The organism is Gottfriedia endophytica (assembly GCF_017814275.1).
Lineage (GTDB): Bacteria > Bacillota > Bacilli > Bacillales > Bacillaceae_G > Gottfriedia > Gottfriedia endophytica.
The window spans coordinates 57,672-173,014 of the sequence record NZ_JAGIYQ010000002.1 but is presented as its reverse complement, the minus strand read 5'-3'; the positions used below and the strand labels follow the sequence as shown (position 1 = coordinate 173,014).

Below are 115,343 nucleotides of genomic sequence, written 5' to 3'. Positions count from 1 at the left end.
ACATAAGTAAATAATTTTTATAGGTGGCCGTAGCGTCAATACGTCGTTACGGCTATCTTTCTAAGTAATGTTTGTCGAATTATTCTGAAAAAATGCACTGGGGGGGAAAATGATGTTTGAGTATATCGTAAAAAGAACTTTACAAGCAATTCCTTTATTATTCATTATTTCGATTATTTCATTTGCATTAATGTCGTTATCACCAGGAGATCCTACAGCAATATATGAAAATCCAGAAGCATCTACAAAATCAACACCACAGGATAAAGCGAAACTGCAAGCAAGACTGGGTATTAATCAACCCATTTATGTTCAATACTACAAATGGATGAAATTATTAGTAACAGAGGGGAATTTAGGGTATTCGTTTGAAGATGGACAACCTGTTACACAGAAAATAATCGATCGAATACCAGCAACAATGACTCTAATGGCTACAGCAATAATTTTATCAATATTGATCGCTATTCCAATTGGAGTATACTCAGCAGTTAAACAATATTCAAAGCTGGATTACTTTTTTACCGGGTATTCTTTTTTAGGAATTGCCGTCCCGTCCTTTTTTATAGCTTTACTCGCTATATTGATTTTTTCAGTAAAATTAAGATGGTTTCCGGTATCAGGTATGAGGTCGGTTTATAGTCACTTTGATTTGTGGGATCGTATATACCACTTAGCACTACCAGCCTTAACATTAGCCTTTGGTTTAATTGCAACAAAATCACGTTTTATGAGATCAAGTATGTTAGAAGTAATTAAACAAGATTATGTTCGTACTGCAAGGGCAAAAGGATTATCAGAGCGAAAAGTTATTTTCAAACATGCATTACGTAATGCATTAATTCCTATTATTACAATTATCGCTTTACAGCTACCAAATTTATTTGGTGGAGCACTGTTTATCGAACAACTTTTTGCTTGGCCAGGAATGGGGCGTCTGTCCATAAATGCAATTTTTATTCGTGATTACCAGGTTATTATGGGTACGACGATGATTGCAGCAATATTAGTCGTAATTGCAAACTTAATAGCAGATATTTTATATGCAATAATAGATCCTCGAATTAAATTCGGTAAAAATTAGAAAGGAGTATTTGACTATGAGTTTAGCGAATCCAAAAATTGAATCAAGTAACCAAATTGTTCAAGACGAAAAACAATTAAAAATTCAAAGCCGGGCAGCAGTTGTTTGGAAGCGATACAAGAAAAATAAATTAGCAGTTGCTGGTTTAATTATTTTTTTATTAATCGTTCTTATAGCGGTTTTTGCACCTTTACTTTCACCTCATAAACCAGACGTTTATGATATTTTAAATTCAAATACCGCTCCAAATAAAGAGTTTCCATTTGGAACTGACGCACAGGGTGGCGACATTATGTCACGTTCCTTCTATGGTGCAAGGATTTCGTTAGGTGTTGCATTTTTGGCGATGCTTTGTACTGTTTCAATCGGTGTTATTTATGGATCTGTTGCAGGGTTCTTTGGTGGAAAGATTGACAATATAATGATGCGAATTATTGATGCAATCCAATCAATCCCAACGTTTTTCTTACTATTAATTGTTGCATCAATAATGGTTCCTTCCGTGTTATCAACAGTTCTTGTACTAAGCGTATTCGGTTGGACAGGTATGGCTCGTATCGTTCGTGGAGAAATTCTATCTTTAAAAATGAGAGATTATGTTGAAGCTGCAAGAGCGACAGGAGAAACAAATAGAAGTATTATTTTCTATCACATTTTACCAAATGCAATTGCTCCGATTATTGTAATTGCCACATTAGATGTAGCAACAATTATCTTAAGTGAATCTGCACTTAGTTTTTTAGGTTTAGGAATTCAACCACCTACTCCAAGTTGGGGAAATATGCTAACAGCAGCTCAAGATCTAACGTCAATTATTGATTATACATGGACAATTATTGCCCCAGGAGCATTTATCATTATTACAGTTTTATGTGTAAACTTTATTGGTGATGGGCTACGTGATGCATTAGACCCAAGAATGAAGCAATAGGAGGTAATAGGGGATGTCAATTACTACAAAAACAAAGTCAATTGTTTCAGTTGAAAATCTTAAAACGTATTTTTATACAGAAGATGGTGTAGTTCCTGCAATTGATGGTGTAAGTTTTGAAGTGAAAAAAGGGGAAACACTTGCTATTGTTGGGGAGTCAGGAAGTGGGAAGAGTGTAACTTCTCTATCAATTATGCAACTAATTCCTAGTCCTCCTGGGAAAATTGTAGATGGCGATATTAAGTTTCATAATGAGAGTTTACTAGAAAAAACAGATAAAGAGATGCGAGCTATTCGTGGAAATCAAATTTCAATGATTTTCCAAGAGCCTATGACCTCTTTAAATCCAGTTTTCAAAGTTGGGGATCAAATTGCAGAATCACTTATGCTTCACCAAAAATTATCAAAAAAAGAAGCTTATGAAGAAGCAGTTAGATTATTAAAATTAGTAGGAATACCAGAAGCTGAACGCCGTGTTAATCAGTACCCTCATGAGCTAAGCGGAGGTATGAGACAACGTGTAATGATTGCGATTGCTCTTGCATGTAATCCAGAAATGTTAATTGCTGATGAGCCTACAACAGCTCTAGATGTTACGATACAAAATCAAATTCTAGCATTACTAAAAAAATTAAAAGAACAATCAAATATGTCAATTATGTTAATTACACATGATTTAGGTGTAGTTGCAGAAATGGCTGATCGAGTTGTTGTTATGTACTCTGGTCAAGTTGTAGAGCAGGGTGATGTGTTTACAATTTTTGAGAATCCTAAACATCCTTATACTGAAGGGCTGTTACGCTCAATGCCAAGTGCAGAAAAACGAACAGGTAAACTTTATGCAATTGAGGGTGTAGTTCCAAATCCGTTAAATCTTCCAAAAGGATGCCGATTTGCACCAAGATGTGAATACGCTACAGATCTTTGTCATAATGAGATGCCTGAGATTCTATCGTTCCAAAACGAGGAAGAAGTACGCTGCTGGAAATATTCTGAACGTTGGGAGAGTTAAAGATGGTAAATGGATCATTAGAAAAAATCACAAATATTGATGAAGAAAAATTTAAAGAAATCAATCAAGAAGTATTATTAAAAGTAAATGATGTAAAAATGCATTTCCCGATAAAAGGTGGACTTTTAGGTAGGACTCAGGCAGTTGTAAAAGCAGTTGACGGTGTTACCTTCGATCTTTACAAAGGTGAAACATTAGGACTAGTTGGGGAAAGTGGCTGTGGAAAATCAACTACCGGAAGAATGTTACTTCGTTTATTAGATGCTACTAGTGGAACAGTAGAATTCGATGGAATCGATTTGTTTAGTCTTTCATCATCTGAACTTCGTGAAAAAAGACGAGATATGCAATTAATTTTCCAAGACCCATTCTCTTCACTTAACCCACGTTTAAGTGTTGGTGAAACAATTGCTCGTGTATTAAAGATTCATGGAATGTCAGATAAGAAAGAGCGTGAAAGAAGAGTTAAGGAATTACTGGAATTAGTTGGTTTAAGTACATTCCATATGAGAAGATATCCACATGAGTTTAGTGGAGGTCAACGACAAAGGATTGGAATTGCCAGAGCATTGGCTCTTAACCCAAAATTAATTGTACTTGATGAACCTGTTTCGGCACTAGATGTGTCAATTCAGTCACAAGTTGTAAACTTATTAGAAGATTTGCAAAAAGAATTCGACTTAACCTATCTCTTCATTTCTCATGGATTGAACATTGTTCGTCATATTAGTAATCGAGTAGGGGTAATGTATTTAGGAAAGTTAGTAGAACTTGCAGATTCTGATACAATATTTGAAAAACCGAAGCATCCTTACACACAAGCGCTAATTTCAGCAAATCCAATACCAAATCCTAGATTACGAAATAAAGAGAAAATAATTTTAGAAGGTGACGTTCCTAGTCCGATAAATCCACCTAGTGGATGTCGTTTCCATACAAGATGTCCTTATGTTCAGCCAAAATGTAAAGAAGTTGAACCTATATTTACACCTGCAAATGATGGAACGTACGTAGCATGTCATTATCCATTGAATTAATTTACTGAATATTAATAAAAGTATATCAATTAGAAAAGGTTATATGTTAAAATTTTATTAAATATGATCTTTCGTATTGACGGAGGAGTACTAAGTGGAAAAACGAATGCTAATAATTCATGAAGACTTGGAACTATGTACCAAAATGAATCCTACTTTTAGCAATGAATTTGATGTACATAGTTGTTCGAATGGTTTACAAGGTTTAGTGAAATCGATTGATTGGAAGCCAAACGTGATTCTACTTAGTAGCTCATTACAAAATGTTGATAGTGTTGAATTATGTAAACAACTGAGAGAAAGTACTAAGGCAATTTTATTCATCCTTTCAAATGATTTACAAGAGGATGACATAGTGAAATATTATCAAGCGGGTGCAGATGATGTAATAAAAGCATCGATCAGTCTATTAGTTCTTAATTGTAAAATTCAGGTCCATCTTCAACACCATATTGTTAATATACAAAAAGAAGAAGATGTCATTCAATTTGGAGATTTAGTAATGAATAAATTAACCTATAAAATTCATTACAATCAAAGGGAACTAAGCTTTACTAGAAAAGAATTTGCTATATTATGGTTACTTGTAAAGAGGCAAGATGTTGTTGTTACACGTTCGGAACTTGTTAAAGTTGTATGGAGCTATGAGCATGTTGATGATGATCGAATGGTAGATACTCATTTGAATCGATTGCGAAAAAAGCTAAAGCTTTATGAAATGAACATGTCAATCAAAACCGTGTGGGGAATTGGATATAAACTACAATTAGAATCCCATTCTGCACAACTACAGCATACTAATTAATAGTATGGGTAAGAATTACGAAGAACGAATCAAAATAGGACTAGCTATTTAGAATAAAGAAGAGTTTTAAAATCTACTTTTTCTAATATGGTGATAGTCCTATTTTGTATGTAATTTAAAGAAGGAGTGGTTATTTTAGGTGAATGTCTGGGAACCAGAAGTTGAAATAAATGAAAAAAATGCAAGAATTATAATTTGTGATCAGTTTCCTAATTTATGCCAATTTCAAATTAAGAAAATTGGGCAAGGATTTGATAATACGATTTTTAGTCTAGAAGAAAAGTATTTATTTCGTTTTCCAAGAAGAGAAGTAGCAGCTCAATTACTGGAAAAAGAAAAGAACTTATTGTTGGTTGTTGGATCTGATTTACCTATTTCTACGACAATCCCCTTATTTTTGGGTGAACCTACTGAAAAATTTAATTGGCCGTTTATCGGTTATTCTTTTATAAAAGGTAAAGTCCCTAGTGAACTATCTAAAATTGAAAGAATAGAAATGGCTGAGCCTCTTGCAAACTTCTTGAAAAAGCTTCATTCAATTTCGGTTAAAAAGATGGAAGAAATAGGAATTCCCAGAGACCACATAAGACGTTTAGATTTATCTTATCGAGTACCTAAATTAAGAAAAAATCTGGTGAAAGTCTTCGAACATAATCTTTTTCAACATAAAGACCTTTTAGAACAATATATTAATGAAATAAAATATATTAATCTCCAAAGTAAAGATGTTTTAGTTCACGGAGATTTACATTATCGAAATATGATCTTGAATGAAGAAAATAAATTAGCTGGAATTATTGACTGGGGAGATGCACATCTTGGTAAACGTGCTATAGATTTATCAATTGTTTATAGCTTAATCCCTAAAGAAGCAAGAAATGAGTTTTATTCTATTTATGGTGAGGTTGATGAAGAGGAAAAGTACATTGCACAATTTAAAGCTATCTATACAACTATATTATTGTTGCTATATGGGTTTGATTCCAATGATGTTTCACTTGTAAAGATAAGTCAAGAAAATTTGTTAATTGCATTAATACACTAGACACTTATAAACTAAATTGTTTCTTCTCTTGAATAAATCTAAACAAAAAAGTAAAAAATTTCAGAATTACAATGTTAAAATTAATAAAAAGACTCTTTTCTAAAAGATTGTTGCTTTTGAGATTTTTAATTTTAAAGACATAAGTTGATTACTGCGGAAGGTGCGAGACTCCTGTGGGAATAGCGGCAAGGCTGAGACCCCGCAGGAGCGATAGCGACGAGGAGGCTCAGCTCACGCCCCACGGAAAGGGAGCAACCTGGAGTTGTAATGAACTAACGCATTCTTAAATAGGAACAAAGTATATGATAACAGCCTATAAAGTAACCGATTTCTAACATAAAACATTTATATTTACAAAAAGTAAGTAAGTATTGTAATATTTAATTGTAATTTAATATTCGATCTATCTTCGGGGCGGGGCGAAATTCCCCACCGGCGGTAATTAAGCAAAAGCTTATAAGCCCGCGAGCCTGAATTTTGGGCAGGATCTAGTGCGATTCTAGAGCCGACAGTATAGTCTGGATGGGAGAAGATGGAGGTTCGCATTGTTCAAAAATTATCATTTTGAACGCTTATTTGGCGTGCTGATTTTTCTCCCCTATAATTTTTTATAGGGGATTTATTGTTTTCAGCATGTTTGCATTACTAATTTCTACAATTGAATAATGTCAAAAACTAAGTTTAGCATCTAAGCTGAATAAGCGAACCTTTCATTTTTCTTGGGAAGATCGGGAAAAAGGAGAGAGGTAACTTGAAAGAACGTAGCAAAATTAACAAAATGGTAGTAGTGGCTATGCTAAGTAGTATTTCTTATCTACTATTAATGCTAAATTTTCCAATTCCAGCATTTCCAAACTTTTTGACCATTGATTTTAGTGAGGTTCCTGCACTGATTGGAGCTATTATCTTTGGGCCGATGGCAGGTGTAGTTATTGAATTTATCAAAAATGTTCTTCATTATTTCATTAATGGAAGTATGACAGGAGTACCAATTGGAGATGTAGCTAATTTTATCGCAGGTGTTTTATATATTTTACCAGCATCATATTTCTTTAGAAAGTATCGATCAATGAAAGGGTTAACTTTCGGATTGATTGCTGGAACAATCATAATGGCAATAATCTTAAGTTTATTAAATTACCTTGTCTTTTTACCAGCATATGCATATTTCATGCATTTTACATTACCAAATAAATTAATTGTAACTGCAATCCTACCTTTTAATGCGATTAAAGGAATCATTATAATGCTTTTATTTGTTTTGTTATATCCAAAATTAAAAGTGTGGATTAAAAATCGAATGAATTTGCATGGTACAAAATAATTAAAGGCTCTTGAAAATAGCCTAATAATTAAATGAAATAGCCATTAAAGAGGAATACTCTTTATGGCTATTTTTTTGTTTTTAAAGTTGTTTAAATAAATATTTGATTATAAAAACTAAATAAAAAAGACGGTATCATCAACCGTCTTTAATATTAACTATTCAAATTTAAGAGCGTCACCATCGAAAGATTCGTCAGCAACTTTGATTGAATCAGTTGGACATCCTTCAAAAGCATCCATCATGTCATCTAATAACACATCTGGAATTTCTACAATACCTTTGTTATCATCTAACGTTACGTATGCAATACCCTCATCATCATAATCATAGATATCTGGTGCAGCAGCGCCACAAGCACCACATGCGATACAAGTGTCTTTATCAACAATTGTGTATTTTGCCATTTCATTGACCTCCCAATCATTTCCTGAAAAAATTCAGATACGTATTGATATGTATCTGTAAACATTTTAAAACGGTTTCTTAAACTTTTCAATATAATTGTCATAAGTTTCTAAAATACCTTATTAAATTATTACTATTATTAGGAGAAATATATGTGAGAAATATAAAAAAAGCATTATTTAACCTATCCTATCTATATGCTACCCTATATAATATGGATAATGAAAATTAGTATTTGCCTAAGGGGAATTAATTAGCGATGAATAGTTATTTATCATATATTATTCTTTACGTATTTTATAAATATAAAGGAGAACGTACTTCTCAAGCGGTTTACTATTTATTAAAAGGAAAGCAAAGCGCTCAGGTTATTCAGGATAGTCATTTTTTTCATGTATATAAGTTCTTTGGAATCTTTTCTTTAATCCAAATAGAACAGTTTGAATCTACTCATCAAGAATTAGTATTAAATGGATACTTAGTAGAATTGGAACAAAAAGGCTATTATATCGTTACAGAATTAGGGAATCAATTTCTAAAAGAATCGAAAATGAAATTCCCAACATTTTCTAATCTAAATGGTTTGAAAAATCGAAAACCAAGTGAATTTTTTTGGAAAAGATATTCTCTCTTTTTTCAAACAGTTTCAAATTTGAACAAAAATATTCGCTATTTTAAACCAGTTCAACAAGATCAACAAATTATTAATTGGGTAAAAACGTCAATTCTTTCACTAAAAAAGAAAAAGGAAGAGATTGTTAAACAGTTCTTTGAAGAGACGGTAAAGTTATTAAAAGGAATTCCGACTGAAGAGGCTAATTTATTTTCGAAACGATTATCAGGTTCTAATGAATTTGGCCTAACAAGTCAGCAAATCGCTCTTGAATTAGATGAAGATCATTGGTTAGTTCATGTCAGATTCCAAGCTATTTTGCACTCTATTTTGTCTATTCTTAATAAAAATAAAAGTAGTTTTCCTATGCTATCTATCTTTATAGAACAAATAAATCAACAAACAAGCACTCAAACTGCGTTAGAAACCAAAAAATATTTTGAAAAGGGTTTAACTGTTAAAGAAATAAGTCAAAGAAGGGGACTAAAAGAAAGTACTATTGAAGATCATATCGTCGAATTTGCAATCTATGATTTAGACTTTCCCTTTGAAAGATTTGTTACAGTTGAGGAGTTAAATAAGATTATTGAGACGAGTCGAAATTTGAAAACTCTTAAATTAAGATCAATAAAAGAATCTTTACATGATGACGTTTCATACTTTCAAATTCGATTAGCATTAGTGAAATTAGGTGAATAAGATGGAATTAGAAAAGATTCTATTCGATAAATTTGGTTATTCTTCTTTTCGTAAGGGCCAAAAAGAAATTATAGAAGACATTCAATTAAATCAGAATGTTGTTGCTATGTTACCGACGGGTGGTGGGAAATCATTACTTTACCAACTTCCTGCCTATTTTTTGGAAGGGATTGTAATTGTTGTTTCACCTTTATTATCCTTAATGGAAGATCAAGTTGATCAAATTCGTAAATTTGGTGAAAAACGTGTTGTCGCTTTAAATAGTTTTCGAAGTTTTGAAGATAAATTATCGGCAATTAATCATCTAAATCAATATAAATTTTTATTTATTTCACCTGAAATGTTTCAGAATCAGTCTCTAATGAAGAAATTACAAACGATGAAAATTGCTCTATTTGTAATAGATGAAGCCCATTGTATATCACAGTGGGGATTTGATTTCAGGCCAGATTATTTAAAGCTATCGGATGTTTATCGTAAATTGAATAAACCACAGGTTTTAGCATTAACAGCTACAGCCACAAATGAAGTAATCGAAGAAATGATTGATCTACTTTCTCTTTCTAAAGTCAAAAAACATATCCATTCGGTAAATAGGGAAAATATTGCTCTAAAAATAGTCAATTGTGAATCTGTTAAAGACAAATTCAAGCAACTTTTTAATTATATTGACATATTACAATCACCAGGAATTGTCTATTGTGGTACACGTAGAACATGTGAAGAACTAACTAATCAGTTAATTGAGAAAGGAATCAAACATGTCGCGTATTATCATGGTGGCATGGAACTTGAACAAAGAATCTTAATCCAACAACAATTTTTAGCTGGGCAGATCAATCTAATCATTTGTACAAGTGCATTTGGAATGGGAATCAATAAGCCAAATGTTCGTTTTGTCATTCATTATCAATACCCGGCGAATATTGAAAATTATTTACAAGAAATTGGACGTGCAGGAAGAGACTCTCTTCCAAGTATCGCGATTCTATTAGTAAATGAAAAAGATCATGATTTTCCACTTGCGTTAATAGAAGATGAACTACCTTCTCAAGAACAAATAAGAGCATTCTTTACTTACTTAGATCATCAACAAGAAAAAACGATTAAATTAGATGATGTGATTAGTAATGCTTGGAAAATGACGTTTGGATTTCGAGAACCGCAATGGCATTTTATATTAAATCAAATGAATGATTTTGGTTTGATTGTAGATAATAATTTGTTCATTCATAAAATTACCAACGACTTAATTGATTATTTAATTAAATGGGTTAAGAAAAGACAAAAAATAAAAATAACAAATTTAAATTTTATGCGAAATTATATACATTCAGAAGACTGTCTTCGAGTTAAGTACTTATCACTATTTAATGAAAACTTAGTAGAAAGACCCGAAAACTGTTGTCATATATGTGGAATCAACATAGAGGATTATAAAAAAATTGATAGTTTATCTACTAAAAAATACAATTTTCATTGGGAAGTTGATATTAGAAATAAATTAGGTATTGGTGGTGGATAAATGGAAGATATCAATAATATATCAATAAACCAATTGAAAAAGAGTGTTCTTTTATCACAAATCATTATTTTGATTGTAGCGTTGTTAAGTGTCTATTTCTTTATTGGTTTCAATAAAATGTATAGTCAGTTCATTAGCTTGAATGTAGTAGAATTAGCAGTGTATGGATTTGGTTCGGGATTGTTATTAGTTATTTTAAATATTGGGTTGAATTATGTTCTTCCAGAGGAATCGTTTGACGATGGGGGATTTAATAAATTGTTTTTTTCTTCTCTTTCTTATAGTGAAATCTTGCTATTTTGTCTATTAATAGCAGTGTCTGAAGAACTATTATTTAGAGGAGTCATTCAAACCAAATTTGGAATAATGATTTCCACTATTGTATTTACACTAGTGCATTTTCGGTATTTGAAAAAGTTTATCTTATTTTTCGTTGTCTTAATCGAAAGTTTTGTATTAGGATATCTCTTTCTTAAAACGCAAAATTTGCTAGTAGTAATATTGAGTCACTTTCTATTAGATGCAATTTTAGGATCATATTTGAAATATAGTCAACATGATAAACAAGATTGGAATGAGATAAAGAATGAGTGATTATCAAGCAAAAAAACTACGTAAATCGCTTCAACCAAATGCTGAGTACTCAGAAGTTGAGCAAAAACAATTAGATTTGTTAAAGTTACCGCCAAGAAGTGTCAGTATGAAAGAAAAAGAAGAAAAAAATAGACCTTGGTGGAAATTGAAATATCCATTAATTCGTTTATTAGTCGTTTTATTTATTTTATTACCAGGATCATTTTTGTATTATATTTATCATAAATCGGGTGAAATAGTTGGGAATAATGATGGGTTAAAAGTTCCTTCTAAAAAGTTTGAAAAAGTTATCGTTGAAACAAATAATGAAACTCAATTGAATGTGAAAAATGATAGTAAGAAACAAACGGAAATTAATAATGCGAACAGTAATAAAAATACTAAACCAAATTCAGAAACTCAAAATAAACAAAAAATAATCATACATATTGTTGGGCCTGGTGAAACACTTTATTCCATTGCAATGAAATATTATCAAACCCGTAATGGGGAAAAGGTTATTCAAGAGCAAAATCATTTAAATACATATGAAGTAAGTACAGGACAAAAATTATTAATACCGATGGATCAAGAACTTAAAAAATAAAAATTTTTTTAATAAAATTTAGAAGGTTTTTTTGTGGGAGAAGTAGTAAATATACTATAAACCTATAAAAAGTGAGGGATCCAATCATGTTAGCCAAAAATCGCATGGTAATTAAACATCATACTATTAGTATACAAGCACACAATACAGTTGAAGAAGCATTAAAAATTTTAAAAGAAAACGAAGTTGATAGTGTCCCGGTTTTAGATGGTGAAAAATATGTTGGTATGATTTCTCAATTCGAAATCTACAAACAGACATTTAATAGCGACATGAGAAAACATAATTTCATTAAAGGTACTTTAATTGGTGAAATTGCCACTAGAAAAACTGTCTTTGTAAAAGAAGATGATTTAATTGAAAGTACTATTCATACCTTAAAAGATTTCCCATCAGTTGCAGTTGTAGATAGTCAGAATCACTTTTTGGGTGTAGTTACAAGATTTGACATTGTTGAAATGTTTCAAGAAGCAATGGGAAAAGATCGTAAGGGTGTTCGGATTTTAATGACTTGTCTTGAGAAAGAAGGTCAACTTGCAAAATTGTTTGATATGTTGCACCATTACCATGAAAACATTATTTCTCTAATAACATTTGATACAAAAGATGACTTAATGAGAAGAATTCTAATTAAAATCGATGAGCAGCATCGTACTGATAAAGTGTTAGAAAAGTTAGAATCACTTGGCTTCAGAATAGTAGATGTAAAATATGAATAAATAGAGTAAAAAAGCTTAGCCTCTAAAAAAATGAGGTTAAGCTTTTTTTGATTGAATTTTTCATCAATAGAAGATTTAGGAGTTAATATTAGTATTTTTGTATGAATTTTGTATAATGAAGTGTAGTCAAACAATATGGAGGTAGTTCAGTGCTTTTACTAGAAAAATTAATGATCATATTTTTTATAGGGATTTTCTTCTTTTTTTTCTTTTTGATGTACAAATGGAATAAATCTAACCTAATTTCTGAGCATGAAATCTTTGTGAAAGATTTACCAATTAGTATTCAGGATCAAGAAATTTTATGGATAACGAATCCGATGAATATTGCCCGGGTTAATGAGATGAAAAGTAAATTTAGTAATTCTAATATAATAGTTGTGATTGCTGGGAATTTAACGCGATATCATAATAAATTAGAAAAACTATCTGAATGTATTCAAATCTTAACTGATATCGGACCTGTTCATTATATTTGGAATGATCAAGATTATAATGGGAAATTTAGAGAAATAAATGCCTTTTTACTTGATAATCGAGTAACAATATTAGAAAATACTGCAGCAAACTATGAATCATCTGATGGTAATCGTTTCTCTATCGTTGGATTGGATGATGTAGTAAATCATCGCGATCAGCTAAATTTAGCAGTTCAAGATTCTCAGAAAGATAGCTATCAAATAGTAATTAGTTATGATGAAATAAGGGAAACGGACACTTCATTTTTTAAATCAATTCCGCTTTATTTATTTCAACAAGGGGATAACCAAAGTATTAGGAATAGTATGACTAATTATATAGAAATCGATGAGTTGACTCAAAGTAGAAGTAAAAATCAACTAGGTTATATACTTAAAATAAAAAGAGCATAAAGTGAAACTACCATCAGTGGGGGATCTTTATCCCCCACCTATCTTCTTCGCATTTATCTTAATCTTGAAGTGGGGTATTACTGTTCGTTAATGCGGGATAAATTTCACTTTTTGAGTTTCTAATGTACAATGGAAGATAGGGAATAGTATGGAGGTGATTTTCATGACTCCTATTGGAAAATATAATATAAAAGCTATTTCAACTATTGTCGGGATTCAACCTGGAACATTACGCGCATGGGAACGTCGATATAACATTATTAAACCAGTTCGGAATGATGCTGGACATCGTTTATACACAGAGGAACATGTTCATATATTAAAATGGTTAATTCAAAAAGTTAATGAAGGTTTCACAATTGGACAAGCTGTTAACTTGTTTGAAGCAAAAGGTGAAGTAAATTCTTTAGATGAACCGATTCAGCTTTCCCGAACTGAAGGATTAATAAATAAAATAGTTACTACTCTTTTGAGACTTGATGAGATTGAAGCTCACAAATATGTCGATGAAGCATTTAGTTTGTTTACAATAGAGAAAGTATTATATGAAGTACTCTTAAATGTAGTGAAATTAATTGAAGATATGAGTATGAATAAGCAAATTAGAAATTCACATGAACATTTTGCATTTTCTTTCCTTAAAGCTAGGATCGGAATGATTTATCATAATTCGCCAGTAAACACTTCTTTTCCTAAAACCATTGTAACCTGTGGGCCTGGTGAGAATCATGATGTAAGATTGATGATACTTGCTACTTTTATAAGAAGAAGAGGATTTCAAGTCATTTATATAGGAACTTCCCTGGATATTGAAGAAATCAATTATATGTTAGAACAAGTGTCTCCATCTAGTTTAGTCTTATCATGTACAAGAACAGAGCATTTAAATGAGACAATTCAATTGGCAAAAGATTTAAAAAAGCAATTCCCGGAATTAAAAATAAGCTTAAGTGGTATTGATGACTTGAATGAAACAAGAGATATTCAACAATTCATTATTGAAAATTCCATTGAATGCATTGAAAAATGGATTGAGGAGAACTTATCATTTTAATACAAAAACGGTTGGATAACTCACCAAAATAAGAACTTTACATAAAATATTGTATGGTAAAGGGAGCAAGGAGGCTAGTTCATGAGATTGGAACGGTTGAACTACAACAAAATAAAAGTTTTTCTTACAACAGATGACTTATCTGAACGAGGGTTAACGAAAGAAGACTTATGGTATAATGCTCCTAAGGTTCAACAATTGTTTCAAGATATGATGCATGAAGCTAGCGTTGAATTAGGATTTGAAGTAGATGGTAAAGTTTCTGTAGAAGTATTTTCTCTTCAAGCTCAAGGAATGGTTGTAATCGTAACAAAATCTGATGAAATTGATGAAGAGGAAGACTTTCAAGATGATTATATTTCGATGGAAGTAATTGTTGATGAAAGTGATCATATATTGTACGAGTTTTCTACTATAGAAGATATAATCCAGCTTTCTGAAGTATTATATAGTCTAGGACTATCTGGAGGAAAATTATTCTCATTTGAAAATAGTTTTTATTTATTATTTGAGGATACAGATGCAGGTAAATTAGATATAGAAACGTTTTATGCATTATTAGCGGAATATGGAAATCCATCAACACGGACAATTTATCGTCTACTTGAATATGGAAAAGTACTTATTAACGAAAATGCAATTAAACAAATTGTTTCTTATTTCAGTAATAAGAAAGCCTCTCATTAATTTCAGTGAGAGGTTTTTTACTTTTTATAAGGCTCATTTTTAAAAGATTGTTGCTTTTAGGTTTTGTAAATAATAAGACAGTAGTTGATTGGAACGGAAGGGTGCCCAAGCTCCTGTGGGAGATGCGGGAAGGCTGAGACCCCACAGGAGCGTATGCGACGAGGAGGCTCAGCTCACGCCCCTAGGAAAGCGAGCTTCCTGGAGTGGAATTCAACTTACATATACTGAAACAGCAACTCTGTAAATGAAAACAGTCTTTTATAAGCACATAATGATCTAATTTGTAAATCAATTTGCTTAAAATAAAGATTAAAATAATTTATATAAACCAATCTTAATTTTTTCTTTCCAAAAAGACAAAAAGTGAGTATAATACTATTTGTAAAAACGCTTACATATTAACAAGAAATTTATCTTTCTAGGTTATTTTAACTTTCAAAAGAGGAATGAAAGTTGTATACTAATTTTTGGAAGATAGAAATTTTAATCAGTTCAAAACATTTAGGGGGATTACCATGGTAGCCGAAAAATCAACAGAGAAAAATAACATAACTGATATTGATGTCCTTGCTCCGACACAAGAAGTTATTAAGGAAGCTCTTGAAAAGTTAGGTTATTCATCTGAGATGTATGATTTATTAAAAGAACCATTACGCATGATGACTGTAAAAATTCCTGTTCGTATGGATAATGGACAAGTGAAAGTTTTTACTGGATATCGAGCTCAACATAATGATGCAGTTGGTCCTACTAAAGGTGGAATTCGTTTCCATCCAAATGTAAATGAAAATGAAGTGAAAGCACTTTCAATTTGGATGAGTTTAAAATGTGGTATTGTTGACTTACCATATGGTGGGGGTAAAGGTGGTATCATTTGTGACCCTCGTGAAATGTCTTTTAGAGAATTAGAAGCATTAAGTCGTGGTTATGTTCGTGCAATTAGTCAAATCGTTGGACCTACAAAAGATATTCCAGCTCCAGACGTATTTACAAATTCACAAATTATGGCTTGGATGATGGATGAATATTCTCGTATGGATGAATTCAATTCTCCAGGTTTCATTACTGGTAAGCCACTAGTATTAGGTGGTTCACACGGACGTGAAACTGCAACTGCTAAAGGTGTAACAATTGTTATTGGTGAAGCAGCAAAACGTAAAGGGATTGAATTAAAAGGTGCTAGAGTTGTTATCCAAGGTTTTGGTAACGCTGGAAGCTTTTTAGCTAAATTCATGCACGAAGCTGGAGCAAAAGTAATTGGTATCTCTGATGCTTATGGTGCACTACATGATCCAAATGGATTAGATATTGAATACTTATTAGACCGTCGTGATAGCTATGGTACTGTAACAAAATTATTCGAAAATACAATTTCAAATAAAGAATTACTTGAATTAGATTGCGATATTTTAGTTCCAGCTGCAATCGAAAATCAAATCACAAAAGAAAATGCTAATGATATTAAAGCGAAAATTGTAGTAGAAGCTGCAAATGGCCCAACTACATTAGAAGCTACAAAAATCTTAACTGAACGCGGCATCTTATTAGTTCCAGACGTTCTTGCAAGTGCTGGTGGAGTAACAGTTTCTTACTTTGAATGGGTACAAAACAACCAAGGTTACTACTGGACAGAGCAAGAAGTTGAAGATCGCTTAGAAAAAGTTATGGTACAATCATTTGCTAACATCTATGAAACTAGCGTAAACCGCAATGTAAACATGCGTTTAGCTGCTTACATGGTAGGGGTACGTAAAATGGCAGAAGCAAGCCACTTCAGAGGATGGGTATAATATAAAAAAGCGAAATGTAATCGCTTAGCTCTGACATGCGTTGGAGCGAAAAAAGAATGAAGGGTGATTTTTCCCTTCATTCTTTTTTTGTGAAACGACCTAGGAGGTAGGCGGTGTAGCTAGACAGATAGAAAAGTTACCAGGCTTAAGGGTTTAGGAAAATACATTTAAAATATTAAACAAAAAAGGGGCTTTTGAAGGCCCTTTTTTTGTTGGGTTCATTCCCAAAAGATTGTTGTTTTTAAAAAGAGTTTGTTTAAGAATATTGTTGACGATGAAGTTGATTGGAACGGAAGGTTGCCAAGGCTCCTATGGGAGATGCGGGAAGGCTGAGACCCCGCAGGAGCGTATGCGACGAGGAGGCTCAGCTCACGCCCTTAGGAAAGCGAGCATCATGGAGTGGAAATCAACTTATCACATACTTTTATAGCAACAAAGCTTTACCAATGAAATCCTTTGATGTTTTTTATATTTTCATTTTTATAATAAAAAATTTTTTAAGCAAATAAATAGACTTTTTAGTGATTCGTCGTAAAATAATAAATATGTGTGTTTGTGACCTAAGAGGAGGTACTCTTTTGAATAAAGAACAAGTAATTATTATAGGCGGAGGACCATGTGGAATTGCTGCGTGGTTATCATTGCAAAAAAAAGGTATTAATGCATTAATTATCGAGAAAGGGAATATTGTACATACATTAAGTCGTTTCCCTACACATCAGACATTTTTTAGTACAAGTGAGAAACTTGAGGTTGGTGAAATTCCATTTATCATTGAGGGAAGAAAACCAAAAAAACATATGGCACTTGCATATTATAGAGATGTTGTTAAACGCAATAAAGTTCGAATCCACACTTTCGAGACAGTTACGAACGTAGAAAAAGAAGAGAAATTTATCGTTGGAACTGTAAATTCGGATAATGAGAAATTTCAATACGAAGCAGATGCAATTGTGATAGCTACAGGTTATTATGATCACCCTAATATGCTAGGAATTAAAGGGGAAGAATTAAGTAAGGTAACTCATTATTTTCATGAGGGACATGAATTTTTCAACCAAAATGTGGTAGTAATTGGTGGGAAAAATTCAAGTGTAGATGCTGCTTTAGAATTACAAAAATGTGGTTCATACGTAACGGTATTGTATCGTGGAGAACAGTATTCACCAAGTATTAAACCATGGGTATTACCAGAGTTTGAGGCTCTTGTAAAAACCGGAGAAATCAAAATGGAATTTAAATCAAATGTTGTTGAAATTAAAAAGGATTCGGTTATCTATGAAAAAGAAGGAATTCTTCATGAAATCGAAAATGATTTTGTTTTTGCGATGACAGGCTATCATCCTGATCACACATTGATTAAATCTATGGGTGTTCAAATTGAGGAAGAAACTGGTAGACCAAATGTGAATCCTGAAACAATGGAGACGAATAGTGAAGATATTTATATTGCAGGAGTTATTGCTGCTGGAAATAATGCAAATGAAATTTTTATTGAAAATGGAAGATTTCATGGGGATTTAATTGCTGAACATTTAACTTCAAAATGGAAGTAATATAAAAAAACTGACTCAAACTGTATAGAATCCTTTATTTATAAAAGGATTATTGTACAATAGTTGGGCCAGTTTTTTTATTTGACTCTTTTTTAAATATTGTTACTTTTAGGTTTTGTAATTTAAAGGACAGAAGTTGATTGGAACGGAAGGGTGCCAGGCTCCTGTGGGAGATGCGGGAAGGCTGAGACCCCACAGGAGCGTATGCTCAGCTCACGCCCCTAGGAATGCGAGCATCCTGGAATGGAAATTACATATACTGAAATAGTAACAATGTATACGAAAACAGCTATATTTAGTTAATCATAAATATATTATTGTTGAATACTTTTCGGTTCAGTTCTAGTTTGGTAAATATATTAGGAATGAAAGATCGTATCTAAATCTTTTTGGTTATTTGTGATCGATAAAGCAATTAGTAATTTTATTCTAGCTTTTTGACCGTTTAAACCATTTGAAAAGATTAATCCCATATTTTTTAACTGCTTTCCTCCGCCTTCATAGCCATATACATCTTGTGTAATGCCATTAAAGCAACGAGAAACTAATACAATTGGTATATTTGAATCAAGTAATTTTTGTAGACCTGGAAGAGTTTTAGGAGGTAAATTACCTGCTCCTAATGCTTCGATCACAAGACCATCAAGTGGCATATTCTGTAAAGCCTCAAAAATGGAATTATCCATTCCTGCATATGATTTAAGTAATGGAACGTTATAATCTACAGATTTAACATCAAACTTTTCATAAGAAATAAGGGATTGATGGAAGAATACTTGTGATTTAGAAATAATTCCAATTGGACCAAAAGTAGGGCTTCTAAAAGTCGCAACATTACTTGTATGCGTTTTTGTAACATGCCTGGCTGTGTGTATATCATCATTCATTACGACTAATACACCCTTATTTTTCGCTTGTTCGCTTAATGCAACTAAAATAGCGCATTGAAAATTATATAATCCATCCGAGCCAATTTCGTTACTAGAACGCATTGCTCCAGTAATCACAATTGGTAACGTATGTTTTACTGTTAAGTCTAAAAAATAGGCAGTTTCCTCTAGAGTATCAGTACCATGAGTAATGACTACTCCATCGATAGCATCATCAATAACAGCCTGATCGATTCGTTTCTTCAATTTTAACATTTCAACAGGTGTCATATGAGGAGATGGTAAGTGTAAAATGTCCTCAACAATCAATTGAACATCATCATTTTCTTTAGTTGAATAGTTTAGTAACGGATTTGTTTGACCAGTTGTTACTGTACCAGTAGCTTGGTCTTCTTTCATTGCAATAGTTCCCCCGGTGTGAAGTACAAGGATTTTTTTCAATTAAGCTACCTCCATTACATAAATATAGTCATTATTTACTATTATAGTTAATTATTTAATTAAAATATAGGAATAAAAGTGTATTTTGATATGAAAGAAAATTTAAAAAACACTTAAAATTGGGAATAATTACATATACGATTCTGACATCATATTATATACTATAGATATGTTATATTAATAGAAGGAATAATAGCCAAAAGTAGGTTGTTTTAACACAGGAGGGGCTATATGTTAAATATTGGTGATGTCATTATTTTAGAAGACTTAGAATCAAAGGAAGTAAAGCGATATAAATCTAAAATTGTTGAAAAAAAAGAGGATGAATTGTATATTGATTACCCATTTGATGAAGCCACTGGAAAGGCTGCATTTCTTCCTCAATATAAAGAATTAAAAGCATATATTGTATCGAAGGATAATAATGTTTATACATTTTATATGACGATAAAAGATCGCAAGAAAATAGAGATACCAGTTCTAGTAATAGATTATCCTGGTGAGGACCAATTAACAAAGACCCAGCGTAGACGATTTGTTAGGGTACCAAGTACGGTTGATATTGCGATTCATCCATTATATGAAGATTTTGCTCCATTTACAGCGACCACACTTGATATAAGTGCAGGTGGAGTTGCTATTAATGCACCTGTGGACCGTCAGCTAACAATTGGAAAAACGGTAATGGTTTGGTTAGTTCTTCACTTTGATGGAGAAGAGAGTCAATACATTAAATCTAAAGCACACATTATACGTGTAATAGATGAAATAATCGATAATAAGCAAAAAATATCTCTCGAATTTGACGGACTTACTGCCTTGCAAAGACAAACACTAATTAAGTTTTCATTCAATCAACAATTATTATTCAGACGAAAAGGAATGGAACAATACTAAGTAAGAATAAATACATGGTAAATTACTCATACTATACATAAAAAAGTGAAGAGAGTTTATCGTATGAAATCCATTGAAAGAGTAATTATAAAACTAATAATAATCCAGTTTATTTGTTTAGTATGCTCGCAATTTTTACTTACTAATCCAAAAATTGCCACGTATCTAACAAAGATTCAGTTATATGAGGGAGTAACAAAACAACTAAACGAAGTAACAGAAGAAGTATATCATCAGATTGACAGATAAGAATGAATTCCAGATTTTAATATGGTAGAATAGAAAAGCAGGTCAACTGCTTTCTTTTTTTGGACGTTTAGATAAATGACGGATCTAGAAAGCCGTCTTTTTTTTGTATAGGAGGACTTATGATTAAAAAAATTAGTATTGCAATTGATGGGCCAGCTGCAGCTGGAAAAAGTACGGTAGCAAAAATTGTTGCTAAAGAATTAGGTTATTTATACATAGATACTGGGGCAATGTATCGTGCGATTACTTTAGAGGCTTTAAAAAATGATGTCGATGTAAATGATGAAAATGCATTAGATCAATTACTTTCTAAAACAGATATTAAACTAATTGCAATCGATGGAAAACAATTTGTTTTTATTAATGATGTAGATCAATCAGAAGAAATACGTACACCGGAAGTGACAAGAAACGTTTCTTACGTTGCTAAGCATTCATTAGTTCGAAAAAAATTAGTTGAACTTCAGAGAGAGTATGCTTTAAATGGTGGAGTTGTAATGGATGGTCGAGATATTGGGACACATGTATTAACAGACGCTGAAGTGAAAATTTTTATGATTGCTTCTGTTGAAGAACGAGCAGAGCGTCGCCATCAAGAAAACTTACAAAAAGGTTTTGAAAGCAATATTGAAGAATTAAAAAAAGAAATTGCAAAACGAGATAAAATTGATTCTGAAAGAGAAGTTACTCCATTAAAAAAAGCTGACGATGCGATTATGTTAGATACTTCTTCAAAGTCAATTGATGAAGTTGTAAATGAAATCATGTCGATTGTAAAGGAAAAAACAACTAATTTGTAAAATGATTAGTGGCTAACTTGTCTTGACAATTTTTACTAATTATTAGAAGGTAATTATGGATGGTTATTTAGTAGGTAAAGTTGAAAGATTAGTTTATTAACTACTTTTATTTTTTACTTTACTGCTTCAACTTTACAGAAATAAAACTTCATTCATTGACAACTATTTAAAAGAATGAAGTGTTCTAAATCTAATATATAGGAGGAACACACAATGGTTGAAAAGGTTATTTTTGAAATCGGTGATGTTGTTAAAGGAACAATTGAGCAAATTGAAGAGAAACAAGCAATTGTAAGTGTTGGTGGAAAAGTAGATGGAATTCTTCCATTAAAAGAAATTTCTAACGTACATATCGAAAAAGTTACAGATGTTTTATCTGTTGGAGAAGAGCTTGAATTAAAAGTAATTAAAGTAGAAGAAGATAATCTCATCCTTTCTAAGCGTGCTGTAGATGCCGAGAAAGCATGGGATGTATTACAAGAAAGATTTGATAATAAAGTATCAATTGAAGTGACAGTTACTGAAGTTGTTAATGGAGGATTAATTGCAGATGTAGGTGTAAGAGGGTTTATCCCAGCTTCATTAGTCTCAAAAAATTTTGTAGAAGATTTATCTTCGTATAAAGGTACAACTTTTGAAGTGTTAGTTGAAGAAATTGATCGTGAAAAGAATCGTGTCATTTTATCTCATAAAGCTGTAGAGATTAAAGAAACGGAAGTACAACGTAAAGCTGCGTTCTCATCTTTAACAGTTGGTCAAATAATTGAAGGAAAAGTAGAACGAATTACAAATTTTGGTGCATTTGTAAATGTTGGTGGGGTAGATGGGTTAGTTCACGTATCTCAGCTGTCTCATAAACGCGTTGAGAATCCAGCAGAAATTGTATCTGTTGGGGATTTAGTTAAAGTACAGATCATTTCGATTGATGAAAAAACGAATCGCTTAGCTTTATCAATGAAATCAGTACAACCTGGCCCATGGGATGAATTGAAAGAAGATGTAAAAGTAGGTGCGGTTGTAGAAGGTATTGTAAAAAGATTAACAAATTTTGGTGCTTTTGTAGAGATTCAAACAGGCCTTGAAGGTCTTGTTCATATTTCTCAAATTTCTGAAAAACACATTAAAAATCCGAAAGAAGCATTAGAAGTTGGTCAAACAGTTAAAGTTAAAGTACTAGACCTAAAAAAAGAAGAAAAACGTTTATCTTTAAGTATTAAGGAAGCTCAGGAAGCGGAATTAAAAGAAGATTATTCTAAATACATCCAACCTCAAGAAAATGCTGGCTTCCAACTAGGAGAACTTTTTGGTGAGAAATTAAAAAATTTCAAAACAAAATAATTTAATGTTAAAAACCTTAGCGAAAATAAAACGCTAAGGTTTTTTTGTTCTGGATTTTACGTAAATTTAGTTTTTATCACATCTTCATCTAGAACGCATAAAAGCAAAATTAATGTTTATTTTGTTGGCGAGCTATTTCTGGAGTGTCAAAACCAGTAGCTCCAGGGAATTGAAGGTTTTTGTCACGATCAGATTCAACACGTCTAGATTCTCTTAACTTTTTTTCTTGGCGATCTTTTCCCACAGATTCCACCTCCATAGTGTATTCTCCTTTAGCTTATATAAAATATTAGTTCTTATACACTATATTTCTGATTAAAGGGTATTCTTTGTGACAAATACTATGGATTAGAGGAGGTTTTTTTTGTGGAAGGTTTAATTTTTTATTGTATTTGCTTTATATTGATAACGGGGCTTGTAATGACAAGTGGTCATCGTAGAAAGTTAGTTTTTATTTTAATTGGATTGGTTCTTTTTGGACGAATCCAATTAACAATTGATCATTCAACGATCTATTTAAGCTATATTATTTTAGCTTTGACTACTTTTTATTATGTAAGCTTCCATACGTTTTATCATCAGATATATATCCTTATTTGTAGCTTAATTGTAGGTATGACATATAGTAGTTTATTTATTATTCAAATATATGACCCTGCCTCATTTTTATTTAAACCTTTTATCATGATCTCCCTTATTCTTTTACTAACCATATTAATACTATGTAAAAAAAATGAAACGAGAGTACTAATATTACTAACTGGATTTTCACAAGGTGAAATATTAAATTATTTAATCTTTACATCAATTAACTTAAACTACTCATTTGGAACTGTAGCATGGTTAGATTCATTAAGCTTTATATTTCTGTTAATGGTATGTTTGGAATGGATTAAAAGAAATATATCTCTTTTTTTATCTAAAAAACAGAATAGCAAGGCAGAAATATAAAACTAATTGGTCTTTTTCACATTTTTTTGTTAAAATAGGTTAGTTATTCTATGGATACTTACATTGCACCATATTTAATGGTTGGCTTTTATCTAAAAGATTGTTGTTTTAAAAAAAGATTGTATTAAAGCAAACTGATGATAATGAAGTTGATTGGAGCGGAAGGTGCGAGACTCCTGTGGGAGCAGCGGGACAGGTGAGACCCCGCAGGAGCGATAGCGACGAGGAGGCTCACCGCACGCCCCACGGAAAGCGAGCAACCTGGAGCGGAAATCAACTTATCACCTTCTTAAATAACAACAAGGTTTACGAAACAGCCAGTAAGACCATAGATTGTGCTAATAACATATAAACAACTTAAATGAAAAATAGTTTGTAAAATGACGAATGACAGTCGATTGATTGATGCATTCACCATATTATACGACGTGATAATAATAATGTATCAAAGCCTAACAACTATATTTATTAGCATGTTCATAAAAATTCAGCACAAATCAAAATAATTAACATGCAAGGCTCTTTTTGTAAAGGACATTTGTAAATACATAATGTAAGAAAGGATGAAATATATGTCAAAACCAACAGTAGCGATTGTTGGACGTCCAAACGTTGGAAAGTCAACAATCTTTAACAGAATAGTAGGAGAAAGAATTTCAATTGTAGAAGATATTCCAGGAGTTACGAGAGACAGAATTTATAGCTCGGGAGAATGGTTAAATCAAGAATTCAGTATCATCGACACAGGAGGAATTGATCTTGGTGATGAACCGTTTTTAGAACAAATTCGTCAACAAGCTGAAATTGCAATTGATGAAGCAGATGTGATTATTTTTCTTGCCAACGGTCGTGAAGGTGTAACTGCAGCGGATGAAGAAGTTGCAAAAATACTTTATAAAACAAAGAAACCTGTGGTTATGGCAGTAAATAAAGTAGATAATCCAGAAATGCGCAGTGATATTTATGACTTTTATGCATTAGGTTTTGGAGAAGTATTCCCTATTTCTGGTTCACATGGACTAGGACTTGGTGATTTGTTAGACGAAGTATTAAAACATTTCCCAGAAAAAACTACTGAAGAATATGATGAAAATACAATTAAGTTTAGTTTGATCGGTAGACCAAATGTTGGTAAATCTTCTCTTGTAAATGCTTTATTAGGACAAGAACGTGTTATCGTAAGTAATGTTGCAGGTACTACTCGTGATGCTGTTGATACTCCATTAACAAGAGATGGACAAGATTATGTCATTATTGATACAGCAGGTATGCGTAAAAAAGGAAAAGTATATGAGAGTACCGAAAAATATAGTGTATTACGTGCATTACGTGCAATTGAACGCTCAGATGTTGTTTTAGTTGTTTTAGATGGTGAAGAAGGAATTATTGAACAAGATAAAAAAATCGCTGGATATGCTCATGAAGCTGGTCGTGCGATTGTAATTGTTGTGAATAAATGGGATGCAGTTGAAAAAGATGAAAAGACGATGAACGAATTTGAAGAAAAAATCCGTGCCCATTTCCAATTTTTAGATTATGCTCCTATTGTTTTCTTATCTGCTAAAACAAAGAAAAGAACACATACATTACTACCGGTTATTAATAAAGCACGTGAAAGTCATAACTTACGTGTACCTACAAATGTATTGAATGAAGTGATTATGGATGCAATAGCAATGAATCCAACACCAACACATAATGGACAACGATTAAGAGTATATTATGCGACACAAGTAGGTGTTAAGCCTCCAACATTTGTTGTGTTTGTAAATGATCCTGAATTACTTCATTTTAGTTATGAAAGATTTTTAGAAAACCGTATAAGAGATGCGTTTGATTTCGCGGGCTCTCCTATTAAAATTATTGGTAGAGCAAGATCATAATAAAGAGCATAAATGTTATATGTAATACCATATGAAAGGGAGTGCCATGATGGATAAAATTGCCGTACTCGGTGCAGGAAGCTGGGGAACAGCTCTAGCGATGGTGTTAGCTGATAATGGTCATGCAGTTACATTATGGGGTAAGAGAACAGAACAGATTAACGAAATTAATGAATATCATACGAACAAAAGGTTTTTACCTGAAATAGGGCTCCCAACTACTATAAAAGCTACAACTAATCTTGAAGATGCATTAGATGGTGCAAATTCAATTCTATTAGTCGTACCAACAAAAGCAATTAGAGAGGTCTGTCAAAAGCTAAATACAATTTTAAATAGACCAGTAACAATTATTCATGCGAGTAAAGGGATCGAACCGAATACTTCAAAGCGAATATCAGAATTAATTGAAGAAGAAATTTCAGAAGCAAATAGAGATGCAATTGTTGTTCTTTCTGGTCCAAGTCATGCAGAAGAGGTTGCACTAAGACATCCTACAACAGTAACAGTAGCTTCAAAAAATATGGAAGAAGCTCGTAAAGTACAAGATTTATTTAATAACCAATATTTCAGAGTTTACACGAATGAAGATATAGTAGGCGTAGAAATTGGTGGAGCATTAAAAAATATCATTGCATTAGCTGCTGGTATCACTGATGGTTTAGGCTATGGGGATAATGCAAAGGCTGCATTAATAACTCGAGGATTGGCTGAGATTATTCGATTAGGTAAGGCGATAGGAGCGAATACGCAAACATTTGCTGGATTAACTGGAATGGGAGATTTAATTGTTACTTGTACAAGTGTTCATTCTAGAAACTGGCGAGCTGGTAATCTTTTAGGGCAAGGCAAATCATTAGATGAAGTTCTAGAAAATATGGGAATGGTTGTTGAAGGCGTTCGTACAACACAGGCGGCATATCATATGGCAAATGAAATTGGTGTTGAAATGCCGATTGTAAACGAACTTTATGCAGTATTATTTGAGGGGAAAGATCCTAAAAATGCTGTTGATTCGTTAATGTCTCGCGGTAAACGTCATGAAACAGAAAGTGTTACTAATTTTATTAGTGATTTAGCTGAGTAAATTTTTCTAGGTTATTTCACCATTTTTTTCTTTCTGCATAGCATATGTTGTAGAACAGAGAAGGAGGAAAAAACGGTGAATGATAACCAAAAAGGTTTTTTTGATAATATTGAGAAACAAACGAAAGTAAGTAAAACTGATATTTTAAAAATAGCTGATTCTGTTAAGGATGCTAATTTTAAAGATGATGCAACGGTACGTAAATTAGTCCGTCAAATTGCTCAAATGACTGGACGTCAAGTACCAAAGGAAAAAGAAGATAAAATTGTTCAAGCAATCATCACAAATAATATGCCACTTGATTTTCAGTCACTTACAAATATGTTTAAGCTTAAATAAATGGGCTAATACTTCTATATTCTAGGAGCGCATACAATAGTTACATTGCATAAAATGTATATGACTATTTGCCATGTTGTATGGAATGGTGGGTATTAGTCAAAAAATGAAGCAAAAGCCCCGAATTGCTTCAGTAATTTAATAAAACCTCAAATCGAACCTTTTTTATGTGTTCGGGCGAGTGTAAAAAAGAAGTGACAAGTTTCACTTCTTTTTTGCATTTCTGACTATTCAAGTAGAAATCAAAAGGTAAAAATAGTGTTCATTTTCAGAAAAGAAGGAATTAATTTTATACTTCCTTCTTTTCATTTCGATTAATAGTTTGTTAATATAGTATAGTAATTGTTATGAATGGGGGATTTGGGATGTCTGCGGGAAGAATTACCGAATTATTATCTTTTGCAGGAATTGGTTTAATGTTATTGTCTATATTTTTTATTTATTTAAGTCGGAATATTATTAAGGTTAAAATTATTAGTAGTATTGTAGCCTTTATAGCGTATATTTCTTTAATCGTTTCTGGTTTTATTATTTTTATTGTCGTAGTTAGCTGGCCAAGTTAAAAGATGTTTTGGTGGATGGAGAGAATGAAAGATGAAAAAAGTTAGTTTATTTATTTTACTAATGGTTTGTATGTTTACATTATCGGGTTGTTTGTACCCTGAAAATCGCCTAGCTCAAAATCAAGTGCCGTATCCTGATCAACTAGCTTCTGTACAGTCTGCGGTAAATCAATATAAAAAAGATACGAACGGATTACTTCCAATTAAAACTCGGGATGAAAAAACACCGATGTATCAACGTTATCCAGTTGATTTTACAAAATTAACACCTAAATATATGAGTGATGCTCCTGGAAACGCATATGAAAGTGGTGGGCCGTTTCAATATGTCATTATGGATGCTGAAACAAATCCAACGATAAAATTGATTGATTTACATACAACGGATAAATTACGTGATGTGAAACTACAAATTGATATGTACAAAGATAATAATACTTATCCTGCTATTAAAAAAGTAATTACCGATGGAGTTTACATGTTAAATTATAAAAAAATGGGCTTTAAAGAAGAACCTTATGTAATCAGTCCATATTCTCATAAAAATTTACCGATTGTAATGGGAGCAGATGGACAACTCTATATTGATTATTCGGTTGATTTATACGAACAATTAAAAAAATCTAAAAAACAATATAAAGAGGGTGATGATATAAGAGATTTACTCTATACGAATTCCCCTTTTGTGCCGGCATATTCTCTTCCATATACGGTAAAAAATGGAGAGCCAGTCTTTAAAACAAACAATCATTAAATACCGTTTTTTTTAACTGCTACACATAATCCTTCAGTAGAAGAATACATTCTATTGAAGGATTTTTTTTTAGGCTCTGTTATATATTAATGTTGTTTTTAGAACATTTAAATTGAAGAGAATCTATGGAATTCTTGCAGAAAAGCGGAATGCCGATATCCGTCAGGGAGGAATGAGCAAAGAGGCATGGCTGTTCGCCTCCGGAAAGGGAACGGATTCTCTTGAATATCAACAATATAGATTAACAGAACCTTTTAGTAAAAAAATGCATTTAAAATTAAAAAATCTTGTCATAACAGACTAGGACAACATCATAGACTAATATTGTCATAGACAAATTACTTCAAGTAAATAATTCCCATGTATTGATGAATCGGGAGGGGAACACATGGAAAAAATAGATATTTTTAAAGACATTGCAGAACGAACAGGAGGCGATATCTACTTAGGAGTTGTTGGTGCTGTTCGTACTGGTAAATCTACATTTATTAAACGCTTCATGGAGGCAGTCGTTATCCCAAATATTAAAAGTGAGGCAGATAGAGCGAGGGCTCATGACGAATTACCACAAAGCGCAGCTGGTAAAACAATTATGACAACAGAGCCTAAGTTTGTTCCGAATCAAGGGGTAAAAATACATGTAGCCGATGGGTTAGATGTAAACATTCGTTTAGTAGATTGTGTAGGGTATAGTGTACCAGGTGCAAAAGGATATGAAGATGAGAATGGTCCTAGAATGATTAGTACACCTTGGTATGAAGAACCTATTCCTTTTAATGAGGCTGCTGAAATTGGTACACGTAAGGTTATTCAGGAACACTCGACAATTGGTGTAGTTGTAACGACAGATGGTACAATTGGTGAAATTGCACGTTTTGATTATATTGACGCAGAAGAGCGGGTTGTAAATGAGTTAAAAGAGGTTGGTAAGCCGTTTATAATGGTTGTTAACTCATCTCAGCCTTATCATCCAAGTACAGAAGCTTTAAGACAAGAGCTAACCCAAAAATACGATATCCCGGTCATTGCATTAAGTGTAGAAGCAATGAGAGAGGGAGATGTTTTAAATGTACTTAGAGAAGCACTTTATGAGTTTCCAGTTTTAGAAGTAAACGTTAATTTACCAAGCTGGGTATTAGTATTAAAAGAAAATCATTGGTTACGCCAAAGTTATCAAGAAGCAATACAAGAAACTGTAAAGGATATTAAAAGATTACGGGATGTCGATTTTGTAGTAGGGCAGTTCAGTGAATATGACTTTATCCAAAATGCACAATTAGCGGGAATTGATATGGGGCAAGGTGTAGCAGAAATTGATTTATCAGCACCAGATGAACTATACGATCAAGTTTTAAAAGAAGTAGTTGGTGTTGAAATTAGAGGAAAAGATCATCTTCTTGAATTAATGCAAGACTTTGCACATGCAAAACAAGAGTATGATCAAGTTGCAGATGCATTAAAAATGGTTAAACAAACAGGTTATGGAATTGCAGCTCCTTCGTTATTAGATATGAGTTTAGATGAACCAGAAATAATCCGTCATGGATCAAGATTTGGTGTGAAATTAAAAGCCGTTGCACCATCAATCCATATGATTAAAGTCGATGTAGAATCTACATTTGAGCCAATTATTGGTACTGAAAAACAGAGTGAAGAATTAGTAAAATATTTGATGCAAGATTTTGAAGACAATCCATTATCAATTTGGAATTCCGATATATTTGGACGTTCATTAAGTTCAATTGTTCGTGAAGGAATTCAGGCTAAATTGTCATTAATGCCAGAAAATGCAAGATATAAACTCAAAGAAACATTAGAACGAATTATCAATGAAGGTAGCGGTGGATTAATTGCTATTATCTTATAGGGGAATTTTCAGGTCTCTATGAAATTCATAGAGGCTTTTTCTTCTGAGTAGATTGAATTTTAAAAAAGTTAATATGATTTTAACGTACTATTAAACATTTTCTTCCAAAATATATTGAAATATGTATTAGAATCGTATAATATAAGGCATGACAGTGAAATTACTTGTATTTTGTAGTATAAAATGTAGAAATTTTGTATACAAATGGAATAAGAAATTTTATCACTTCTTTGGGAGGAGGTGAAAGATATGAACAAAACAGATTTAATCAATGCAGTTGCTGAAGCAGGAGAGTTAAACAAAAAGCAAGCTACTCAAGCTGTTGACGCTGTATTCGAATCAATTCTTGGTGCGTTACAAAACGGGGATAAAGTACAATTAATCGGCTTTGGTAATTTCGAAGTACGTGAGCGTGCAGCTCGTAAAGGACGTAATCCACAAACAGGTGAAGAAATCGAAATCGCTGCTAGCAAGGTTCCAGCTTTCAAACCTGGTAAAGCGCTTAAGGATGCTGTAAAATAATTACATAGTTTAAGCGAAAAAGAAGGATGCTGTCACAGCGTCCTTCTTTTTTGCTTAAAAAATTTAAGATGTGTTAAAATAAGTAAAAGATTTAGCAATTACAGATGGGGGATTTAGCATGAAGGAAGTTAATTTAGAAAAAATTGAACAAGCAGTTCGACAAATATTAGAAGCAATTGGTGATGATCCATCTCGTGAAGGTATTCTTGATACACCAAAACGAGTTGCAAAAATGTACGCTGAAGTATTCTCTGGTATGAGACAAGACGAGAGAGAACATTTACATAAAGTTTTTGGTGAAGATCACGAAGAGCTTGTATTAGTAAAAGATATTCCATTCCATTCAATGTGTGAACATCACTTATTACCTTTTTATGGAGTAGCCCATGTAGCATATTACCCTAGAAATGGTAAGGTAACAGGATTAAGTAAGCTAGCTCGTACTGTTGAAACAGTAGCGCGTCGTCCTCAGCTTCAAGAACGTATTACAACATCGATTGTTGATGCAATTATGGAAGTTTTAGAACCTCATGGAGCAATGGTTGTTGTAGAAGCCGAGCATATGTGTATGTCAATGCGAGGTGTAAGAAAACCAGGCTCTAAAACAGTTACAACTGCTGTACGTGGATCTTTAAAAGAGGACAAACAAGCAAGAAATGAAATTCTATCAATGATCAATTCAAAATAAGTTGGTTTACTATTCGGTTAGATTGTTTACTTATTTTTTATATAAGGCAATTTTTAAAAGGTTGTTGTTTTTCAATAGATTTTGTTAAAACAAACTGATGTTAATAAAGTTGATTGGAATGGAAGGTGCGAGACTCCTGTGGGAACAGCGGGACAGGTGAGACCCCGAAAGCGTGATAGCGCCGAGGAGGCTCACCGCGCGCCCCACGGAAAGCGCATCCTGGCAACTTATCACCTTCTTAAATAGCAACTTTAATAAAACAGATTATTAATTTTTAAAAATCAATCTTTTTTAACTACTGATCCTATCTAACCAATAAAGATATGATATAATACGGTTTAGAAATGTCTTTAGAATGGATGAAAGAAATGAACTCTGTAAATATACATATTCAGGCAGTACGTAATGAGGTAGAGAATAAAATTAAACATTCCTATCTCGCAAAAAATTTAGAAGCGCCGTTCATTGACGAACAAAAGCTTTTATTATTAGTAGATTTCTTGGGGTTTTTAAATTTTAATAGTAGTCAAATTGTTCACTACGGAAGCGCAGTTACAATTATTCAATTAGCATTAGATACGCATGAAAAGGTATCTTACTACGAAGCATCTTCATCTACTCGTGAAAAAAAACAGTTAACCGTTTTAGAAGGTGATTTATATAGTGGGCTATATTATGAGGCACTATCGTATTCAAGTGAGATTAATCTGATAAAAACATTATCAAAAGCGATTCGTATCATGAATGAAGAGAAAATTAATTTTCAGATTGGCGATTTTAAAAGTGTAGATCAGCTTAATAATTGTGTGATGAAAATTGAATCTGTCATACTTTCTCAATTTTGTAACTATTTTAACGAACCAAAATGGGCAAACTATTATCAGTTAAAACTTTTAGAGAATAGATTACAAAAGGAATTAGTTCATTTACAATCTGGAAAAAACACGCACTATATACATTGTTTATCCAAATTAACTTTAAATGAATTAAATAGTAATCTTTTGCAAAAAGTTTTAGAAAATGAAATAACAAAAACAAGAAAATTATTGGATGAAGTAACAATTTAAGAACGATTTATTGTTTTATTAAAGGCGGGAACAGTATTGACACAATCAAAAGAAGAACGCGTACATGATGTTTTTGAAAAGATTTATAATAAATATGATAAAATGAATGGAATTATTAGCTTTCAGCGACATATTGCTTGGAGAAAGCAAACAATGAAGGAAATGAACGTTCAAAAAGGAATGAAAGCGCTAGATGTTTGTTGCGGGACAGGCGATTGGACGATTGCATTAGCGGAAGCGGTTGGAAGTGAAGGGAAAGTAGTTGGACTAGATTTTAGTAAAAATATGTTATCAGTCGGCGAAGAAAAAGTGAATCAGCTTGGGTTAAACCATGTTACATTAATCCATGGTAACGCGATGGAATTACCGTTTGAAGATAATGAATTTGATGTTATTACAATTGGTTTTGGATTGAGAAATGTTCCAGATTATATTCAAGTTTTGAAAGAAATGACTAGAGTTGTAAAACCAGGCGGAAAAGTAGTTTGTTTAGAAACATCACAACCAACTATGATTGGATTTAAACAAGGCTATAAATTATATTTTAAATTTATTATGCCGATCTTTGGCAAAATGTTCGCGAAAAGTTATAAAGAATATTCATGGCTGCAAGAAAGTGCTAGTACTTTTCCGGGTATGAATGAATTAGCTAAAATGTTTAGTGAAGTGGGATTAACAAATATTAAGGTGAAGCCATTCACATTTGGTGTTGCCGCGATGCATCTAGGGGTTAAACCCTAAAATTATTAGATAGTTCGATATAAAGAATTTATAAGTTGGAATGATATATAATAGGTGAACGGAATGAAAGTTAAATGGAAATACTCCTACTTAAAGAAAGATATGGATGCGATTGAGCATACATTAAGACAATTAGTAACCACAGAGCAGCCTATCTTACACGCAGCTTCACTGAAGCTTTTAGAGGCTGGTGGAAAGCGATTTAGACCAGTATTTGTCATACTAGGTGCTAAATTTGGAAAGTATCAATTGCAATCAATTAAAAATGTAGCAGCAACATTAGAATTAATCCATATGGCATCTTTAGTTCATGATGATGTAATTGATGAAGCGAAATTAAGACGTGGTAAAGAAACAATCAATGAAGAACATGGTAATAAGATTGCAATGTATGCAGGCGATTTTTTATTTGCAAGAGCGCTAGAAAGCATGTCTGAAATTGAAGAGTCAAAAGCACATCAAAGGTTAGCTGATACAATTTTAGAAGTATGTCTTGGGGAAATTGAACAAATAAAAGATAAATACAATTTTAAACAAAATTTACGATGTTATCTAAGACGAATTAAAAGGAAAACTGCACTACTAATTTCAGCTAGTTGTGAAATCGGAGCAATTGCCTCTGGAGCTGAATTAAAATTTCAAACTGTTTTAAAAAAATATGGATATTATTTAGGGATGTCATACCAAATTATGGATGATATTTTAGATTTTACATCTTCCGATAAGGAATTAGGAAAACCTGCAGGTAGTGACCTATTACAAGGGAATATAACGTTACCAGTTTTATTCGCAATGGAAAACCCTACTTTACACGAGAAAATCATCAAAGTGAATGAAAATACATCTGTTGAATACATGAAAAGTTTAATTGAAGACATTAAAAAGAGCGGCTCAATTGACCGAGCGCGAGATATCAGTGATCGATATTTAGACAAAGCACTTTCTAGCATTAAAGATTTACCAAAAGGTGAAGCAAAGTCAATGCTAATTACCATTGCAAAAAATATCGGAAAAAGAAAAAGCTAACTGTACTTTAAAATTGAAGTACAGTTTTTTAACGAAAAGCGGAGACAACCCGTTTATCTCCGACAGACGTTGGAGCACCAACCAAATGAAGTGTGGTTTTCACTTCAATTGGTTGGTGTGAAACGGCCGAGGAGATGGTTGTCGGAGCTAGACAGTTAGAAAAGTGTAGCAGACTTGTTTAGCTCTGATAGGGATTGGAGCAAAACCAAAGAGCAGTGCGGTTTTCACATCACTTTGGTTTTGTGAAACGGCCGAGGGGATGGTTGCTGAAACTAGACAGAACGAAAAGCGGAGACAACCCGGTTATCTCCGAAAGGCGTTTGTGTGAGCGATTAGTATGGTATAGGGAGCTAGTGGGGGTGTTAATCGAAGAAGGATTAACGCTTTTTTTGTTGAAGTTATATTAAGTAAACGGTTAGGATAGCTTAATAAGGGGTAACAAATAGAAAGGATATGATGGTATGTATATAGAATTAACAAGGAGGTATATAAGAACTTGAAAAAATCTCCTCTTTTATTACTCATACTTACATTATTGTTTCTCGTAACAGGGCTTGGATTTGCATTTTTTAAACAAATCAAAGTCACTCCTTCTAAAGAGAACGTGACAAAAGAGAATTGGTTACAATCTCCCTACTTACGTTGGTCATATTCACATATGAAAGAACTAGCGTTAACAAGCGAAGTGAAAAACAATCCTATGCAAGTAGCAACATTCCCTACTGCATTACAAAACTTAGATAATTTTTCTGTTAATAAAGAAAATGGAGGAAATACTCCTTTAAAGAAACTATTAGATGAGAATAAAACAGATGCATTTGTTGTTATACATAACGGAAAACTTGTTTACGAGCATTATTTCAATGGCTTTAAACAAAATGAGCAGCACGGAATGGCCTCTTTAACAAAAGTTTTTACTGGTGCACTTGTACAAACATTAGCCGAAGAAGGACTTATCAATGTGAATAAGACTGCTGAAACATATGTCAAAGAATTACGAAACACTCCATTTGGAAAAGCAACAATTCAACAATTAATGGACATGCAGGTTTCTGCTGAATACCCTACACATGGATATATGCAGAAAGGATTGGAAAATCAAGATGCTCAATTATATTTAGCCAGCAATATTCTTCCTCGTGGTAAAAACTATGATGGTCCAATGAAAATTTATGATATGCTACAAGAGGCAAAAGAAACAGCATCACCTGGAACTGAGTTTTCTTATAATAACGGTTCATCTGAAACACTCGGGTGGATTATACGGACAGTCACTGGAAAATCGTTAACCGAAAATGTAAGTGAGAGAATTTGGTCCAAAATAGGTATGGAAGAAAATGGGTATTATGTTACAGATGAATCAGGAGTTGAACAAGCAAGTGCTGGTTTAAATGCGACTGCAAGAGATATTGCCAGATTTGGTCAATTGATTTTAAATAACGGTCGCTACAATGGAGTGCAAATTCTACCTTCCTCTATTTCAAAGAATGTAAAAAGCGTACAAGAAGGAGAATTGGCAATCAGACAAGGCGCATCCATGTCTTATCATAATCAATGGTGGATCCCTCATAACGAAGAAGGCGCCTTTGAAGTGTTAGGAAGTTATGGCCAATACCTCTATATAGACCCAAAAGCAAATATGGTGATTGTACATTTTTCCTCAAATGCTGAGCCGAGCAGTGAGGTTAAAGCAACTTATTCAAACATGTATGTGCAAATCGCGAAATATTTAGAAAAAGGGGCTGTCCCAAAAGGTAGACTTCAAGCACAAAATTAATAAAACAAAACGCAAAAATGTTGATTTAACAGCATTCTTGCGTTTTTACTTTAAGTGTTATTTGATCATATATCTTGTACTCTTACTTTCCTTAATAATCCCATCAACTTACCGTTTGCATAGATCGAAAAGTAAGCGATACCAATTTACTGATAGTAAGAATCTTATAAACTATTGATAAATTCGTTGAATAATGTTACTATTCAACTGTACTTTGTATACATACTTATTTCAAAGGGGTAGAACAGAAATGGAAAGAACATACTTAATGGTTAAGCCTGATGGCGTACAACGTAATTTAATTGGGGAAATTGTTTCACGTTTTGAGAAAAAAGGCTTTCAATTAGTTGGAGCTAAATTAATGCAAGTTAGTAAAGAAACTGCTGAATTACATTACGGAGAGCATAAAGAGCGTCCTTTCTTTGGAGAGTTAGTAGATTTCATTACATCAAGCCCTGTTTTTGCAATGGTTTGGGAAGGTGAAAATGTAATCGCTACAGCTCGTCAAATGATGGGTGCTACTAATCCAAAAGATTCTGCACCTGGTACAATCCGTGGAGAATTTGCTGCAACTGTTGGTAAAAATATCATTCATGGTTCTGATTCACCTGAAAGTGCAGAGCGTGAAATCGGTATTTTCTTTAAAGAAAATGAGCTAGTAGAATACTCAAAATTAATTAAAGAGTGGGTTTATTAATCCTTAGATGATCATAAAAGAACCAGCAGAAAATGCTGGTTTTTTTGAGTAGATTTATATTTATTATCAAACATTAACGGGCAGTTAATCCCCTTGATAGAAGTTTCACTTTATATACATATCGAATGGAGTTTAGTTATGGATGGATATATTGAATTTATTCAACAAATGAAAAAAAAATCTGGGATTGATCTTTCCAAATATAAAGAATCACAAATGAAAAGAAGATTAAAATCCATGTATGAAAAAAAAGGATTTAATTCTTTTTCTGAATTTTTTAAAGGGATTGATCAAGATAAACAGTTATATTACGAATTTCTAGATCGTATGACGATAAACGTATCTGAGTTTTTTCGTAATACAAATCGATGGGATGTATTAGAAAAAGAAATACTACCAAAATTAATTAAAAACTCATCTAAATTAAAAATATGGAGCGCTGCTTGTTCAACAGGAGAAGAACCATATACATTAGCAATGATGCTATTAAAACACTTAACTCCCTCAAAATTTGAAATCATTGCAACTGATTTAGATGAAAATGTTTTAGCAAAAGCTAAAATTGGTGTATATCATGAGAAATCAATTACTGGTATTCCTAAGGATTTATTAACGAAGTATTTTGTTAAAGAAGGAGAAAATTATTGTGTATCGGATCAACTAAAAAAAGTAATTACATTTAAAAAACACAATCTATTATTAGATCCATATGAGAGTCAAGTAGATTTAATTGTTTGTAGAAATGTATTAATCTATTTTACAGAGGATGCAAAAGATAAAATATACACTCAGTTTTCGGGTTCTTTAAAAAATAATGGAGTTCTATTCGTAGGAAGTACAGAGCAAATATTCCAACCGAATAGATATAATTTTAATTCAGAAGAAACATTCTTCTATATAAAAAATGCTTAAAAGACCTAACATTATAAGGTCTTTTTTTTTGTCAAAATTTATAGGTTAGTGTTTTAATTAAACATAGAAGAAAAGGCTCCGTAGAAGGTTATCTTTTAATAAGTCTATTTTCGTATACATTGTTCCTTTTTTTAGTATGTGTTAGTTGATTTCCACTCCAGGATGCTCGCTTTCCTTGGGGCGTGAGCTGAGCCTCCTCGTCGCTATCGCTCCTGCGGGGTCTCAGCCTTCCCGCATCTCCCACAGGAGTCGAGCACCCTTCCGTTCCAATCAACTTCTGTCTTTTTATAAAACCTAAAAACAAAAATCTTTAAAAAAGAGCCTATATAAAAATGTCATAAGTTGATTTCCGTTTCACTCAACTTCCAATCAACAATTTGCTTTAACAAAATCTTATTAAAGACAATAACCTTATAATAAATAGCTTTTTAAGATATGTTTAACTTGGTAACTAACACAGTTCTATGACGTACTTTTTTAATAAAGTAAAAGATTATGGTATAGTAGTAAAAAATATCCTATTTATTACAGGATTAGCTTGTGAGAATATGAAATAAAATAATAAAGGCTCATATCTAAAAGATTGTTGTTTTTGAGATTATTAATTTTAAAGACGAAAGTTTATTACAATGGAAGGTGCGAGACTCCTGTGGGAATAGCGGGAAGGCTGAGACCCCGCAGGCTTGCCGAGGAGGCTCAGCTCACGCCCCACGGAAAGGGAGCAACCTGGAATTGTAATAAACTAACGCATTTTAAAATAGCAACAATGTATACGAAAACAGCCAAAATAAAAAAGAGGGAAATGCATGGAACAGATTTGTGAATTACAAATAAATACAAAATCAAAAAGTTATTTCATTACAATTGGTTATGATATTCTCCATACACTTCCTCAAATAATAAATAGCCTTTCACCTAAAATTACGAAAATATTAATAATAACGGATACGAATGTTGCCGTTAATTATTTAGATGAAGTGAAGTCAAAATTAACTGATCAATTTGATGTGCTTGATTTCGTTATTCCAAGTGGAGAACAAAGTAAGAGTATGATGATGTTTGAAAAATGCTCATCATTTGCTTTATCTTCACAGTTGGATCGTAATAGCTTAATTATCGCATTGGGCGGGGGAGTCGTAGGAGATTTAGCAGGTTTTGTAGCAGCGACTTATATGAGGGGTATTCGTTTTATTCAAGTACCAACGACCTTATTAGCTCATGATAGTGCAGTAGGTGGGAAAGTAGCGATTAATCTTCCATTAGGAAAGAATGTAGTAGGCGCTTTCTATCAACCAGAGCATGTACTTTATCATTTAAATTTTTTAGAAACACTACCTTTATCTGAAATGCGTTCTGGATTTGCAGAAATTAGTAAGGAAGCTATGTTATCTTCAAAAGAAGAAGTAAATTGGTTAATGGAGCATGTAAAACAAATTACAGATCTAGAACGGAATATTCTAAAGCAAATTCTCAAAATGGGAGTGCAAATAAAAAATAACATAGTTTCAACAGATGAAAAGGAAAAAGGGATTCGTGCATTTTTAAATTTAGGACATACATTAGGACATGCATTAGAGGCACATTTAGGGTATTCTGTCATATCTCATGGTGATGGAGTTGCATTTGGAACTTTGTTTGCTTTATATGTTAGTGAAAACTTATTTGGTGTAGATTTGCATTTTGATGAAATAAGAAAATGGTACAACCAACTAGGATTCCCATTATTTACAAATATTGATAGTGCAGAAGTAATCAAGTTAATGAAGCATGATAAAAAAAATATAGGCAATTCAATCCGCTTTATTCTTCTTAAGAAATTTGGTCAAGCTGAACTACATGAAATTAAACAAGAAAAGATACATACTTTACTAAACAATTTTTTAGACCTTTTCCGAAACGAAAAAGAATTGTAAATTACTTAAGGATATTTTCTAAAAGATTGTTGTTTTTACAAAGGTAAATATTAATAAAAAAGTTGATTGAAGCCAGCGTCCTGGAGCGGAAATCAACTATCTCACTCTTAAATAGCAACAAAGTTTACGAAAACAGCCTTACTTAAAAATCTATTATTTGACACTGTTTTAGATCAAAAAGTAAATAAATGGTCGATAAGTTTTCTCTGTAAAATAAAGGGATATTTGAAGAAATGGAAGAAATTATAATATGTATAATCAATTAAACTAGTTTAGGTTTACAATATTGTAATGTCTAATCATTAAATGTCGTTAAATTGACACACCTCAAAATGACTAGTTCAGTTCATTTTAATGGTATAATAATATTTTGGCGTCGTATGAGAATATATGAAGTGTTTAATGATTAGATGCAGAAATAAAAAGGTAGAGGTATTACATATGAGTATAGTAAATGAAGCGATTCAATTAATTGAAAATGGACTAACTGAAGAAGGATTATCAAAGCTACAATCATTTTTAAAAAATGCGAATGATGAAGAGAAATATGAAATTGCACTTATTTTTCAATCTCTAGGTTTAGTTGAAGAAGCAAAAAATATTATTGAAGATTTATACTATTTATATGATGAAGATGAAGAATTGAAAATTATATTAAGTGAATTGTTAATTGATTTAGACGAAGAGGATGAAGCCTTAAATTTATTATTAACAATTAAGCCTGAAAGCGATTTTAGGGTACAAGCATTATTATTAATGGCTGATATCTATCAAGTGCAAGGCTTAGATGAAGTAGCAGAAAGTAAGCTACTAGAAGCAAAAAGAATGCTTCCTGATGAACCAGTTATCGATTTCGCTCTTGGAGAGTATTATTTCAGTAAATACGAGTATAGTAAAGCAATTTCATATTATAAAGAATTAACTTCTAAAGACATTGATTTAAAAGGAGTTAATAAGAAATTACGTTTAGCCGAATGTTTAAGTGCTGAAGGAGAATGGGATGAAGCAATTCCATACTATGAAAGTGGTATTGAAGAATCAAAAGATTTCCATACATTATTGGGCTATGGAATTACTTTGTTTCAAGCGGAGAGATATAATGCGGCTATCCCTATCCTAGAGGAAGCGATTTTCCTTGATGAAGAATATATTGTTGCTTATTTATGGTTAAGTAAAGCTTTCGAAATGGAAGGTCAAATAACTGATAGTTACGAAACGCTACAAAAAGCAATTAAAGTGGATGAGACAAATGTAGATTGTCAATTAGCAGCAGCAAAAATAGCACGTAAACTCAAATATCATGAAGAATGTAAGAAACATCTTGGAGAAGCTCTAACGTATGATCCTTCATTAATAGAAGGAGTACAATTACTAGTTGGAATCTATTTTGAAGAAGAAGAGTTTGAAGCTGTTATTGATACAATATCTTTAGCAATGAAACATGGAGCATTTGATCCACAATTCAATTGGGATCTTGCAAAAGCATATAATCAAATAGAGAAGTACGATGAGGCATTAAATTACTACCGAACTGCATATAATGACTTTAACCAAGAAATGACGTTTTTAAAAGAATATGGTGATTTCTTATACGAAGAAGGACTTCATAAAGAAGCAAAAGAAGTTTATCAAAAATTAACAACAGATGATTTATTGATGGAAGATGTTATTGAACGTCTTGATCGTTTAAATGACCTTGAATAATTTTCTTGGTTCAGAAATGGGGATTTGAAAAAAGAACAGAGGAGGGAAAATGAAATGGCAACCCCTGTATCTGTGAACGAAAAAAAAGACTTTGTAAAATGGTTTCTTAGCAATTTTCAGCTTAAACAAAGGGAATGCGTTTGGATATTAAATTATTTAATGAGTCATGACTATTTGATGAAAAAAGTACATTTTGTAGAGCAAGCAAAATATTGTCCAAGAGGATTAGTAATGTCTACAAATTGTGTAAAGGAAGTACCATTTCATTTTTATAAACAAAATGTCATGACAACAGATGCTGAAAAGTCATTTCATGATATTCGCTTAAATCGTGATGAGGATATTTACATCCAGCTTAATTTTAAATCTTCTTTCCAGTATCCAATGTTTGTTTCAGTTTTGGAAGAAAACCCTCACCTTCCTAAAAACGTCGAAAGTAATGAAAAAGATCGGATATTTGCAGAAAAACTTTTAAATGATTCAGTTTTAACATTTCAGCGAAATCGATTAATGAAATTAATCGATGATGCTTTAGATCGGCAAGATGCAGAAGCATTCCATAGATTGTCGAATGAATTGAAATATTTATCCTAATAATTTTTATCATGAAAAGAGTCTCTACCGATAGAGACTTTTTTATTTTGCCTAGGCTACCCTGAAAATAACATTTTAAAAGATAATCATTATAGGATGAATTCCTTATTTTCATGTGCCATGGTGAGAATTTTATATTAGCATGGGGGACTCTTTTCTAAAAGATTGTTGTTTTTGAGATGATTAATTTTAAAGACAGAAGTTGAATACAGCGGAAGGTGCGAGACTCCTGTGGGAATAGCGGGAAGGCTAAGACCCTGCAGGAGCATTAGTGACGAGGAGGCTCAGCTCAGGCCCCACGGAAAGGGAGCATCCTGGAGTTGTAATCAACTAACGCATTCTAAAATAGCAACAATGTATACGAAACCAGCCTTCGCCTAAATTAACTGATTAGATGAAATAGTAAATCTCTTACTTTCGTAAAATAGCGTTATATGTTTTAATTAATAATGGGTAATGTTCACGGAATTTTCATAAATTAATAGCTTAAAACTCTTTAAAAGAAGGTAGGATAACACGATGATATGGATAGAGAAAGATTTAAAACAAGTAATTGAAAATAAAGAATTTATTGATACTGTTTTAGTACCACTAACACCAATTTCTTTTAATGAGCATGACGTAAAATTAGCAAATCAAGTAGAGGATCTTGGTATTTTACTAAATGAGCTAGAGAGACAGTATAGAGGTAGAGTGATCGTAACACCTCCATTTTCCTATTTAATAGATGAATCAAATAAAGTAAACCGATTAAATGAGTGGGGAAATATGTTTAGAGAAAATGGGATGAAAAATATATTTTTTGTGACATGTGATTTTGAATGGGAAGGTTTAGAAACTGATTTTACAGATAATATTATGTGGATCCCATCGCTAGATTTAGCGTCATTTGATATGACGACTCAAAAAACAATTGTATCAAAACATATTGAACATTTAATTACTATTTTTTCAAAAAAATGGTAGTTGAAAGAAAATGTGAATAATTCAGATGATTATTACTAGGATGATATTGACCTACTAAAATTGTTATTATATTATGAAAGTGTCCTAGTTTAATAAATAATAGATTGTCCTTACTGGAGAACTTATGATAGAGGGGGGAATTTTCATGAGTGGAAAAGTTTCAAGACGCCAATTTTTGAACTACACATTAACTGGTGTTGGTGGATTCATGGCAGCGGGGATTGTCATGCCACTAGCTCGCTTTGCTATTGATCCGGTTTTGAAAAAAGAAGCAGCTGGCTCGATGGTATCAGTAGGCTTAGTAAAAGATTTAACGAATGAACCAAAACGTTTTGACTTTAAAGTTCATCAAGTTGACGGTTGGGTTGAATCTGATGCACCATTTCAAGCTTGGGTGTATAAAAACGATAAAGGAGAAATTATCGCTTTATCACCAGTTTGTAAGCATCTTGGCTGTACCGTAAACTGGAATGATGACAAACAGTTTCCAAATCAGTTCCATTGTCCATGCCACGGCGGTCGTTATGAGAAGAACGGCAAAAACATTGCTGGTACACCACCATTAGCACCACTTGATATGTATCAAGTAAAAGTGAAAGGTGATTCATTCTATCTTGGTAAAGCGTTACCACAAGGAGGTAAGTAATCGTGCTTAATAAAATTTACGATTGGGTAGATGAGCGATTAGACATTACTCCTCTTTGGAGAGATATCGCTGATCACGAGGTACCTGAACACGTTAACCCAGCGCATCATTTTTCAGCATTCGTATATTGCTTCGGAGGATTAACTTTCTTCGTAACTGTTATTCAAATTTTATCTGGTATGTTTTTAACAATGTATTATGTACCAGATATTAAAAATGCATGGGAATCTGTTTATTATTTACAAAACAATGTTGCTTACGGACAAATTGTTCGAGGAATGCACCATTGGGGAGCAAGTTTAGTTATTGTTATGATGTTTTTACATACGCTACGTGTATTCTTCCAAGGAGCATATAAAAAACCTCGTGAATTAAACTGGATTGTTGGAGTATTAATTTTCTTCGTTATGCTAGGTTTAGGATTCACAGGATATTTATTGCCTTGGGATATGAAAGCGCTATTTGCTACAAAAGTAGGATTAAATATCGCAGAACAAACACCTTTAATTGGTAATGCAGTAAAGACTCTAATTGCTGGTAGCCCAGATATCATTGGAGCTCAAACATTAACTCGTTTCTTTGCAATTCATGTATTCTTCTTACCAGGAGTTTTACTTGCATTAATGGGAACGCATTTCTTAATTATTCGTAAACAAGGGATTTCTGGTCCACTATAATAAATCCTTTATTAATAGTGAGAAGATCAGTAGACGTTTTGTAATAAAGGAGGGAGAACATGCATCGCGGTAAGGGAATGAAATTCGTAGGTGACTCACGTGTCCATGTAGATCGTAAACCGAATATTCCGAAAGATTATTCTGAATATCCTGGTAAAACAGAAGCATTCTGGCCAAATTTCTTGTTAAAAGAATGGATGGTAGGTGCTGTATTCTTAATTGGTTATTTATGTTTAACAATTGCTCATCCATCACCGCTAGAAAAATTAGCGGATCCAACAGATACGGGCTATACGCCACTACCTGACTGGTATTTCTTATTCTTGTATCAATTACTTAAATATTCATACGCATCCGGGCCTTATAATACAATTGGTGCATTCGTTATTCCAGGTTTAGCATTTGGTGGACTTCTTTTAGCACCATTCTTAGATCGTGGTCCTGAGCGTAAGCCATCTAAGCGTATTATTCCAACTGGTTTAATGCTTTGTGGTTTAGCTGCTACTGTTTATTTAACATGGGAAGCTGCTGCTCACCATGACTGGAAAAAACAACACGAACAAGGTAAAATCCAAAATTTCGCTACTTTGGATCAAGCAGATCCTGGCTATAAATTATTACAAAAAAATACTTGTGTAACTTGTCATGGTGACAACTTACAAGGTGGGCCAGCTGCTCCTGCATTACAAAATGCGAATTTAAAATCTGATGAAGTTGCAAAAATCGCTCGTGAAGGAAAAGGTGGCAAAATGCCTCCTGGTGTCTTTAAAGGAACTGACGCTGAACTAAAAACTTTATCTGAATATGTTGAGAAAGTATCAACAAAGAAATAATGTGTGAAAAAGAGTCGATTTATTCGACTCTTTTTTTATGTCCTTTTTTAAAGATTGCTGTTTTAAGGTTTTGTAAATAAAAGAAAGAGAGAAGTTGATTGGAACGGAAGGATGCTCGACTCCTGTGGGAGATGCGGGAAGACTGAGACCCCACAAGCGTATGCGACGAGGAGGCTCAGCTCACGCCCCTAGGAAAGCGAGCATCCCTACGTTCCAATCAACTTACATATACTGAAATAACAACAATGTAAACTAAAACAGCCTTTATTATTTATACTAAAACCATCTAATGAATCTACACTTTAAAATAAAAACAGTTTCCCTTCTATTAAGGAAGTATGATTCGTAATTTTGAGGTAAGAATGACAGACAGAAGGAAAACCAAAACAACATTTAATAGGTAAGATAAATTTAGGATGGTTTAGATAATGATAAATAATTTAATGGCATTTCTAAGACTCAAATCAATTTTATGGATTTTATTTATTGTAAATTTATTAGGAACGATCTATGGATATTATTGGTATAGATTTCAAATTGAAGAAACAGTTTATTGGTTACGTATTTTTGTACCAGATAGCCCGACTGCATCACTTTTTCTTTGTATTGTATTACTTGGGTATTTAATGAACCAACAAAATGGATTAATCGAAGCGCTTGCATTTGTAAGTTTAATAAAATATGGTATATGGGCTGTTGTAATGAACTGCTTTGTTTTGTTTATACAAAAGGAGTTAAACTTAACAGCTTATTTACTTATTTTTTCACATGCAGCAATGGCCTTTGAGGCAATACTATTCGCACCTTTCTTTAAAGTGAAGGCATGGCAATTAATTGTTGCGTCTATTGTGATTTTACAAGATGTCATTTTTGATTATGTCTTTAATACAATGCCTACATATTATATGCTTTTCCAATACAGAGATTGGATCGGATTATTTACTTTTTATTTATCTGTATTTGCTATATTTCTTGGTTATTCATTGTTACTAAAGAAAAATAGATTGAAGTTAAACATTTTAAGATAAGAGAATTGTTCTAATCTTGTCCTCCTTTTCATAGATTTTAATAGTTAAAAGGAGGGATAAAATGAAGAAATTGCTTTTTTTTGTGACCGTAGTTCTCTTTTTATTTACTTTATATAGAACTCAAGCGATTGCTAATACATATAGTACTAAAAATACAGCTAATGGGAACTTATTACTTGATCAAATCTTGGAATTAACTAAAAATGGTGATTATGTTCATGCTTCAAATTTATTAGATCAATTTAGTTCATCCTATTGGAAAAATAATAGGTCTCTTAAAAATCATACACCAAAAGATTTAGAAACAATTGATGTAACAATGGTTAATGCAAAGCAGTCTTTAAAAAATGATGGAGCAGATCAACAACAAAAAATTGGTGACATTTTAGGTGTTAGATTGTTGGTAGATGCAGAAACTACTACAATGCAACCAATGTGGAAAGAATTGAAAAATTCGATAATGACTCCGCTCGATAATATGATTACTTCCTTTAAAAGAGGAGATGTAGAAGAATATCAAATTCAGTTAAATCAATTTTTAAATCAATTTGAAATTATTTATCCGGCACTTTTAGTTGCTTTACCATACGAAGAAATTAATAAAGTAAATTCATTAATATCATATTTAGATGATTACCGTATAAATACTAAAGCGATACCTGCATTTTCTGATAAACTTTATAGTACAAAAGATGAAATGCTATTGATTTTTTCTCAAAATGCTAATACTATACTGACACCTACATTTTGGACACTTTTTACGACTGGCGGAATTATCATAGGAACTTTATGCTATGTAGGAGTAAGAAGATATATTGGTGAAAAGAAAAGTTCAAAGAAACGAAAAGATAAAAGTGATTGAGTAGGATCACTTTTTCAGGAGAAAATTTTAAACGTTTTCATGGAGGCATTAAAAATGAATTATCTAATCTACTTTTTAATTATCCTAATCGTACCAATTCTAGCACAATTGAAAGTTAAATCGACATTTGCAAAGTATTCAAAAGTAGATTCTACTTCTCGTATGACAGGAGCGGAAGTAGCTCGAAAAATATTAGATGATAATGGATTATTTTCAGTACAAGTCGTTGAAACTGAAGGTTACTTATCAGACCATTATGATCCTCGTTCAAAGGTAGTTCGTTTATCTACAGATAATTATTATGGAACTTCAGTGTCTGGAACTGCGGTTGCTGCACATGAAGTAGGTCATGCATTACAAGACTCACAAGATTATGCATTTTTACGTTTTCGCCATTCTTTAGTACCTGTAGCTAGCTTTAGCTCAAACTTATCATGGATATTCGTAATGATTGGACTATTAACATCAGCTAGTAATATGCTTTTAATTGGAATCATTCTGTTATCGGCAGGTGTATTATTTCAGTTTGTTACTTTGCCAGTTGAATTTAATGCTTCGAGCAGAGCACTTAAGCAAATTAAAAATTTACATATCGTTTCTTCTGAGGAAAATGTATATGCAAAACGAGTTTTAGATGCAGCTGCTTTAACTTATGTCGCTGCAGCTGCTGTTGCAGTAGCTGAATTATTAAGACTTGTGCTAATCTATACAGGAATAAATAACCGTGATGAATAGACAATATGATTATTCAAACAATATAAAGAAGCCTCAAAACATATTATAATCTATGTTTTGAGGCTTCTTTTATTTTGCTCCAATGTCTGTCGAAGGTAAACAAGGCCCTTCCGCTTTTCTCTGTCCAGCTACGTGTGCTAGCTCTTCGGTCGTTTCGCAAAAAGCAATTGAATTGAAAAATCGCAATTCAATTGCTTTTTACTCCAACGCCTTTCAGAGCTAACCAAGCACACTACGCATTTCGTGTGTCCAGTTCCAGCGCCTACCTTCTCGGCCATTTCACAAATACAAAATGAAGTGAAATGCACACTTCTTTTTGTATTTGCTCCAATGTCTGTCGAAGGTAAACAAGGCGCTTCCACTTTTCTCTACGGATGTATTGGTGCCTTATTTTCGTCTAGAGTAAATCCTTCACCAAGTACGTCGTGTACATCTGTGACAGCGACAAAAGCATGTGGGTCAATAGCTTGTATAATATTTTTTAAATGAATGATTTCATTTTTTGGAACTACACAAAATAATACATCACGTTCATCACCAGTAAATGTACCAACACCTTTAAGAAATGTAGCACCACGATTCATTTCAGTCATAATACGTTCAGCAATTAATTCATTTTTTGATGAAATAATATTTGCACCTTTTGCTGCATATGCACCTTCTTGAGTGATGTCGATGACTTTCGCACCAACAAATACTGCTACTAAAGTATACATCGCTTCTCTGTAGTTAAGATATGTAAGCAATGAAAGCGTAATGACACAGAAATCGAATGTGAACATCGTTTTCCCCATACTCCATCCAGCGTATTTATTGGCCAATCGAGCTATTATATCTACGCCTCCTGTTGTCCCGCCGAATCTAAAAATGATCCCAAGTCCAACCCCAATAAATACCCCCGCGAACAAGGCAACTAACATTAAATCGTTATGTAGGTCAATGTTAACAGGATACTCTCCAAATAGCCATATGAAAAACGAAACTGCAACTGTACCGATAATGGTATAACTCATTGTGATACGGCCAAGTAATTTCCATCCAATAAAAAAGAGTGGTATATTAAAAACTAAGTTTGTTATTGAGGGACTAATATGAAATTTAAAGTATAAGATCAAGTTAATTCCTGTAAATCCGCCTTCTGCTAAATTATTTTTCATATTGAAATTAACAATACCGAAAGAGAAGATAGCAGCCCCTAGAAGGATGAATAAGATGTTTTTAATTTTAAGTTTGTATTGCATATATTTCCTCCTTTAAATAATTTAACAAGTAAAGAGATATCTTATTTCTTCAAATGATGGCAATTAAAATCCTCTCAATAAAAAGCTATCAAAAAGAGAGCTTTAATGAGAGGTATGATCATCCAGTATGAAAATAAAGAAACTTAAGGATATCTTTCCTTTATTTTCGCCTCTCTTCCTATTTTTTTCAAGTAAAATACTATATAATTTGCGAGAAAGTTACTTAAATAGTAGGATTTAAATAAGGAGTTGAATTTATTATGCACAAAAAGACAGTAAAAGAACTTCAACAAGAAGTTGATACATATATTAGTCAATTTAAAGAAGGCTATTTTAGTCCATTAGCAATGATGGCTAGACTAACTGAAGAACTTGGCGAATTAGCGAGAGAAATAAATCATACATACGGTGAAAAACCAAAGAAAAAGACAGAGAAAGAAAAAGCGATTGAAGAAGAACTTGGTGATGTGTTATTTGTCTTAATTTGTTTAGCAAATAGTCTAAATATCGATATGGAACAAGCTCATGACATGGTAATGAATAAATTCAATACTAGAGATAAAGATCGCTGGACAAGAAAGGAAGAGTAAGATGACAAATCAAATTCGTGTAGTACTAGCAGGGCCAAGGGGTAAAATGGGATTAGAAGCTTTACAATTAATTGAAAAAACTGATTCATTCGAATTAGTAGCAGTTATAGATTATAAATACGGTGGATCTAAATTAAATGACATCCAATCAGTTGTTCAGAATAATGTCCATGTATACGAAACATTTGAAGAATGTATGAATAGTGAAAAATTTGATGTATTACTAGATTTAACAAATCCAGAAGTAGGGAAAAAACATGCATTTATGGCATTAAATAATAAAATTAGAACTGTAATTGGTACGACTGGTTTTAGTTCAGCAGAGCTAGAAGAATTAAAAGAATTAGCTAGATCAAATGAGACAGGTTGTATTATTGCTCCTAATTTTGCGATTGGCGCAATTTTAATGATGAAATTTTCAGCAATGGCCGCTAAATATTTTCAAGATATTGAAATACTTGAGCTTCACCATGATCAAAAATTAGATGCACCATCAGGAACGGCATTAAAAACAGCTGAAATGATAAAAGGAGCAAGAGTTCCTAAACAACAAGGGCATCCAAATGAAATTGAAACAATTGAAGGAGCTAGAGGAGCAAATGTAGAAGGTATGAGAATACATAGTATTCGTTTACCGGGACTCGTAGCTCATCAACAAGTAATGTTCGGAGGAGAGGGACAAGTACTCACAATTAAACATGATTCAATGAATAGAGGTTCATTTATGTCTGGTGTAAAAGTTTCGATTGAGACAGTAATGAAGCTTGATGAGCTTGTATATGGTCTTGAAAATATTATGGAGTAGGTGTAAAGCATGAATATTGCATTAATTGCTCATGACAAAAGAAAAGACACGCTTGTAAATTTCATAAAAAATAATGAACAATTTTTTTCAGAGCAAACCTTATTTTCAACTGGGACAACAGGATTAAGAGTAATGGAAAATACGAATTTACAAATAACACGTTTTCAATCTGGTCCATTAGGTGGAGATCAAGAAGTTGGAGCATTAGTTGCGAAAGGCCAAATGGATGCAATATTTTTCTTTCGTGACCCATTAACTTCACAACCACATGAACCTGATGTAAATGCTCTTCTTCGCTTATGCGATGTATACCATATTCCGGTTGCGACAAACACTGAATCGGCAAATGCAATTTTATATTATTTAAAGAATCATAAGAAGTAGGTGGTATCAATAATGAACGAAAAAGTGGATATTCTGGCAATTGGTGCACACCCAGATGATGTAGAAATTGGAATGGCGGGAACGATTGTAAAATATAGTAAACTAGGATATAAAATCGCTATCTGTGATTTAACAGAAGCGGAATTGTCTTCAAATGGGAACACCGAGTTAAGACAATTAGAAGCACAAAAAGCAGATAAAGCAATGGGGGTTCTAAAGCGTTTTAACCTTTCTTTGCCAGATCGTCATTTATTTTTAAAAGAGGAATACATTAAACAAATAGTTGATGTGATCCGTTTAACAAAGCCAACGGCAATATTTGCTCCTTTTGAGGTTGACAGACATCCAGATCACGGGAATTGTTCAAGATTAGTGGAAGAAGCTGTTTTTTCAGCAGGCGTTAAAAAGTTTCAAACGGATTTGAATTTAAATGCCCATAAAGTAGATAAATTCTACCACTATATGATAAATGGGTTTCATAAACCTAGCTTTTACATAGATATCTCAGACTCAATTGACGGCAAAATAGCAGCACTAAATGCTTATGAAAGCCAATTTACTCCGGGAGAAAATGGGGAAATGACACCTTTAACGAATGATTATGTTAACAGTGTAGTAGCAAGAGAAAAACTTTTCGGTAAAGAAGTAGGGGTTTCATATGCTGAAGGGTTTATTAGTAAGAGGCCAATACTTCTCCAAAATGATTTTATAGGGGAGAAAAAATGAAAATGAAAATAGGAATTACATGTTATCCAACTGTTGGTGGTTCAGGAGTAATTGCAACAGAGCTTGGAAAATTACTAGCTGAAATGGGGCATGAAATTCATTTTATTTCATCTAGTATGCCATTTCGATTAAATCGAGTTGATCCTAACATTTATTATCATGCAGTTGAAGTAAATCAATACTCTGTTTTTCAATACCCACCTTATGATTTAGCGTTAGCCAGTAAAATGGCTGAAGTAGCAAATCGAGAAAAATTAGATATATTACATGTTCACTATGCGATACCACATGCTGTTTGTGCGTTCCTTGCAAAAAATATGATTCATCATGATATAAAAATTGTGACAACATTACATGGAACAGATATAACAGTGCTTGGATATGATACCTCGTTAACCGAATTAATAAAATTTGGTATCGAACAATCCGATGCAGTTACTGCAGTTTCGGAAGACCTTGTAAAACAAACATATGAATTAGTTGAACCAAAGAAAGAAATTCAAACTGTTTATAATTTTATTGATGAACGAGTGTATCATAAAAAAGACAGAAGCGAATTGAAAAAACAGTATGGGATCGAAGAACATGAAAAAGTAATCATTCATATTTCGAATTTTAGACCAGTAAAACGAACAATGGATGTTATAAATGCATTTAACTTAGTAAAAGAAGAAGTTCCATCTAAGTTATTGCTTGTGGGAGATGGCCCTGATTCTTCAAGTAATTGTAAGCTTGTGAAAGAGTTAGGACTTGATGGGGATGTTTTATTTTTAGGAAAACAAGAAAATGTTGAAGATTTACTTTCTATTAGTGATGTAAAACTTCTGCTTTCTTCAAAAGAAAGCTTTGGCTTAGTATTATTAGAAGCAATGGCATGTGGTGTTCCGTGTATAGGTACAAATGTCGGTGGTATCCCTGAAGTTATACAGCATGGAGAAAACGGATTTTTATGTGAGTTAGGCGATATTGACCAAATTGCATATTATACAATTAAGCTTTTACAAGATGAAAAGTTGCATAAGGAAATTTCTTCTCGTGCAATGGAAATCGTTGAAACGAAATTTCATTCATCTAAAATTGTAGATCAGTATTTATCAATTTACAAATCACTACTAGGAAGAGTTTATAATGGATAAATTTAATAAAGCAAAACCAGTTTTACAAAAGTTGATTGATAATGGATATGATGTGTATTTTGTTGGAGGCTGCGTACGAGATCATCTATTAAGAAGAGAAATAGGTGATGTTGATATCGCGACCTCAGCAAAACCTGAAGAGGTAATGACACTTTTTCAAAGAACTGTACCAACTGGTTTGCAGCATGGTACAGTTCTCGTTCTGCATGATAATGAATCTTACGAAGTGACAACTTTTAGAACAGAAGATACTTATCTTGATTTTCGAAGACCAAATGCAGTTAATTTTGTAACATCAATTAATGAAGATTTAAAAAGAAGAGATTTTTCGATGAATGCGATTGCTATGACAATTGATCATGAATTAATTGATCCATTCAAAGGTGAGGTTGCAATAAATGAAAAATTGATTGTTACTGTAGGTAAATCAATCGATCGATTTAAAGAAGATGCCTTACGAATGATGCGGGCGATTCGATTTGTGAGTCAACTTCAGTTCCAATTAGATCAAGAAACGAAAGAAAGCATTTCTGAAAATGGTTACCTCATTGAAAAAGTGGCGGTAGAACGAATTCTTGTAGAATTTGAGAAAATGTTACTTGGAAATGGGAGAAAAGAAGCGGTTAACATCTTAATCGAAACACATTTAGAAAAGTCTTTACCGAATTTAGCATTACACAATGATTCGTTAAAAAAATTTGCACAGTTGCCGCTTAACTACTTAGAAACCATCGAAGAACTATGGACAGTTCTAATTTATAAAATGAATTTAGAAGAGACGGGTCCATTTTTAAGAAGCTGGAAAATGTCCAATGATAGACGAAAAAGCATCTTATTGTTAATGGATGAACTTAATAACAATCCGTCAGAATGGACAAACTATGATCTTTATCGAATTGGATTAGACAAGTGTATAAAGTTGTTAAGAATCAATATGGTAATTAATCATTCATTTAATAGCGATAAGTTAATGGAATTAACAAAGCGTTACATGTCATTACCGATTAAATCATCATCTGACTTATGTATTAACGGAAATGATCTATTAAGCTGGTCAAATAAAAAAGGTGGTCCATGGTTGAAAGAAACCATTATCTTAGTAGAAAAAAATATTTTAGAAAATCAATTAGAAAATGAAATGACGGCAATCAGGGAGTGGTTTGAACAATGGGATCGCCAGTGAAAGAACAAATACTAAAATTGTTCACAGATAATAAAGACGAGTTTATATCTGGAGAATACATAAGCAAGCAATTAGGAATTTCACGTACCGCAATATGGAAATACATGAATGAGCTAAAGACAGAAGGTATTGATATTGTAGCAGTTCGAAAAGTTGGTTATAAAATTGTAGGGAAGCTTGATAAAATTACACCTACTGATATTAAACTTGGTCTTGAGACAAAACAATTTGGTAGAAATGTATTTTTCTATGAAGAAGTTGAGTCAACGCAAAATATTGCAAATGAACTCGTATTTAAGGGAGCAGAAGAAGGAACGATTGTATTAGCAGAACGACAAGTTAAAGGGAGAGGCCGTCTGCAAAGAAATTGGGTAACAGGTGAAGGTAAAGCTATTGCAATGAGTATAATCTTAAAACCGAGTATACCACCAAAGGTTGCCCCGCAATTAACGTTACTAGCTGCAGTGGCAGTTGCATCTGCAATTTCAAAAGTAACTAATTTGAAGCCGAATATAAAATGGCCAAACGATATTTTAATTAACAACAAAAAAGTGTGTGGCATTTTAACAGAAATGCATGGAGACTCAGATTTAATTAGTAGTGTGATTGTAGGGATTGGAATAAATGTAAATCAAGAGAAAGATGAGTTTCCAAATGACATAATTTCTAGAGCTACATCAATTAGAATAGAAGAAGGTAAAAAGATCTTAAGATCAAAGATTGTACAAGCTATTTTGATGGAAATGGAAAAGCTGTATGCCATTTTTTTAGAAAAAGGATTTGTCCCAATTAAGTTATTATGGGAAAGCTATGCAATTTCTCTAGGGAGAGAAATCACAGCTACTACATATTCAGAAACAATTGTTGGGAAAGCACTTGGTATTACTGAAGAAGGCCAGCTTCTTTTACAAGATGAAGAGGGCAAAATACATACAATTTATTCTGCAGATATTTCGATTATTTAATGTAGTCGTATGAACAAGAACTTGTTATAATAGAAGTGGATTGGGTGGTATCCTACTATGGAACTACACCGTATTTTTTTATATTAATAAAAAAGATCTGCCTTGATCCGAATATGGACTTGGACAGAGGAATAATGCTTTTTCGAAGAGTATTCCTTTGTTTATTTTGAACAAAGGATATTATTTTGTCGAAATGGATATTCCTCTCCTTAAAGAGGAGGAAATGAAACTGAAAACCACTAAAGATTTTTTACAAATGAAACAAAAGAATGAACCGATTGTCATGATCACAGCTTATGATTATCCTTCAGCAAAGCTATCAGAAGCAGCTAACGTTGACATGATTTTAGTTGGTGATTCACTAGGTAATGTTGTTTTAGGGTATGATAGTACCATTAAAGTCACAGTTGAAGATATGATTCATCATTCAAAAGCTGTACGAAGAGGCGCTAAAAATACTTTTGTCGTTACCGATATGCCTTTTATGTCTTATCACCTATCAAAAGAAGAAGCAATGAGAAGTGCATGTCGAATCATGCAAGATGGGGATGCGGATGCTGTAAAACTGGAAGGAGCAGATGAACAAGTTTTAGAGGTAATTAAATCTCTAACTGCTGCTGGAGTCCCTGTTGTTGCACATTTAGGTTTAACACCTCAATCTGTAGGTGTGCTTGGAGGATTTAAAGTTCAAGCAAAAGATGTAGAAAGTGCAAAAAAATTGTTAGAGGATGCTAAAAAATGTGAAGAAGCAGGTGCCTTTGCATTAGTATTAGAATGTATTCCGAAGCAATTAACAAAACAAGTTTCATCAATGCTAACTATTCCAACAATTGGAATCGGTGCAGGCGTTGATGCAGATGGACAGGTTCTTGTTTACCACGATATGATCACTTACGGAGTTGGCAGAGTGCCAAAGTTCGTTAAACAATATACAGATGTACAAACATTAATTGAAGAAGCAATTTCTAACTATACAGAGGAAGTAAAATTAAGACAGTTTCCTGAAGGAATTCATTCATTTACGATGAAAGAAGAACAGCTAGAAGCTCTTTATGGAGGAGCCAAATCATGAAAATTTTTAATACAATAAATGAACTACGAAACGAATTATCAGAACAAAGAGCAAATGGAAAGAAAATTGGTTTTGTCCCAACAATGGGATATTTACACGAAGGCCATGCTTCTTTATTAAAAGCAGCACGCAAAGATAATGATATCGTTGTATTAAGTATCTTTGTAAATCCTACGCAATTTGGCCCGAACGAAGATTTAAGTAGCTATCCACGTGATTTTGAACGAGATGAAAAAGTAGCACAAAATTCTGGGGTAGATTACATCTTTTATCCAAATGTAGAAGAAATGTATCCGAGTAAATTAAAATCTAAACTGCAAGTAATAAATGGTGTGAATGTATTATGTGGTGAAAAAAGACCGGGACATTTTGATGGCGTAGCATTAGTTGTTACAAAATTATTTAATATCGTTCAACCACATAATGTTTATTTTGGACTAAAAGATGCACAGCAGGTAGCAGTAATCGAAGGCTTAATAGAGGATTACAACATTCCTGTTACGTTAAATAAAGTACCAATTGTACGTGAAGAAGATGGATTAGCGAAAAGTTCTCGTAATGTATACTTATCAGAACAAGAAAGAGCTGAAGCTCCAACGATTTTTAAAAGCCTACAAAATGCTAAAGCACTAATTGATGCTGGTGAGCGAAATTCAGTGAAAATTGAAGAAGAAATCAAAAGAATTTTAGAAGAAAAAACATCAGGTGAAGTTGATTATGTAAATGTATATTCCTATCCTGAATTGAACGAGATTACAGAAATTAAAGGAACAATAATTATTGCTATTGCACTTAAATTCACTAAGGCAAGATTAATTGACAACATCATATTAACAATTTCATAAAAGTACCGGAGGAAACAACCATGTTTAGAACAATGATGAGAGCTAAATTACACCGTGCGACTGTAACAGAAGCAAATTTAAATTATGTAGGAAGTATTACGATTGATGAAGATTTAATGGATGCAGTAGATATCCGTGAAAACGAAAAAGTACAAATTGTAAATAATAACAATGGTGCACGTTTAGAGACATATGTAATCCCTGGAAAACGTGGCAGTAAAGTAATTTGTTTAAATGGAGCGGCTGCTAGATTAGTTCAAGAGGGCGATAAAGTGATTATCATTGCATATGCTCAAGTTGAAGAAGAAAAATTAGATAAACATCAACCAAGTATTGCAATTTTAGATGACAACAATGAAATTGTAGAAGTAATGGGAAAAGAAATTGCTGGGACAATAAAGTAAATGGTTTTGGGTGTCTCGAGGTTAGTGAGACACCCTTACTTCGTTTATTTTAAAACGATTAGGTTAATCTAATTAAAAAAGTACATAAAAATAATGGCTCTTTTAATGTTTATTGTTGATAATTAATAAAGATTAGTTTTTAGATAAAATCCACGAGACTCTTGAGGAAAAACGAGGCTCGGAGGTTCGTCCGCGGAAAGCGGGTGGATTTTTTCGAATATCAACAATCTTATTTAACAAAGTCAAAGAAATAAATAAAAGTTATCTAATGGGAGGTGAAAAAATGAAAAGATTTGTTGTTGTCGATCTAGAAACCACAGGGAATCACTTTAAAAGTCGCGATAAAATTATTCAAATTGCTGCGCTAGTGATAGAAAATGGTGAAGTGATTGAACAACTATCTACTTTTTTAAATCCGAAAATCCCAATTCCTAAGTTTATTACAGAACTGACAGGGATTGATAGTGAGATGGTTCAGCACGCTCCCTTATTTGAGCAAATTGCAGATGAATTACATACGCTTTTTGATGATGCAATTTTTGTTGCACACAATGTGATGTTCGATTTAAGTTTCCTCCAAGAAGAATTTGAAAGAATAGGAAAACCGAAATTAAATACATTATCTCTCGATACGGTTGAATTAACGAGAATATTATTTCCAACATTAAATAGCTATAAACTTTCTGATTTGTCTAGTACATTTAAAATCGAACATACAAACCCGCATCAAGCAGATAGCGATGCAGAAGTAACAGCGGAATTGTTGGGGATTTTGCTAAAAAAGCTCCATTCTCTTCCGTATGCTACATTAAAGCACCTATATACTATTTCGAAGCAACTTAAAAGTGATCTTCATTTTTACATAGGCAACCTTTTAGATGAAAAAAGTTTAATGATGACATCTGAGCGAGATGACATTATCGAATATAGAGGGATTGCGATCAGAAATGAAAAATTTCATTTACCACAAGAAGATGAGAATTTTAATGATATTCATACATTCTTAGTGGAAGACTTTGATGAACAAATGGATGCATTAGTTGAATTTTATCATCCAAGAAATGAACAAAAGCAGTATATTACAGATGTGTATACTTCTTTAACAAACGACCAGTTTTTAATTGCTGAGGCTGGAACAGGCATTGGGAAAACGATAGGCTATTTGTTGCCATCAGCATATTTTTCAAAACAAAAAAATAAACAAATCTGTATTAGTACAAGTACAATTGCATTACAAAATCAATTGATACAAAATCAGCTTCCTCTATTGCGAAAATTGGTTCCATTTCAATTAAGAGTAGCGTCAATTCAAAGTAAGCGTCATTATATTTGTTTACAAAAATTTGAACATATCTTAAGAGAAGATGATGATAATTATGATCTTGCTTTAACAAAAGCAATGATTAGTGTCTGGTTAACTGAGACCACTACAGGAGTATTGGATGAAGTTTCTTTACCTTCTGGAGGATATCAGCTTTGGAATCGTATAGGTTGTGATGATGATAGCGAAAACCGAAGAGGTAATCCATGGTATTCAAAATGTTTTTATCAAAAAGCGAAAAATGATTTGTTATTAGCGGATTTAGTGATAACAAATCATGCATATTTATTATCTACTATCCAAAAACATGAAAACACTCTACAATCGGTTGAACATTTTATAATTGATGAGGCACATTTATTTGAAGAAGTAGCAGGTCGGACATTTGGTAGCTCTTATTCCTGTATAAAATATAATCAATTACTTTCTAGGTTAAATACAACGGATAGTGTTGATTTAATTAATAAACTTTATCATAATGTTCAAAATAATAATGTAAAACAAAATTGGTGGAAAAAAACGGATTATTATGTTAGAGAATTAAAATTTGAAAGTGACGAATTATTTCGTTTAATAAAAGATTTTATTCTTATTAACCAACGTGATGATAATAAAGATAATATACGTTATTCTCTTGCTATTAATCATAAATTGAAAAAATATTCAAAATGGCAAGTTCTTAAAGATAGCTTCGATCGTTTTGAAATGATTAGTAACAATTTTAATAAACATTGTGAAGAGTTTATAATCAAACAAGAAACAGATCAGATGAGTGCTTATATCGCATCTATGATCAATGAATTTAAAATGATTGTAAATGAACTATTTCAAATGAAAAATGAATTGAAAGAAATTCTTTTTGAAGAAAATGAAGAATTTGTATCTTGGATGGAAACAGAAGCTAAAGGATCTTTTCATTCAACTTTCCTATATTGTGAACGTGTAAAGAATCAAGAAATGCTGAAAGAGTTTTTATTCGATAAAGCAAAGTCAATCCTCTGTACTTCAGCTACACTTTCTATTCAGAATTCATTTGACTTCTTTAAAAATGAACTTGGATTAACAGATTATCACCTAGTTGAAAAAATCTATTCAACTCCTAGTGAATTTAAAGAAGGGGTAACTGTCTTAATTCCTACAGATCTTGAAGGAATTAAAGAATTAACTCAAGAAGAATATGCGAAGCAAACTGGTGACTATATTTTTAAAATTGCAAGCAAAGTAAATGGTAGAACTCTAGTCTTATTTACTGCATATGATTTATTAAAGAAAACATATGAAGAAGTTAAGATGCATCAAACTGAAGATCAATCTCTCAATTTGATAGGTCAAGGGTTTTCACAAGGCGGAAAGCAACGATTAATTAAACAATTTTTACAAACGAAACAATCGATATTATTCGGTACTAATACTTTTTGGGAAGGAATCGATTTGCCAAATGACGAACTTGACTGTGTCATTATTGTTAGATTACCATTTACTAGCCCAGAAAAGCCGATGTATGTCGCAAAATCTAGACTTCTTAAAAATGAAGGGAAAAATTCGTTTGCTGAATTAGCATTGCCACTTGCAATTATGAAATTTAAGCAAGGTTATGGTCGATTAATTCGTAATGAAAAAGACCGAGGATATTTTGTTATTCTTGACAATCGAATTACAAATTCAACATATGGTTCAAAATTTATAGAAGTACTTCCAAATCAAAAAATCATAACAGATTGTCTTGAAAATCTTTTAGATAAAATAGATTGAAGAAGTTTAGTTGAATAGATTTATGAACCCATAATATTGTGATATAATTGCAATAAAATTTGATGCAACATAGGATTTAGGAGGAGCATTATGAAATCCAATATAGAAGTTTTATCAACAACAAAGGTTAAATATACAAGTGATTTGTATAAAATTGTTGATAGCTTAAATAGAACTTTAAAAGAACAAGACTTAATGTTTGGACTAGCATTAGATAAAGAAAATGCAGATTATGCAGTTTTTACTATTTATCGAACTTAATTGAGGTACATATGAAAAAGTTAATCATTATCCTATCGTTAGGATTCGTATTTATACTACTACTATTTGTCTTTCTGTATCAAACTGCCATGTCACCATTAAAAAGTCAAATACAGAAAGCTGAGGCAACTGTTGTTGATGATGGATATATAAAAACAATAGACTCTTCAGACTATTATTTTGGAAAAGAACATGCAATTGTCTTTCAAGGGGAAAATAAGGATCACAAGAAGATCATTGCTTGGGTACAAAACAAAAAAGTTATTACTCGCAATGCTTCAGAGGGCTTAACAAAAAAACAAATTATGAACCAAGTCCAAAAAGAACGTAATCCAAAAGAAATTATTAAAGTAAAATTAGGAATTGAGAACAACATTCCTTTGTGGGAAGTAGAATATATAGATCATGCAGGTCATTATAATTATTATTATGCTTCGTTTAAAAATGGACAGTTGTTAAAACGTTATAGTATCTAGGGGGAAATGCAATGAAGTTAGCTAAACGCGTAAGTTCATTAACACCATCAACTACATTAGCGATTACTGCAAAAGCTAAGGAAATGAAAGATCAAGGTATTGACGTAATCGGCTTAGGAGCAGGGGAACCAGATTTTAATACACCTCTTCCGATTATTGAGGAAGCCTATTCTGCAATGCTTAAAGGTCAAACGAAATATACGCCTGCTAATGGATTATTATCGTTACGTAAAACGATTTGTGATAAGCTTTTGAAAGATCAGGGTATTTCGTACTCACCAGCAGAGATCGTTGTAACAAATGGTGCAAAACATGCATTATATACTTTATTCCAAGCAATTCTAGATCCAGAAGATGAAGTTATTATTCCTACACCATATTGGGTAAGTTATCCTGAACAAGTTAGTTTAGCTGAAGGTAAACCAGTTTTTATTGAAGGATACGAGCATCAATCATTTAAAGTAACACCAAAGCAAATTGAAGAGGCAATTACACAAAAAACAAAAGCAATTATTATCAATTCACCAAGTAATCCAACAGGTATGATTTATACTAGTGAAGAACTATTTGAAATTGGTAAAGTTTGTTTGAAACATGATATTTTAATCGTTTCAGACGAAATTTATGAGAAGCTAGTTTATGATGGTAATAAGCATGTCTCAATTGCAGAGCTTAGTCCTCAATTAAAAGACCAAACTGTTATCATTAATGGGGTTTCAAAGTCTCATTCAATGACAGGTTGGAGAATAGGGTATGCTGCTGGAAATAAAGAGCTAATTAATGCAATGACGAACTTAGCTAGTCATTCAACTTCTAACCCAACTACAATGGCTCAAATCGCTACTATTAAAGCTTATGAACTAGGCGATGAACCAGTAGATGAAATGAGAGTAGCGTTTGAAGAGAGATTAAATAAAACATATGACCGTTTAATCAAAATTCCTGGTTTTACATGTGAGAAACCACAAGGTGCATTTTATTTATTCCCAAATGCAAAAAAAGCGGCAGAACTTGCGGGTTTTAATACGGTAGATGAATTTGTAAAAGCTTTATTAGAAAAAGCGTTAGTTGCAGTTATTCCAGGTTCAGGTTTTGGTTCACCAGATAACATTCGTCTTTCATATGCAACTTCACAGGAAGTTTTAGATAAAGCATTAGATCGAATTGAAGAATTTATGAACGCAAAAATTTTAGGCTAAGCACTTTGCTTAGTCTTTTTTTTGGCCCTTTACTAAAAGTAAGTAGTACCGACTTTTGATATGGAATTCATCGGACAATCGTTCCGTTATATGTGACAAAAAGGGTAATTTCTATATTTATCGGACACACATTCCGTTATTTAGCTAAAACCTGTCAGTTTTGCTTGATTTTTAGTAAATAACGAACTCAGTGTCCAAAGCAACCTCCAATATAGATTTATTTTATCTAAAGTATTCGAACTACATATTCTTAAAATGGTTGCTTATAAAAGGTTTTGTTAAAGGAAACTATTAATAAAGAAGAAAGTTGATCGGAAGGTGCTCGACTCCTGTGGAAGCAGCGGGACAAGAGTGAGACCATACAGGTGCGGATGAGCCGAGTATGATCACTGTCCCCTCACGGAAATCGAGTATTCTGAAGCGGAACCACAGGAACTCCAAATAGCAACACTTTCTGCGAATACATCTTTTTATTAGGCTTTTTTTTAATCGTTGCTATTAGTTTTTTTAATTTAAAAGACAGAAGTTGATTGGAACGGAAGGGTGCTCGACTCCTGTGGGAGATGCGGGAAGGCTGAGACCCCACAGGAGCGTATGCGACGAGGAGGCTCAGCTCACGCCCCTAGGAAAGCGAGTATCCTGGAGTGGAAATCAACTTACACATACTGAAATAGCAACAATGTATACGAAAACAGCGTTTTTAAAGGGCTAAGCTATATTTCAATGTTGTTTTTTAGAACAGAGCCTTTTAATAAAATATAGAAATCTCGAGTTTAACTATGTTATCAGATATAATATTATTAGATAATTTGTCTATTTTCCTCAATTTACGTTGATATGAGTAAACTAGAGGGGTATAATGATTATATTGGAATTAGTCTATACATAAGTTTTGGAGGGTTATTTTTGAAAACGACAATTAATCAAGTACATAAATACGTTGATCAAACAGTTACTCTTGGCGCTTGGTTAGCAAACAAGCGTTCAAGTGGTAAAATCGCATTTCTTCAACTGCGCGATGGTTCTGGATTTATTCAAGGTGTTGTAGTTAAAGAAGAAGTAGGGGAAGAAGTATTTCAATTAGCAAAAGGTCTAACACAAGAAACTTCTATGTATGTAACTGGAGTTGTACGTAAAGACGAGCGTTCTCCTCTAGGTTATGAGTTGAATGTAACTGGAATTAAGGTTCTTCACGAATCAGTTGATTTCCCAATTACACCAAAAGAACATGGTACTGAATTTTTAATGGACAACCGTCATTTATGGTTACGTTCTAGACGCCAACACGCTGTAATGAAAATTCGTAACGAAATCATTCGTGCAACGTATGAATTTTTCAATGAGAATGGTTTCGCAAAAGTTGATCCACCTATTTTAACAGGTAGTGCACCTGAAGGAACTTCTGAATTATTTGCTACGAAGTATTTTGATGAAGATGCTTACCTTTCACAAAGTGGACAATTATATATGGAAGCTGCTGCTATGGCACTAGGAAAAGTATTTTCTTTCGGTCCAACATTTAGAGCAGAAAAATCGAAAACTCGTCGTCATTTAATTGAGTTTTGGATGATTGAACCTGAAATGGCATTCGTAGAATTTGAAGAAAATCTAGAGGTTCAAGAACAATACGTATCTTATATTGTTCAATCAGTTCTTAAAAATTGTCAATTAGAGCTTAAAACATTAGGTCGTGACATTTCTAAGCTTGAAAAAATTACTGCACCATTCCCACGTATTTCTTATGATGATGCGATTAAGTTTTTACATGAAAAAGGTTTCGAGGATATTCAATGGGGTGATGATTTTGGAGCTCCACATGAAACTGCTATTGCAGAAAGCTTCGAGAAACCAGTATTTATTACACATTACCCAGTAGGAATCAAACCATTCTATATGCAACCTCATCCAGAACGTGATGACGTTGTACTATGTGCAGATTTAATTGCACCAGAAGGGTACGGAGAAATCATTGGTGGATCTGAACGTATCCACGACATGAAATTACTTGAAGAGAAATTAAAAGAGCATGGATTAGATGCAACTCATGCTTACAAATGGTATTTAGAGTTACGTCAATATGGTTCAGTACCACATTCAGGTTTCGGTTTAGGTTTAGAAAGAACTGTAGCTTGGATTTCAGGTGTTGAACATGTTCGTGAAACAATTCCATTTCCACGTTTATTAAACCGTTTATATCCATAATTTATAGTAGAGGTATGATGAACTCATACCTCTATTTTTTTGTTTTAACATAAAAGTAAACATGCTATACTAAATTACGAGGTGTACGTAAATGAATAAAAATAGCATGATCAAGTGGATTCAAGAAGGTACACTTAGTATACCTACTGTCTTATTAACAAGTTATGCTTTACTTGGAATAAATGAAAATGAGTTAGTGATGATCTTACAATTGCATTCATTTCAGCAAAAAGGAAATTCGTTTCCTACTCCAAATCAATTAGCAAATGTTATGACTTTTTCTGAAGAAAAATGTATGGAGATTATACGTGAATTGCTTAAAAAAGGTTTTATTGAAATAATAGAGCAGTTTGATTATATCGAAATAGGTGCAGAGGCATATTCATTAGAGCCACTTTGGAATAAGCTACTTGACAGTTTAGAATCCGGGGAAAACCAACATAATATAAAAGTAGAAATAAATAATAAATCAGATGAAGAGCCATCTGTTTTTTCTATTTTCGAAAAAGAATTTGGTCGATTATTGTCTCCATTTGAGTGTGAAACTCTTACAATGTGGTTAGATCAAGATCAACATGAGGAATCTTTAATTAAAGCCGCATTAAAAGAAGCTGTAATGAGTGGGAAACTTAATTTTCGATATATTGATCGAATTTTATTTGAATGGAAAAAGAACGGTATAAATACACTTGAGAAAGCTACTGATTATAGTAAGCATTTTCGAAAAAAAGATCGTCAAATGGCACAAAATGAAACGAACTACACAGGTACAATACCTTTTTATAATTGGTTAGAAAAATAATTTAGATCACACAGGTTGTCTCTTGAGTTGTGCATGGCACTGAAATTTGGGACAGTCTGTTTTATTATGTAAAGAAAGGAAGGGTAATATGTTAACAATTAAACAAATAAATGAAGTAATCGATACTTTAGGAGAAATGTTTCCTGATGCACATTGCGAGTTGAATCATAAAAATCCATTTGAATTAGTCATCGCAGTTGCTTTGTCAGCGCAATGTACTGATGTTCTAGTCAATAAAGTGACAGCAAAACTTTTCCAAAAATACAAAACTCCTGAGGACTATTTAGCAGTAAGTTTGGAAGAACTACAGAACGACATAAAATCAATTGGTTTATTTCGAAATAAAGCAAAAAATATACAAAAGTTATGCAGAATGCTACTAGATGATTATGATGGAATTGTACCTCAGGCAAGAGAAGAGCTTGTAAAGCTTCCAGGGGTTGGTAGAAAGACAGCAAATGTTGTGATGTCAGTTGCATATGGAATTCCAGCAATTGCAGTTGATACCCACGTAGAGAGAGTCTCAAAACGGTTAGCCATCTGTAGGTGGAAAGATTCAGTCTTACAGGTTGAAGAAACATTGATGAAAAAAATACCGATGGAATTATGGGGATTAACGCATCACAGATTAATATTTTTCGGAAGATATCACTGTAAAGCACAAAGACCTAATTGTCAGGAATGTCCATTAAATACAATCTGTAGAGAAGGCAAAAAACGTTTGAAATGAGAGGGTACAGATGGAGAAAATAATCTTTATACCAAGCCAGTTTCGAATTGAGCCATTCTATGATAATTCTTTAGAAATAAGAGAGCTAAATGAAAAGAGTAAACTAACAATACCATTTTATAACGAAATAAATATTGTTAATCAAATATGTAACAAGGAAGAACTAATACAAAATGCCGAATCGTTAATCATTGATATGATCGATTATTGGAAAGAAATTAAGCCAAGTATAAGTGAAATGTTTCGAATGAGGAAAAAAGAACAAGCGAAAGATCTCATGATTTCATGTGTTGCGAATATGATTTCAATCTTAAGCTGGATGAATCAAGTAGTAATACTGGATTTAAGAAATTTACAAGTAGAAATAAATAAATTGCCAATTAAACCATTAAATTTTCAAGAAAGACTTTCGTTTCTATTAAATCAACCCAATCACTATCATTCATTGATTCAATTAACTGGGTTATATGAAGAAATAGAAAAACAGTATTATAAACAAAAAATAAAAAGATGAGGTAAGCATCTATGTGCTTGCCTCATCTTTTTTGTTATGCAACAATTTTATTATTTGAATTTGAATTATTTAATCGATTTTGCGAATTTGGCTTGATATAAGAAGTTTGATTCTTTAATCCGGTTGTACCTGAATTGCCTGGTTTAACAGGCTGACTCGGTGGATTAGTCGAAGGATTCCCGTTATTATTAGGATTTCCATTTTTTCCACCAGAATTGTTTCCATTGTTAGGATTTCCATTAGGATTCCCATCATTTGGATTCCCGGTATTTGGTTTACCCGTACTTGGGTCACCTGTATTTGGATTCCCGTTATTCGGATTACCCGTATTTGGGTTTCCATTATTACCATTAGGATTTGGATTTCCATTATTACCATTTGGGTTAGGATTTACATTGTTAGATAAGTTTACTGAAACCTTAACAGTAGAACTTCTTCCATCGGCTGTAATCGCAGTAATAGATATATTAACCTTATCACCAGGCATAATACTAGGTATTGAAGCTTGCGTATCTTTAATTGATAATGGTGTAGCTTTTTGTCCATTTACATCATATGCAACTTCAAAAGTAGTTGATGGTAATAAATCTGCTGGATAATTCCATGTCAAGTCAATGTTTGAAGTAACTGGATTGAAGCTAGTAGTTACTTGACTTGGTGCTTTTATTGTTTTTGGTGTAGGTACATTATCAACCTTTTCACCTTTAATATAAAGCTCACCATTGTTTTCGTAAACAGAACTTGGTTGTTTAAACCTAGAATTGTAATCAGCAGTTGCTGCTAACATATCTCTTGCAATATATTTTGCGATATTTGATGAGTTTTTTCCTAAGTACTCACCTGTTTTATTTATTGGATAACCAGTCCATACAGAAACTGTTACATCAGGAGTATAGCCAACAAACCAGCTATCATGAGTTGCATTACTAGGGAACCCAAATTTAGCAAGAGTTGCTTGATCATAGTTTGTAGTACCTGTTTTACCAGCCATATCCAAGCCAGGAACCCTAGCTTTAGTACCTGTTCCAGACTTTACAACACCTCTAAGCATGTCAGTAATCATGTATGCAGTATAATCACTCATAGCTTGCTTTGGTTTTGGTGTAAGATCTTGTTCAGTACCGTCTTGGAAAGTAACTTTTGTAACAGCATGTGGTTTAATATAAACACCACCGTTACCAAATGCAGCATATGCACCTGCCATCTGTAAAGGAGATACTCCATCAAATCCACCGATTGCATATGATTCATAGATGTGATTTAAATGAATTCCTAAACCATCAGCAAAACCTCTTGCATTCTCTAAACCAACCTGTTGAAGGGTTTCAATAGCTGGAATATTACGTGATTGCTCAAGTGCATAACGAATAGACATTTGGCCATAGCCCTTTTTATCCCAGTTATTTACAGGTGTCCCGTCAGAATAATGGAAGTTTGACGAATCATCGATTTGATGAAAAGTAGACCATTTTAAATACTGAATTGCAGGACCATAATCTAGAATTGGTTTAATTGATGAACCAGGTTGACGTTGAATATCTGTTGCATAGTTAAAGCCACCTTTTGCAGCGTTACGACCAGCTCCAATAGCACGGATTTCACCAGTTTTAGTATCAGTTAAAGTGAAACCAGCTTGGAAATCGTCGTTTGGATAGAATCCATTGCCTCGATTTGTAATATCATCAGCTTCTTTTTGTGCTTTTGGATCTAAAGTAGTTTGAACTGTTAAACCCTCAGTATAGATATCAGCACCTGTTTCTTGTTTAACTTCTTTAACAACCTCATCTATAAATGCTTGGTAAGGTTGTGACTCTTGTGGTTGTACGTGTACTAAGCTTTTCATTGGAATTGCTTTTGCTTTATCAAATTGTTCTTGCGTAATAGATCCGTATTTTAACATTTGACCTAAAACAATATTACGACGGTTTTCTGCAGCTTGTGGATGAGTTGCAGGATTGTAATTATTTGGACTTTGAACCATACCAGCAAGCATTGCTGCTTCAGGAAGGGTAATATCCTTTAAGTCTTTATTAAAATAAGTTTGGCATGCTTTAGCAATACCATAAACTCCAGGGCCACCTGCGCCATTTGAGAAATAAACTTTGTTTAAATACATTTCTAAAATCTGTTGTTTAGAATATTTTTGTTCAAGCTGGAATGCTAAATACCACTCTTGTACTTTACGTCTAATTGTTTTTTTACTAGATAGTAATGAGTTTTTAACAACCTGCTGAGTGATTGTACTTCCACCCTCAGAACCGAATCCACCAGTAACATTAGCTAGAATCGCTCCAAAAATTCTTCGAACGTCTACACCTTTATGTTGGTAAAATCGAACATCCTCTGTATCGATAAAAGCATTTTCTACTACTTTAGGAATTTGATTATATGTTACCTTTGTTCGTTGTTCAGTACCAACTTCAGCAATGACATTTCCATCTTTATCTAGAATTTTAGAGGAAAGAGGGTCTTGTAATTTTTTCGGATCTAATTTTGGCGCATCACTAACTAAATAGTAAAAAGTTCCAATCCCAGCAAGTATACAAACTACTGCAATTGTTAATATTGTTAATGTGATTCTTTTCCAAAGTCCTTCTCGTTTTTTTGGAGAACTACTTTTGGGTTTATGATTATTATTATTTGGTTTCTCCATTTTTTTACGTTCTTCTCGTGAACGATAATTTTCTGACATAGAATACTCCTGCCTTTCAAGTTGAGCTCGATCATTATTTATAACTGATAAAGCTCATCAATACATTTTAAGTAAGGTACAAAATCTGGATAACTAGTTTTTATAAGAATCCCTACTTGTTCAACTTCTGCTTTAGAAATTGATTTTTTTCCACCATTTTCTTGACGGTCCCAGAATGCTAGAATATCTGAAGCCTTTAGAAAATAAATTTCATTATACATCGAAAATTTTAAGATGACAAACGCAATTCCGCCGTGTTTGATAACACTTTGCATATGCTTGATTTGATGGGAATGAAAATTTTGTAGTGGAAAGCTAGACTTATTATTCGTTTCTTTTGCTTCAAAGTCAATATATTTTTCTTTATAAATACCATTATAGTCTGTCGTAGAAGGTTGTTTAAAATATGCCTCTCGTATAACGGCGGCACTTCTTTTAGGATAATCAACTTTCACGATCTGAATGGGTGTTGGTTTTTTGTGAATGTTTGCAATTCCATTTGATAAGTAATACAAGTTGGTTAAGTTAAGATCATCTTCTAATGACATACCTCTGTTACTATAAGTATTACCTATTTTTGATTTATCCTCATTCACATGATTGAAATTTGATCTCTTCCTATTTGGATATAATACAGTCAATTTTACCAGCTCCAATTTCCACATACGGTTCGATTATATCAAAAAAACGTCGTTAAGTGTGTAATCAATTTATCTGTAAGACTCTATGAAACTAAATTATTATAATTAATTAATAGAAAGAAAGATAGCGAGTAACTTATAAAACTTATTCTTAAAGGAACCGGGAAAATGTAAGGTTTTATAAATGGATTAATGATTAAGATTATTTATCATTAATGAATATTAAATTAGAAAATACTTAGTTTATGTCGAAATTTTTTAACTTGATGAAAAAAAACACTATGTTTATCGAAAATGTACTAGTTTTGTCACCATGGAAGGAAAGTAAGATGAAAAAAAGAATATGAATCAATAAGATGAGAGGAGATGGAAGAAATGGATATGATTCAAAAAGATTCAATTTGTAATGTGATTGATGAATTATTGAATGAAATTGAGTTAATTGAACATACATTATCGTTGAAGGTAAATCAAAAGATTGTAAATGAAAATTCAACCTTATTACAACAAATACAACTCACTACAATGCATCTCCATCATTTCGAAAAAAAGATCAATCAAGTAAATGATGGTGGGAATTGGATTCGCACACCTATAAATCTAGGAAAATTAGCATTTTGAAAAAAAGAGGTTATCTTTTGGTAAATTGACTAAAAGATAACCTTTTATATTGTGTTAAAAAACTTCTACATTTTGGCTTATTTCCGTTATGTATGCTGGTTTACTTGCGCCTGACAATTCCAAAGTTTGAATTAAAGTTCGGTAGTTATTAACTGATATTTCTCCTTTAATATAGAAGTACTGAAGAAAATCCATTAATTGATTAAGATTAACAGGCTCGTAACTTTTTACATCTAAAAATTTTACACGTAGTTCCTCTAATGTCACTATAATCCCTCCAAAATACGTTTATTCGTACATCATTTGAAGCAAGATTTATTCGTTCCTTACACTTTTAATGTATCATAATTTTTTGTATTTTAAATTTTTTATAAAATTGAGACTTCCGACAGAAAATGACATATTCCGTATGATAAAAAGGCTATTTGCTGCTATCTTAGAATGCGTTAGTTGATTACAACTCCAAGTTGCTCGCTTTCCGCGTGGCGTGAACTAGCCTCCTCGGCAAGCCTTCGGGGTCTCAGCCTTCCCGTGTTTTTCCCACAGGAGTCTCGTACCTTCCGCCCGAATCAACTACTATCTTTCCAAATCTCGGGTAGCAACAATCTATTAGAAAAGAGCAAATAAAAAAGTCACAGATTGGGCTCTATATTCATACAAATACTGTAGAATAGAAAGTTGGAGGAATTAAAATGTATTATAATGATTATGATCCAAGAAATTTTCATCCTTCCAATAATATGCAATTTCAATCAAATCTTTATAATAGTCCATATCCAATTACACCAAATGCATACTCTTACTATATACCGGTTCAAAGGTATGAGAATGTAATCCAGCCAATCCAATCAATACAGTCAGCCCAAAGTAATCCAAACCAATTTAACGGAATGAATACTGCGTTACAACCTAATCAAAATTTGTTTGGGGAAGTTCCAGAATTTCAAAATGGTATGCAACAAATACATTCAATGCCCCAATCGCAAAACGCCTTTATTCCTCAGACAATTCAAGGACAATCTATGTCAACTAATCAGCAAACTGAAATGTTTGAAGGGGGGCAGATGTATCAAAATCAGCAATTTCCTCATCACATGCAACAATTTCCTTTTCAACAACAGCCTTTTCCATTTCAACCTCACCCACAAATGGGTCCATTTGCAGAGCCAATGATGCAAGGTCCATATAAACCATATCCTACAAATCCAAAAGGGGTAAACGGGAACAATACACAACAAAATCAAATTGCATCAATTATTAATCAATTTAAAAATAATAATGGTACGTATGATGTGTCAAAAATGATGAATACAGCAGGACAGTTTATGAATACGATGAATCAAGTAGGTGGTTTGTTTAAGCAAGTGGGATTTTTATTTAAGTAGTGAGAAGCAAACATAAATAATAGTAAAAAATTAGTAAATCATATTTTATAGACAATACGATCAGATGTAGATAAACTTATATCTGACTGTATTGTCTATTTCAAATAAAAGATACATATTTCATTACAACTTAGAAATTAATTTTAATCGTTATTCTTTTTTGTTGTAAAAAAGCTTAAAACTTTAAAAATATCTTAAAAATGATTTGGAACATATTTATGAGATTTAAACTAATTTACCTCATTAGAGTAAAATATTTAAAAATTTGTTAAAAAATTATTTGAAATAATTTTATTCTTCTTATTGTTTCTTTAACAAAAACCCCTTAAAATAATTAATTATTATGAAATAATGTGACAATGGAGAGAGCATAGTTGAAAAACACCATATTGTATTTGTTTTTTATTACGTTAATGTTAATAACAGTATTATTTACAAGCTTTAAACAAGCTCTATATGTAATTTTATCCTAGAAAAAAGTAGGCATGTATAACGAACGTCTTTTTTTCTTCTACATAAACTGTTGATGTAAGGTTTTTTAAATAGTAGGAGAGGAGAAGAGATATGTATCATCATTGCTTACCATGTTATGGACCAGCACACGTATTACCAGCGCATGTAATGCCAGCAGTTGTTCATCCTATAGTAGATAGTGTAGAGCATGTATTTTCTACAACAATTGTACCGAATGTTTACCCATCACATGAAACAATCGTACAACATAATTTGATTCAACCTGAAAATTATTTCCCACATTCAACATCTGTAGTAAATAATTTACAACCATTACCTGCTGTAAATCATCCACCATTTTTTGATGGAGGTTATCCAGGAATTGGGGCTGGATATCCAGGAGTTGGGCCAGGATATCCAGGAGCTCCAGTTGCTACGCCATATGGAGGTGCAACTGGAATGCCAGGAACAATGCCAATGGGAATGGCTCCAGGAATGCCAGGAACAATGCCGATGGGAATGGCTCCGGGAATGTCAGGAACAATGCCAATGGGAATGGGACCAGGAATGTCAGGAACAATGCCAATGGGAATGGGACCAGGCATGCCAGGAACAATGCCAATGGGAATGGGACCAGGCATGCCAATGATGTAATTTTTAAACATCATGTCTTAAGTAATATTTGATTTAATATTACTGATTAGTGCAGAAATAGTCTCTTATTCACGGGAGAATTAAAATTAATTTTAAAATGCAAATGAAAATCATGTGGAAGAATCTTTTAGAAAAGGTTCTTCCTTTCAATTAATTGGAGCATCTTAATGAAAATATTAACAATATCTGGATATAAGTCATCAGAATTAGGGATATTCTCAAATAATCACAAAGCAGTACAATACATACAAAAAGCGATTTTAAAAAGCGTTGTACCGTTAATAGAAGAAGGATTAGAGTGGGTCATTATTTCTGGACAACTTGGTACAGAATTATGGGCAGCAGAAGTAGTACAAAAATTACAAGAAATTTTTCCTAATCTTCAATTAGGTATATTTACTCCATATGAAAACCAAGAGCAAAATTGGAATGAACAAAATAAATTGTATTATGAAGAAATTCTTATGCTCGCAGATCATGTTGATTCAATTTCAAGAAAACCATATGAATCACCACAACAATTAATTGCAAAAAATGTTTTCTTAATTGAAAAAAGTGATGCTTGTTTATTATTTTATGATCCTGAAAAGGAAGGCAGTCCAAAGTATATGTATGATATTGCTAAAAAAAAGTGTGAAATTGGAAATTACCAATTAATACAAGTAACCTTTGATGAACTACAAGCAATTGTTGATGAAGAAACGATGTATGATTAAATTCTAATTTGATTTACATAGTGTAGATAATTGACAATTTAAAAAGACTTTGAAAGAATAGATTGTAAATATTTCTAATGCTTTGGGGTGAAATAAATGGATACAAAAAAAGGACAACTTACAATAAAAGATATTCTACACCAAGAATTTAAAACGACAATGCGTGGTTATAGCCAAGAAGAAGTTGATAAATTTTTAGACGTTATTATAAAAGATTATGAAGCATTTCAAAATCAAATTGTTTCTTTACAACAAGAAAATGCAAAGTATAAAAAACTTTTAGATGATCAAAAAAGTAATGTAACACCTTTTACAAATACAAACACAGATATTTTAAAAAGACTATCGAATTTAGAAAAACATGTGTTTGGAAGTAAATTGTATGAATAATTTAAGTAAACTTTCTTTCTAAAAAAGATTGCATTATAAAGTAGAATTTACTATACTAAGAAATGTTCATTTCAATATGTTCGGGTAATCGCTGCAACGCTTGACGTTGTTGAGGAAAGTCCATGCTCGCACAGTCCTGAGATGGCTGTAGTGTTCGTGCCTAGCGAAGTCATAAGCTAGGGTAGTCTGTTAAAAGGCTAACGGCAGGGAACTAGCCTAAGTCCTTCTGGATATGGCTTTACTACCTTTAAAGTGCCACAGTGACGTAGTCCTCGAAGAAATGAGAGGAGTGGAACGAGGTAAACCCCACGAGCGAGAAACCCAAATAATGGTAGGGGAATCCTTTCGAAGGAATTGAACTTAGAAAGGGACAGAGTTACTACTCTGTAGATAGATGATTACCACCGGAGTACGAGGTTAAAAGCCGTCTGTAGTACGAAGGGACAAAACATGGCTTACAGAACATATGAAGTGATAATATAGTATAGGTAAACAACTCTCCTATTTAGAGTAGGAGAGTTTTTTCTATAAAAGGTAAAACTAAAATAAAAAATACATAGAAGACCATTCATTTATGAATGGAATAGGTGATTAAATTGGCTACATATACTTTAATTGCTACAGCAGCAATGGGGATTGAAGCATTAGTTGCAAGAGAAATTAAAAACTTAGGATATGAAGATGTAACAGTTGAAAATGGACGTGTACTATTTAAAGCAGATGAAAGTGGAATATGTCGTGCAAATTTATGGATACGTTCAGCAGATCGAATTAAGATTTTAATCGGGGAATTTAAAGCTACAACTTTTGATGAACTATTTGAAAAAACAAAAGCAATACCTTGGCAAAAATATATCCCAAGAAATGCTCAATTTCCGGTTTTAGGAAAATCTCAAAAATCCAAGTTATTTTCTGTATCTGATTGTCAAGCGATTGTTAAAAAAGCAATTGTTGATAAATTGAAAGCAACTCAAAACATCCAAGGAATGTTAATAGAGGATGGGCCATTATTTCGAATTGAAGTTTCGCTAGTCAAGGATATTGCAACATTAACACTTGACACAACTGGTCGAGAAGGATTACACAAACGCGGATACCGAGTAGCTCAAGGAGAAGCACCTTTAAAAGAGACACTTGCAGCTTCATTAGTCATGTTAACAAATTGGAATCCGGATCTTCCTTTTGTTGATCCGTATTGTGGTTCAGGAACAATAGCCATCGAAGCAGCCTTAATTGGACAAAACATTGCTCCAGGTTCTTTTAGAAGTTTTGCATCCGAAGATTGGCATTGGATTGGAAATAAACGCTGGAATGAAGCAAGACAAGAAGTAGAAGATTTGGCAAATTATGACCAACCATTAAATATAATTGGGTCAGATATCGACCACCGAATGATTCGTGTTGCACAAGAAAATGCAGAAGAAGTTGGATTAGGTGATATTATTTCATTTAAGCAAATGCAAGTAAAGGATTTTACAACAAAATCAGACTATGGCTACGTTGTTGCGAACCCTCCTTATGGTGAGCGTCTAAATGACCGACCTTATGTCGAAAAACTATATAGTGATATGGGGAAAGTGTTTAGACCACTTGATACTTGGTCAGTATATGTCATGACAAGTCATGAAGGCTTTGAAGAATGCTACGGAGCACCAGCATCGAAAAAGCGTAAGTTATTTAATGGGTTTATTAAAACGGACTACTATCAGTATTTTGGTAAGAGACCACCTCGTCGATCAGAGGACTAATCAAGACTGTTGAAATTATGAGAGTCACATTTTTCTCTTTTAAATAGAGAAAGGTGTGACTCTTTTGAATTATAAATATATGATGAGTTTATCTGTCTAACTGCTTTAATCTTTTTTCTACCTTAATAAACATAAGAATTGTTAATAACCCCATTAATCCAATTGTTAAAAAAACTGAAACAATTTCATACTTAAATCCAATTCCAATACCAATAATACTTCCTAAAATCATGATGATATAACCATTTTTAATCATGATTTTAGCGCTAAGCTGATTAGCTTCATTCCATAATTCAATATTTTTCATTGAACGGAAGGTTCGATATCCATAATAATCATTAATCTCTTTTGGTGGCTTATGCTTTAAAAATAGACCAGTAATTATAAAAGTTAGTCCAATGATAAATGCAATTACAATACCGACATACAACGTTTTACGCCCTCTCAATCCTAATTAATCATATATATTTATATTCTTTGTTAATAAATTTTTTCCTTTGTCTTGAAGGAATTTTGCTTATTGATGTCAAATAAAAAAGGTTTAAGAAGGTGAATGTATTGGAAGATCATCACAAATACAGTTACCAGCTTAAAAAGTTTTATGTAATTAGATAGTAGCAAAAAAATATGAATATTGGAGGATGAATACGATGAAGTATAATATTATCCATGATTCTAAAGATTTGCGCGATAAGATTTATGTAAGTCCTAATTACAAAACTGTTTCAGATTTACCTTCAGAAACGAATAATTCAATTATAATCGATTGGGTATTTGACCAAGGGCAAGAAGGTTCATGTACAGCTAACGCATTTGCTAGTATGAGAATGTACTTATTAAAGAAAGCTGAAAAGCCATTTCAAGTACTTAGTAGAGCTTATATCTACTGGCATGAACGAAATTATGAAGGAACAACAAGAGAGGACTCGGGGGCAGAATCAAGAGACGGTATGCGAACACTTAAAGAATTTGGCGTTTGTTTAGAAAGTACAATGCCATATAATGATCATGATTATTTAACCGTTCCATCAGAACAAGCTGAAATTGAAGCTCCTGAATACAAAATTAATAATTATTACCGTGTACCTAATTACGATATATTAAAAACGGCATTAGCTGATGGATTAACTGTTTCTCTCGGTATGGTAGTATACGAATCCTTTGAGTCTGATAGTGTAGCAAGATCTGGAATCTTTGTAACACCATCTCAACATGAGCATGTACTAGGTGGTCACGAGGTCTTAATTGTTGATTATAAAAGTGATGCTAATACCACAACATATAAAGTGCTAAACAGCTGGGGAGAAGGATGGGGACAAAAAGGGTATTTTTGGATCACAGACTCTCAATTGAAAATGGTCGCGATGGATTTTTGGACTGCGAATTAAATGGAATTTCCAATTATAAAAAGACAATAATGTGAATTATATTCTTTAGTACAACTTTCGCCACCTATCTTGGTGGTTTTTTCATTTTATAAAATAAATATGCTCTTTTCTAAAAGATTGTTGCTTTTGAGATTTGTAACTATGAAGACAAAAGTTGATTACAATGGAAGGTACGAGACTCCTATGGGAATAGTGGGAAGGCTGAGACCCCGCATGAGCGTATGCGACGAGGAGGCTCAGCTCACGCCCCATGGAAAGGGAGCATCCTGGATTTGTAATCAACTAACGTATTCTAAAATAGCAACAAATTTGCCTAAAACAGCCAAAATGTAAAAAGCAAATGAATAAACTAATCTATATTAGATTTGAAATGATCTTTAAATAAATTATTAGAAGTGTTTGTTGTAATTTATCCTTATATTTTGTATGATAGATTTTACGCTAAATTAAAAATAAAAGTTTCTATTTAAAATAAAAACGTGTTGTTGAAAAAGAGTCTTCATTGAGGACTTTTTTCTATGTAGGGGGTACATATGGTTAATACAAGAAAATTACCATTTGAAGTGTCTAAGCAAGATAGCTTCATTGATAAATTAGGTGAATGGATCGGGGATGTATTTTATGAACTACTTCCTGATGCCGGATATGAAATTCGTGATGAACAAATATTCATGGCTTACCAAGTTGAAAGAGCATTTAAAGAAAAGAAAATTATCTTTGCGGAAGCCGGTGTTGGAACAGGTAAAACGTTTGTTTATTTGTTATATAGTATTTGTTATGCACGATACACTGGTAAACCAGCAATTATTGCATGTGCAGATGAATCACTAATTGAACAGCTCGTCAAAAAGAATGGAGATATTGAAAAATTATCAAAGGCTTTAAACTTAGATGTCGATGTTCGATTAGCAAAATCTCCTACAAGTTATTTATGTTTAAATAAGCTAGATGAGCAAAGAGGGAACCTAGATGCAAGTGATAAAGTTTTAGGCATTTACGAAAATTTACCTTCATTTGTTCATGATTATAGTACACTTCAAGCTTTTTATCCTTACGGAGATCGTACTGAACATAAAGATCTTACTGATGAAGAATGGGGAACAGTAGGGTATGACTATTTTCAAGATTGTGCAACATGTGAAAAAAGACATCGATGTGGTCAAACTTTATCGAGAGATCAATATCGAAAAGCAACTGATTTAATTGTATGTTCACAAGATTTCTATATGGAACATATTTGGACTGCTGATTCAAGAAAACGAGAAGGTCAGCTACCACTTTTACCATCACCAAGCTGTGTTGTATTTGATGAAGGTCATCTTCTAGAATTTGCTGCTCAAAAATCATTAACATATCGTCTACAACAAGAAACATTAAATCGCTTCTTCACACATTTAATGCAAACTGGAACAAGGGAAACGTTTAGAGAATTGTTAGAAGATACTTTAGAAACATATGATGAGTTCTTCTATTTATTAGATCGTGAATCAAAAATGATCAAAGGCTCGAATCGTTTAGAAGTAAATAAATCTGATGAAATAATCCGCACAGGAGAAAAAATTCGTAAACAAATTGCCCAAATTGGTGATGAACTTGTTTTTGAAAGTGAAATGTATACGATGGATGAATATCAGTTAAATATTGTAGATGAACATTTAGATGATATCGAAATGTCATTAAATTTATTTTTAAATGAAAAGACTGCAATATTATGGCTAGAAGAATATCAAAATGAATTAACGTTAGTGATTATGCCTAGGGCAGTAAATGAATTATTACAAGAAAAAGTATTCTCATTAAAAATTCCAATGATTTTTTCTTCTGCAACTTTATCTGAAAATAATTCATTTGATTATATTTCAAACAGTTTAGGCGTAAAAGAGTATTTATCGTTTTCTGTGAATTCGCCATTCGAATATGAAGAACTAATGAAAATAGATGTGATACAAAATTATTCAACAGAAAATGCATTAAAAAATGACTCAATCATTAAAAACATGAATGAAAATAAAGGAAGTACACTTGTTTTATTTAATTCTGTTCAGGAATTAAATGAATTTAAATTACAAACTCAAAATGAGTCAATGGATTTTCCTATCTATTTTGAGGGACAAGAAGAAATAAGTACACTTGTTTCTAAATTCCAAAATGAGATTCATTCAGTACTTTGTGCTGTTCATTTGTGGGAGGGGCTTGATATACAAGGAGAATCACTAAACCAAGTAATTATCCATTCATTACCGTTTCCTCCAAATGATCCAGTATTCCAAGCAAAACGAAATAGTGTGAACAATTGGTATGAAGAAGTTGATGAGCCTTATATGCTTCTAAGACTAAGACAAGGTATTGGACGATTAATTCGAAGTAATGGAGATAGTGGTAAAATTATGATCTATGTAGATTCAAATGTGAAGGAAAGTACTCTTCAAAAGGTTCATACTATTTTACCTGTTAAAGCAAATAATCTAACGATAGAATAAATAAAAATAATGCCTGTAACTTTTCGATTACTAAGCACAAGCCTAAGTAATCGAAAAGTTACAGGCATTTTCTATTTAATAAGAAATCCCTACACGTTTACCAATGTGTTTACAATTGAAAAATTCGTTTACAGTAAAATGAGCGGTATCCCCAGTTGAAATGGATTGACCGTTTAATGGAAGAAAATCTTCTTCAATTCGATACTGTTTAGTGATTTCACCTTCTGGTAGATAAGTAGGACATATAATTGTCCAGTTTAAGTTACTTTTTTGGAAAAGGTAATATGCTTTCTCATGGTCCTGAGCAGCAGTTTGAGATTTTCGTTTTGATTCTGCACTTTTATACCTTAAAATTGCAGGGTCTACTCTAGAATTAAGGATACCAGCAGTACCAATTGTAACGATCCGTTTAATATTGTTTGAAACCAATAATGGGATAATTCGCTCTGCGGTTTTACTTAATGTATCATTTCCATCAGTATTTAATGAACTTATGACACCATCTATGCCAGATAAAGCGTTAGTACGTGTTTTTTCATTTAATACGTCTCCAGTTATTATTTTTAAGTTAGAACGTTGAAATGGTAATTTGTTAGGTTCTCTAACAAGCACTGTTATACAATGATCTGTTTTTAATAACAGATCAAGAATGATCGAACCAACTCTACCGGTTGCTCCTAATAATAATATATTCATAAATTGTACCTCCTTTTATTCAGTAAAAATAAAACAATCTATTTGGTTTCATATTTTTTATGTTACAATTAATTGAATATTAGAAAAGATTGGAGACGTATATATATGGAAATCCAAAAAATTGAACAACAATTTTTAGAACTTAACAAGAAAATGATGAATTATAATGAAGCAATTAGTGTTATGTATTGGGATTTACGTACTGGTGCTCCCAAAAATGGTGCAGAACAACGTTCAAATGTTATTAGTCAATTATCGGCAGAAGTTTTTGCAATGTCAACATCTAGTGAGATGAATGATTATTTAACAAAACTAGAAAACGTTATCGGTACTGGAGTGTTATCGGACGTTACAGAAAAATCAGTAAAAGAGTGTCGTAAAGACTATAACTTAAATGTAAAAATCCCACCAGAAGAGTATAGAGAGTTTGTTAAATTAACTGCACTTAGTGAATCAGCTTGGGAAGAGGCAAAAGCGGAAGCTAATTTTGAGAAGTTCCAACCATTTATAGAAAAAATTGTTGAAGCGAAAAAGAAATTTATTGAATACTGGGGATATAATGATAAAAAATATGATACTTTACTAGACTTATATGAGCCAGGAATGACTACTAAAAAATTAGATGAAGTATTTAAAAAAGTTAGAGAAGAATTAGTCCCACTTGTAGCAGCTATTGCAAAGACAGGCAAATCATTACAAGGTGACTTCTTATTTAAGCCATTAGAAATTCAAAGACAAAAAAGAATATGTGAAGATATTTTAACTCAATTAGGTTATAATTTCGATTCAGGTAGATTAGACGAATCAGTGCACCCTTTCCAAATTACGTTGAATCCAGGGGATGTTCGTGTAACAACAAAATACATTGAAGACAATTTTATGAGTGCGTTATTTGGTACGATTCATGAATGTGGTCACGCTCTATATGAGCAAAATATTTCTACAAAATTAATTGGCACACCATTATGTGGTGGTTCTTCAATGGGAATACACGAATCACAATCACTTTTCTTTGAAAACATCGTTGGAAGAAGTAAAGAATTCTGGACTAATCAATTTGCAGTATTAAAAGATAATGCAGGAGATTATTTAGAAAATGTAACATTTGAAGAGTTTTACGAATCTGTAAATCATAGTGAACCATCGCTTATTCGAATTGAAGCGGATGAACTTACATACCCATTACATATAATGGTAAGATACGAAATTGAAAAAGAGTTGTTTGATGGATCTTTAGAAGTGAAGGATTTACCTAGAGTATGGAATCAAAAAATGGAAGAGTATTTAGGTATTACTCCTTCAAATGATGCAGAAGGTGTATTACAAGATGTTCATTGGTCTGGAGGAGATTTTGGATATTTCCCTTCATATGCATTAGGTGCAATGTATTCTGCTCAGTTTAAAAATACGTTAGTTAAAGAAATGCCTTCGTATGAAGAACTTTTAGAGCAGGGACAAATTGAGCCAATTGTTAATTGGTTAACAAAGAATATTCATCAACATGGTAGACTTAAAACTCCTAGTGAAATATTAGTTGATGTAACAGGTGAAGAATTAAATGTAACTCATTTTATCAACTATTTAACAGACAAATATACAAGTTTATACAAACTATAAAATCGAAAAGACTAGTTTCAGAAATGGAACTAGTTTTTTATTTACCCAAATATTGTTTTATAAAATTAGGTTGTTTTCGTAATTTAAAGATTGTTGCTTTTAGGTTATGTAATTTAAAAGATAGAAGATGATTGGAACGGAAGGGTGAAGGGCTTCTGTGGGAGATGCGGGAAGGCTGAGACCCCACAGGAGCGTATGCGACGAGGAGGCTCAGCTCACGTCCCTAGGAAAGCGAGCATCCTGGAGTGGAAATTAACTTACACATACTGAAATAGTAACAATGTTAAAGATCCTAAAATTAATAACTAGTAAAAAAGTTTATCTACAATAAAACATATTGATTTTTAAGTCATTTTTAATGGCTCATGTCGATTATTATTTTTGATCTCATATAAAGAAATGTAAGGGAGTTATGTTAAACTATTATTGAAAGAATATTTCGAATTTAAAATCGGAGGGGAATTAAATGAGCTTTAAAGAAGTAGAGCAATCATTTTTGGATTATGTTAGAAAAATTGTAAATTACAATGAAGCAAATTCAGTAATGTATTGGGATTTACGAACAGGTGCACCAAAAAACAGCGTAGCTCAACGTTCTATTGTCATCAGTGAAATCTCATCAGAAATTTTTAAAATGACAACTTCTGATGTAATGGCTCATTACCTAACAACCTTAGAAGAAGCAATTGGAAATAACATTATATCATTCGAAACAGAGCAAACTGTTAAAGAAATGAGAAGACAATATGACCGAAATACGAAAATTCCTGCAGAAGAATATCGTGAATATATTAAGTTACAAACAATGGCGGAAAGTGTATGGTCAGAAGCGAAGAATGAAAATGATTTTAAGAAATATCAACCTTACTTAGAGCAAATTATTGAATATAAAAAACGTTTTGTTGAGTATTTAGGTTATAAAGAATGTAAGTATGATACATATTTAGATCAGTATGAACCTGGAATGACCGTAAAGGAATTAGACCAAGTATTTCAAACAGTGAGAGAGCGAATTGTACCACTTGTACAAGCAATTGCAAATACTGGTAAAAATTTTGAAAAAGAAGAAATGACCCAATTTGTTTCAAAACAAAAACAACGTGAAATATGTGAGAGCTTACTAGAAACTTTACAATATAATTTCTCAGCAGGAAGACTAGACGAAACAGCTCATCCATTTGCTACTTCGTTAAACTTAGGTGATGTTCGAGTTACAACGAAATTTCATGAAAATAATTTTGATAAAGCAATATTTAGTACAATCCACGAATGTGGCCATGCTTTATACGAACAAAATATTTCAACGGGGTTAGCTGGACTCCCTATCTGCTGTGGAGCATCACTTGGAATTCATGAGTCTCAATCATTATTTTTTGAAAAAATGATAGGTAAAAGCTACGCATTTTGGAGTAAAAATTATAATCGCTTACAAGAGCAATTGGAAGGTAAGTTAGACGATGTTTCTTTAGATGATTTTTATAAAGCGATTAATCATAGCAAACCTTCATTTATTCGTATTGAAGCGGACGAATTAACTTATCCGTTACATGTCATGCTAAGATATGAAATTGAAAAGGAACTATTAGAAGGTACAATAGAAGTGAAAGATTTACCAGAAATTTGGAATGAGAAGATGAGTGAATATATAGGTATACGTCCAAGTAATGATCAAGAAGGGGTTTTACAAGATGTACACTGGTCGATGGGATACTTTGGTTATTTTCCAACATATGCATTAGGAGCTATGTATGCAGCACAAATTAAAAATTCAATGGTAAAAGACATTCCTAATTTTGACGAACTTGTAGCAAAAAATGAATTTGAAGAAATATTACAATGGTTAAAAGCGAATATCCATCAACATGGTCAAACAAAAACACCAAAGGTATTATTAAGAGATGTAACAGGTGAGGAATTAAATGTTCAGTATTACATTGACTATTTAGAAAATAAATTTTCAGCATTATATGATTTAGCAGAAGTAGAGCAATAATCAACGGTAATAAAAAAAGTCAGCGATGATTTTATATCATCTGCTGACTTTTTAGTTGTAACGATCAGTAAAAGGCTATTTTATCAAATTTGAAAAACCTTTTGATCCAATCGGTGCATTTTGTATCATATCATACAATGGAACTGAATAAGCAAAGACAATTAATAATACAGTAATTGCAATCCAAAGCTTCCAGTTTTCAAAATAAAGTGGTGTTTTTTCAACTTCATTAGAACTTTCTCCAACAGGGAATTCTGTTTCTCCTTTAGGAGCAAGGAAAAGTAAATTAATAATAATTATTATTTCTAATATAATTCCGATGAAAAGAATTGATCCACCAACTGCTTGAGCAATTTGGTAAGAAATCCAATCATGACTTACCGGTGAATTAAAATATGTAGAGAATGCTGATCTTCTTGGTGCACCTTGTAGACCTTCTAAATGCATTGAAGAAGACATAAAGAACATTCCAATTGACCAAGTAATTGTTTGGATAATGGCTAAAGAATTTAATTCCCTTGTAAACTTACGACCAGTGATATGAGGAATTAACCAGTACGCAATCCCGAAAAATGTTAATACTACTGATGTAGCTAATGTTAAGTGGAAATGCCCTGTGACCCAAATTGTGTTATGAACTACTTGGTTTAATTGGTTACTTGCGTTTATAATTCCACCAGCACCTGCAGGAATAAAGAATAACATACCGATCATAGGAGCTAAGAAACGAGCATCGTTCCAAGGTAAAACTCTAAACCAACCGAATAGACCAGTAGCTCCTTTTTTTCTACCATAACGTTCAAAGGTAGCAAACATTGAAAAGGCTGTCATTAATGATGGAATAATAACCATAAAAGTAAGAACAACTTGTACATACTTCCATGATGAATCGACTCCTGGTTCCAATAGCTGGTGATGCAAACCTACAGGAATAGAGAAGAATAAGAATAAAATAAATGACATACGAGCTAATGAATCACTAAAAATTGGTGTGTCTAAAATTTTTGGAATAATAACATACCAAGCCATGTATGCTGGCAATAACCAAAAATAAACAAGTGGGTGACCGAAATACCAAAATAACGTTCTACTTAGTAATACATCAATGCGATCTACAAAGCCTAAGCTCCATGGGATGTACTGAAATAATGCAGTAGCAGCAACACCTAATGTTGAAATTAACCATAATACCATTGTAATAATAGCCATGAAACTTAAAAGTGGACCAACTTGTTTTGGATTTGATTTTTTCCATTTTGCATAATGAGCAAACATAGCAAATCCACTAATCCAACTACCTACAACAACTAATGTTAAACCGATATAAAACCCTGGATGAGCTTTAAGTGGAGCGTAAAATGTATATAGGACAGATGCTTTTCCTAATAAAATAAATGTTGCAGTTAATGCAGTACCAATTGTCATAACCCAAAAGCCAATCCAACCAGTTTTACGAACACCGTTACTAAGTGTTCCTGATGTTCTACTCATGGATGCAAAAAGAAATCCGATGATAAAAAATGTAGTTAATACAAGTCCTAATAAAACACCATGAACAGTTAATACTTGATAGTAATTAATTCCAGCAGGTAATGTTACTTTTCCTGAACGAACTAAAGTTTGAAGAAGCCCTGCTAAACCACCTAATAACAATGCAGAAAAAGCTACGTAAAAATGAGCTAATGCAAGCTTTCCATCTTTTTTATCAATTTTAATAATCGAATTATTGTTCATTGCCAACAACCTCCAACTTGGTAGCCATTAATTGGTGACCAGTTCCGCAATATTCATTACAAAGGAGTAAATATTCACCTGGTTTTTTAAAAGTAGTTGAATAAGTGCTTATATATCCAGGCTCAATCATAAAGTTTACGTCTGTTTTTGCAATTTCAAAGCCATGTACTACGTCCTTTGTAGCTGCAACAAAGTCAACTTTTGCTCCTAGAGGTATTTTTATATCCCCTGGATCAAATGAAAAAGCAGATGCGACAACAGTCACTTGATAATGATTTTTTCCAATTTGTTTTACTCCTGGATGATTAAAAGGTGGAGTAGAACTAACACGATCTGGATTAATTGTTGCTATACAGCTAGGTGGCTTATTTCCCATATAAAATGCGTTAACGCCTACAATTGCTAAAAATAAAATTAGAGTTCCAATACCAATAAAAAGCCAAATTTTCTCCATTTTATGCATGTGCATACCCATTCCCCCTATATGCTGTTACCTACGGTCTAAAAAAATTGCAAATACACTAAACCAAGTAAAGAGAATGAAACCTAATAAAAGTAAAACGGAAACCATTGTTCCTTTTAACGAAGTAGAAGATTCTTTTACTACTTTAACTTTGCCATTCTCTAAGCGAGTTTTCATAATGCCTCCCCCTTTAAAACTGTGAAAGTAATTGGAATTAACTTACAATTTCATCATACAAAATCTATAAAAATTATCTATATTTTATAAATTTGTTCACAAATGTGTCGTTTTTACAATTAACACTATATGTATAGGTAAAACCTTATAACTCAAAGAAAAATAAGGAGGAGTGGTGAAGAAAATGTGACGAAATTGTGAAGTCATTAAATTAGATTAAACACGAACTGTAAAGAACTGGTTAATGAACCAACAATTGAGAAGGAAGAATCAAATAAAATGATTTAAACTATAAAAGCACAACACGAAACACTCCTTTAAAACTAATAAAGCAATTCGACATCTTCATTGAAAAATGAAAATGTTGAATTGCTTTTTTTACTCTTTTCAAAAGAATAACCTGAAAATAACCTATATTGCACATTTTCATAGTGGTCCCTGTTAAACAAAATATTGATATGAGCTTCCATTTCGCGGACTCAGGTTCCGCTATCTTTATCAAAAAAGAGGAATTTCTGGTTATGGGACACACGTTCCCTTAATTAGCTAAAAACTTGTCATCTTGATTGATTTTAACTAAATAACATACTCTGTGTCCTAAAACATCTCTAAAATAGTTATATTTATGAAAATAAGGTATTCTGTGTCCACAAAAAAGCAGAAAACGAATAAAATTGTATTATGTTGTTGTAACATAACCTCAATTAAATTAGACAAAACGCATGGATTTACTATATCCATGCGTTTAGGTGTGTTTCTTCAGCTCTACCCTGAAAGAACCTTTATTACATATTTTCATGGGCCATGGTGAAAATTATATTTGCATGGAGTTCTCTTTTCTAAAAGATTGTTGCTTTTAAGATTACTAAATTTAAAGACAGAAGTTGATTACAGCGGAAAGTGCGAGACTCCTGTGGGAAAAGCGGGAAGGCTGAGACCCCGCAGGAGCGATAGCGACGAGGAGGCTCAGCTCACGCCCCACGGAAAGGGAGCATCCTGGAGTTGTAATCAACTAACGCAGTCTAAAATAATAGCAATGTATTCGGAAAGAACCTATATGTAAGACTAATATTGAAAATTTTATTGACATTTAGAAAATAATTGATAAAATTTAAATAGAAATGAAAATCATTATCAATGATTAAGGAGATGTTCGGAATGGTTATTGGATTCCTTGCAGTTACATTAGGGTTATATTTTGGAGTTACTAAATACGTATTAAAAAATATATAATACTAGGAGCCATCCTAGTATTTTTTTTATGCTTTTAAGCGGTATCATTTTTTAGTAAAATAATGTAGAGAATGATTTAAAGGGGTATAACATTGTGCAAAAAGTAACTACAAATGATTTTCAACTTCAAGAAAGAATTAAACTAAGTATTCAATTATTAAAAGAACAAGGTAATCATAAAGAACTTTTTCAATTGAAGAAACTGCTTACTAAAGTGACAAACACTGATAAATATTTTGTGTTTTGTGGACATTTTTCTGCGGGCAAATCATCTTTATTAAATGTATTACTTGGAGTGGACGAATTGCCAACAAGTCCAATTCCGACGAGTGCAAACGTTGTCAAACTAAAAAATGGAAATCAAAACTTAGTTTTGACAAATAAAAACGGTGAGTTATTTAGTGTTGAAGGTATTCTTAATCAAACAGAATTAAAAGAAGTCATGAAGAATGGCCATGAAATTATTGAGGTAGAGTGGACAAAACCTGAATTTCAGTTAGATCCAAATGTTGTTATAGTTGATACTCCTGGTATTGATTCGATTGATGTCGAACATCTGGAAGCAACAGAATCTGTCATCAATCTTTCAGATCATATATTTTATTTAATGGACTATCAGCATGTCCATTCACGTACAAATATTGATTATATTAAAAAATTAATCGAGTCGAATAAGGAAGTTTCATTAATCATTACATGTATTGATAAGCATGTAGAAGAAGAATTATCTTTTTCAGATTTTAAAGAAGGCGTCATAAAGAATTTTCATAATCAAGGTGTGTTTATCGATCAAATATTTTATATATCTACAAAAAATGTTCAGTTTCCGAACAATGATTTGGACCAACTAATCGATTTTGTAAAACAATTACCGATTGAAATTCAATCTTCTTATTTTGAAAGAAATAAGGAGAACTTAATTCAAATCATTAAACAGCAAATGAATGACATTGAAAGTGAAATTTCAACAATTGATCAAGAAGTTGAATCAAGTAATGATATTACATTAATTGAACAAATTAGTGAGGAACTAAAAAGTATTGAGGATGAATTCACTAATTGGCGAAAAGAATTTACTCAATCGACGAATCTCGTTATTACGAATGCAAATTTAACACCATATGAAATGAGGGAACGCGTTAAAAATTACTTAGATAGTTTGAAAGCGCTTCGTCAAAAGAGCTTTTTTCAATCAAGAAAGAAACTTGAATCGATTGTTGAAGAATCTAAACTGGAGCTATCTAGCCTTCTTTCAGATTCAACAAAAAAACTTGTGGAATATTATATAAAAGAACAACTAGTAAAAAATCTTGAAAAAATGGTCTTATATGATGAATCATTAAAAGATCATATTAAATTAATTGAATTAAACTTTTCATTAGATGAATTAATCTCGGAAAATATAGAAATTACAAATACTGATGGACAGTTTCTTTTACAAATTTCAAAAGATATAGGAGAGTCAATTCAAAAATTATATAAAAAAGCAGTACTTGACTTTCTTAATAGTGTTGAACCTTCTATTACCGAAAAATATCAATCATCTAAAGATCAATTAACATCGAATTTACAAAATGCATCTAAAAATCAAGACCAATATTGGGAATTAATGAGGTCAAAGAAGGATTTACAAGAAAAATTAGATGGCCTGGAAAAAATATTTGATACCGATTTACAAATAGAACTACCGACTGAAACTGAAGATATTCAAGTAGTTCGTTCAAGTGAAATAGCTAAATTCACTACTAAAGAAAATAGTTTAGTAGACCAAACAATTGTGATAGAAGAGGAAACTACTGAACCTACTAAAGTAGAAGAAAAAATAGAAAACATTGATGAAAAGTATAAACAGTATGATCATTTATTAATCAATTTAGAAAATGTATCACTCGTAAAAAGAAGAATCGAGCAATTAACGAAGAAAAGAAATCAAATAAAAAATAGTGAATATACACTTGCATTGTTTGGTGCTTTTAGTTCAGGAAAATCTTCATTCATAAATACATTATTAGGTGAAAGAATTTTAGCAGTTTCACCGCATCCAACAACAGCAGCGATATGTCATATTAAAAAATCATCTGAAAGTAAGATGAACAGAACTGCTGATATAAAATTTAAATCAGATAAGATTTTTGAAGAAGAATTTACTGAGCTATTTAATAAATGGGGTTTTAAACTTGAAAAACAAGATTGGTTTATGAATGTAAGAAATATTTTAACGAATCATAAACAAAGTATCCCTATCGATTCAGTTACGTATGTAGAAAATGTTGTTAATTTCTATGAAGAAATGAAGAGTATATTAGGAACTGAACAAACATATAAACTTGACGATTATAACGATATGATTAGTGATGAAGGAAAGGCTTGTTTTGTTCTAGAAAGTACAGTTTATTTTGATTGTGAATTAACACTCCAAGGTATTGTTCTTGTAGATACACCAGGGGGCAATAGTATTCATTCTAGACATACAGAGGTTGCTTTTAGTTATTTAAAAAATGCAGATCTTATTATCTATGTATCTCATTATCAACATGCATTTACAAGACAAGATGAGTCATTTTTAATTCAAATTGGTCAAATGAGAGAAAGCTTTGATTCAGATAAAGTAGTCTTTTTATTAAATGCATCAGATTTAGCAGAGGACCTTTCTGAACTAAGTACTGTTAAACAGTATTTTGAACAACAATTAGTAAGACTTGGTGTAAGGTTCCCTAGAATTTTCACGATTTCAAGCTTACTTCAATATAAAGGATACGATTTAAGTAATGTTGTCCAAGAACACTTAATAAACCAATATACAGAATTAACTAAGTTCGTTCAAAACTATTTAGTTAATGATATGGCTTATCAAGCTTTTACTAGTTTCAGACAGGACATTTTACAATTAAAAAACTATATAAAATCTATTTTAGAAAATCATCATGGAAATCAATTAAAGAAAGAACAATATATTCTTGAAATAAAGAATGCAAAAATGGCTCTTACAGGTTATTTTGAAGAGCAAAAGTCAATGAAAATGCCATTGAATGTAACAGAAGAAATTCAACAATTAACTTATTACATTCATAAAAGAATCGAATTAAGGATGAGAGATTTATTTACAACCTTCTACAACCCTAGTGTTCTAAATAGTTCTACTAAAAATGTAAAGGAAGTATTACAAAACATTCTACGAGATTTCTTATTCTTTATATTTGATGAGCTGATTCAAGAGCTTCATGTAACGTCATATCGAATCGAAAAATTTGTTCATAAAATATTAAACGATATAAACGGAAAAATAATAACTACTATTCAATCCTATTTTAAAGATCTTTCAATAGAGGCATATGATTTAAAAGATTATTTAAGTCCTACAATTAAAAAGCCTCATGAATTTATTCAGTTGGAGAGGTTTCATAAATTAGATAAATTTTATAAAAATCCTAAATCATTTTTTGAAAATGGCATGAAGGAAAAAATGCTAGAAGAATTGATTAGTTTATTCCATCAACCATTAGAAGAATTTTTACAAAAAATGAATGGTGATTTTCAAGCGTTTTATCGTAGTGAGTACTTGAAAAAACAAGATAATATTGTGGAATTTTATATAAATGAAACAAATTATTCACTTTCTGAGCTACTTGAAGAATTAAATAGTGTTAATAATGTAAACGAATTAGAAAAAATAGTTTCGTTATTTAATGAAATTAACTAGTAATGGAGGAGAAGTCTTGAAGTATTTTATTTCTGCAAGTACTGCCTACACGTTAAGTAAGAATAAACATGTAAAGTTTTTAGATTGCCGTTTTGATTTAAATAATCCGAAATTTGGTAGAGAAGAATATCATAAAAGTCATATACCATTTGCTCAATATATTGATTTAAATGAGAATCTATCTGGAGCAATTGAACAGCATGGTGGAAGACATCCATTACCGGATTTAAATACGTTTTGTGACTATTTAGGTAGTATAGGTGTTTCAAATGATTCCATTATTATTTGCTATGATAGTGGTACTCATGAAAATGCTGCTAGATGTTTAATGTTATTAAAATTAATTGGCCATGAAACTATGTTTATTCTTAATGGTGGGATTGATTCTTGGGTTAAAAATCATTTACCTACAACTTCAGAAATAATACAGATGGACCCTATAAATTATCGTCTTAGACAAACAGAATCATACATTGTTGATCATCAAGTTGTACGTAAGGGCTTTGAGGACGATAACACGGAACTAATCGACTCTAGAGAAGATATACGATATCGAGGGGAATATGAACCAATTGATGCGATCGCAGGACATATCCCAACTGCAGTTAATTATTTTTGGAAAAATACGCTTAATGATGAAGGATTATTTAAAAATAAGATTGAACTTCAAGAACACTTTTCTCCTATTTCAAATGATAAAGAAATCATTGTTTATTGTGGTTCAGGAGTAACCGGGTGTGTAAATGTATTAGCACTAGAAGAAGCAGGGTATCAAAAAGTAAAATTGTACGCTGGGAGTTACAGTGATTGGATTTCTTATAGTGAAAATGCAATTGAAAAAAAGTAATAAAAATCCTTGCAAACAAATAAATAATCATTTAATATAAGAGAACAGAAATAAAAGACCTGCGGTGTGCGTTGTTAATTTATGTCTTAAACCAATGAGCATTATTAGGAAGACCGATATTTAAGTAACAACATTGTGCCTTTTTAGGAAGATGAACGTTACTTGTGAGGACATCCACCTTGGAGTTCCGGTTTACTATAGACATAAAAGGGATAACGGCATTGCGGGGAATGATTAATAAAAATAAATTAATAATAGAATAGCCTGTTGTGTGCGTAGTCAATTTATGTCTTAAACCAATGAGCATATTTAGGAAGACCGATATTTAAGTAACAACATCATGCCTTTTCGGAAGATGAAAGTTACTTGTGAGGACATCCACCTTGGAGTTCCGGTTTACTAAAGACATAAAAGGGATAACGGCATTTACGGGAAAAAAATAACCATTCACATTATGTGAGTGGTTATTTCTTTTTTTCTATCTTTTTTAGTTAAATTAATTTCAGAAAGAAGTATAGAAATGAAAAGTAAGAAGCAACTAATTAGGATATACTTAGTTAGATGTCTTCCATCAAAATAATGATCAGTCAATGTAGAAAAAATAGTCTGGGTCGATAAAATAATCGCAACCTTGGTAGGTGTGATATATTTTTGAGCATACATTTGGATAAAAAATGCAATGCCAGTAGAAAAAAATGCTGTAAATAAAACAGATGCCATAAAAAGTTTATTTGACCATAAGTTATGGTTAAAGACTACCTGCCAATTTTCAAAAATAAGTGCAAAAGTCCATGAAAAAAGACAAACAGATACAACTTGAACGGTGGTTAATGAAAGGATATCAAAGGTTGCAGTAAATTTCTTAGAGAATATAATATGAAATGAAAATGAAATTGCACAAATAATTGTAAGAATATTCGTAATATTAAATGTGAATTTATTTGTTAAGAGCTGTATTATTAAGCCAATGATAGCGATTAGTAAAGTAATAATAGAAAGTGTATTTTGCTTTTTATTCTCTTTAAAAAATAATAGTAATGGAACAAATAAAATACTTAATAAAGATATAATTCCTAAGTTTGACCTTGAAGTTGTAGCAAGACTAAATGTTTGAAATGATAATCCAATAAATAGAAAAAAGCCTAATATAATTCCAGGATAAATAAATCCAACTTTATTTTTAGATTTAGTTTGTTTATCACGATTTAAAAAAGATTGAACAATGATTAAGGCAATGGATGCGATTAAAAATCGAATCGTATTAAATGTAAATGGTTGTACAATCGTAATCGCTTGCCCGACAATAAAGAATGTGAAGCCCCAAATAAAGGCAATTATTAATAGAAAGATTGTTGAAAGTAATTTATATTTCATACGCACATCATTCCCTTTTACTTAATTGCTTTTCTTGCAAGTTCATCTGCTACCTTATTTAAATTTGATGGAATCCATTTTATAAAAAATAAATCAAATTGATCGATTAACAATAACGCCTTGTCTAAAAGAGGTTTGAAAACTGTATTTTTAGTAAATTTTTTTTCGATTGTTTCCTCTACAACCTTAGAATCGGTTCGAAATGAAACAATTGAATACTTTTTTTCAATACATAATGTTAATGCATGAATTAATGCATTAAACTCTGCCTCGTGATTAGACATTTCGGGTAGTGGTATACTAAAAAAATGAGGCTCTGAGGTACCTTTAATAAAAACTCCAGCACCTGATGGACCAGGATTTCCTTTTGAGGCTCCGTCTATGTAAACTTCAATCATATAAACCTCCAAACTGTTAATTATACTAATTGTAGTATAGATTATTTGAAAAGGAAACATTTACAAGGAAGAAAATGGAACTTTTCGTTATGTTCTTTTATAATATTGTCTCTAAGGAAAATGAATTTTAAGTTACATTATTAAAAGAAGGCTTTTTTATAGTTTTCTACGAACTCAATTAATGAGTCTTTAGGCCGTTTAAGGAAACTTTGTTAGTATTTAATAATGAGATTAGTTGATTTCCACTGCAGGATGCTCGCTTTCCGTGGGGTGGGCGGTGAGCCTCCTCGTCGCTATCGCTCCTGCGGGGTCTCACCTGTCCCACTGCTCCCACAGGAGTCTCGCACCTTCCGTTCCAATCAACTAATTTATCCCGCATTAACGGGCAGTAAGACCCCCACCTCGAGATTGATAGGAAAGCGAGGAAGATAAGTGGCGGATAACTGCCCATAAAAGCCCGATTGGTTCAACTAACCATCAGTGGGGATGAAGAAAACCCCCACTGATGGAAGTTTCACTTTATCACCAAATATCTATAACAAAATCTTTTTAAATTACTATCTTATATAGTAACAACATATTCTTTCTTAAAGTGAAATTAACAAAAAGGAGATAAGTATATGAAAGTAACCATCCATTGGACATATCAAACGAAAAAAAGATATACGACAATGTTACAAACTGAATATTTACCAGTAAAAGAGGCGTTATTATTAGCAGAAGATTTTGATAGTACTGGTAGAACAAAAGATCTTCTTTTTGTTGATGAGACAAATAGTACTTGGACTAAAAAACAAATAATAAAGTATTTAAAAGAATTAGAAGAAGAACCGCATGATCTTAAAATTTTCTTTGATGGTGGCTTTGATATCCAAACATTAGTAAGTGGGATTGGAGTCTGTATTTACTATAGTCAGAATGGAAAACAATATAGAAAAAGATATAACAATCGTCTGACAGATTTAAGTAATAATAACGAAGCAGAATATGCAGCATTAGAAAATGCAATTTCTATCTTAGATGAAATGGCAATCAAAGGACAAGAAGTGACTATTTATGGGGATTCACAAGTTGTTATTAAACAGTTAAATGGTGAATGGCCGTGTTATGAAGAACAATTTGAAAAGTATGCTGATCGCATATCATCTTCGTTAAATACATTAAAATTATCAGTACAATATGTTTTGCTTAATAGAAATGAAAACAAAGAGGCTGATATGTTAGCTACACAAGCATTAAAGGGCACCTTTATTGAAAGTACAAAAGAACTATCCTAAGTTCATCCTAAAATTATAACTACTAAGTATAGATTCAGTGGAATCTTGCAAAATAGGAGGACATCATTGAATGGAACGAAAACAAGTTTTTGCTGAAGTTGATGCAATTTTGAAACAATATTGCGAAGGATGTTTTATTTATAAGCATTTTCGAAAAGAACACAACCAAAGATTTGCACAGTCCTTCTGTATACATAAATGTACAGTTGGTGAAAAGTTAAGGGAATATGGCCAGAAGCTGTCAAACAGCTGTCATAAAAATTAAGCTCTTTTAAGTTTATGGTAGATAATTAATAAAAATGAGTTTTGAGATAAAATCAATGAGACTTTTGCGTAAAAACGAGGCAGCTGAGACACCGTAGTGAGGTACAAAAGAGAAGGTTCGGATGTTCTTACCTGGAAGCGGATGGATTTTAACGAATCGTAAGTGTCTTGTTTAATAGAGGGGAAAATTATAAATTTAAAGGATGCTTATCTAACATTTGTTAGATATCAGCATCCTTTTTATTGAAAATTGGCGAGTATTTATATTTAGTTCAATGTTAATACAACAAAATCTACTGTTTAGCTTCGAGTAATTGCTGTTCTACTTGTACTAAGTCAGCTTCTTGATTTCCTAAAAATTCTTCATCTAAATCTGTTGCAACTAGCTTCATTTTTTCTAACTGAGTTCTAGCTTGTTCAATTGCAGTTGATGCGTCAGTTAACTGTTGTTGATCCATGCTCATAGTAGCATAACCAACTAATTTTTGAGCTGCTTTTACTTTCATTTCAACTTGTTCAAATTCTGTAAACTGAGACATTGAATCCCTCCTTGTATAATACTAGTTGATAGTATATCCACAATTAGGTGTTCTATTTGAAAAATACAAAAAAAGAGACTGTAGGACAGTCTCTTTTGATTGCAATAAATTATAATTTTACAACGTTTGCAGCTTGAGGTCCACGGTTTCCTTCAACGATGTCAAAAGATACTTCTTGACCTTCTTCTAATGCTCTAAAACCATCAGTTTGAATAGCAGTAAAGTGTACGAATACATCTTCTCCACCTTCAACTTCGATAAATCCAAAACCTTTTTCATTGTTGAACCATTTTACTTTACCTTGCATATTTCTTTTTCCTCCTACAACGAACCACGTGTTGCGTGTTAAAAATTTTCATTTACAAATTTTAGCATTTATAAATGATGAAGTTATTATATAACTTTTTGAAAAATAAATCAAGTAAGCGCTTTTGTAACATGGAAAATAAATATCGCTAGAAAATGATATTGGTATTAATATATTACTTATTACTGGATTCTATTATAAAATAATAAAGGACCTATATAGTGAAGTGAAAATTAAGTATAGAATTATTAATCACAATGGTTGAAAATCATAAGTTTTAAGTGGTTTTTCAAGGAGGAAATTCATTGAATAAGGTAATTATTGCAGAAAAACCATCTGTTGCTAAAAATATTGCAGATGCTTTAAAAATTAAGGATCGTAAAGATGGCTATTTTGAAGGGAATGGCTATTTTATTACATGGGCATTCGGTCATTTATTGCAACTATATGATGCAAAAGACTACGATGAAAAAATGCTAAGGTGGAAAATGGAAAACTTTCCTTTTATCCCACCTCAATTTCAATATAAAGTAAAAAGTGACCCTCGTAATAGAGATAAAGAAGATTTAGGTGCTAAAAAGCAGTTGAAAATCATTTATAGCTTAATTAAGCGAAATGATGTTGATATGATCATATCCGCATGTGATTTTGATCGAGAAGGACAAATCATTGGAGATATGATCATTTATAATCTTAAGGCGGACAAAAAGGTATACCGTTTGTTATTAAATGAATGGACACCTGATGAAGTATTAAATGGATTACAAAACATTAAACCAAATACAGAACTAAAGCCGCTTCAAGATGCTGGAATTAGTAGACAATGGGCAGATTGGGTAATTGGAATTAATTTAACTTCTGTTGCAACATTAAAATATCAAAAAGGAAAAGGCAAAGCTTTAAACATTGGTAGGGTTCTTTTACCAACCTTAAAGATTATCTATGATCGAGATAAGGAAATTGAACAATTTGTACCTGATACTTACTATAAATTAACTGCAACTTTTCAAACAAAAGATAATAAAGAGTTCGAAGGCGGATATGTTGAGAAGGAAGAAGAAAAGTTTAAGAATAAAGAAATCTTGGATGAGATAGACAAAGCTCTTACTAACCAAACAGCTTTCATATTAGATAAACAAGTTGAGAAAAAAAGAGAATACCCACAATATTTATTTAACTTATCTAATTTACAAGGTTTTATAACAAGTAAATACAAAGGATGGACATCAGATAAAGTCTTAAAAGTTGCCCAATCTCTGTATGAGAAAAAATTTATTACCTATCCGAGAACATCGAGTGTTGTTTTAGAGGAAAGTCTTGTAGAGCGAGCTGCAAAGGTTCTTGGTATTTTAAAGAAAGGCTTACCTTATGAGGATGAAGTGAAGTTTATTAATTCAAAACGTGTTTTTGATACATCAAAAGTTGAAAGTCATAGTGCAATCATTCCGACCTATCTAATTCCAAAATCTTTAACGAAAGACGAAGAAATTGTTTACACATCCATTAAAAATCGATTTATTATGCAATTTATGCCTGTTGCAGAATATGAAGAAACTAAAATTACGACAAAAATAAATCATCTAGAAATAAAAGGGCATTTTATTTCAAAAGGGAAAGTGCAATTAGTTGAAGGATGGAAGAAAGTTGAAAAAATTGAATCAAAGGATACGATATTACCTCTTGTTAATATAAATGATACAGTAGCTGTTACAGATCATAAAATTTCTTCACATGTAACGAAACCACCTAAACATCATACAGAAAAAACTCTCCTCCGAATCATGGAAACATGTGGAAAAGGAAAAGATGATGAAGAAAGTGAAGAAATAATGGCTGCGATATTAAGTGGATATAGTATTGGAACTCCAGCTACAAGAGCGGAAACAATCAAAAAATTAAAAGATGTGGGCTATATTGAAACCCAAAATAAGAATTTAATTTGTTCAGATGTAGGGAAGAGGTTAGTTGAAACATTCCCTATTACAGAATTATTTGATTTAGAATTCACAGGACGATTAGAGAAAACTTTATCAGATATTGAAAAACAAAAATTTACAAAAGACTCTTTTCTAAATGTTATTTTTAATTTTACTTCAACAGCAGTAGAAAAAATTAAGCATGAAAAAGATGTTATTATTAATGAAGTGTCGAATGATAAAAAAACAATTGAGGTACTTGGTAAATGTCCTATTTGTGGGCATGGAATTATAGAAGGACAAAAAGGGTTTGGATGTAGTAATTGGAAAAATGGTTGTAAATTCGTCGTTTGGAAGAATGATAAATTTTTAGCTACAATGAAAAAAAAGCCTACAAAAACAATGGTAAAAGCTCTGTTGAAAGATGGGGTGGCCACAGTAAAAGGTTTAACGAGTAAAAAGGGAAATAAATTTGATGCAAATTTACGATATGAAAAAAATCCAGATAATGATTACTATAGCTGGAAGATGGAATTTGTTAATAATCAATCAACTTAATTGATATAAATTCATCTTTAAAGTAGTAAAAACGAATTATTTCTTTAATTTACAAAAAATATATTTTAAGCGATCGCTTCCTCTAATTGTATAGGGGAAGCATTATTTGTTTTTAGTGTATATAGGATTAAATTAAATTTTATAATTTTATGAAAATTCAGTTGACTGAATAAAAAATCAATTATACTATTAACTTGTACACATAAGTGTACAAATAGAGAAAGAAGGGGGTTATCTGTTGTTAGATAAAAGTGATTATATTCCTTTGTACGTTCAATTGTATCGAAAATTAAGAGAACAAATATTGAATGGGGAATATAAGCAAGGGGAATTTATCCCTTCGGAAACAGAAGTTATGAAAGCGTTTCAAACTACGAGGGGAACTGTTAGAAATGCAATTTCTTTATTAGTAAATGATGGATTAGTTCAACAAGTACGTGGTAAAGGGACATTAGTTTTATTAAGTCCATTAAAGTATAGTATTACGAATTTTGGTGGATTTACTGATTATTTAAATAGTAGAAAAGAAATTGGTTATTCAAAAGTTTTAGAGAAAAGTAACGTTTCAATTGATGGAGTAGAATACTATAAGCTGGTACGGGCAAGGGGTGTTAAAAAAGAAGATAAAATCATCTATTTAATGATCGATAAGTCATTACTTCCTGTCAGTGTATTCCCTGGTCTAGATCAATACGATTTTGAAAAGGAATCACTTTATCAAGTATTTAGAGAAAAATATAACATTTTTCCTAAACGTACAGAAATTTCATTAAGGCCAGAAATAATTAATCAACAGACGAGAGAAATATTAGAAATTGATGAAACTGAACAGGCATTACTAAAAGCAGAAGGTAGTATTTTTGACCAAAATAATATTGAAATTGAGAAAGTAAAAATTCTTTACGCACCGAGTCTTGATTTTAATATTATGACAGAGATCAATTAATTTCTTTTTTTAATCTTTAATATCTGAAAATTCAGTCTTTATAAACTGGGAGGGTAGTTTATGAAAAATTCTTTTAAATTAACAATGTTCTTAATTCCTATTGGTATTGCGGTTAACTTTATTGGTGGACAAATTGTGTTATTGCTAAAACTTCCAATTTATCTTGATTCAATCGGAACAATTGTAGTAGGTGCACTATGTGGAGGTATTCCAGGGGCACTGGTTGGAGCAATTACAAATGTAACAATCTCGGTTACTAATCCAACTACACTTGCTTATATATGGTTAAATATACTTTTTGGTTTACTTGCAGGATTTTTAGCAAGAAGAGGTGTGTTTAAAAGTTTATGGAAAACAATTGTAGCTTCTATTGGGTTTGCTGCAATTGGAGGGGGACTAGGTGCTACTATAACAGTCCTTATGTTTGGTGGACTTGGAGCAGGAACAACTGGAATGATTACTGGTATGTTGATGAAAGTAGGTTTTTCTGTACAAGCTGGAGCGTATATTTCTGAGATATGTGCTGATTTATTAGATAAAATTCCGACTTTGATTATTGTGTTTTTTATTCTTAAGAGTATTCCAAAGAGAAATTTAGTGAAGCTTCCGCAAGGCGAACTTTTTATTGATAAATAATTTAGCGACACTAATTCAATAAAAAAGGGGAGTCCTTTACTCTATTTAAAAATGAGTAGGGTCACTCTCCTTATAACTAATATTCAACTGTAATGTGTCAGTGCCTAGACTTCATCTTATTCAAATGGAGGGTGAGCTGAATATGGATTATGAATATGTATTTTCTTTTAATAAACCTCAACTGACGGGTAACTGGTTTTTAGATCTCAATCCATTAACAAAATTAAATTTAGTTATTGCCATCGCAATTTTTTCAATCATTTCGAAAAGTTGGCAAGTCAGTGTATGTATCATTATCTTATATTTTTTAATAGCAGCTATAGCAGGGAAGTTTTATAGCTTTGCAAAGATCTACATTAAATTAGGATTATTAATCGGTTCCTTACTGTTTATTATGAGAGCGATGTTTATCCCAGGTAAGAATATATTATTTAGTTTTTGGGTTTTTACTATTACTCAAGAGGGGATCAATCAAGGAGTTTGGTTTTCAACCCTGGTTGTTTCGTTATGTGGATCCCTTGTCCTGTATAGTAAAATAACCCGAGCAAAGGACTTAATGTATGCTTTAGAAAAATTAGGTGCACCACACTCTACAACCTATATTATTCTAAGTTCTTTACAGTCAATTATTGACCTTGGGGAAAGGGCTAAGTTAATCATGGACTCTCAGAAAGCACGAGGAATTGAAACTGAAGGAACTATATTCCGAAGGGTAAAAGCGTTCATGCCGATTATGGGGCCTCTCCTATTAGGGGCAATCGCTAGCACGGAAGAGAAAGCTATTGCTATGGATGCCAGAGCATTTTCTTCACCAACAAAAAACACCCATATGAGTGAGCTTCGTCAAGTTCCTTTATGGGAAAAAATGGTGGTATTGTTAATAAATATTTCTCTTATTCTGTTCATCATTTGGAGGTTGATTTAATGAATGGTATAGAGTTAAAGAATGTTTCTTATAAATATCCTCTAACAGATTTCTTTGCTTTAAAAGATATTAATTATACTTTTGAAAAAGGGAAATTTTATGGAATTATCGGTCCAAATAGTGGAGGGAAAACATCACTTTGTAACCTAGTCAGAGGATTAATTCCACATTTTTATCAAGGTGATCTTTCTGGTGATGTTTTAATAGAAGGAAAAGATGTTCGTAATTGGGACAGTAATCTTTTATCGACAAAAATTGGCTATATCTTTCAAAATCCATTTACGCAAATAAGTGGTGTAAAAGATACAGTTTTAGAGGAAATCGCTTTAGGGCTTGAAAACCTTGGAATTGAAAAAAATGAAATGATTGAAAGGATTATTGAGGTAGTTAAGCTTTTAAAGATTGAAGATTTAATAAAGAAAAATCCAAACAATCTTTCTGGGGGACAACGTCAAAGAGTGGCGTTTGCATCAATTATCGCAATGAATAACGATATTCTTGTCATTGATGAACCTACGTCGCAACTTGATCCGGAAAGCACTTCTGATGTATTCGAGATCATCGATATGTTAAAAGAACAAGGGAAAACAATCATATTAGTCGAACATAAAGTTGACTTAATTGCTGAGTATTCTGATGAAGTATTAGTCATGAATAATGGACAAATTGTTGATAGTGGTACACCGATGGAGGTTTTTTCAAATAAGGCATTATTAGAACTAGACGTAGCAATGCCGCAAGTTGCGTTATTAGGTCATGATATGAATAGACTAGATAAGCCATTTGATTATATTACGATTACTAAATCACAGGCTAAAGAGCAAATCATGAAAAGGATGGGATGTGTAAATGGGCGCAATTGAATTAAAAAATGTAACGTTTGCATACCCAAATGGATTTGTTGCCAATGAAAATTTAAATCTCTTAATTGAAAGTGGAGAAAGAGTTGCGATTGTTGGGCAAAACGGTGCAGGAAAAACAACAGCAGTAAAGCTTATGAATGGATTGAATAAACCAACAAAGGGCGATGTACTTGTTAATGGAATAAATACGAAAGATAAAACAACTGCACAAATATCAGCTTTTGTAGGATATGTATTTCAAAACCCTGATGATCAAATTTTTAATAGTAATGTTAAAAAAGAAATTGAGTATATGTTGCGCTATTTAAAGCTTGATCAAAAAGAGATTGATCGGCGTGTAAGCAGAGCTGTTGAACTAACAGGTATGAGTGACTATTTAGAAATGAACCCATATGACGTTCCGTATTCAACAAGAAAGTTTATCTCAATTGCAGCTATTTTAGCAATAGAAACACCATATATCATTTTGGATGAACCTACAGCGGGTCAAGATATGCAAGGAATTAAGGTTCTATCAACTCTTATGGATGTACTAAAGGATGAAGGTAAGAGTGTCATAACCATCACTCATGATATGGAGTTTGTTACTGACAATTTCACGAGAGTAGTGACGATGGCGGATAAACAAATTATTGCTGATGGATCAGCTACAGATATCTTTTCAAATCAAAACATAATAAAACAAGCAAAAATAAAGAAGCCTCAAATTGGTGAACTCGCTAGTGAGGTTGGCTTCGGGGAAAACATTCTTTTTAGGAAAGAAATTGTGGAACTTTTATCTAAGTATTAGTAAATAGAAAACTATATTATAATTTCGGGAGGATGAAAATGAGTAATAAAAATAGAAGTTTTTTAGATCTTTTCAAGACTGTTAAGCCTATATTAGGAATGATTCATTTAAAAGGTGAAAATAGGGAAGAAAAGTTAGAGATTGCAAAGAGTGAAATAGATCAATTAATTGAAAATGGGATTGATGCAGTAATCATTGAAAACTATTTTGGCAGTCCAGAAGATGTAGAGGAAGTGCTAAAGTATATTTATAAAGAACGAAAAGATATTATTTACGGGGTAAATATTTTAGACGATGACCAAAAAGGATTTGAGCTAGCTAATAAATATGAAGCTAAGTTTATTCAAATCGATTCAGTATCTGGCCACTTGGAAATTGATAAGGATGAAATGTATGATGAATTCATTCAAAAAATGAGAGAACAAACGAATGCTTTTGTTCTTGGAGGGGTTAGATTTAAATATCAGCCTTATCTTTCAGGAAGAACATTAGAAGAAGATTTGAAAATTGGAATGAGAAGATGTGACGCGATCGTAGTTACTGGAACAGGTACGGGGATCGAAACAAATTTAGATAAAATAAAGGAATTTCGAGCAATTATTGGAGATGAGTTCTCACTAATTGTTGGAGCAGGATTAACCGCAGAAAATTTCAGCAATCAACTTGAGTTAGCTGATGGAGCGATTATTGGGAGTTATTTAAAAGATAATTATAAAGACAATGGAAATGTAAGTGTTGAACATGTTAACTATTTCATTAGTGAGTTACAAAAATTCCGAGATCAATTAAATGTAAAAAATTGAAAATTAAGTCTATGAAAATATAAATAAAGTATTTTTAACATGTAGGAATGAGCAATTACATACTGGAGGTGTATCGTATGGACAATGACTACTCTTTTTTCATAGGAGACGTTGCACTTGATGAATATTACAGAGCACCGTACTGGCCGAAAATTAGTGATAAAGTGCTTGTTGAAACATTGAAGCCTCAAATGGGTGGAAGTATTGCAAATGCAGCCAGCGTTTATAATTCATATAACGAATCAGTCTATTTTCTTTCACTCTTAAATGGTGGGGAAATAACACAAAGTTTACTTGCAGATTTACAAAAACAAGGGATAGACACTAGCTATGTCTTATATGATGATAGTTTACCAGATGCAAAAAACATTATTGTTTTAGCAGAGGGAGAACATACATTAATTATTCCTACTTTAGGAATTCAGCAGATCGAAATTACACATGACATTTTAGATGTAATGTGCAAAGCTAAGTATGTTTACACAACAATCGGTGAAATCAGGCCATTACGATATGGAAATATGAATGCAATTGAGATTATTAAGAAGGTTCGTGAATCAGGCGCTAAAATGGTTTATGATCTTGATGTTGGCCATATTGAATCAGGAGACGGACTATTTTTCAAAGAAATGGACATTGTATTTTTTAATCAGATAGGGTTTGATGTATACCGAAAAGATGCATCATATGAGGAGGCAGTGTCGCAATTATTAAGTTATGGAACAGAAGTGGTCGTGGTTACTCATGCTGAGAAAGGCTGCTCTGTTCATACGAAAGATCAGAATGTTTATGTAGAAGGTATCTCTGTGGATGTAGTAGATGTGACAGGTGCTGGGGATACATTTTGCAGTTCCTTTATCTATGCACTAAATAAATGTAATAATTTAAAAATGGTTGCTAAATTTGCTAATGCGGCTGCAGCTCGTTCTGTTACAGTTATGGGGGCTAGAGGAGGGATTTCTTCAACCGAAGTCGTCCTTGATTTTATGAGAGAAAAAGGACTCGAACCTAGTAACGAATATAATTGTTTTATAGAGTAAGATGATTAAAAAATCGATAGATAGTTTTAAGTGAAAAATGCCTGGCCTAAATGATTGAGAAGGAAGGCATTTTTTGTTTGTTTTGACGTAAAGGAAATTTATAATGTCTGTTTTTCCAATTCTCTTTTAGCTCTAATAAAAGCAATAAATTGCTGCATTTCTTCGTCAGAAAGAGTCTCTCCATCAATCGTTAAATCTAAACAAGGAAGATTCGTTAATTCAATAGGCTGAGAGGACTGGATGTTTTTCCCTTTTGGTTTAAAGGTAGGTTCATCAACTCTCCCAAGAAGATAATCAGTTGACGTATTAAATAAATCAGCAATTAAATGAATGGCTTCTAAAGATGGACGACGATGACCTGACTCATACCCTGCATAAGTACTCTTAGCAATTCCAAGATGATCAGCTATGTATTGTAAAGACCATTTTTTCCTTTTCCTTAGTATTTTTAATCTCTCGTTAATCATCTGCCCTCGCTCCTCTAATTTCATTTATATTATTCTACCATCTTAAGGAAATAAAATGTACGCGAAATGAATAATTTTTTGTTTGATTTATCTTTAACATATTATTATAATACAAGTAAAGTACGCGAATTGAGAACAAAATTTTCATTTCAAACTTAATATATTTTAAAGGGGTTCATGAAATTGAAAAAACTGATGTTGTTCACTACTGGGGGAACAATTGCTTCATTAGAGGGAGAAAATGGTCTAACTCCTAAAATGGAGGCTGAGGATCTTTTAAGGTATTTACCAGAACTAGAGCAATACTGTCGAATAGATACAAAATCATTAATGAATTTTGATAGTACAAATATACAACCAGAATATTGGATCCAAATGGCTAAAGCTATTTATGAGCATTACAATGATTACGACGGCTTTGTGATTACCCATGGAACTGATACCATGGCTTATACTTCAGCTGCCCTTTCATATATGTTACAAGATTTGTCAAAGCCAGTTGTTATTACAGGTTCTCAAATCCCGATTGCTTTTAAGAAAACAGATGCTAAAAGAAATATATCTGATGCTATTCGATTTGCATGTGAAGAAATCGGTGGAGTATATGTAGTTTTTGATGGAAGAGTGATACAGGGGACTAGAGCTATTAAACTGAGAACAAAAAGTTATGATGCGTTTGAAAGTATAAACTATCCTTACGTTGCTTCTATAAATACAGATGAAATTCATTATTATAATCATGTTAATAAATTAAAAAATAAAGAGCCTAAATTAGATACTTCTCTTTGTACAGATGTTTCATTAGTTAAGTTATTTCCAGGTATAAAGCCTGAGTTCTTCGATTCTATGAAAAATCTTTACAAGGGTATTGTGATTGAAAGTTATGGAAGCGGTGGCATTCCATTTCATGAGAGGAATATTTTAGAGAAATTAAATGAACTATCTGATTGTGGAATTTCAATTGTCATTACTACCCAATGTCTAGAAGAAGGAGAGGAAATGGATATATATGAAGTGGGACGAAAAGTAAATCAAGATGTCATTATTCGTTCCAAAAATATGAATACTGAAGCTATTGTTCCTAAATTGATGTGGGTTTTAGGTAAAACACAGGATCCACAAAAGGTAAAAGAATTGATGGAAACTCCGATTGCAAAAGACATTACATTATAAAAATAGAAGAGGGTAGGAGAAATTTATGATTAACGAGAGAGAATATCGAATTGAAAAAGATTTTCTAGGGGAAAAAGAAATACCAGTTGATGTTTACTATGGAGTACAGACGTTAAGAGCGAAAGAAAATTTTCCAATCACACACTATCGAATTCATGAAGAAATGATTAAAGCGTTAGCAATTGTTAAAAAATCAGCTGCACTAGCAAATATGAAAGTTAAGCGCTTAAATGAAGAGATTGGTGAAGCGATTGTTAAAGCTGCAGATGAAATTATTGAAGGCGCATGGCATGAGTACTTTATTGTCGATCCAATTCAAGGTGGCGCTGGCACTTCAATGAATATGAATGCAAATGAAGTAATCGCAAACCGTGCTCTTGAGATTTTAGGTTATGATAAAGGTGAATACGGTAAAATTAGTCCTAATACACATGTGAATATGTCTCAATCTACGAATGATGCGTTCCCAACTGCGATTCACATTTCAACTCTTAGTTTGTTAGAGAAGTTACTAGTAACAATGAATCATATGCTAGATACATTTAAGAAAAAAGCAGAGCAATTTGACCATGTAATCAAAATGGGACGTACACATCTCCAAGATGCTGTACCAATCCGTCTTGGTCAAGAGTTTGAAGCTTATAGTAGAGTAATAGAAAGAGACATTAAGCGAATTAAACAAACACGCCAGCATTTGTATGAAGTAAATATGGGAGCCACGGCTGTAGGTACAGGTTTAAATGCAGACCCACAATATATTGAATATGTAGTGAAAAACCTTGCAGAAATTAGTGGACTACCTCTTGAAGGTGCAGAACATTTAGTTGATGCAACGCAAAATACTGATGCTTATACAGAAGTTTCAGCTGCACTTAAGGTCTGCATGATGAATATGTCTAAAATTGCGAACGATTTACGATTAATGGCATCTGGTCCACGTGCAGGACTTGGTGAAATTAGCTTACCAGCACGCCAACCAGGTTCTTCAATCATGCCAGGAAAAGTCAACCCAGTTATGGCAGAACTTATTAACCAGATTGCCTTCCAAGTAATCGGAAATGACCATACAATTTGTTTGGCTTCTGAAGCAGGTCAATTAGAATTGAACGTAATGGAACCTGTACTTGTATTTAATTTACTTCAATCAATCAGTATTATGAATAATGGATTCCGAAGCTTTACAGATCACTGCTTAGCTGGAATTGAAGCTAATGAAGACCGAATGAAAGAATACGTAGAAAAAAGTGTAGGAGTGATTACAGCAGTAAACCCTCACTTAGGTTATGAAGTTGTGTCTAAAATTGCACGTGAAGCTATACTTACAGGTAAATCAGTGAGAGAGCTTTGTCTTCAATATGAAGTATTGACAGAAGAAGAACTTGATTTAATTTTAAATCCATATGAAATGACGAAACCAGGTATTTCAGGAGCACTTCTTCAAAAGAGATAAGCCTATTTTAAGTCTAGATAAATATAGTAAATGATAAAAAATCTTCAGAGTAAAAAGCTTTCTACTCTGAAGATTTTTTTTGTTTATGGCGATCTGATGTTATTGAAAATAGTTTTAACAATTCTTATAGAAAAAGGCTTAATAACATGTTTTGATGATAGAGATTTATTAATTATGAAAAAATTTAAAAAAATGTAATAAAATCGATTGCAATTAATATTAATAATGTATATATTATCATTGTTAATATAAATTATAAGAAGGATGGATTTTTAAATGAATATTCAACATGTAATCTTAGGGTTTTTAACTGAAAAACCAATGAGTGGCTATGATATTAAGCAAATGATGGAAAATTCCGTTGCCTATTTTTTCGATGCGTCTTATGGTGCAATTTATCCTGCTTTAAAAAGGATGGAGAAAGAAGCGTTTATTGAAAAAGAAGTTGTCCAACAAGAAGGTAAACCAAACAAAAATCTTTATGTTATTACTAATCGAGGAAAAGAAGAATTCTTGAGTTATATGGAAAGTCCATTAAATCCAACTTTAATCAGATCAGATTTATTGATTCGTATTTTTTTTGGAAGATATACAAGTAAAGAGAATATTACCAGCTGGCTAAAAAAAGAAGAGCAAAAGGCAAAGAATCAATTAGAACATTTAAATCAAATTAATGAAAAATATCCAAACATGGATTCTTTTAAAAAGATGACCTTATTGTATGGGATTGACAGCGCACAGTTCACTTTAAAATGGATTGAAAATGAATTAGCTAAATTAAGAAAGGGAGATGAATAATGAATGCCAAAAAATAATAGTATGAAAATTGTCTTGTTAATGTGTTTAGGGACATTCATTTGTATGATCGATTCTACTATTATGAACATTACTCTTCCTGCAATACAAGCAGATTTAAACACAAGTTTAGAAACAAGTTCATGGATGCTGAACGTGTATACGATGACGATTGCGGTACTTGCTATACCAATGGCAAGATTTGCAGAAATGTTTGGGAAAAGTAAATTCTATATAGTAGGCATACTTTTATTTGGGATTGGGTCACTATTATGCGGATTCTCAACCTCAGGAACACTACTAATTGAAGCGAGGTTTTTACAAAGTATTGGTGCAGCAATCTTAATTCCATTAAGTATGATAATAGGTGTATCCTCTATGCCGATTGATAAACGAGTTATACCTCTCACGCTTTTAGGTGCATCACAAGGGTTGTCTACAGCATTAGGTCCTACTGTTGGCGGAATCATAACAGAAAAAATCAGCTGGAATTGGGTGTTTTATGTAAATATTCCAATATGTGTCATAGCATTAATTGGTTGTTTAATGTTACTACCATTAAAGCAAGAAAAAAGAACGAAAGCGAAGATTGATTGGTTAGGGCTACTTTTTTCTATTTCTACATTATTTCCTACTAACTTAGTATTAATAAAAGGAAATGCGTGGGGATGGGCATCTGACAAAAGTATTAGCTGTTATGTAATTAGTATTATATCAATTATTATCTTTATCTTAATAGAGAAAAAGGTTAAGAATCCAATGGTTAACCTTAAACTGTTTAAAGATCGTCAATTTTTAGGTTCTGTTTTAATCGTAACATCTGGCTTTGTCTTTTTAATTGGTGTGATGGTATTACTACCTCAATTTTTGACTAGATTTCAAGGGAAATCAGAATTAGAAGCAGCGCTCCTTATCACTCCAGTATCTGCCTCGATTTTTATTTTTTCTCAATTAGCAGGGCTACTTGTAAAGAAAATAGGTTTTTCCATTCCTGTAATTATTGGATTCAGTATAATGGGAGTAGCATACTACCTTTTACACAATCTAAGTATTGAAAGTAAATCAATGGAAATTATCGTACTATGTACAATGCTAGGAATAGGTTTTAGTTTTATTATTTCATCTGCAACGATAGCAAGTACGTCTTCATTCGAAGGAGAACTTTTAACATCATCTCAAAGTGTATTTTCCATGCTTCGTCAAGTTGGGGTAGTTTTGGCAGTTGCCATTTTTGTTGGAGGACTAACTTCCAAAATTGACAACAGTAAGGAAAAAGTCTTACATTATGCAAAAAAACAAGTAGAGCAACTGGATATTCAAGAATCAGTAAAACAGAAGATTTTCAATCAAACGAAATCTGTTCTCCAATCAGATGGAAAACAATCAATCAAAAATCAATTATTTTCAGAAAATGAACATCAAAAAATTGTTGAACTAAATGTGAAGGTCATTTTAGATAAAATGCCCGTTCAAAAAAGAGAAGCAGCAAGAGAAAAGGTTTATGAAAACGTAAATCAAGAAGTTATAAGACAAGAGACAGAGATTCAAAAGTACTCTAATAATATTTCAAGTTACTCAATTTCAACCATTTCAAGTAGTTTTGTAAGTCTATATAAAATGAGTATGCCATTTGTATTTTTATGTACATTAATAGCAATTGTATTTAGGAAGGAAAAAGTAAGGATTAATACTAAAAAGTCTATGGAAAAACCAATAGTAAAAGAATTGATTTAATTTAAGTTTCTTTCTAAAAGATTTATTATCTTTAAAGGTTTTGTGAAAGTATTCTAATAATAAAGAAAATAGTTGGAGCAAAAGGTGCGAGACTCCTGTGGGAGCAGCGGGACAGGTGAGACCCCGCAGGAGCGATAGCGACGAGGGGGCTCACCGCCCGCCCCAAGGAAAGCGAGTATCCTTTTGCGGAAACTCACGTACTCTTTATTTATAGTACATTGAAATAGCCTTCGTTTTACATATACTAAAATCAACAACAATTAATACGAAAATGGCCATTAAAAAAACTATCCTAAATTATTTCATAAGAAATGATAGGATAGTTTTTCTGTTTTTAACTAAATATAGTTCAATATTCTTTATATAGGTTCAATAAATTCAAGAAATGTTCGATTCATGTTACACTGTTTATAATACATTTATATGAAGGTGAAAATATGATTTGCTGCATTGAAAATGCATTTTCAATAAAATTTAATGAAAATCAAAAAGGGCAATATGTATTAATTTTATCAGAACATGGGATCGAAAATGAAGATCCAAATTCATCCTTTTCGTACGATTCCTATATCCGTATCATGTTAAATGAAGATGAAGAGTTTTCAATTGATTTGTACGAGAATAATAAGAATTTATTTTCTTTTAAAAGAGCACAGTATCATCGTATGATTCCAATTAGAGATGAGGAAGAATACTCTATTCAATTTGTTTTAGAACGTTGGCAAAGCAGAATGATAAAAGTTCAATGGAAACCATTTCTTCATATTGAATTTGGACTTTACTATGAAGTATGCGAGGATTGTGATTAACTTTTTCTACTTGGTCTAAGTAGCGTTAACATGACGATAAAGGTGATCCAACCAATTAGTGGATAAAGAAACGTTAATAATGGCCCATACCCAATGATACTAATAAAGAAGCAAACGAATAGTATTAATAAAATAATCAATGGTTGATTTGTCTGTTCAGTCCCTGTTAACTGTTTTGTCATACCGTATATATTCCCAACTAGTGTTGTGAAAATTTCGGCTAATATGACGAACAGAAATAAAAAGTAAAAAAACGGGTGTATTTGTTTGATAACTTCTGCCATGGGAATTTCAAAATCCTTAAAGTGATTGATCGTACTGATACTAAAATGGCTTATTAATAAGATAATCCCTAAAAGGATTCCACCTACGATTCCGCCAATCTTTAAAGAACTTTTATTTGTGCATTCAGCTCCAATTGGTACTAATACCGCTTGTGCCAATGCCATATTTAGACAGACGTAGGTAATAGGGTTTGTAAAAACATTCGAATTCAATTGATAGGCAGTTGGAAAAATAGTGCCAATATCTATTTTTGAAGAAAATAGTTTATCAAAATTAGCATTTAAAAAAACTGTTACAACAAAAAGAATCATAATTGGTACTACCGTATTATTTAAATTAAATAATCCTTCAGTCCCTTTCAATAAGATGATAAAAGTTAAGGCAATAAAAATAATTGAGCCTATTAAAGGGTTGAAATTTAAATGATTATGAAAAATTGCACCAGCACCTGAAAGCATAACGCTAGTTACACCCAGGAGGACAAAAAATAGTAAGCCATTTATGATATTTCCACCAATATTTCCAAATAGCATAACATTAAATGCTTGTGCAGATTTTAATTTATGTTCGTTTGCAATCAGCATAATTTTAGTTCCTAGGACTGAGAATAAAAAAGTGCTAATAATAATCCCGATTGTACCGTACCCACCATTTATTGAAAAAAATTCAACGATTTCTTTTCCTGTCGCAAAACCTGCTCCAATTACTGTTCCTACATATGTAAATGCAATATTTCTAATCTCTTTTTTATCATAACCTGCCATAGTAAATCCCCCTTATGCATGTACTTCATACATATGAACCATTTAGTTAGAATAGACATGCATTGATTATATGAAACTACAAAAATAAAAACTAGCAAGTCATATAAATAGCATATCTACAATTCTGATGATATTCTAATAAGAAAGTTCAATCATTTGAATAATTAGATTTTATTGAATACAATCTGAATTTTGGGTTTTTTTAATAAATTAAGAGGAGTTACTTGCATCAGAAGGGAGTGTGCAAAATGGGTATTAGAAATTGGAATTTTAATATGAAGGTCAGGTTAATTGCCGAATTTTTCTTTGGCTTATTTTATTGGATGTACTTACCATTTATGGCGATTTATTTTTCAGAGAAGTTAGGTAAAGAAACTGCAGGACTTCTATTAATGCTATCACAAGCTGTTGGTGTCATAGCAAGTTTAACAGGGGGATATTTAGCTGATACATATGGCCGAAAGAGAATGATGTCTATGTCGGCTATGTTTCAGTGTTTCGGTATGTTTTTGTTAGTATTTGCAAACTCACCAATTATTGAATTACCTTGGCTGACATTTATTGGCTTCTCTATTATTAGTATTGCAGGAATGATTTATTATCCAGCTAGCCAAGCAATGATTGGTGATACAGTTAAAGACGAAAAAGAAAGAAATGTTGTATTTGCTGTTTTTTATACTGCCATAAATATTAATGTTGTTTTAGGGCCTATTATTGGTGGTATTTTATTTTTTAAAGCTAGATTTTTATTATTTTCTGCCTCTTTTGTTATTTTTATGATTGTAGCCATAGCAATTACATTATTATTGAAAGAAACACTTAACAAAGAATCGATTAAATATGAAAAAGAAGGAATTGCTAGAACAATCGTAAAACAAATCAAAAATTATCGAGTTATCATGTCAGATCGAGTTTTATTCCTTTTTATTATAGCAGGGATACTAATATCGCAAACTTTTACCCAATTAGATTTACTATTTGCGGTTTATATTAAAGAATCGATTCCATTTCAAGAAGTTTTAAAGATAGGTTCTTGGACTTTACATACAAGTGGAGAAAAGTTATTTAGCTTCGCGATTGCAGAGAATGGGTTAATTGTTGCACTTTTCACAGTGTTAATTACAAAGCTTGGTAACTGTTTAAATGAAAGAAAACTTTTCTTTATCTCATCAATCTGCTATTCAATTTCTATGCTAATGTTTGGGTTTACTAATTTAGCATATATCATTTTATTAGCGATGATTGTATTTACAATCGGTGAAATTTTAGTAGTAGGTATTCAAAATTCATTTATTTCAAAAATTGCTCCAGAAGATAAAAGAGGGCAGTATTTTGCTGCATCGAGTTTAAGATGGTCATTTGGTAGAACAATTGCACCTTTAACAATTCCATTTGCTGGTTTAGTAGGCTACAGGTGGACATTTATATTCATTAGTTTACTTGCCCTTATAGGTGCGGTTTTATATGAAGTAATGTTTAAAGTATTAAATAAAAAAGAAATGAATAGTAAACATAGATTAAATGCAATGTAAAATAAAAATGCCAATTCACTTATTCTATTTAAAAGTGAATTGGCATTTACTATTTTGTTACGTTATTCGTTTTATCTTTTTAAACGAAACTTCTTTTTCTTTTCATGACCTTCATAGTTTGATTTTTTCTTCTTACTCTTAAAAAATTGAAAGAAGAAAAGAATAATATATAAGGGAATAGCAATATAAAGGAAAAATGGCCATTGTGCTTTTTTTAAGTCCCAAACTAAGTAAAGTAAATAACCTAAAAATAAAGTGATTATTGTGCTATATTTTGGAATTGGAATGTCTTTAAAGCTTGGAATTTGGATTCGACTTACCATCAGAAATGCTAAAGCTATAAAAATCACAATCATTATCACTGGAGGAATACTTTTATGTAATAAAGTTAATAATGCAACAATACCACCTGCAGCAGTTATAGGTACACCAGTAAAATATTTAAGAGACTTTGACATAGGTGTTATATTAAATCGAGCCAATCGATATGCACCAAACAATGGGAAAAGTCCTGAAAAACAAATACCGAAAAGACCATGATTTGAAAATATAGTGCAATAAATTAAATATGAAGGTGCTACACCAAATGTAACGATATCAGCTAAAGAATCTAATTCTTTACCCATTTGTGACTGAACATTTAAGATTCTTGCCATCCTACCGTCCATACTATCTAGCATCATACCAATGATCACTAGAATAGCAGCATTACTTATCTCTCCTTTTGCAGCAAATCCAATAGAGAGAAATCCACAATACAAATTCCCTAAGGTAAATAAGTTTGGGATACTTTTCTTAATCATAAATTCACGTCCTATAAGTAATCTTAAAAAGTGCAAAAATCAATAATTAAAATTATAACCCATTTAATAATTAAAAGGAAATACATATTAAAACTACGATTAAATTTTTTAAAAATTTAAAAAATACTTTTTTTTCAGTTAATTGTATAGTATATTGGTTGTGAGAGATAAAGATGTTTGTAGTTTGAATTATCTAAATATTACAAACGACCCAATTATTTTATGGAGGTGCTCTTTATGAAGCGCAAATTAGCTACAACTGTTTCAAGTTTAGTTGTATTAAGTACAGTATTAGCTGCATGTAACAACAGTGATTCAAAGAAAACGGAAGGTACTGCTAAGAAAGATGCGAAGCAAATTCTTCGTATTACTTCTACAACTGAAATTCCTTCAATGGATTCAGCAAAAGCAACTGACGCTATGTCATTTGAAGTGTTGAATAGTACGAACGAAGGTCTTCTTCGATTAGGGCCAAATGGAACAGTTGAACCGGGAATTGCTGATAAACCAGAGGTAAGTTCAGATGGTTTAAAATACACATTCCATCTGCGCGATGCAAAATGGTCAAATGGTGAAAAAGTTACTGCACAAGATTTTATTTATGCTTGGAAACGTGCACTTGATCCAAAGCTTGCCTCAGAATATGCATTTATTCTTTATTATATTAAAAATGGGCAAGCAATCAATGAGGAAAAAGCAACTCCAGATCAACTTGGAGTAAATGCTCCAGATGATAAGACACTAGAAGTTACATTAGAACGACCAACTCCATACTTTTTACAATTAACTACTTTTGGTACATATCTTCCTGAAAATCAAAAATTTGTTGAATCTCAGGGCAAAAATTATGGTCTAGAAGCAGGAACCGTAT

The 115,343-nt window shown here is 32.3% G+C and carries 113 protein-coding genes, 3 other RNA genes and 1 riboswitch (2 of these 117 cut by a window edge); of the genes, 97 read left to right on the top strand and 19 right to left on the bottom strand.

The genetic code is table 11. The annotated features are described in order from the left end of the window. The 8 genes from J5Y03_RS03495 to J5Y03_RS03460 form a co-directional block, all read left to right on the top strand. Positions 1–10, top strand: the end of a protein-coding gene (locus J5Y03_RS03495) for an ABC transporter substrate-binding protein (RefSeq protein ID WP_209402577.1). Its footprint begins 1,637 nt before the window's first position; only the last 10 of its 1,647 coding nucleotides appear in the window; the start codon falls outside the window, past its left edge; it ends in the stop codon at positions 8–10. A gap of 102 nt (positions 11–112) precedes the next feature. Further along, positions 113–1,084, top strand: a complete 972-nt coding sequence (locus J5Y03_RS03490; RefSeq protein WP_209402575.1) for an ABC transporter permease — start codon at positions 113–115, stop codon at positions 1,082–1,084. A 16-nt stretch (positions 1,085–1,100) separates the two neighbouring features. Continuing rightward, the gene (opp4C, locus tag J5Y03_RS03485) at positions 1,101–2,015 is read left to right on the top strand and encodes an oligopeptide ABC transporter permease (RefSeq protein ID WP_209402574.1); all 915 of its coding nucleotides are present in this window, start codon (positions 1,101–1,103) and stop codon (positions 2,013–2,015) included. A 13-nt stretch (positions 2,016–2,028) separates the two neighbouring features. Continuing rightward, positions 2,029–3,027 carry an ABC transporter ATP-binding protein gene (locus J5Y03_RS03480; protein WP_209402572.1) on the top strand — a complete coding sequence of 333 codons (999 nt, stop codon included), beginning with the start codon at positions 2,029–2,031 and terminating at the stop codon, positions 3,025–3,027. Positions 3,028–3,029: 2 nt separating this feature from the next. Further along, the gene (locus tag J5Y03_RS03475) at positions 3,030–4,064 is read left to right on the top strand and encodes an ABC transporter ATP-binding protein (RefSeq protein WP_209402570.1); all 1,035 of its coding nucleotides are present in this window, start codon (positions 3,030–3,032) and stop codon (positions 4,062–4,064) included. Positions 4,065–4,158: 94 nt separating this feature from the next. Beyond that, the gene (locus J5Y03_RS20075; RefSeq protein WP_209402568.1) at positions 4,159–4,869 is read left to right on the top strand and encodes a response regulator transcription factor; all 711 of its coding nucleotides are present in this window, start codon (positions 4,159–4,161) and stop codon (positions 4,867–4,869) included. A 139-nt stretch (positions 4,870–5,008) separates the two neighbouring features. Beyond that, on the top strand, positions 5,009–5,914 hold the full coding sequence (locus tag J5Y03_RS03465) for a phosphotransferase (RefSeq protein WP_209402566.1): 906 nt from the start codon (positions 5,009–5,011) through the stop codon (positions 5,912–5,914). 401 nt (positions 5,915–6,315) lie between these two features. Continuing rightward, positions 6,316–6,452: riboswitch (FMN riboswitch) on the top strand. A 213-nt stretch (positions 6,453–6,665) separates the two neighbouring features. Further along, complete coding sequence (locus J5Y03_RS03460; RefSeq protein WP_209402564.1) at positions 6,666–7,238, top strand: ECF transporter S component; 573 nt, start codon at positions 6,666–6,668, stop codon at positions 7,236–7,238. A gap of 158 nt (positions 7,239–7,396) precedes the next feature. On the opposite strand, the gene J5Y03_RS03455 is transcribed toward J5Y03_RS03460, so the two are convergent. Beyond that, positions 7,397–7,645, bottom strand: coding sequence for a ferredoxin (locus J5Y03_RS03455; RefSeq protein ID WP_209402562.1), 249 nt, complete (start codon positions 7,643–7,645; stop codon positions 7,397–7,399). 260 nt (positions 7,646–7,905) lie between these two features. Here J5Y03_RS03455 and J5Y03_RS03450 point away from each other — a divergent pair, with 260 nt between their 5' ends. From J5Y03_RS03450 to J5Y03_RS03405, 10 genes are all read left to right on the top strand, one after another. Beyond that, entirely contained in the window at positions 7,906–8,958 is a 1,053-nt protein-coding gene (locus J5Y03_RS03450) for a helix-turn-helix domain-containing protein (RefSeq protein ID WP_209402560.1), read from the top strand. A 1-nt stretch (position 8,959) separates the two neighbouring features. Beyond that, a complete protein-coding gene (locus J5Y03_RS03445) occupies positions 8,960–10,483 on the top strand; it encodes a RecQ family ATP-dependent DNA helicase (RefSeq protein WP_209402558.1) in 1,524 nt (507 codons plus the stop codon). After that, entirely contained in the window at positions 10,484–11,077 is a 594-nt protein-coding gene (locus tag J5Y03_RS03440; RefSeq protein WP_209402556.1) for a CPBP family intramembrane glutamic endopeptidase, read from the top strand. Next, a complete protein-coding gene (locus J5Y03_RS03435) occupies positions 11,070–11,663 on the top strand; it encodes a LysM peptidoglycan-binding domain-containing protein (protein WP_209402554.1) in 594 nt (197 codons plus the stop codon). Before J5Y03_RS03440 ends, J5Y03_RS03435 begins: the two co-directional genes overlap by 8 nt. An 86-nt stretch (positions 11,664–11,749) precedes the next feature. Further along, on the top strand, positions 11,750–12,382 hold the full coding sequence (locus tag J5Y03_RS03430) for a CBS domain-containing protein (RefSeq protein WP_209402553.1): 633 nt from the start codon (positions 11,750–11,752) through the stop codon (positions 12,380–12,382). Between the two features lie 149 nt (positions 12,383–12,531). Continuing rightward, complete coding sequence (locus J5Y03_RS03425; RefSeq protein WP_209402551.1) at positions 12,532–13,254, top strand: hypothetical protein; 723 nt, start codon at positions 12,532–12,534, stop codon at positions 13,252–13,254. Positions 13,255–13,417: 163 nt separating this feature from the next. Beyond that, entirely contained in the window at positions 13,418–14,308 is an 891-nt protein-coding gene (locus J5Y03_RS03420; protein WP_209402549.1) for a MerR family transcriptional regulator, read from the top strand. 81 nt (positions 14,309–14,389) lie between these two features. Beyond that, positions 14,390–14,995 carry a genetic competence negative regulator gene (locus J5Y03_RS03415; protein ID WP_209402547.1) on the top strand — a complete coding sequence of 202 codons (606 nt, stop codon included), beginning with the start codon at positions 14,390–14,392 and terminating at the stop codon, positions 14,993–14,995. A 515-nt stretch (positions 14,996–15,510) separates the two neighbouring features. Next, entirely contained in the window at positions 15,511–16,785 is a 1,275-nt protein-coding gene (locus J5Y03_RS03410) for a Glu/Leu/Phe/Val family dehydrogenase (RefSeq protein ID WP_209402545.1), read from the top strand. A 578-nt stretch (positions 16,786–17,363) separates the two neighbouring features. Beyond that, positions 17,364–18,341, top strand: a complete 978-nt coding sequence (locus tag J5Y03_RS03405) for a YpdA family putative bacillithiol disulfide reductase (protein WP_209402542.1) — start codon at positions 17,364–17,366, stop codon at positions 18,339–18,341. Between the two features lie 359 nt (positions 18,342–18,700). Here J5Y03_RS03405 and J5Y03_RS03400 read toward each other — a convergent pair whose 3' ends face one another. Further along, positions 18,701–19,672: an asparaginase gene (locus tag J5Y03_RS03400; protein ID WP_209402541.1), complete on the bottom strand. Its 972-nt coding sequence runs from the start codon at positions 19,670–19,672 to the stop codon at positions 18,701–18,703. Positions 19,673–19,903: 231 nt separating this feature from the next. Between J5Y03_RS03400 and J5Y03_RS03395 the strand changes: the two genes are divergently transcribed. The 4 genes from J5Y03_RS03395 (at position 19,904) to rpsA (ending at position 22,956) form a co-directional block, all read left to right on the top strand. Continuing rightward, positions 19,904–20,569, top strand: a complete 666-nt coding sequence (locus J5Y03_RS03395; RefSeq protein ID WP_209402539.1) for a flagellar brake protein — start codon at positions 19,904–19,906, stop codon at positions 20,567–20,569. A 63-nt stretch (positions 20,570–20,632) separates the two neighbouring features. Further along, the gene (locus J5Y03_RS03390) at positions 20,633–20,818 is read left to right on the top strand and encodes a DUF5359 family protein (protein WP_209402537.1); all 186 of its coding nucleotides are present in this window, start codon (positions 20,633–20,635) and stop codon (positions 20,816–20,818) included. 119 nt (positions 20,819–20,937) lie between these two features. Continuing rightward, positions 20,938–21,618 (top strand): (d)CMP kinase, encoded by a 681-nt coding sequence (cmk, locus tag J5Y03_RS03385; RefSeq protein ID WP_209402535.1) that lies wholly within the window; start codon positions 20,938–20,940, stop codon positions 21,616–21,618. A gap of 213 nt (positions 21,619–21,831) precedes the next feature. Continuing rightward, a complete protein-coding gene (gene rpsA / locus J5Y03_RS03380; RefSeq protein WP_209402533.1) occupies positions 21,832–22,956 on the top strand; it encodes a 30S ribosomal protein S1 in 1,125 nt (374 codons plus the stop codon). Between the two features lie 109 nt (positions 22,957–23,065). Here the strand turns inward: rpsA and J5Y03_RS03375 are convergent, their stop codons facing one another. After that, positions 23,066–23,200 carry a YpzI family protein gene (locus J5Y03_RS03375; protein ID WP_209402531.1) on the bottom strand — a complete coding sequence of 45 codons (135 nt, stop codon included), beginning with the start codon at positions 23,198–23,200 and terminating at the stop codon, positions 23,066–23,068. A gap of 122 nt (positions 23,201–23,322) precedes the next feature. On the opposite strand from J5Y03_RS03375, the gene J5Y03_RS03370 reads away from it, so the two are divergent. The 25 genes from J5Y03_RS03370 (at position 23,323) to J5Y03_RS03250 (ending at position 47,788) form a co-directional block, all read left to right on the top strand. Beyond that, positions 23,323–23,907 (top strand): YphA family membrane protein, encoded by a 585-nt coding sequence (locus tag J5Y03_RS03370; protein WP_209402529.1) that lies wholly within the window; start codon positions 23,323–23,325, stop codon positions 23,905–23,907. A 572-nt stretch (positions 23,908–24,479) separates the two neighbouring features. Further along, on the top strand, positions 24,480–25,790 hold the full coding sequence (gene der, locus J5Y03_RS03365; RefSeq protein ID WP_209402526.1) for a ribosome biogenesis GTPase Der: 1,311 nt from the start codon (positions 24,480–24,482) through the stop codon (positions 25,788–25,790). 49 nt (positions 25,791–25,839) lie between these two features. Further along, positions 25,840–26,877: an NAD(P)H-dependent glycerol-3-phosphate dehydrogenase gene (locus tag J5Y03_RS03360; RefSeq protein WP_209402524.1), complete on the top strand. Its 1,038-nt coding sequence runs from the start codon at positions 25,840–25,842 to the stop codon at positions 26,875–26,877. A 75-nt stretch (positions 26,878–26,952) separates the two neighbouring features. After that, positions 26,953–27,216 carry a stage VI sporulation protein F gene (locus tag J5Y03_RS03355; RefSeq protein ID WP_209402522.1) on the top strand — a complete coding sequence of 88 codons (264 nt, stop codon included), beginning with the start codon at positions 26,953–26,955 and terminating at the stop codon, positions 27,214–27,216. Positions 27,217–27,581: 365 nt separating this feature from the next. Further along, positions 27,582–27,779, top strand: coding sequence for a DUF2768 family protein (locus tag J5Y03_RS03350; protein WP_209402519.1), 198 nt, complete (start codon positions 27,582–27,584; stop codon positions 27,777–27,779). Between the two features lie 31 nt (positions 27,780–27,810). Beyond that, positions 27,811–28,533: a hypothetical protein gene (locus J5Y03_RS03345; RefSeq protein WP_209402517.1), complete on the top strand. Its 723-nt coding sequence runs from the start codon at positions 27,811–27,813 to the stop codon at positions 28,531–28,533. Between the two features lie 388 nt (positions 28,534–28,921). After that, positions 28,922–30,400 (top strand): stage IV sporulation protein A, encoded by a 1,479-nt coding sequence (gene spoIVA / locus J5Y03_RS03340; protein ID WP_209402515.1) that lies wholly within the window; start codon positions 28,922–28,924, stop codon positions 30,398–30,400. Positions 30,401–30,649: 249 nt separating this feature from the next. Continuing rightward, positions 30,650–30,922 (top strand): HU family DNA-binding protein, encoded by a 273-nt coding sequence (locus J5Y03_RS03335; RefSeq protein ID WP_209402513.1) that lies wholly within the window; start codon positions 30,650–30,652, stop codon positions 30,920–30,922. A 118-nt stretch (positions 30,923–31,040) separates the two neighbouring features. Beyond that, on the top strand, positions 31,041–31,610 hold the full coding sequence (gene folE / locus J5Y03_RS03330) for a GTP cyclohydrolase I FolE (RefSeq protein ID WP_209402511.1): 570 nt from the start codon (positions 31,041–31,043) through the stop codon (positions 31,608–31,610). Positions 31,611–31,978: 368 nt separating this feature from the next. Continuing rightward, entirely contained in the window at positions 31,979–32,677 is a 699-nt protein-coding gene (locus J5Y03_RS03325; protein WP_209402509.1) for a heptaprenyl diphosphate synthase component 1, read from the top strand. A 36-nt stretch (positions 32,678–32,713) separates the two neighbouring features. Then, a complete protein-coding gene (locus tag J5Y03_RS03320; RefSeq protein WP_209402507.1) occupies positions 32,714–33,418 on the top strand; it encodes a demethylmenaquinone methyltransferase in 705 nt (234 codons plus the stop codon). 63 nt (positions 33,419–33,481) lie between these two features. Next, the gene (gene hepT / locus J5Y03_RS03315) at positions 33,482–34,444 is read left to right on the top strand and encodes a heptaprenyl diphosphate synthase component II (protein WP_209402505.1); all 963 of its coding nucleotides are present in this window, start codon (positions 33,482–33,484) and stop codon (positions 34,442–34,444) included. Between the two features lie 472 nt (positions 34,445–34,916). Then, positions 34,917–36,221, top strand: a complete 1,305-nt coding sequence (locus J5Y03_RS03310) for a serine hydrolase domain-containing protein (RefSeq protein ID WP_209403122.1) — start codon at positions 34,917–34,919, stop codon at positions 36,219–36,221. A 250-nt stretch (positions 36,222–36,471) separates the two neighbouring features. Beyond that, a complete protein-coding gene (gene ndk / locus J5Y03_RS03305) occupies positions 36,472–36,918 on the top strand; it encodes a nucleoside-diphosphate kinase (RefSeq protein ID WP_209402503.1) in 447 nt (148 codons plus the stop codon). A gap of 138 nt (positions 36,919–37,056) precedes the next feature. Then, positions 37,057–37,830, top strand: coding sequence for a CheR family methyltransferase (locus tag J5Y03_RS03300; RefSeq protein WP_209402501.1), 774 nt, complete (start codon positions 37,057–37,059; stop codon positions 37,828–37,830). Between the two features lie 806 nt (positions 37,831–38,636). After that, the gene (aroB, locus tag J5Y03_RS03295) at positions 38,637–39,743 is read left to right on the top strand and encodes a 3-dehydroquinate synthase (RefSeq protein WP_245208719.1); all 1,107 of its coding nucleotides are present in this window, start codon (positions 38,637–38,639) and stop codon (positions 39,741–39,743) included. Positions 39,744–40,184: 441 nt separating this feature from the next. Beyond that, on the top strand, positions 40,185–41,447 hold the full coding sequence (locus J5Y03_RS03290; RefSeq protein WP_209402499.1) for a tetratricopeptide repeat protein: 1,263 nt from the start codon (positions 40,185–40,187) through the stop codon (positions 41,445–41,447). A 54-nt stretch (positions 41,448–41,501) separates the two neighbouring features. Then, a complete protein-coding gene (locus J5Y03_RS03285; protein ID WP_209402497.1) occupies positions 41,502–42,041 on the top strand; it encodes a ReoY family proteolytic degradation factor in 540 nt (179 codons plus the stop codon). A 519-nt stretch (positions 42,042–42,560) separates the two neighbouring features. After that, positions 42,561–43,007: a DUF2487 family protein gene (locus tag J5Y03_RS03280; protein ID WP_209402495.1), complete on the top strand. Its 447-nt coding sequence runs from the start codon at positions 42,561–42,563 to the stop codon at positions 43,005–43,007. A gap of 145 nt (positions 43,008–43,152) precedes the next feature. Further along, positions 43,153–43,653, top strand: a complete 501-nt coding sequence (locus tag J5Y03_RS03275) for a QcrA and Rieske domain-containing protein (RefSeq protein ID WP_209402493.1) — start codon at positions 43,153–43,155, stop codon at positions 43,651–43,653. 2 nt (positions 43,654–43,655) lie between these two features. Beyond that, positions 43,656–44,330: a menaquinol-cytochrome c reductase cytochrome b subunit gene (gene qcrB, locus J5Y03_RS03270; RefSeq protein ID WP_209402491.1), complete on the top strand. Its 675-nt coding sequence runs from the start codon at positions 43,656–43,658 to the stop codon at positions 44,328–44,330. A 59-nt stretch (positions 44,331–44,389) separates the two neighbouring features. Continuing rightward, complete coding sequence (locus J5Y03_RS03265; protein ID WP_209402488.1) at positions 44,390–45,163, top strand: menaquinol-cytochrome c reductase cytochrome b/c subunit; 774 nt, start codon at positions 44,390–44,392, stop codon at positions 45,161–45,163. A 428-nt stretch (positions 45,164–45,591) separates the two neighbouring features. Next, the gene (locus tag J5Y03_RS03260; protein ID WP_245208718.1) at positions 45,592–46,191 is read left to right on the top strand and encodes a DUF1405 domain-containing protein; all 600 of its coding nucleotides are present in this window, start codon (positions 45,592–45,594) and stop codon (positions 46,189–46,191) included. Positions 46,192–46,252: 61 nt separating this feature from the next. Next, positions 46,253–47,053, top strand: a complete 801-nt coding sequence (locus J5Y03_RS03255) for a sporulation protein YpjB (RefSeq protein ID WP_209402486.1) — start codon at positions 46,253–46,255, stop codon at positions 47,051–47,053. 54 nt (positions 47,054–47,107) lie between these two features. After that, positions 47,108–47,788 (top strand): zinc metallopeptidase, encoded by a 681-nt coding sequence (locus J5Y03_RS03250; RefSeq protein ID WP_209402484.1) that lies wholly within the window; start codon positions 47,108–47,110, stop codon positions 47,786–47,788. Positions 47,789–48,156: 368 nt separating this feature from the next. On the opposite strand, the gene J5Y03_RS03245 is transcribed toward J5Y03_RS03250, so the two are convergent. After that, on the bottom strand, positions 48,157–49,029 hold the full coding sequence (locus tag J5Y03_RS03245; RefSeq protein WP_209402482.1) for a YitT family protein: 873 nt from the start codon (positions 49,027–49,029) through the stop codon (positions 48,157–48,159). Between the two features lie 260 nt (positions 49,030–49,289). On the opposite strand from J5Y03_RS03245, the gene J5Y03_RS03240 reads away from it, so the two are divergent. From J5Y03_RS03240 to J5Y03_RS03155, 18 genes are all read left to right on the top strand, one after another. Then, positions 49,290–49,619, top strand: coding sequence for a nucleotide pyrophosphohydrolase (locus J5Y03_RS03240; protein ID WP_209402480.1), 330 nt, complete (start codon positions 49,290–49,292; stop codon positions 49,617–49,619). 1 nt (position 49,620) lies between these two features. Continuing rightward, positions 49,621–50,424, top strand: coding sequence for a 4-hydroxy-tetrahydrodipicolinate reductase (gene dapB, locus J5Y03_RS03235; RefSeq protein ID WP_209402478.1), 804 nt, complete (start codon positions 49,621–49,623; stop codon positions 50,422–50,424). Positions 50,425–50,433: 9 nt separating this feature from the next. Continuing rightward, the gene (mgsA, locus tag J5Y03_RS03230; RefSeq protein WP_209402476.1) at positions 50,434–50,808 is read left to right on the top strand and encodes a methylglyoxal synthase; all 375 of its coding nucleotides are present in this window, start codon (positions 50,434–50,436) and stop codon (positions 50,806–50,808) included. Positions 50,809–50,820: 12 nt separating this feature from the next. Then, a complete protein-coding gene (bshB1, locus tag J5Y03_RS03225; protein ID WP_209402474.1) occupies positions 50,821–51,534 on the top strand; it encodes a bacillithiol biosynthesis deacetylase BshB1 in 714 nt (237 codons plus the stop codon). Next, positions 51,531–52,670 (top strand): N-acetyl-alpha-D-glucosaminyl L-malate synthase BshA, encoded by a 1,140-nt coding sequence (gene bshA / locus J5Y03_RS03220; RefSeq protein WP_209402472.1) that lies wholly within the window; start codon positions 51,531–51,533, stop codon positions 52,668–52,670. The genes bshB1 and bshA overlap by 4 nt, the downstream gene beginning before the upstream one ends. Further along, complete coding sequence (locus J5Y03_RS03215) at positions 52,663–53,853, top strand: CCA tRNA nucleotidyltransferase (RefSeq protein ID WP_245208717.1); 1,191 nt, start codon at positions 52,663–52,665, stop codon at positions 53,851–53,853. The genes bshA and J5Y03_RS03215 overlap by 8 nt, the downstream gene beginning before the upstream one ends. Further along, a complete protein-coding gene (locus J5Y03_RS03210) occupies positions 53,838–54,818 on the top strand; it encodes a biotin--[acetyl-CoA-carboxylase] ligase (RefSeq protein ID WP_209402470.1) in 981 nt (326 codons plus the stop codon). The genes J5Y03_RS03215 and J5Y03_RS03210 overlap by 16 nt, the downstream gene beginning before the upstream one ends. 229 nt (positions 54,819–55,047) lie before the next feature. Next, complete coding sequence (panB, locus tag J5Y03_RS03205; protein ID WP_209403115.1) at positions 55,048–55,890, top strand: 3-methyl-2-oxobutanoate hydroxymethyltransferase; 843 nt, start codon at positions 55,048–55,050, stop codon at positions 55,888–55,890. After that, complete coding sequence (gene panC / locus J5Y03_RS03200) at positions 55,887–56,735, top strand: pantoate--beta-alanine ligase (protein WP_209402469.1); 849 nt, start codon at positions 55,887–55,889, stop codon at positions 56,733–56,735. Before panB ends, panC begins: the two co-directional genes overlap by 4 nt. Positions 56,736–56,755: 20 nt before the next feature. After that, the gene (panD, locus tag J5Y03_RS03195; RefSeq protein ID WP_209402467.1) at positions 56,756–57,139 is read left to right on the top strand and encodes an aspartate 1-decarboxylase; all 384 of its coding nucleotides are present in this window, start codon (positions 56,756–56,758) and stop codon (positions 57,137–57,139) included. Between the two features lie 283 nt (positions 57,140–57,422). Beyond that, positions 57,423–60,212 carry an ATP-dependent DNA helicase DinG gene (gene dinG / locus J5Y03_RS03190; protein ID WP_209402465.1) on the top strand — a complete coding sequence of 930 codons (2,790 nt, stop codon included), beginning with the start codon at positions 57,423–57,425 and terminating at the stop codon, positions 60,210–60,212. A 90-nt stretch (positions 60,213–60,302) separates the two neighbouring features. Then, positions 60,303–60,473: a YpmA family protein gene (locus J5Y03_RS03185; RefSeq protein WP_209402463.1), complete on the top strand. Its 171-nt coding sequence runs from the start codon at positions 60,303–60,305 to the stop codon at positions 60,471–60,473. Between the two features lie 11 nt (positions 60,474–60,484). After that, positions 60,485–60,949 carry a cell wall elongation regulator TseB-like domain-containing protein gene (locus tag J5Y03_RS03180; RefSeq protein ID WP_209402461.1) on the top strand — a complete coding sequence of 155 codons (465 nt, stop codon included), beginning with the start codon at positions 60,485–60,487 and terminating at the stop codon, positions 60,947–60,949. An 11-nt stretch (positions 60,950–60,960) separates the two neighbouring features. Beyond that, positions 60,961–62,148, top strand: coding sequence for a pyridoxal phosphate-dependent aminotransferase (locus J5Y03_RS03175; protein WP_209402459.1), 1,188 nt, complete (start codon positions 60,961–60,963; stop codon positions 62,146–62,148). A gap of 906 nt (positions 62,149–63,054) precedes the next feature. Next, positions 63,055–64,350 carry an asparagine--tRNA ligase gene (gene asnS / locus J5Y03_RS03170; protein WP_209402457.1) on the top strand — a complete coding sequence of 432 codons (1,296 nt, stop codon included), beginning with the start codon at positions 63,055–63,057 and terminating at the stop codon, positions 64,348–64,350. Between the two features lie 91 nt (positions 64,351–64,441). Then, the gene (locus J5Y03_RS03165; protein WP_209402455.1) at positions 64,442–65,152 is read left to right on the top strand and encodes a DnaD domain-containing protein; all 711 of its coding nucleotides are present in this window, start codon (positions 64,442–64,444) and stop codon (positions 65,150–65,152) included. A gap of 88 nt (positions 65,153–65,240) precedes the next feature. Beyond that, the gene (gene nth, locus J5Y03_RS03160) at positions 65,241–65,882 is read left to right on the top strand and encodes an endonuclease III (protein WP_209402453.1); all 642 of its coding nucleotides are present in this window, start codon (positions 65,241–65,243) and stop codon (positions 65,880–65,882) included. 10 nt (positions 65,883–65,892) lie between these two features. Further along, positions 65,893–66,396 (top strand): YpoC family protein, encoded by a 504-nt coding sequence (locus tag J5Y03_RS03155; protein WP_209402452.1) that lies wholly within the window; start codon positions 65,893–65,895, stop codon positions 66,394–66,396. Positions 66,397–66,430: 34 nt separating this feature from the next. Here the strand turns inward: J5Y03_RS03155 and J5Y03_RS03150 are convergent, their stop codons facing one another. Then, entirely contained in the window at positions 66,431–69,088 is a 2,658-nt protein-coding gene (locus tag J5Y03_RS03150; protein WP_245208716.1) for a transglycosylase domain-containing protein, read from the bottom strand. Positions 69,089–69,126: 38 nt separating this feature from the next. Then, positions 69,127–69,729 carry a Holliday junction resolvase RecU gene (recU, locus tag J5Y03_RS03145; RefSeq protein ID WP_209402450.1) on the bottom strand — a complete coding sequence of 201 codons (603 nt, stop codon included), beginning with the start codon at positions 69,727–69,729 and terminating at the stop codon, positions 69,127–69,129. A 375-nt stretch (positions 69,730–70,104) separates the two neighbouring features. Between recU and J5Y03_RS03140 the strand changes: the two genes are divergently transcribed. Continuing rightward, the gene (locus J5Y03_RS03140; protein WP_209402448.1) at positions 70,105–70,350 is read left to right on the top strand and encodes a hypothetical protein; all 246 of its coding nucleotides are present in this window, start codon (positions 70,105–70,107) and stop codon (positions 70,348–70,350) included. 54 nt (positions 70,351–70,404) lie between these two features. On the opposite strand, the gene yppF is transcribed toward J5Y03_RS03140, so the two are convergent. After that, positions 70,405–70,617 carry a YppF family protein gene (gene yppF / locus J5Y03_RS03135; protein WP_209402446.1) on the bottom strand — a complete coding sequence of 71 codons (213 nt, stop codon included), beginning with the start codon at positions 70,615–70,617 and terminating at the stop codon, positions 70,405–70,407. A 425-nt stretch (positions 70,618–71,042) separates the two neighbouring features. Between yppF and J5Y03_RS03130 the strand changes: the two genes are divergently transcribed. The 6 genes from J5Y03_RS03130 (at position 71,043) to J5Y03_RS03105 (ending at position 75,696) form a co-directional block, all read left to right on the top strand. Continuing rightward, positions 71,043–71,735: a YppG family protein gene (locus J5Y03_RS03130; RefSeq protein WP_245208715.1), complete on the top strand. Its 693-nt coding sequence runs from the start codon at positions 71,043–71,045 to the stop codon at positions 71,733–71,735. A gap of 564 nt (positions 71,736–72,299) precedes the next feature. Further along, positions 72,300–72,842, top strand: coding sequence for a CotD family spore coat protein (locus tag J5Y03_RS03125; protein ID WP_209402444.1), 543 nt, complete (start codon positions 72,300–72,302; stop codon positions 72,840–72,842). Between the two features lie 167 nt (positions 72,843–73,009). Beyond that, entirely contained in the window at positions 73,010–73,558 is a 549-nt protein-coding gene (locus J5Y03_RS03120; protein WP_209402442.1) for a DUF1273 domain-containing protein, read from the top strand. A 96-nt stretch (positions 73,559–73,654) separates the two neighbouring features. Further along, positions 73,655–73,948: a cell division regulator GpsB gene (gene gpsB, locus J5Y03_RS03115; RefSeq protein ID WP_209402440.1), complete on the top strand. Its 294-nt coding sequence runs from the start codon at positions 73,655–73,657 to the stop codon at positions 73,946–73,948. A 76-nt stretch (positions 73,949–74,024) separates the two neighbouring features. Next, an RNA gene (rnpB, locus tag J5Y03_RS03110) (RNase P RNA component class B) lies at positions 74,025–74,411 on the top strand. A gap of 133 nt (positions 74,412–74,544) precedes the next feature. Beyond that, a complete protein-coding gene (locus J5Y03_RS03105; protein WP_209402438.1) occupies positions 74,545–75,696 on the top strand; it encodes a THUMP domain-containing class I SAM-dependent RNA methyltransferase in 1,152 nt (383 codons plus the stop codon). A gap of 88 nt (positions 75,697–75,784) precedes the next feature. Here the strand turns inward: J5Y03_RS03105 and J5Y03_RS03100 are convergent, their stop codons facing one another. Next, complete coding sequence (locus tag J5Y03_RS03100) at positions 75,785–76,126, bottom strand: SdpI family protein (protein ID WP_209402436.1); 342 nt, start codon at positions 76,124–76,126, stop codon at positions 75,785–75,787. A gap of 220 nt (positions 76,127–76,346) precedes the next feature. Between J5Y03_RS03100 and J5Y03_RS03095 the strand changes: the two genes are divergently transcribed. Beyond that, positions 76,347–77,084 carry a C1 family peptidase gene (locus tag J5Y03_RS03095; protein WP_209402434.1) on the top strand — a complete coding sequence of 246 codons (738 nt, stop codon included), beginning with the start codon at positions 76,347–76,349 and terminating at the stop codon, positions 77,082–77,084. A 533-nt stretch (positions 77,085–77,617) separates the two neighbouring features. Beyond that, positions 77,618–79,564, top strand: coding sequence for an ATP-dependent DNA helicase (locus J5Y03_RS03090; RefSeq protein ID WP_209402432.1), 1,947 nt, complete (start codon positions 77,618–77,620; stop codon positions 79,562–79,564). 75 nt (positions 79,565–79,639) lie between these two features. On the opposite strand, the gene J5Y03_RS03085 is transcribed toward J5Y03_RS03090, so the two are convergent. Further along, positions 79,640–80,260 (bottom strand): NAD(P)-dependent oxidoreductase, encoded by a 621-nt coding sequence (locus J5Y03_RS03085; RefSeq protein ID WP_209402431.1) that lies wholly within the window; start codon positions 80,258–80,260, stop codon positions 79,640–79,642. A 99-nt stretch (positions 80,261–80,359) separates the two neighbouring features. On the opposite strand from J5Y03_RS03085, the gene J5Y03_RS03080 reads away from it, so the two are divergent. Together J5Y03_RS03080 and J5Y03_RS03075 are read left to right on the top strand one after the other, a co-directional pair. Beyond that, on the top strand, positions 80,360–81,877 hold the full coding sequence (locus J5Y03_RS03080) for a carboxypeptidase M32 (protein ID WP_407648400.1): 1,518 nt from the start codon (positions 80,360–80,362) through the stop codon (positions 81,875–81,877). A 466-nt stretch (positions 81,878–82,343) separates the two neighbouring features. After that, positions 82,344–83,870 carry a carboxypeptidase M32 gene (locus tag J5Y03_RS03075; protein ID WP_209402427.1) on the top strand — a complete coding sequence of 509 codons (1,527 nt, stop codon included), beginning with the start codon at positions 82,344–82,346 and terminating at the stop codon, positions 83,868–83,870. Between the two features lie 75 nt (positions 83,871–83,945). On the opposite strand, the gene J5Y03_RS03070 is transcribed toward J5Y03_RS03075, so the two are convergent. Genes J5Y03_RS03070 through J5Y03_RS03060 form a run of 3 tightly spaced genes read right to left on the bottom strand, consistent with a single transcriptional unit; the run spans position 83,946 to position 86,244 of the window. Continuing rightward, positions 83,946–85,604, bottom strand: a complete 1,659-nt coding sequence (locus tag J5Y03_RS03070) for a b(o/a)3-type cytochrome-c oxidase subunit 1 (protein ID WP_209402425.1) — start codon at positions 85,602–85,604, stop codon at positions 83,946–83,948. Continuing rightward, the gene (locus J5Y03_RS03065; protein WP_209402424.1) at positions 85,594–86,073 is read right to left on the bottom strand and encodes a cytochrome c oxidase subunit II; all 480 of its coding nucleotides are present in this window, start codon (positions 86,071–86,073) and stop codon (positions 85,594–85,596) included. Before J5Y03_RS03065 ends, J5Y03_RS03070 begins: the two co-directional genes overlap by 11 nt. A 21-nt stretch (positions 86,074–86,094) precedes the next feature. Further along, positions 86,095–86,244 (bottom strand): cytochrome c oxidase subunit 2A, encoded by a 150-nt coding sequence (locus J5Y03_RS03060; RefSeq protein WP_209402422.1) that lies wholly within the window; start codon positions 86,242–86,244, stop codon positions 86,095–86,097. A 1,327-nt stretch (positions 86,245–87,571) separates the two neighbouring features. On the opposite strand from J5Y03_RS03060, the gene J5Y03_RS03055 reads away from it, so the two are divergent. From J5Y03_RS03055 to ssrS (J5Y03_RS03040), 4 genes are all read left to right on the top strand, one after another. Then, positions 87,572–91,177, top strand: a complete 3,606-nt coding sequence (locus J5Y03_RS03055; protein WP_209402420.1) for a dynamin family protein — start codon at positions 87,572–87,574, stop codon at positions 91,175–91,177. A gap of 16 nt (positions 91,178–91,193) precedes the next feature. Then, positions 91,194–92,024, top strand: coding sequence for a sulfurtransferase (locus J5Y03_RS03050; RefSeq protein ID WP_209402418.1), 831 nt, complete (start codon positions 91,194–91,196; stop codon positions 92,022–92,024). Positions 92,025–92,077: 53 nt separating this feature from the next. Next, a non-coding RNA gene (ssrS, locus tag J5Y03_RS03045) (6S RNA) lies at positions 92,078–92,258 on the top strand. 24 nt (positions 92,259–92,282) lie between these two features. After that, positions 92,283–92,463: non-coding RNA, 6S RNA (gene ssrS / locus J5Y03_RS03040), on the top strand. 8 nt (positions 92,464–92,471) lie between these two features. On the opposite strand, the gene J5Y03_RS03035 is transcribed toward ssrS (J5Y03_RS03040), so the two are convergent. Then, on the bottom strand, positions 92,472–93,398 hold the full coding sequence (locus tag J5Y03_RS03035; protein ID WP_209402416.1) for a DMT family transporter: 927 nt from the start codon (positions 93,396–93,398) through the stop codon (positions 92,472–92,474). Between the two features lie 17 nt (positions 93,399–93,415). Beyond that, positions 93,416–93,796, bottom strand: a complete 381-nt coding sequence (locus J5Y03_RS03030; protein WP_209402414.1) for a reverse transcriptase-like protein — start codon at positions 93,794–93,796, stop codon at positions 93,416–93,418. 620 nt (positions 93,797–94,416) lie between these two features. Between J5Y03_RS03030 and J5Y03_RS03025 the strand changes: the two genes are divergently transcribed. Next, complete coding sequence (locus tag J5Y03_RS03025; protein ID WP_209402412.1) at positions 94,417–95,073, top strand: reverse transcriptase-like protein; 657 nt, start codon at positions 94,417–94,419, stop codon at positions 95,071–95,073. Between the two features lie 70 nt (positions 95,074–95,143). Beyond that, positions 95,144–95,338: a zinc-finger domain-containing protein gene (locus J5Y03_RS03020; RefSeq protein WP_209402410.1), complete on the top strand. Its 195-nt coding sequence runs from the start codon at positions 95,144–95,146 to the stop codon at positions 95,336–95,338. A gap of 292 nt (positions 95,339–95,630) precedes the next feature. Here the strand turns inward: J5Y03_RS03020 and J5Y03_RS03015 are convergent, their stop codons facing one another. Together J5Y03_RS03015 and cspD are read right to left on the bottom strand one after the other, a co-directional pair. Next, positions 95,631–95,876: a DUF2564 family protein gene (locus J5Y03_RS03015; protein ID WP_209402408.1), complete on the bottom strand. Its 246-nt coding sequence runs from the start codon at positions 95,874–95,876 to the stop codon at positions 95,631–95,633. A 109-nt stretch (positions 95,877–95,985) separates the two neighbouring features. After that, positions 95,986–96,183 carry a cold-shock protein CspD gene (cspD, locus tag J5Y03_RS03010; RefSeq protein WP_209402406.1) on the bottom strand — a complete coding sequence of 66 codons (198 nt, stop codon included), beginning with the start codon at positions 96,181–96,183 and terminating at the stop codon, positions 95,986–95,988. 305 nt (positions 96,184–96,488) lie between these two features. Here cspD and J5Y03_RS03005 point away from each other — a divergent pair, with 305 nt between their 5' ends. The 8 genes from J5Y03_RS03005 to J5Y03_RS02970 all read left to right on the top strand — a co-directional run bounded on the left by J5Y03_RS03005 (position 96,489) and on the right by J5Y03_RS02970 (position 104,660). Continuing rightward, positions 96,489–98,657 (top strand): type IA DNA topoisomerase, encoded by a 2,169-nt coding sequence (locus J5Y03_RS03005; protein WP_209402404.1) that lies wholly within the window; start codon positions 96,489–96,491, stop codon positions 98,655–98,657. Between the two features lie 238 nt (positions 98,658–98,895). After that, positions 98,896–99,603 (top strand): GntR family transcriptional regulator, encoded by a 708-nt coding sequence (locus tag J5Y03_RS03000; protein ID WP_209402402.1) that lies wholly within the window; start codon positions 98,896–98,898, stop codon positions 99,601–99,603. 60 nt (positions 99,604–99,663) lie between these two features. Beyond that, positions 99,664–100,239, top strand: a complete 576-nt coding sequence (locus tag J5Y03_RS02995) for a hypothetical protein (protein WP_209402400.1) — start codon at positions 99,664–99,666, stop codon at positions 100,237–100,239. A gap of 142 nt (positions 100,240–100,381) precedes the next feature. Continuing rightward, complete coding sequence (locus J5Y03_RS02990; RefSeq protein WP_209402398.1) at positions 100,382–101,164, top strand: energy-coupling factor transporter transmembrane component T family protein; 783 nt, start codon at positions 100,382–100,384, stop codon at positions 101,162–101,164. Further along, positions 101,164–102,027 carry an energy-coupling factor ABC transporter ATP-binding protein gene (locus J5Y03_RS02985; protein WP_209402396.1) on the top strand — a complete coding sequence of 288 codons (864 nt, stop codon included), beginning with the start codon at positions 101,164–101,166 and terminating at the stop codon, positions 102,025–102,027. The genes J5Y03_RS02990 and J5Y03_RS02985 overlap by 1 nt, the downstream gene beginning before the upstream one ends. Then, complete coding sequence (locus tag J5Y03_RS02980) at positions 102,014–102,817, top strand: energy-coupling factor ABC transporter ATP-binding protein (RefSeq protein WP_209402394.1); 804 nt, start codon at positions 102,014–102,016, stop codon at positions 102,815–102,817. Before J5Y03_RS02985 ends, J5Y03_RS02980 begins: the two co-directional genes overlap by 14 nt. Positions 102,818–102,855: 38 nt before the next feature. Continuing rightward, entirely contained in the window at positions 102,856–103,620 is a 765-nt protein-coding gene (locus J5Y03_RS02975; RefSeq protein WP_209402392.1) for a BtpA/SgcQ family protein, read from the top strand. A gap of 77 nt (positions 103,621–103,697) precedes the next feature. Then, positions 103,698–104,660 carry a carbohydrate kinase family protein gene (locus J5Y03_RS02970; protein ID WP_209402390.1) on the top strand — a complete coding sequence of 321 codons (963 nt, stop codon included), beginning with the start codon at positions 103,698–103,700 and terminating at the stop codon, positions 104,658–104,660. Between the two features lie 98 nt (positions 104,661–104,758). On the opposite strand, the gene J5Y03_RS02965 is transcribed toward J5Y03_RS02970, so the two are convergent. Beyond that, positions 104,759–105,127 carry a helix-turn-helix domain-containing protein gene (locus J5Y03_RS02965; protein ID WP_209402388.1) on the bottom strand — a complete coding sequence of 123 codons (369 nt, stop codon included), beginning with the start codon at positions 105,125–105,127 and terminating at the stop codon, positions 104,759–104,761. Between the two features lie 183 nt (positions 105,128–105,310). Here J5Y03_RS02965 and J5Y03_RS02960 point away from each other — a divergent pair, with 183 nt between their 5' ends. The 5 genes from J5Y03_RS02960 to J5Y03_RS02940 all read left to right on the top strand — a co-directional run bounded on the left by J5Y03_RS02960 (position 105,311) and on the right by J5Y03_RS02940 (position 111,088). Next, positions 105,311–106,300 (top strand): asparaginase, encoded by a 990-nt coding sequence (locus tag J5Y03_RS02960; protein WP_209402386.1) that lies wholly within the window; start codon positions 105,311–105,313, stop codon positions 106,298–106,300. 25 nt (positions 106,301–106,325) lie between these two features. Continuing rightward, entirely contained in the window at positions 106,326–107,750 is a 1,425-nt protein-coding gene (gene aspA / locus J5Y03_RS02955) for an aspartate ammonia-lyase (protein ID WP_209402384.1), read from the top strand. Positions 107,751–108,026: 276 nt separating this feature from the next. Continuing rightward, a complete protein-coding gene (locus tag J5Y03_RS02950) occupies positions 108,027–108,548 on the top strand; it encodes a PadR family transcriptional regulator (protein WP_209402382.1) in 522 nt (173 codons plus the stop codon). Positions 108,549–108,551: 3 nt separating this feature from the next. After that, entirely contained in the window at positions 108,552–110,279 is a 1,728-nt protein-coding gene (locus tag J5Y03_RS02945) for an MFS transporter (RefSeq protein WP_209402380.1), read from the top strand. A gap of 437 nt (positions 110,280–110,716) precedes the next feature. Further along, the gene (locus J5Y03_RS02940; RefSeq protein ID WP_209402378.1) at positions 110,717–111,088 is read left to right on the top strand and encodes a DUF3979 family protein; all 372 of its coding nucleotides are present in this window, start codon (positions 110,717–110,719) and stop codon (positions 111,086–111,088) included. Here J5Y03_RS02940 and J5Y03_RS02935 read toward each other — a convergent pair. Beyond that, a complete protein-coding gene (locus J5Y03_RS02935; RefSeq protein ID WP_209402375.1) occupies positions 111,085–112,137 on the bottom strand; it encodes a YkvI family membrane protein in 1,053 nt (350 codons plus the stop codon). The genes J5Y03_RS02940 and J5Y03_RS02935 overlap by 4 nt on opposite strands. A gap of 248 nt (positions 112,138–112,385) precedes the next feature. On the opposite strand from J5Y03_RS02935, the gene J5Y03_RS02930 reads away from it, so the two are divergent. Continuing rightward, positions 112,386–113,669, top strand: a complete 1,284-nt coding sequence (locus J5Y03_RS02930; protein WP_209402373.1) for an MDR family MFS transporter — start codon at positions 112,386–112,388, stop codon at positions 113,667–113,669. Positions 113,670–113,740: 71 nt separating this feature from the next. On the opposite strand, the gene pssA is transcribed toward J5Y03_RS02930, so the two are convergent. Next, positions 113,741–114,472 (bottom strand): CDP-diacylglycerol--serine O-phosphatidyltransferase, encoded by a 732-nt coding sequence (gene pssA, locus J5Y03_RS02925; RefSeq protein ID WP_209402371.1) that lies wholly within the window; start codon positions 114,470–114,472, stop codon positions 113,741–113,743. Positions 114,473–114,709: 237 nt separating this feature from the next. On the opposite strand from pssA, the gene J5Y03_RS02920 reads away from it, so the two are divergent. Then, positions 114,710–115,343, top strand: partial view of a peptide ABC transporter substrate-binding protein gene (locus J5Y03_RS02920; RefSeq protein ID WP_209402369.1) — the start only. 1,001 nt of this gene lie beyond the right edge of the window; 634 of the gene's 1,635 nt are visible here — the first part of the coding sequence; its start codon is at positions 114,710–114,712; its stop codon lies off the right edge, out of view.

What these genes read in the sequence shown, in the direction of transcription:
- ndk (WP_209402503.1), top strand. Translation starts at nt 36,472, where the DNA reads ATGGAAAGAACATACTTAATGGTTAAGCCTGATGGCGTACAACGTAAT.
- cmk (WP_209402535.1), top strand. Translation starts at nt 20,938, where the DNA reads ATGATTAAAAAAATTAGTATTGCAATTGATGGGCCAGCTGCAGCTGGA.
- J5Y03_RS03120 (WP_209402442.1), top strand. Translation starts at nt 73,010, where the DNA reads ATGAAAATATTAACAATATCTGGATATAAGTCATCAGAATTAGGGATA.
- der (WP_209402526.1), top strand. Translation starts at nt 24,480, where the DNA reads ATGTCAAAACCAACAGTAGCGATTGTTGGACGTCCAAACGTTGGAAAG.
- J5Y03_RS03360 (WP_209402524.1), top strand. Translation starts at nt 25,840, where the DNA reads ATGGATAAAATTGCCGTACTCGGTGCAGGAAGCTGGGGAACAGCTCTA.
- rpsA (WP_209402533.1), top strand. Translation starts at nt 21,832, where the DNA reads ATGGTTGAAAAGGTTATTTTTGAAATCGGTGATGTTGTTAAAGGAACA.
- pssA (WP_209402371.1), bottom strand. Translation starts at nt 114,472, where the DNA reads ATGATTAAGAAAAGTATCCCAAACTTATTTACCTTAGGGAATTTGTAT.
- spoIVA (WP_209402515.1), top strand. Translation starts at nt 28,922, where the DNA reads ATGGAAAAAATAGATATTTTTAAAGACATTGCAGAACGAACAGGAGGC.
- J5Y03_RS03260 (WP_245208718.1), top strand. Translation starts at nt 45,592, where the DNA reads ATGATAAATAATTTAATGGCATTTCTAAGACTCAAATCAATTTTATGG.
- aspA (WP_209402384.1), top strand. Translation starts at nt 106,326, where the DNA reads ATGATTAACGAGAGAGAATATCGAATTGAAAAAGATTTTCTAGGGGAA.
- hepT (WP_209402505.1), top strand. Translation starts at nt 33,482, where the DNA reads ATGAAAGTTAAATGGAAATACTCCTACTTAAAGAAAGATATGGATGCG.
- J5Y03_RS03395 (WP_209402539.1), top strand. Translation starts at nt 19,904, where the DNA reads ATGTTAAATATTGGTGATGTCATTATTTTAGAAGACTTAGAATCAAAG.
- J5Y03_RS03350 (WP_209402519.1), top strand. Translation starts at nt 27,582, where the DNA reads ATGTCTGCGGGAAGAATTACCGAATTATTATCTTTTGCAGGAATTGGT.
- J5Y03_RS03070 (WP_209402425.1), bottom strand. Translation starts at nt 85,604, where the DNA reads ATGAACAATAATTCGATTATTAAAATTGATAAAAAAGATGGAAAGCTT.
- J5Y03_RS02980 (WP_209402394.1), top strand. Translation starts at nt 102,014, where the DNA reads ATGGGCGCAATTGAATTAAAAAATGTAACGTTTGCATACCCAAATGGA.
- cspD (WP_209402406.1), bottom strand. Translation starts at nt 96,183, where the DNA reads ATGCAAGGTAAAGTAAAATGGTTCAACAATGAAAAAGGTTTTGGATTT.
- J5Y03_RS03020 (WP_209402410.1), top strand. Translation starts at nt 95,144, where the DNA reads ATGGAACGAAAACAAGTTTTTGCTGAAGTTGATGCAATTTTGAAACAA.
- J5Y03_RS03335 (WP_209402513.1), top strand. Translation starts at nt 30,650, where the DNA reads ATGAACAAAACAGATTTAATCAATGCAGTTGCTGAAGCAGGAGAGTTA.
- J5Y03_RS02945 (WP_209402380.1), top strand. Translation starts at nt 108,552, where the DNA reads ATGCCAAAAAATAATAGTATGAAAATTGTCTTGTTAATGTGTTTAGGG.
- J5Y03_RS03245 (WP_209402482.1), bottom strand. Translation starts at nt 49,029, where the DNA reads ATGCAATACAAACTTAAAATTAAAAACATCTTATTCATCCTTCTAGGG.
- J5Y03_RS03150 (WP_245208716.1), bottom strand. Translation starts at nt 69,088, where the DNA reads ATGTCAGAAAATTATCGTTCACGAGAAGAACGTAAAAAAATGGAGAAA.
- bshB1 (WP_209402474.1), top strand. Translation starts at nt 50,821, where the DNA reads ATGAACGAAAAAGTGGATATTCTGGCAATTGGTGCACACCCAGATGAT.
- J5Y03_RS03175 (WP_209402459.1), top strand. Translation starts at nt 60,961, where the DNA reads ATGAAGTTAGCTAAACGCGTAAGTTCATTAACACCATCAACTACATTA.
- J5Y03_RS03410 (WP_209402545.1), top strand. Translation starts at nt 15,511, where the DNA reads ATGGTAGCCGAAAAATCAACAGAGAAAAATAACATAACTGATATTGAT.
- J5Y03_RS03430 (WP_209402553.1), top strand. Translation starts at nt 11,750, where the DNA reads ATGTTAGCCAAAAATCGCATGGTAATTAAACATCATACTATTAGTATA.
- J5Y03_RS03095 (WP_209402434.1), top strand. Translation starts at nt 76,347, where the DNA reads ATGAAGTATAATATTATCCATGATTCTAAAGATTTGCGCGATAAGATT.
- J5Y03_RS03415 (WP_209402547.1), top strand. Translation starts at nt 14,390, where the DNA reads ATGAGATTGGAACGGTTGAACTACAACAAAATAAAAGTTTTTCTTACA.
- J5Y03_RS03035 (WP_209402416.1), bottom strand. Translation starts at nt 93,398, where the DNA reads ATGAAATATAAATTACTTTCAACAATCTTTCTATTAATAATTGCCTTT.
- J5Y03_RS03065 (WP_209402424.1), bottom strand. Translation starts at nt 86,073, where the DNA reads ATGCACATGCATAAAATGGAGAAAATTTGGCTTTTTATTGGTATTGGA.
- J5Y03_RS03455 (WP_209402562.1), bottom strand. Translation starts at nt 7,645, where the DNA reads ATGGCAAAATACACAATTGTTGATAAAGACACTTGTATCGCATGTGGT.
- J5Y03_RS03075 (WP_209402427.1), top strand. Translation starts at nt 82,344, where the DNA reads ATGAGCTTTAAAGAAGTAGAGCAATCATTTTTGGATTATGTTAGAAAA.
- J5Y03_RS03445 (WP_209402558.1), top strand. Translation starts at nt 8,960, where the DNA reads ATGGAATTAGAAAAGATTCTATTCGATAAATTTGGTTATTCTTCTTTT.
- J5Y03_RS03060 (WP_209402422.1), bottom strand. Translation starts at nt 86,244, where the DNA reads ATGAAAACTCGCTTAGAGAATGGCAAAGTTAAAGTAGTAAAAGAATCT.
- gpsB (WP_209402440.1), top strand. Translation starts at nt 73,655, where the DNA reads ATGGATACAAAAAAAGGACAACTTACAATAAAAGATATTCTACACCAA.
- panD (WP_209402467.1), top strand. Translation starts at nt 56,756, where the DNA reads ATGTTTAGAACAATGATGAGAGCTAAATTACACCGTGCGACTGTAACA.
- J5Y03_RS03450 (WP_209402560.1), top strand. Translation starts at nt 7,906, where the DNA reads ATGAATAGTTATTTATCATATATTATTCTTTACGTATTTTATAAATAT.
- J5Y03_RS03480 (WP_209402572.1), top strand. Translation starts at nt 2,029, where the DNA reads ATGTCAATTACTACAAAAACAAAGTCAATTGTTTCAGTTGAAAATCTT.
- J5Y03_RS03210 (WP_209402470.1), top strand. Translation starts at nt 53,838, where the DNA reads ATGGGATCGCCAGTGAAAGAACAAATACTAAAATTGTTCACAGATAAT.
- J5Y03_RS02995 (WP_209402400.1), top strand. Translation starts at nt 99,664, where the DNA reads ATGAAAAATTCTTTTAAATTAACAATGTTCTTAATTCCTATTGGTATT.
- J5Y03_RS03440 (WP_209402556.1), top strand. Translation starts at nt 10,484, where the DNA reads ATGGAAGATATCAATAATATATCAATAAACCAATTGAAAAAGAGTGTT.
- J5Y03_RS02975 (WP_209402392.1), top strand. Translation starts at nt 102,856, where the DNA reads ATGAGTAATAAAAATAGAAGTTTTTTAGATCTTTTCAAGACTGTTAAG.
- J5Y03_RS03300 (WP_209402501.1), top strand. Translation starts at nt 37,057, where the DNA reads ATGGATGGATATATTGAATTTATTCAACAAATGAAAAAAAAATCTGGG.
- bshA (WP_209402472.1), top strand. Translation starts at nt 51,531, where the DNA reads ATGAAAATGAAAATAGGAATTACATGTTATCCAACTGTTGGTGGTTCA.
- J5Y03_RS03140 (WP_209402448.1), top strand. Translation starts at nt 70,105, where the DNA reads ATGGATATGATTCAAAAAGATTCAATTTGTAATGTGATTGATGAATTA.
- J5Y03_RS03130 (WP_245208715.1), top strand. Translation starts at nt 71,043, where the DNA reads ATGTATTATAATGATTATGATCCAAGAAATTTTCATCCTTCCAATAAT.
- J5Y03_RS03125 (WP_209402444.1), top strand. Translation starts at nt 72,300, where the DNA reads ATGTATCATCATTGCTTACCATGTTATGGACCAGCACACGTATTACCA.
- J5Y03_RS02970 (WP_209402390.1), top strand. Translation starts at nt 103,698, where the DNA reads ATGGACAATGACTACTCTTTTTTCATAGGAGACGTTGCACTTGATGAA.
- J5Y03_RS03090 (WP_209402432.1), top strand. Translation starts at nt 77,618, where the DNA reads ATGGTTAATACAAGAAAATTACCATTTGAAGTGTCTAAGCAAGATAGC.
- dapB (WP_209402478.1), top strand. Translation starts at nt 49,621, where the DNA reads ATGACAAATCAAATTCGTGTAGTACTAGCAGGGCCAAGGGGTAAAATG.
- J5Y03_RS03280 (WP_209402495.1), top strand. Translation starts at nt 42,561, where the DNA reads ATGATATGGATAGAGAAAGATTTAAAACAAGTAATTGAAAATAAAGAA.
- J5Y03_RS03215 (WP_245208717.1), top strand. Translation starts at nt 52,663, where the DNA reads ATGGATAAATTTAATAAAGCAAAACCAGTTTTACAAAAGTTGATTGAT.
- J5Y03_RS03345 (WP_209402517.1), top strand. Translation starts at nt 27,811, where the DNA reads ATGAAAAAAGTTAGTTTATTTATTTTACTAATGGTTTGTATGTTTACA.
- J5Y03_RS03475 (WP_209402570.1), top strand. Translation starts at nt 3,030, where the DNA reads ATGGTAAATGGATCATTAGAAAAAATCACAAATATTGATGAAGAAAAA.
- J5Y03_RS03185 (WP_209402463.1), top strand. Translation starts at nt 60,303, where the DNA reads ATGAAATCCAATATAGAAGTTTTATCAACAACAAAGGTTAAATATACA.
- J5Y03_RS03290 (WP_209402499.1), top strand. Translation starts at nt 40,185, where the DNA reads ATGAGTATAGTAAATGAAGCGATTCAATTAATTGAAAATGGACTAACT.
- J5Y03_RS03025 (WP_209402412.1), top strand. Translation starts at nt 94,417, where the DNA reads ATGAAAGTAACCATCCATTGGACATATCAAACGAAAAAAAGATATACG.
- J5Y03_RS02940 (WP_209402378.1), top strand. Translation starts at nt 110,717, where the DNA reads ATGATTTGCTGCATTGAAAATGCATTTTCAATAAAATTTAATGAAAAT.
- J5Y03_RS02965 (WP_209402388.1), bottom strand. Translation starts at nt 105,127, where the DNA reads ATGATTAACGAGAGATTAAAAATACTAAGGAAAAGGAAAAAATGGTCT.
- J5Y03_RS02930 (WP_209402373.1), top strand. Translation starts at nt 112,386, where the DNA reads ATGGGTATTAGAAATTGGAATTTTAATATGAAGGTCAGGTTAATTGCC.
- J5Y03_RS03015 (WP_209402408.1), bottom strand. Translation starts at nt 95,876, where the DNA reads ATGTCTCAGTTTACAGAATTTGAACAAGTTGAAATGAAAGTAAAAGCA.
- panC (WP_209402469.1), top strand. Translation starts at nt 55,887, where the DNA reads ATGAAAATTTTTAATACAATAAATGAACTACGAAACGAATTATCAGAA.
- J5Y03_RS03490 (WP_209402575.1), top strand. Translation starts at nt 113, where the DNA reads ATGTTTGAGTATATCGTAAAAAGAACTTTACAAGCAATTCCTTTATTA.
- J5Y03_RS02935 (WP_209402375.1), bottom strand. Translation starts at nt 112,137, where the DNA reads ATGGCAGGTTATGATAAAAAAGAGATTAGAAATATTGCATTTACATAT.
- mgsA (WP_209402476.1), top strand. Translation starts at nt 50,434, where the DNA reads ATGAATATTGCATTAATTGCTCATGACAAAAGAAAAGACACGCTTGTA.
- J5Y03_RS03325 (WP_209402509.1), top strand. Translation starts at nt 31,979, where the DNA reads ATGAACTCTGTAAATATACATATTCAGGCAGTACGTAATGAGGTAGAG.
- J5Y03_RS03250 (WP_209402484.1), top strand. Translation starts at nt 47,108, where the DNA reads ATGAATTATCTAATCTACTTTTTAATTATCCTAATCGTACCAATTCTA.
- J5Y03_RS02990 (WP_209402398.1), top strand. Translation starts at nt 100,382, where the DNA reads ATGGATTATGAATATGTATTTTCTTTTAATAAACCTCAACTGACGGGT.
- J5Y03_RS03155 (WP_209402452.1), top strand. Translation starts at nt 65,893, where the DNA reads ATGGAGAAAATAATCTTTATACCAAGCCAGTTTCGAATTGAGCCATTC.
- J5Y03_RS03390 (WP_209402537.1), top strand. Translation starts at nt 20,633, where the DNA reads ATGAAATCCATTGAAAGAGTAATTATAAAACTAATAATAATCCAGTTT.
- aroB (WP_245208719.1), top strand. Translation starts at nt 38,637, where the DNA reads ATGGAACAGATTTGTGAATTACAAATAAATACAAAATCAAAAAGTTAT.
- J5Y03_RS03420 (WP_209402549.1), top strand. Translation starts at nt 13,418, where the DNA reads ATGACTCCTATTGGAAAATATAATATAAAAGCTATTTCAACTATTGTC.
- J5Y03_RS03085 (WP_209402431.1), bottom strand. Translation starts at nt 80,260, where the DNA reads ATGAATATATTATTATTAGGAGCAACCGGTAGAGTTGGTTCGATCATT.
- J5Y03_RS03030 (WP_209402414.1), bottom strand. Translation starts at nt 93,796, where the DNA reads ATGATTGAAGTTTACATAGACGGAGCCTCAAAAGGAAATCCTGGTCCA.
- dinG (WP_209402465.1), top strand. Translation starts at nt 57,423, where the DNA reads ATGAAAAGATTTGTTGTTGTCGATCTAGAAACCACAGGGAATCACTTT.
- J5Y03_RS03180 (WP_209402461.1), top strand. Translation starts at nt 60,485, where the DNA reads ATGAAAAAGTTAATCATTATCCTATCGTTAGGATTCGTATTTATACTA.
- nth (WP_209402453.1), top strand. Translation starts at nt 65,241, where the DNA reads ATGTTAACAATTAAACAAATAAATGAAGTAATCGATACTTTAGGAGAA.
- J5Y03_RS02985 (WP_209402396.1), top strand. Translation starts at nt 101,164, where the DNA reads ATGAATGGTATAGAGTTAAAGAATGTTTCTTATAAATATCCTCTAACA.
- J5Y03_RS03275 (WP_209402493.1), top strand. Translation starts at nt 43,153, where the DNA reads ATGAGTGGAAAAGTTTCAAGACGCCAATTTTTGAACTACACATTAACT.
- J5Y03_RS03435 (WP_209402554.1), top strand. Translation starts at nt 11,070, where the DNA reads ATGAGTGATTATCAAGCAAAAAAACTACGTAAATCGCTTCAACCAAAT.
- J5Y03_RS03165 (WP_209402455.1), top strand. Translation starts at nt 64,442, where the DNA reads ATGAATAAAAATAGCATGATCAAGTGGATTCAAGAAGGTACACTTAGT.
- J5Y03_RS03255 (WP_209402486.1), top strand. Translation starts at nt 46,253, where the DNA reads ATGAAGAAATTGCTTTTTTTTGTGACCGTAGTTCTCTTTTTATTTACT.
- J5Y03_RS03265 (WP_209402488.1), top strand. Translation starts at nt 44,390, where the DNA reads ATGCATCGCGGTAAGGGAATGAAATTCGTAGGTGACTCACGTGTCCAT.
- J5Y03_RS02950 (WP_209402382.1), top strand. Translation starts at nt 108,027, where the DNA reads ATGAATATTCAACATGTAATCTTAGGGTTTTTAACTGAAAAACCAATG.
- opp4C (WP_209402574.1), top strand. Translation starts at nt 1,101, where the DNA reads ATGAGTTTAGCGAATCCAAAAATTGAATCAAGTAACCAAATTGTTCAA.
- J5Y03_RS03285 (WP_209402497.1), top strand. Translation starts at nt 41,502, where the DNA reads ATGGCAACCCCTGTATCTGTGAACGAAAAAAAAGACTTTGTAAAATGG.
- J5Y03_RS03240 (WP_209402480.1), top strand. Translation starts at nt 49,290, where the DNA reads ATGCACAAAAAGACAGTAAAAGAACTTCAACAAGAAGTTGATACATAT.
- folE (WP_209402511.1), top strand. Translation starts at nt 31,041, where the DNA reads ATGAAGGAAGTTAATTTAGAAAAAATTGAACAAGCAGTTCGACAAATA.